The organism is Martinezella lusitana, assembly GCF_900094565.1.
Classification (GTDB): Bacteria; Pseudomonadota; Alphaproteobacteria; order Rhizobiales; family Rhizobiaceae; genus Rhizobium; species Rhizobium lusitanum.
In genome coordinates this window covers 227,899-341,085 of record NZ_FMAF01000004.1, presented here as the reverse complement: position 1 = coordinate 341,085, position 113,187 = coordinate 227,899, and the positions used below count along the sequence as shown (strand labels likewise).

Below are 113,187 nucleotides of genomic sequence, written 5' to 3'. Positions count from 1 at the left end.
TGGAGCAATCGCGCAACCGCAATACGGGCGGCACAGGGCTTGGCCTTGCGATAGCCCAGCAATTGGCCCAGACGCTTGGCGGCTCCGTCAGGCTCTACAATCGCGACGGCGGCGGACTGGCTGCTGAAGTCGCGATCGCCTGATGTCCTGCCAAAAGATTTTCAGCGTCTTTGTAAGCAATTGTGTCCGGCCGATATGGGTGTACGTTCCGTGACATTTCCGGCGATTTCGGAAACATGCAGGATACGTCGGTCCATCAAAAACCACTCCGTCAACGGACGTCGCCCCAGACGACACAACAAAGCGGGCGACGCAACAAAAGGAGTGTTCCATGACGAAGATCGACAAGGTTCTCTACACCGCCAAAACCCATACCATCGGTGGCCGCGATGGCTCCGCGCGCAGCGATGACAGCCAACTGGATGTCCAGCTTTCGCCTCCCGGCAGCGCCCACGCCGGCACCAACCCCGAGCAGCTTTTCGCGGCCGGATGGTCGGCATGCTTCATCGGCGCGATGGGCCTTGCCGCTGGCAAGCGGAAGATCAAGCTCCCGGCCGATCTTGCGGTCGATGCAGAAGTGGATCTGGGGACTACGGAAGGTGCCTATTTCCTGCAGGCACGCTTGACTGTCAGCATGCCCGGCATCGAACCCGACCTGGCAAGGACGCTCGTCGAAGAAGCACACCAGACCTGCCCATATTCGAAGGCGACCCGCGGCAACATCAATGTCGAACTGAAGCTCGCCTGAGCATCGCTTAAGCGTTGATATTGCGCGCCGCTCGCTTGAATGCGCGGCGCGCAATGTCGTTGTCGACACCGCAAAATTTAACCTGCGGGGCCGCCTCCGCGTTCGCGGGATGATGCGGATCGGTTCCGGCCCCGCATCTGGAGAGCCTCATGAGACCAATTATTCTTCTTCTCGCCGCAGCAGCCATATTTGCCGCGCCGTGCGTCTACGATCCTGGTTCGAAAGAGCTTTCGCCGCTTGCGAGCATTGCTGCCGTATGGGGCGGATCAAGCCTAAATCACAGCGGACGTTAACCAACTGTTAACCATGTCAACGGTACACAAGGTCAACGATTTATTCACATAGATGACCAAAGTGCTAACAGACGCTCGCTCGATCCGTATCAAGGGCCGCTCTTTTCTTGCGGTCATGCTTTCGCCCGATCTGCCGCTGGACCAGTGGTTGATAAGGCTCGATGACCTTGCAGCCCGTTCGGCCGGCTTCTTTCTGGGGCGGCCGGTCGTGCTCGATATAACCGATCTGCCGATCGATCGTGCGCAGCTCAAGGAGCTGATCGGCGAGCTTGCCGCCCGCAATGTCAGCATCATGGGCATCGAGGGCGGACGTCCGTCCATCGTCGGGGCCGGCATGCCGCCGGTGCTGAAGGGCGGTCGTCCGGCAGCCGATTTCGAGGTGACCGAGACCGACCCGGTCGTCGAACGGCGAAACAGCGAAAGCAAGCCGGCGCCCGCCGAGGTTCGCCCGGTGACCCAATCGCTGATCATCCGCGAGCCGGTCCGTTCGGGCCAGTCGGTGATCTTTCCGGAGGGGGACGTCACCGTCATCGGATCGGTGGCGTCAGGCGCGGAAATCATCGCCGGAGGGTCCGTGCATATCTACGGCACCTTGCGCGGCCGGGCCATGGCCGGATCTATCGGCAATGCATCGGCGCGAATCTTTTGCCGCAAGCTCGAGGCCGAGCTGCTGGCGATCGATGGCATCTACAAAATGGCGGAAGACGTCACACCCGGCCTTCGCGGACAACCCGTCCAGCTCTGGCTGGATGGCGAGACGATCATGGCAGAAAAACTAATCTGAGCCGAAGCGGGCCAAAACAGGAGAGCGAGATGGGCAAGGTAATCGTCGTCACATCAGGCAAGGGCGGAGTTGGGAAGACGACTTCGACTGCCGCATTGGGGGCGGCTCTGGCGCAGAGAAACGAAAAGGTTGTCGTCGTCGATTTCGACGTCGGCCTCCGCAATCTCGACCTGGTGATGGGAGCCGAACGGCGCGTGGTCTACGATCTGGTCAACGTCATCCATGGCGATGCCAGGCTGCCGCAGGCCCTGATCCGCGACAAGCGGCTGGAAACGCTCTTCCTGCTGCCGGCTTCGCAAACGCGCGACAAGGACAACCTGACGCCCGAGGGTGTCGAGCGCGTCATCAATGAGCTCAAGAACCACTTCGACTGGGTCATCTGCGACAGCCCGGCCGGGATCGAGCGCGGCGCAACGCTTGCGATGCGGCACGCCGACGTCGCTGTTGTCGTCACCAATCCCGAGGTATCCTCGGTACGCGATTCCGATCGCATCATCGGCCTGCTGGACTCCAAGACGCTGAAGGCCGAGCGCGGCGAGCGCATGGAGAAGCACCTGCTGCTGACCCGCTATGATGCCGCCCGAGCAGAGCGTGGCGACATGCTGAAGGTCGATGACGTGCTGGAGATCCTCTCCATTCCCCTGCTCGGGATCATTCCGGAAAGCATGGATGTTCTTCGTGCTTCCAATATCGGTTCACCGGTCACGCTCGCGGATGCCCGCAGCGCGCCGGCTCTCGCCTATTTCGAAGCCGCACGTCGCCTTGCCGGCGAGCAGCTGCCGATCACCATCCCCGGCGAAAAGCGGGGCATCTTCGGCAAGATCTTCGCAAGGAGGGCCGCATGAACATTTTCGGACTGTTCCGCAAGCAGCAATCTGCACCCATGGCGCGCGAGCGCCTGCAGATTCTCCTTGCCCATGAACGTGCCTCGGTGGACTCTGATCTCGTATCCATTCTGCGCGAGGAAATCCTGGCCGTCATCGCCAAGCATGTTCAGGTCGATCGCGATAAGGTGCAGGTCAAGATGGATCGCGACGAGCATGTCTCCATGCTAGAGATCGATGTCGAGATTCCCAGGGACGCAGCCCTTCAGGCTGCCTGATTGAAGCGCGATATCGCGGTTATGCGAGGACGAAGCCGAAGGATTCTCCCTTTTGGCGGACCCTGAGCATTTCCCTGAAGTTCGCTCTTGCAAAATGCGCGATTCGCTATTATTTGCACGCCATCACCTGTATCGATGGCCTGCCGCGCTGACATTTCTGTGTCGACGCGGTGTTCGCTGTCCGGGTTAAAAGCAAGGGCGCTCCCCAGAAATGGGTCGAGCGCCCTTTGCTTTTCGGGGCGCCATGCTGCTTTCCTTGTCGGAAACGATATGCCAGTTTGCTGCAATGAAGCGGGAGGTTGCAGGCTTGGGCGGATTGAATTCCCTGTGGAATGCGGTGTTCAGATGGCTGCTTGCGGGCTTCTTCCTCACAGCCTGCGCCATCGGCGCCTCGGCCGCCGACCGGACGATCTACCTGACGTTTGACGATGGCCCCTTGCCGGGGACGAAAAACGTCCTTTCCGTGTTGAGTAAGGAAAATGTCCCGGCAGCCATGTTCATGGTCGGCCTGCATGTGGAAACCATCCCTGCGGGCCGCGATTTGCTGGCCGAGGCAAAGGCAATGCCGCTGGTGACGGTCGGCAATCACAGCTACACCCACGCCAACAATCGCTACAGGCAGTATTACTCCAACACCCAGGCTGTCGTCGCGGACATGCTTCACGCCAACCAGGTGCTCGGCCTCACGCCGATGGTGAATGCGCGATTGCCGGGCAGGGACGTCTTTCGGCTTCCGACTGTTTCCAGGGAGGATCTTTCCATCAACGTCGCCCAATGGGAGCGCGAATGGCTGGATTACGAGCTCGTCGCCGAAGCCGGCTTCTATCTCTATGGCTGGGATTTCGAATGGGTGCACAGCAATGACGGCAAGCCGGTGCAATCGGTGGACCATCTGATCAACGAAATCGATCACCTCTTTCAGTACGGCCGCTTTACCCAGCCCGGCAAGATGATCCTGCTCATGCATGATGAGATGTTTCAGGATCAATTCAATGGACAGGAAAACCTGCAGGCGCTTATCCGCACGCTTCGTCAGCGCGGCTACGCCTTCGGCGATATCAGGACATACGCGCCGTCAAATCCGTGAGTGCCCCAAACACGCATAGCGCTACCGCGCCGCGGCCCCTGCCGCGACCGTCAGGATGAAGTCGTCGAGTTCCTTTTCCAGGCTTTCGACGGGCAGGCCGACGAAGCGTCCCTCAAGGCTGATGCTGACGACGCCATGCACAGCTCCGAACAGCGTTCGGGCGCGAATGGCGCGGGCCGTCTCGGACATGGCGGGCTGCAGCTCGGCAAGCGGTTCGGCGATGATGCCCATCAGGAACATATGCTCTTCCAGATGCCATTCGGGGGTAGGGCGTTCGTCCGGCGGGCGATGGTCGAAGAGCGCCTTCCATAGATTGCGGTTGGTGACTGCGAATCGCAAATAGCCGCGTGCAAGGTTGCGCAGCCGATCCGCCGGCGTTCGGTCCTTGACCTCAGCCAGAGCAAGAGAAGCCTCCAGCGCTTTCAATGTCGCCGAATTGACGTGGATGACGAGATCGTCGAGATCGGCAAAGACGGTATAGAGCCCTCCGAGAGCGCAGCCGACATCCTGCGTGACATCGCGTGCTCGCAAGTTGGAGAGGCCATCGGCCGCGATGCGATGGCGCGCCGCCTCGATCAGCCGCAGCTTCAGATCCTCGCGCTTTTCCTGGGTTTTTCTCGCCATTAACCATTCCGATCCGATTTTTTGAACGTTGTTCAAAATTATCCTTGAACAACGTTCATGAGTCTGGCATATCTCTCTTCGTGAACATCGTTCATAAACGGGAGACGACAAATGTTCAATGTAATTCTGACGCTCATCCGCGGTCGGGCCTATGATACGGAGCAGGCGTTCATCGATCGCAACGCCATGCCTCTGCTTGCCCAGCAGATCCGCGATGCAGCCGGCGCCATTCAGTCGGCGCGGCGGGCGGTGGCAATCGCCGTCGCACAGAATGAGCAGGAAAACAGCCAGCACGCGGCGATCGTCGGTCGCATCGCGGATCTGGAAACCCGGGCCGTCGCGGCCCTGCAGAAGGGCAATGACGAACTCGCCCGGCAAGCGGCCGAGGCGATTGCCGAGCTTGAAGCCGAGCGCGATTCCTCCGAGAAGGCACAGGCGCAATTCGCCACGACGATCGCCAAGCTCAAGGCGACGGTCCGGTCCTCGGAGGCGCGCCTGCAGGGGTTACAGCGCGGCGAGCGCCTGGCGCGTGCGACCGAGCAGACACAGAAGCTCAATGCAGTCTGCAATGATGGCTCAGGTTTGGCGAACTTGGACGAAGCCGAGGAGACGCTGGCCCGTCTTCGCGCCTATCAGGATCGATGCGAAATTGCCACGTCAGCCCTGAAGGAAATGGACGCCGCAAACCGGCCCGCAATCATCATCGAAAAGCTCGCCAATGCCGGCTTCGGTGCACCGCTCGGTCCCTCGGCCGACGACGTGCTTGCCCGCCTGCGCGAGCGCATGAATTCAGCAGCCTGAAACCGAACACACCAAACATATTAGAGAGGGTACGATCATGAACGACAGCTTCCAGAAACATTCCCAGGCTTGGGTCAGCTTTTCCTATGTCTCCTTTGCCGCCGCCGCATTTATGCTCTTCGTCGGCCTTTACATGATGCCGATCGACCTATGGGGCAAAGGCTATCTCGCCATGGGCATCCTGATGCTGGTGCAGACGACGGTCAACGTTACCAAGACGGTTCGCGATAATTCCGAGGCTGACAAATTGATCCGCAAGGTGGAGGATGCCCGCACCGAGAAGCTTCTCGTTAAGTTCAATCGTGACGGTCAAGACTAACCTTTATTAACGACGCCATAGAGTTGTATTCGCGCTCAACCTTTGCGTAACCACTCTGTGGCGTCTTGTTCACTGAACAAGGGGAACGTCATGCAAACCCATTTGATGAGATCGAGGAAATTCGCGCCGCTGTTCTGGACGCAGTTCCTCACCGCCTTCAACGATAATTTTCTCAAGCAGACTTTGATTTTCGTTATTCTCGCGCAGATGGCAGCCGAGGGTGCCGCGCTGGTGACGCTGGCGGGCGGCATCTTTATCGTGCCGTTCCTGCTGCTTTCGGCGATTGCCGGCGAGCTCGCCGACAAATACGACAAGGCCAAGATAGCCGAGCTTCTGAAGCGCTGCGAACTCGTCGTCGCAGCCATCTCGGTGGTGGGCATCGCCTTCTCTTCCATCTGGATCCTGATGCTCGCCCTTTTCGGCTTCGGCGTCATCTCCTCGCTCTTCGGGCCGATCAAATACGGCATCCTGCCGGATCACCTCGCAAGCAGGGACCTTCCCAAGGCGAATGCCTGGATCGAGGGCGGAACCTTCATCGCCATTCTCACCGGCACGATGGTCTCGGCCGTCGCCTTCCGGCAGGGGGACAACGTCTGGATCTTCGGCCCGATGATGATGGGGCTTTCCGTCCTCTGCTGGTTTGCCGCACGCATGATCCCCTCAACCGGCTCCAAGGCGCCCGATCTTGTCGTCGATAGGAACGTCATCCGCTCCAGCTATCGGCTCGTCAATGAGCTTCGTGCAGACAGCCGTATCTGGCGTGCGTCGCTGATGAATTGCTGGTTCTGGTTCGTCGGAGCCTTCATCATGTCGATGCTGCCGATCATGGTGACTGACATTCTCGGCGGTTCGGAAATCGTCGTTCCCGCCTATCTGGCGATCTTTGCCATATCCGTCGCCATCGGCTCGGCCATCGCCGGCTGGATGGCCGCCGGCCGCATCGTGCTCCTGCCGGCGCCCGTGGGCATGTTGATCGTCGCGCTCTTCGGTCTCGATCTCGCCTGGAACCTTTGGGGTCTTCAGTCCAGCTCGCATGCCGAGTCCATTCTCGCCTTCTTCGAAGGGCCGAAGACAATCCTTGTCGCGGTCGATCTGGCCGGCATGGCAATCGGCGGCGCCTTCCTCGCCGTTCCCACCTTTGCCGCCATGCAGAGCTGGGCGAATGAGGACCGCCGCGCCCGCGTCATCGGCGCGGCAAACGTGCTGTCCGCACTCTTCATAGCGGTCGGCCTGGCGCTGGTGGCTGTGCTGCAGGCCGTCGGCTTGTCGATCCCGGTGATCGTCCTCAGCATCTCGGCGCTCAACGTCGTGATCGCCTGGGTGATGCTGAAGACGCTGCCGACCAATGCCTTCCGCGATCTCATCTCCATCATCTTCCGCGCGTTCATGCGGCTGGAAGTCGAGGGCCTGGAAAACATCCGCAAGGCCGGCCCGGCGCCGATCATCGCCCTCAACCATGTGAGCCTGCTCGACGGCGCGCTGGCGCTCGCCATCACCGAGGAAGAGCCGGTCTTCGCCATCGACTATGCCTTTGCCAAGAAGTGGTGGGTGCGTCCTCTGCTGACGAAGTGCAAGTTCCTGCCGCTCGATCCGACCAAGCCGATGGCGACGCGTTCCCTGATCAAGGTCATCCAGGACGGCAGCCCGGTCGGGATCTTCCCGGAGGGACGCCTGACGGTTACCGGCACGCTTATGAAGGTCTATGACGGCGCTGCCATGGTTGCCGACAAGACGGGCGCGATGATCGTGCCCGTTCGTATCGACGGTCTGGAAAAGAGCTATGCCTCTTATCTCACCTCGAGCCATGTCCGCCGCCGCCTCTTCCCCAAGGTCAAGGTAACGATCCTTGAGCCGGTGAAGCTCGACGTTCCCCTGGAACTGAAAGGCCGCAAGCGGCGCATCGCGGCCGGTGCTGCACTCTACCAGATCATGTCGGCGCTGATGTTCCGCACGGCGGATACCGATAATACCGTGCTTGGTCGCGTCATCGAAAGCGCCCATGAATACGGTGGCAAAAAACTGGCCGTAGAGGATCCGCTCTCCGGCAAGCTGTCCTATGCCAAGCTGCTCACCGGTGCCGCGGTGCTGGGTGCGAAATTCAAGAAGATGTTCCCGGCCGACAAGACCCTCGGCGTCATGCTGCCGAACGCCAATGGTACGGCTGCGACCGTGCTCGGCGTCATGTCGGCAGGCAAAGTGCCGGCCATGTTGAACTTCACCGCAGGCGCCGCCAATATCCTGTCCGCCTGCAAGACCGCCGAAGTCAGGCATATCCTTTGCTCGCGCGCCTTCGTCACGCAAGCCAAGCTTGGCCCCATTGTCGAGGAGCTTGAAAAGCAGGTCGAGTTCGTTTGGCTCGACGAGCTGCGCACGCAAATTACCTTCCTCGACAAGATCTTCGGCCTCATCCGCAAATATCGGCCGCTGGTCAAGCGCAGTGCCGATGATCCGGCCGTGATCCTCTTCACCTCGGGTTCGGAAGGTGCGCCGAAGGGTGTGGTGCTTACCCACCGCAACATCCTGTCGAACGCAGCCCAGGCGGCCTCGCGCATCGATTTCCATCCGGGCGACAAGGTGTTCAACATCCTGCCGATGTTCCACTCCTTCGGTCTGACGGCCGGCACCATCCTGCCGCTGGTCTCGGGCGTGCCGATTTTCCTCTATCCGTCGCCCCTGCACTATCGCATCGTGCCGGAGCTGATTTACGTCTCGAACGCCACCATCGTTTTCGGCACGGATACGTTCCTGAACGGCTATGCGCGCAGCGCTCATCCCTACGATCTTAGATCGATCCGCTACATCTTCTCCGGCGCCGAACCGGTGAAGGCCTCGACCCGCGAGGTCTATATGGAAAAGTTCGGCCTGCGCATCCTGGAAGGCTATGGCGTCACCGAGGCGGCCCCGGTCATCTCGCTGAACACGCCGATGTACAACCGCTCTGGGACGGTCGGCAAGATCATGCCGGGCATGGAATGGAAGCTCGAGCCGGTTGCCGGTATCGATGAGGGCGGGCGTCTGCTCATCCGCGGCGCCAATGTGATGGCCGGTTATATGCGCGCCGACAATCCCGGTGTCATCGAACCGCTGCCGGAGGGTTGGCATGATACCGGCGATATCGTCATCATCGACGAAGACGGTTTCGTGAAGATCCGCGGCCGGGCCAAGCGCTTCGCCAAGATCGGCGGCGAGATGATCTCGCTTGCCGCGGTCGAGACGCTTGCCGCCCAGCTCTGGCCCGGCGCGCTCAGCGTGGTCTCGGCCGTGCCTGATGCCAAGAAGGGTGAACGCGTCGTTCTCCTGACCGATCAGCCGAATGCCACGCGAAGCGAGTTCCTGGCCTTTGCCAAGGCGAAGGGCGCCACCGAGATGATGGTCCCGGCCGAGGTGACCGTCGGCAAGGTCCCCGTCCTCGGTTCCGGCAAGATCGATTTCGTGACGGCGCGGGCGATGGCGCTGGAAAGCATTTCGGAATCGCAAGCGGCCTAACGCTTCATGACCCCACGAATGGGGCGGCGGATCCAACCGTCGCCCCCTTTTTAATCTGCGTCGTTCAAGCATTACGAGACATGCGGCAGGATAATCTGAAAGGTCGTGCCGTCATCGCCGCTCTCCAGCAACTCGATGCTGCCGCCATGCGAGGCGAGCATTGCCCGGACGATGCCAAGGCCCATGCCGGTGCCGCCCTCTTCCCGGCGCGTCGAAAAGAACGGTTCGAAGATGCGCTCGCGATTGCCTTCGGCAATACCGGAGCCATTGTCGCGAATTTCGATCGTCAGCTTACGCCCGTCGGGCGCCGACTTGATCCCGAGTATAGTCGCGCCGTTTTGAGAGGCATTTTCGGCCAGATTGGCAAAAATGATGCCGGCGACCTCGCTGGGCAGAGCAATCGCGCTTTCGGTATTTCCATCATCGATGACAGCCAATTGGCGGAAGTTTCTGGCCAGCTGGGCGACGATATCCTCGATGTTGGTCAGGCCCGGCTCGGACGGCAGTTCGGCCTTCGCCAGATCGCGCAGGCGTGACAACAGCGTGTCCAAGCGTTCAGTGTCAGCGATGATATTGGCGAGGAAGTGATTGCGTTGTGCCTGGCTCATCGGATTGTCGTCGTCATCGTCGCGCAACAACTCCGCAGCACCCTTGATCGAGGTGAGGGGTGATTTCAGCTCGTGCGAGACGTGCGCTGCGAAGGAGCGGACGTGGTCTGAATGATCGACCAGCTTGCCGGCAAGGTCGAGAAAACTTTGCGAAAGTGTCGCCACCTCCCGCGTGCCGTAATTGTCGAGCGGCCGGATAGCGGCTCTGCCGCCGCGGGCGATTTCCTCCGTTCGTGCGATCAGGGCGTTAATGGGCACCGTCAGGGTTCGCGTCAACACATAGGCGACCACGAGTGTCAGGACCAGAACGACGGCCAGAGTAGCGATTTCGGCCGGTGCCATGGCGCCGGACGCGGCTCGCACCGCGCGAAACCAGATGACGGTCAGCACAGGGAGCGTCATTACGGTTAGAAGCACGGCATAGACGATGAGGTAGAGCGGCGGCCGCCACTTCGGCTTCACCAGTGGGCTGCGCATCATGCGCCTCCCTCCACGCCTGATGTCAATTTGAAGCCAATGCCGTGTACCGTGGCGATGATGCCCTTGCCACCGGCGGCTGAAAGCTTGGCGCGGATATTGCGGATATGGCTGTCTATGGTGCGGTCGGCAACCTGGATATCGGCCCCGTAAGCTGCCTCCATGAGCTGATCGCGGTTGAAGACGATCTCCGGACGTGACAGCAGCGTGTCGAGGATAGCGAATTCAAGACCCGTCAGAGCCAGCGGCGTATCGGCGAAGGTCGCGGTCCGGCCGCCGCGATTGAGGCGCAACAAGCCGGCGGATATGGAGTTTTCCTTGGCGTCCGGTCCCGTGCCATGCCCGGAGCGTTTCAGAATGGTCTTGACCCGGGCGACCAGTTCACGCGGGCTGAAGGGTTTGGTGACGTAATCGTCACCGCCGATCTCGAGGCCGAGGATGCGGTCTATTTCTTCGTCGCGCGCCGAGAGGAACAGGATCGGGAGATTGGATGTCCTGCGGATCCGGCGGCAGACTTCCAGACCATCCATCTCGGGCATGCCGACATCGAGCACGATCAGATCGAGATCGCCACGATGAAAAGCCATCATGGCCTCTGTGCCGTTGCGGGCTGTTGTCGTCGCCATGCCGGCGCGATCGAGCGCGAAGCAAATCACGTCGCGAATATTGGGTTCATCGTCGACGACGAGGATACGCTTGACCATGCGATGCCTGCTTTGGTTCTCTTGCTCGTTTTTCTTCGTTTCGGCCTCATCTTGCAAGGGTTGTGTGGTCGCGAAGATAGCGATCGAGGCGGGCGGCGCGGAAAGTCCAGCTTCTCCAGTCGCGCGATCGCTGCCATTCGTCCACTACAAGTGCGCTCCGGACCTTGCTCGCAGGAGCGGCTCGTTCCGCTTCGGCGGGTAGCGATGCCAGATAAGTATCGAGCGCAGGTATTGCGGATGGCCCAAGCGTCGACAGATAATCGATATCGAGCGGCATACCTTCGCCTGCCACCTCGCTGCTGTGGGCGACATTGAAGCGGGCGATGAAGGCGGGAATGTCGACAAGGGCAATGGCGTAGAGCGTCACAACCAGCGTCGCCAGGCTGAGCGCGACCAACCATTCGTTGGAGCGCTGCAGCAGGATACGCAGGAGGATGAGAAAGAGACCCATGGCGACGAGACCCATCCAGATGCCGGCCGCGACCCGCAGCTCCGTCAGCGAGTAGGATTCGACGTAGAGATCGAGTCTGAGGATGGAGGAGAAGCAGAGCAAGATGTTTTGCGCGATCCACAGATGCACGAGGCCGCGAACAAGGGCGCTCCTGTTACCTGGCCCGTCGCGGCGCATGGCGGCGAGCACGAAGGCCGCGGCCAGAAGTGCCGTCACCATCAATGGATAGGCGCCGCGATGCGCATATTCGGCGTGGCTTATACCGTCAGGCAGATTTACTCCGCCCCAGAGATAGGTGAGATCCAGCAGAGACTGCATTGCAAACAGTGCGTTGAACACAAAGAGCGAGCGCAGCAAGGCCGCATGTCCAAAAAACGCGCTCTCGGGTTTGACGGCATCGGAGGCCTGATCTGGGCGACGCCGAGCGAGGCGTTTGAGGCGCGGGCGAAGCAAGACAGATACGAAGGCGGCGACGATGAGCCAGAAGCCGATGCGCCAGGCATCCAGAAATTGCAGAAAATACGCAAGATCGAAGCTGCGTAGTACCTTGTCGATCAGCGGATTGGCCATTGCGAAGAGGGCGACGAATCCGGCTGTAAAGCTGAGCGGCATGATCCAGCCGCGAAGATGATGCCAGATCGTCTCCGGCGTCGGCCTTCGGGAGTGCCGGAGACGACCGTAGGTCGCTCGGCGGAACGGCCGCAGCGGCAGGTCCAGAAGAAAGCGGAACAGCACGACCGGCAAACGGACCAGTCTTCGTGGAAAAAGTCCCGTGGCGGCAAGCGAGACGCATGTGATGCCGAGCAAGCTGAGAGCGATGCCCATCCAGGATGTGGTCTCGAGAAGCGGCGCCGACAGGACAAAAGCGAGAGCCGGAAGCCCTGTAGCCTTTGGAAGAGACTGTGGCTTTCTCGAACAAAGCAGCACGCCCGCGGCGATGGCATTGACGAAGAGGAAAAAGTTGAGGCCCGGCTCTCTGCCGAAGAGGAGGAGGTCGGCGAGTGCTACGAGAACGATCAGTATCAAGAGCTTGCGGCTGACGTTACGTGTGGGGTTAGCCGGCTGCGCCGGTATATCCGAGGCACTCATGCGTATAGGCCCCCTACGGTTCGCCCCGCAGCGATAAAGGGTATGACCCTTGGTGTCCGAGCCGGGAGGTCGGTTTGAGGCTGAGGATCTTCCACCAGCCACCAGCCTTCCTTGAGAAGGCTATGGGGCAGGCGGACGGGTGGAGCGACGGTTTCTTCGGGTGCGTTGTTCATGGCGCGAGGATGGCGCGCGTATTTGCAGAATCTGTGCAGAGCTCAAGGAGCTATTCAGGAATTGCACGGTTGGGTTGGTCCTGGCAGCCTAAGTCTATCAGCAGACAATCTTGTTGCGGCTGATCGGTTTCCTGATCACGCGGCGAGTGCCTCGAAATGAAGCAGTCGCTTGTGGAGCTTAAATTTGTGTTTTCCAGCTTTTGCTCAGTAGATGGATTGCAAATCCGAAACTCGATTTGGTGACCGCGCTGTCGTGTTCACCCCTGACGACAGCCGGGAGTCTTGGAACCGACCTAATAGCCGGAGCCAGGATTCCCGTCAGCCCTACGCAATCACCTATGTACGCTGTTTTTCATGATGGTGGTTGAGCGCTTGGGGACTGGCGACCGCATCGCTCCCTGATCAATGCGCTCCAGCGGGCTCTTTCAGCAGTTCATTCAAGCTTTATCTTAATAAGCAAATGCCATAGCTAAAGCTCCGAAAAAGAATAGTTTAAGGCCGCGAGAGCTAACTGCAAAGGAAGCCGGCATATGAGAATCACGACAATTACGAATTGGGCCTACGGCATTACCGTGGTCCTGACCGTGCTGTCCGCCGCGGCTTTCATTCTGTCGGCTCGAAGCGCCACCCAGGAAAGGCAAGCCATCGAGCAACATCTGTTGCTGAACAGCCTCGGAGAAGAACTTGCCTTGGGCGCGGAGGAGACGACGGACGAGGCGCGTCTCTATGTCATGCGCGGCGAGGCCAGGCATCTTGATGCCTTCACTGTCGACGAGGGTGAGGAGCGCCGTCGCGATGCCACCGTCGGCACATTGCGTGGGCTCGGTGTTCCCGATCGTGAGCTTCAGGTCGTGGAGCAGGTTGCGGTCAACGCTGAAGCACTTGATAAGATAGAGGAAGCTGCGGTGGCCTTCTACCGTGGGGGCAACCAGACCGGTGCACGCGACACTCTGTTCGGACCGGAACACGAGCGTGTGCAGACGGCGCTCCTCGACGCTGTCACTCAGTTCCGCGCGCTGGCAACCGCCCGCACGGAGGCGGCGATGCGCAATGCTCAAGCACGCAGTGACCTCTGGGCCGATATCGCCAAGGTGATTCTGGCGTTGACCGCTGCGGTGTTCCTCGCCGTGCTCTATTTCGTGCTGCGGCGCCGCGTCGCCATTCCGCTGATGAGGATGACGGGAATCGTCAACCGGCTTGCCAAGCAGGATTTTACCTTCGAAGTGCCGCCCGATCGCCGGCGCGACGAGATCGGGGAGATGAACGACGCCATCCAGATCTTCCGCGAGAACGGCCTGGAGCGCAATCGGCTCGATGACGAGCGCAAGCAGGACCAGCGGACCAAGGATCTCATCCTGCAGATGATGCACCGTCTTCAGGCCTGCTACGCCCAGAACGAACTGGCGGAAGTCGTCGCCCTTTTCGTGCCGCAAATCTTTCCGGGGATCGCCGGATGCCTCTACACGATGAACGAAAGCCGGACCGCGCTCGCCGAGGTCAGCCGATGGCTGGATCCCGCCCATACCCAACCCTCCTTCCCGGCGGCTGCTTGCTGGGGGCTGCGCCGCGGACGGCCGCATGTGAGCCATGTCGCGGACAACGATATTCCCTGTCAGCATCTGGATGATTCCGGTGTGCCGGGGCTCTGCGTTCCCTTGACGGCGCTCGGCGAGGCGATCGGGCTCCTCTATTTCGAAGACCGCTCGAAGGATGCAACCGCCGCCGACGCGCCGCGGCTCTATCTTGAACTGATCGCCGAGAATATCGGCCTTGCCATCGCCAACCTGCGGCTGCGCGACAAGCTGATGAGCCTTGCCGTGCGCGACGCCCTGACCGGCCTGTTCAATCGGCGGTCTCTCGACGAGGCGCTGAACAATCTTCACAGGGATAAGTCCGCCCGCACGGTCGTCTGCATCATGATCGACATCGATCACTTCAAGCGCTTCAACGACGAATTCGGTCATGATGCCGGGGATGAGGTATTGCGCCATGTCGCGCAGATCGTCTCCGATACGGTCGGCGCCGCCGGCACGGCTTACCGGTTCGGCGGAGAGGAACTGACGGTGATCGCCACCGATATTGCGGACGAGGAAGGCTTCGGGCTCGCCGAGAAACTGCGCACCAGTGTGTTCACCACACCCTTCTCCTATCGCGGACGCATCGTCGGGCCTCTTTCCATCTCGGTCGGCATAGCCTCGTCTCCTGTTTCAGGGCCGACGACGACGTTGATCAATCGTGCTGATGGCGCCTTGCTCCAGGCAAAGCTGAGCGGGCGCAACAGAACGGTGGCGGCGTTTGCGATGGGGGCGGAAGAGGAATTGAAGAGAGGATAGGGCGCTCCTCGAAACCGTCACCGGCCAGCTGTCGCGACAGGCGCGAGCCGAACCCGCCATACCGACCAAAAACGAGAACCTTGTTTAAAGGATACGGTCTGCCTGCTCCGGCGTCGGCAGCCAGCAAGTCTCCCGCTTGCCGAAAAAGCGGTAGCGATTGCGGGCGAGCCAGCGATAGGCTGGATCGCGCAGCATCCGGGGCACGACGCTCAGCAGGGCGAGCGCTTTCCAGGGCCAGCCGAGGCCGGCATAGATGGAAAGCACCGCGTCGCTGTCCCGCAACACCTTCTCGCCGTCCACGATGATCAAACTATCCGGATTGGCGGGATCGATGCCGCACAGCCGATAGAGCCTGGCTCCCGTCTCGTTCTGCATGGAGGCGAGGCGAAAGCGGCCGATGCGGTCGTGGCGCAGCACGAACTGGGCGTTGGCCGAGCAAAGGACACACATGGCATCGAAGACGATGATGGGGCCTTGATGTTCGATGGTATTGCTCTCGCTCATGCGTGCATCGGTGTCTTCCAAAGCCTGCTTTAGCGGCAGCTTTGTCCTTTCGTCGACGATACGTCAATTGCAAGCCTTCCACGCTCGCCGCCAGAACCTACAAAAGGTTGTGATGTCGCTTGCAACGGTCGGGTGTTTCCAAACGCGAGAGGCGTATCGTCATGCGTTCAGAAGACAGGCTTTACGGAAACAATATTATTCTTGACTGATCATTCAATAATTACTTTGTACCGCTCATGGCAAGACCAAAGGAATTCGATGAACTGGCGGCTCTGGATGCGGCGATTTCGGTCTTCCGCGACAAAGGCTATGCAGCGACCTCAGCCACCATGCTTGTGGAAGCCCTTCATATCGGGCGGCAAAGCCTCTACGACACTTTCGGCGACAAGTGGCGCCTCTATCTCGAAGCGGTGCGCCGCTATGCGGCACAGGAGACTGAGGCGCACCTTACTGCGCTTAAAACGGGACCACAGTCTATAGACGGCATCGATGCCCTGCTGGCGCGCGTCGTGGCGACGGCCTCCGAGGCCTGTCTCGGTGTCGGTTCGATCTGCGAATTTGGGACAAGCCAGCCTGAGTTGACGACGATTCACGAAGCCGCCGGCCGCAGGTTGCATGCAGCGGTCATCGAGCGTGTACGTGAGGCGCAGAGCGAAGGCAGCATTGCCGGGGACATCGACCCCGAGCAGGCCGCGCAGTTCTTGACGTCCAACATCGCCGCGATCCGTCTGGCTGCCCGAGCTGGGGTCGGAGGCGATAGTTTGCTCGCCCTTGCCCGCCTTGCGCTTCGGGGCCTGCGATAAGGAATTTTTTTGCCCAGTTTTGGAATGATTGTTCAAATAAGGAGATGAAGATGAAATCGATCGTCATGACCGCAGTTGGCGGCTCGAACGTCCTGCAACATGTGGACGGACCGGATCCCGTTCCCGGCGAGGGAGAAGTCTTGGTGCAGGTGCATGTGGCCGGTGTAAATTTCATGGATATTGGCGTGCGACAGGGCATGGCCTGGACCGATATGCCCAATCCCAAGCCGCTTGGCGTCGAGGGGGCAGGTCATGTTTTGGCCATTGGCGCGGGTGTCAAAAGCTTTCAGGTCGGCGATCGCGTTGCCTGGGTCTATGCGCCGGGAAGCTATGCCGAACGCATCGCCATTCCTGAGCGCGCGCTGGTACCGATACCGGCAGCCATCGACGACCGGACGGCGGCGGCCGTCATGATGCAGGGGCTGACCGCCAGCCATTTCGCGACCGACTTCTATCCCGTGCGACAAGGCGATATCGCGCTCGTTCACGCCGCTGCCGGCGGCGTCGGTTTGCTGCTGACGCAGATCATCAAGCTGCGCGGAGGGCAGGTGATCGGCCGCGTCTCCAGCGAAGACAAAAGCAGTATCGCAAAATCCGTGGGTGCCGACCATGTGATCGTAGATACGGAAGGCAAATTCGCCGATACGGTGATGCGCATCACCGGAGGGGAGGGAGTCCATGTCGTCTATGACGGCTCCGGCCCGAAGACATTTCAAGGATCGCTCGATTCCCTGAGGCGGGCGGGGACATTCTGCTGGTTCGGGCCAGTTCTTGGCGGCCCAGGCCCCTTGGATATCATGAGCTTGCCGCGCAGCATCAAGATCGGCTACGCCACCTTCTTCGATCACGTTCATACGCCAGAGCTTCTTCTTGCCCGCTCTTCCCGCCTCTTCGAATGGATCGAGCACGGCAAGCTGCGGGTCAACATAGGCGGCGTCTATTCATTGGCGGATGCGCGCCGTGCGCATGAGGACATGGAAAGCCGCAAAACGACAGGAAAACTACTGCTCGTGCCATAAGACCAGGGGTGGCTTGGATGCCCCCATGCCTTGTCATTTAAGGCCGCGTGGCCCTACTTTCCGGGTTGGGCCACGCTAATCTTGCAGGATCTATTTAGCGATAGCGCCATCCGCCATGCCACCGCTCGCGGTGCATCCAGTAGCGGCGCCCATCCCAATAGCCGCGTCCCGGATAGAAGGCGCCATAGCGTGGGCCGGCGGGCACGACGACAACCGGCCCGCGATTGGGGCGACATGCGCCGTAAGGGCCGCGATGGAAGCCGATACCGCATCCGTCACGGGCTTCGGCCGGTGCAACGGCGGCAAAGCAAGCTGCGGCCGCCAGGGCCAATAAAGTAATCTTTCTCATGATGTAGCCTCTATTCCCAAAGAACTTAGTTGTTGTCCCTTCAGCGCTTAAACGGCGGAGATCGGTAAATCCGTCGCTGCCCATGTCCGATATTTGCATTTCTCCGTAGGGGGCCGATGTGTCGGCGCTCACCGCCGGCTCAGGATCGGATTTCCAAGGTGTGGGAGGCGAGGTTTGACTGTGATGGGCATGCCGTCGCCGGTACGGAGGTTGCTTCTTCTTTCGCGGCTACCGGCCTGCGCCGCAGGAGCGCGCGCAGGGTCATGAGGACTGTTTTATACCGCTCTCCCGGGCACAGGCGGCCATCGGAGCCATAGGTGAAGAGCAACCGGCGGCGGGCAAAAGCGTGGGCCAGCCACAAGGCGAAGGCTATTCCGACGCCCCAGCCCATCAAGGTGTCGCTCGCCCAATGGGCGCCGACCCATTGACGCGACAGGCAGATCAGTATGCCGGCCGGCATGAATATGGGACGCAGGCGCGGAAAGACGAGTGCCAACGACATCGCCATGGCGCCCGCTGTCGCGGAGTGTCCGGACGGAAAGGACGCGAAGTCCGCGTGGAAGGCGACGGGTCGAAAATAAAATGCGCCGTTCGTCTGCAGCAGCTCCGGCCGAGCCCGGCCGATGATGTTCTTGGCAAGCGAGTCGACAAGGCCGCCGCCTGCTACCGATAAGAAGACGAATGCCGCGGCGGTGGCAACAAGATCGGCGCCTGTTCGTGCCGATTTCCTCAATTTGTGGGCGGGCGCGAGGATAGCGAATATCAGCAGAGCACCGCTGAACGAAAGAACCAGGAGGCCGGTGCCGAAGCTGCTGATCCATTTCGCCGTTCCACGAAGCTGCTCCGGAAATGATTTCATCCAGACGCCCAAGGGGTAGTCGGCGGTCATCATGACCAGCAAAGACAGGGCAAGGAAGATGGAGATGATCACGATCGGACGTTCGAGAAACGCTCGATTTGCAGGGGGGGTGAGCGTCGGTGCTGCGAAGAATCGTCGAAGGCCATTGATGCAGCGTGCGCGACAGGTGTCGGTAGCCGTTGCGAGGGTTTTCTTCATGGGGTCAGAACCCTGTAGGCCCGCGCGCGGAAGTCCAGCTTGCCATCACAGGCAACACGCTTACTGATGAAACTGGCACTCATGAAGTTGCGCCTCAAACTCCGCTTTCTCACTTCGTCATCGCTACAACAGCACGCTGACAACCGCCTGAAAGGGGCGGCTATAGTGCATGACTGATGTTAGGGGCCTCGAGATTGCCTGCGCATGACACGGCGGATCGGAGCACCCGAAATCCGACGCTCGAGGGGGATTATCGGGCAATGGCGCTCAGTATCCGGGTGATCCTGCATGAAAGGTCGGCCACCGCGAGGCCGAAAGGGGCTTCGTCGTCAAGAGGGTGGCAGAGCGCGCAGCTGGCGGACGGTAAAAGAACCAGTGGAGGATTGCGTTACCGTGTTTTTTTAGCGACAATCGATGTTGCGTTCGGTGGGAGGAGCCAGATGCACGAATATTCCGCGCATGCGGACCAGGTATACGCGTCAGCGCAGTCGGCCGCGGCCAGTTCTTCGGTCGTTGCTTCCTGGCGCCGATGCATGATGATGCACCGTCTCGCGCCGGAAGAGAAACGTTTGCCGGTAAGTCTGACAGGGCAGGAATTCGCGACTGCCGTGGAGCGCTCGGAGCGACTGATCGCGGAAGCTTCCAATGAACTGGATCGCCTCTTTCTGGCTGTCGGCAAAGCTGGATGCTGCCTGCTGTTGACCGACCGGGACGGTATAGCGCTGGATCGCCGCGGCGCAGCCGGCGACGACAAGGAGTTTCGCGATCTTGGTCTCTGGACCGGCTCGGTCTGGACGGAAGCAAGTATCGGCACGAACGGCATCGGCACTGCGCTTGCCGACGAGCGGGCCGTGGCGATTTTCCGCGATCAGCACTTCTTTTGCTCCAACATCGACTTGAGTTGCACGACCGCGCCGATCCGGGATCATCGCGGTCAGTTGGCTGGCGCGCTCGACATTTCCACCCGCCGCGACGACGTCAACGATGCGACATTGGCAATCCTGTCGCAAACTGTTCGCGACGCGGCGTTGCGTATCGAACTCAATCTGTTCAGGAGCGCCTTTGCCGGCGCCCGCTTCGTCATGGTTCCGACGGATACGGCTTCCACCTCGGCGCTTCTGGCGGTCGACCGCAATGATCTCGTGCTCGGCGCGACGAAAGCCGCCCGCCTCGCATTGAAGCTGGACGATCGTCGTATCGCCGCCGGAATTCCCGCCTGCGATGTATTGAGCGAGCAGCAAGGGGAAGCGGGCGAAGACCTGCTGGAAGCCGAGCGCGCCGCCCTGCTGCGAGCCCTTTTCCGCGCCAACGGCAATGTGTCGCAGGCTGCTTTGGCGCTTGGCATGAGCCGCTCGACCCTGCATCGAAAGATGAACCGGCTCAATCTGCACTGATGCCCCCGCGATGCGCATTTGCGCGCTGCAGATGTCGCAGAGTTGCGACACTGTGCGCTGCGGCATCGCTGGGCGGTGGTTTCGCCTTGGCGCATATGGGCGCAGGTTCCTCCCATCGGGTCCATCTACCGGACCTGCCGACCAAGGGAGGATGGCATGCTACATCAGAAGATCGTCGAATCTCCGTTCAAACTGAAATATGGCAACTATATCGGCGGCGCTTGGCGCGAGCCGATCGGTGGCAGATACTTCGATAACCTCACGCCGATCACCGGCGGCAAGATCTGCGAAATTCCGCGCTCCGACGAAAAGGACATCAATGCCGCGCTCGATGCCGCCCATGCGGCAAAGGACAAATGGGGCAGGACTTCCGCCGCTGAGCGCTCCAACATCCTGATGAAGATCGCCCAGCGCATGGAAGATAAGCTGGAGGTGCTGGCGCAGGCCGAAAGCTGGGACAACGGCAAGCCGATCCGCGAAACCATGGCCGCCGACATTCCGCTTGCCATCGATCACTTCCGCTATTTCGCCTCCTGCATCCGTGCGCAGGAAGGTTCGATCGGCGAGATCGACCACGACACGGTCGCCTATCACTTCCATGAGCCTCTTGGCGTCGTCGGGCAGATCATTCCGTGGAACTTCCCGATCCTGATGGCGGCCTGGAAGCTTGCGCCGGCGCTTGCCGCGGGCAATTGCGTCGTCATCAAGCCCGCCGAACAGACGCCGGCCTCGCTGCTGGTCTGGGCCGAGGTGGTGGGCGATCTCCTGCCGCCCGGCGTTCTCAATATCGTCAACGGTTTCGGTCTGGAGGCCGGCAAGCCGCTTGCCACCAGCCCGCGCGTCGCCAAGATTGCATTCACCGGCGAGACCACGACCGGCCGGCTGATCATGCAATATGCCAGCCAGAACCTCATCCCCGTCACGCTCGAGTTGGGTGGCAAGTCGCCGAACATCTTCTTCGCCGACGTTGCGGCGGAGGACGATGATTTCTTCGACAAGGCGCTCGAAGGCTTCGCCATGTTTGCCCTCAACCAGGGCGAGGTCTGCACATGCCCGAGCCGCGCGCTCATCCAGGAATCGGTCTATGACCGCTTCATGGAGAAGGCCATCAAGCGCGTCGAAGCGATCAAGCAGGGCAATCCGCTCGATTCCGCAACGATGATCGGTGCCCAGGCCTCCAGCGAGCAGATGGAGAAGATTCTCTCCTATTTCGACATCGGCAGGCAGGAAGGTGCTGAAGTCCTGACGGGCGGAGTGCGCGCCGATCTCGGCGGGGAATTGTCGAGCGGCTACTATATCAAGCCGACCATCTTCAAGGGCCACAACAAGATGCGTGTGTTCCAGGAGGAGATCTTCGGCCCGGTCGTGTCGGTGACGACCTTCAAGGATGAGAAGGAAGCGCTCGAAATCGCCAATGATACGCTCTATGGCCTTGGCGCCGGCGTGTGGACCCGCGACGGCAACCGCGCCTATCGCTTCGGCCGCGAGATCCAGGCGGGTCGCGTCTGGACCAATTGCTACCATGCCTATCCGGCGCATGCGGCCTTCGGCGGCTACAAGCAGTCCGGTATCGGGCGCGAGACGCACAAGATGATGCTCGATCACTACCAGCAGACCAAGAATATGCTGGTGAGCTACAGCCCCAAGGCGCTCGGTTTCTTCTGAGACCTCCCAAAGAAGCCAACGAGGCTCCCAGCGGAAGCTGGGGGCTTTCGTGCATTTCAATCACCACGATGGGAGATCAACATGGATGACATAGGCACAGAGCCAAGGGTTCTGGCGACGGACAAGGCGCTCGACCTCATCCGGGAAATCCAGAAGGATCATCCCAATATCCTTTTCCATCAGTCCGGAGGCTGTTGCGATGGCTCCTCGCCCATGTGCTATCCGACGGATGACTTCATGATCGGCGACAACGACGTCAAGCTCGGCGAGATCGGCGGCGTGCCAGTCTATATCAGCGGCAGCCAGTTCGAGGCCTGGAAGCATACACAGCTCATCATCGATGTCGTGCCCGGCCGTGGCGGCATGTTTTCCCTCGACAATGGACGGGAGAAACGGTTTCTCACCCGCTCCCGCCTCTTCGGCGGCGGCGAGGCCTGCGCGCTTCCGGATATTGGTCGCCGGCCCGCCGGATAAAGCATCCTTGGGATGTTTGTAGTATTGGCCTAATACCCACGCGGCGCGGTCCTTTGCTAAAGTCGTTCCATTGGTTTTCAGGGAGGAAGACAATGCCAGCAGCAAAGATTCTGATGATCACCGGTGACTTCACCGAGGACTACGAGACCATGGTGCCGTTCCAGACGCTGCTTGCCTGCGGCTATACGGTGCACGCGGTCTGCCCGGGCAAGAATGCCGGCGAGACGGTGGCAACCGCGATCCATGATTTCGAAGGTGATCAGACCTACTCCGAAAAGCGCGGCCATAATTTTGCGCTGAACGCCACCTTCGCCAGCATCCGCGCCGAAGATTACGACGCGCTTGTCGTACCCGGCGGCCGCGCACCGGAATATCTGCGCCTGAACCCAGAAGTCATCAAGGCCGTGCAGCACTTCTTCGAGGCGGGCAAGCCCGTTGCAGCCATTTGCCACGGTGCGCAATTGCTGGCGGCGGCCGGCGTTCTCAAAGGGCGCACATGCTCGGCCTATCCCGCTTGCCGTCCCGAAGTCGAGCTTGCCGGCGGCATCTATGCCGATATCGCCATCAATGATGCCGTTGCCGATGGCAATCTCGTCACCGCGCCCGCCTGGCCGGCGCATCCGTCGTGGCTGCGCCAGTTCATGGCTGTCCTCGATGCCGGCGCCCTGTCGAAAGCCAACGCAGCCTGAGGCTGAGCGGGGAGGCATCCATGTGCGAATTGTTCATCAAGGCTGACGCCAAACTCTGGGAAAGCACGACGCGTTCTCTGCGCATAGACGGCATGGTAACCAGCGTGCGGTTGGAAAATTTCTTCTGGTCGAAACTGGAAGAAATCGCCCGGCGTGACGGCATGAATGTCGTGCAGCTGATTACCAGGCTGCATCACGAATCGATCGATGCCGGCCACGACCTCGGCAATTTCACGTCGTTCCTGCGCGTCTGCTGCGCACGCTATCTCGACCTGCAGCTCGCCGGTGACATTTCGGGCGATCTCTCCCAGCCCATTGCGGGGGTCGACGCTTCCGCTATCCTCGGCCGGGAACGCTTGAAATATCACTGATCGCGCTTGCCTCCGCCGCGCCCCATGCGGTGGAGACCGGTCTTTTTTGCCCGTCTGGCTTCCGGGGAGTTAGCGTGATCATGCCGTACGTCCGATCTGCTGGCGACCAAGCGGCTGACGAATTCGATCAGGTCCGAACACGACATGGGTATCGCCAAACCGAAGCCTTGCAGCGTATCACAGCCAAGGTCGCGCAGGACCTCGGCGTGCCGTTCGGTCTCCACGCCCTCGGCAATGGACTTGACGCCGAGCGAATGCCCCATGCTGATGATCGAGCCGACCAGTTCGCGCTGTTCTGCTGACGTGTCCAGGGTCTTGGTCAATTGACGGTCGATCTTCAATGCGCTCGGGCGCAGGCGAAGCAGGCCCATGATCGAGGCGTGGCCGGTGCCGAAGTCGTCGATCTCGATGCTGATGCCGAGCTGGCGGAGATGAGCCAGATTTTCAGCAATTTGTTCGTCCAGATCGTCGAGAAAAATCGACTCCAGCAGTTCGAACGAGAACCATCGTGCCTTCTCCGGCTGGATATCCAATAGTTGCTTGAGGTTAGGGTCGCGCAACCGCCGAGAGGAGACATTTACCGAGCATTTGGGGATGTTCAGCCCTTCCGCCTTCCAGATATCGAGATCCGAGATCGCCTTTCGATAGATGAGATGATCGATCTCGCTGACGATATTCAGGTCTTCGGCGATCGGCAGAAATTTGTCCGGTGTCAGCAGCCCGCGCGAAGGGTGCTGCCAGCGGGCCAGCGCCTCGACGCCGGCGATCGCGAGCGTCTTTGCGTCGAATTGCAGTTGGTAGAAGGGCACGAACTCGCCCCGTTCCAGGGCGATGAGAATGTCTTCCGTCGTCTGTTGTGCGTTCGCAAAGCGGCTGCGCGAATTGGCGGAATAGAACTGGTAGCGGCTGCGCCCCTGCGCCTTGGCCTGATAGAGCGCGATATCGGCGTCGAGAAGCATTTGGCCGACATCGACATTCTTCCCTCTTTCGTGGGCTATGCCGATGCTTGCGCTTGACCGGCATTCGATGCCGTTGACGACAACAGGCTGACGCATGTTCTGTATCATGCGCTCGGCGGTCACCCGCAGTTCTTCGGTCGATCCGTCGTAGCCGACGATCGCCAGAAACTCGTCACCGCCGATGCGGGCGACAAAATCGCTTTCGAGAACGCTTTCCTTCAGAAGCTTGGCGACATGCTGCAGCAACGCATCGCCGGCATGGTGTCCATATATGTCGTTGATCTGCTTGAAGCGATCGAGATCGATATGGAGAAGTGCAAGGCCGGAGCCGCTCGACTTGCACTCAGCCTCGATTTCCAGGATCATCCGATCCATGAAGCGACGGTTCGGAAGCCCCGTCAACGCGTCATGGAGAGCCACATATTCGATTTGCTTCCTGGCGGCCTCGAGCTCCTGATTGCGCGCTTCAGCGAGGGTCTTAGCCTGCGCCAAATCGCGCTGAAGGGCGAGGTCCGCGGTCACATCCCAGTTGGCGCCGATCATCTTGCGATGGCCATCGCTGTCGATGAAGGGCAATGTTCTGGTTCGGATGAAATGCTCCTTGCCGTCGTTTAAAATCACCCGGTATTCGTCCGAAAATGGAATGAGGTTGGCGACATGATGATCGACATTCCTGAAGACACGCTCCATGTCATCGGGATGAAGCATCGATTCCCACAGTCCGCCGATTTTCACGGTCTCCTGCGATTCGAGGTGATAGAGGCGGAACATGCCGTCGTCCCACTCCGCCGTTCCCCGATCAAAGTCCGCCTCGAAGACGCCGATCTTCGAGGCCTCCAGCGCCAGCTTCAGACGCCGTGACATGCGATCCAGTGATTCCTCCCAGGCTTTCCTGGCCGTGATATCATTGTCGGTGCCCAGAACCCTAAGCGGATGATTGTGCCGATCCCACTTGATGCAACTGCCGCGACATTCGATCCAGATCCAGTGCCCGAGCCGATGCCGGTAGCGATACTGGAAGATTGTGGGGTTCAGGTTCGGCTGTCGTTGCTGGTGAATGCGATCGAGCACGGTTTGCCTGTCGTCCGGATGAACGAATTCCAATAGTTCGTCCATGGTTCGAGGAACTGGGTCGTCGATGGCGAGCCCTCTGATCTGCCGCCACATGTCCGAATAGAATGTCTCCTGGCTTTCGAGATCGTGATCCCAAATAGCGGTCTTGGCAGCCACCAGGGCGAGGCTGGCGCGATTGTCCGTGCCTGGCTGTTCGCCGTCTCGGTCGTTCGCGACGCCAGCTTCCGTGAACGCAGCGGAGACGATCGCCGAGGCCAGCGTGCCATCGTGTTCGGCCATCAAAGCGACCGCGACAGGCTTGGACATGCCGCCGTCGGCGCGCAAGCGGAGCTGGACCCTTTGGCTCCGGTCTGGAGCTGCGATCGCTGCCAGGAACTGCGTTTCGAAGGCGCCGGTATCCTGTACCTCCAGGAAATCGCGGATATTGCGTCCCGCAAGCGATGATGAGGGAAGTCCTAGCAGATCGCTCAGGCCGTCACTGGCAGCCAGGATCTCGCCGTCCATGGCGAGGATAGTTGCCGAGGATCGGGCATCCGCCGACAGTTGCGAGGATACGGCACTATCCTGATCGGGTAGCCACGGTTCCCTGGAGCGAGTCAAACTCGAAGTTCCCTTTTTACAAGGCCCTTACGGCATCGCGCCGCGGAAATGAAACTATTCTAAATGCCCAGCGGCGGGCCGGCGTGGGCGACCGGGGTTTTCCATCCGTTTGCGGCCACGCAGCTCATCTACGCGGATATGAGCGCCATTTCGACGACGCTGTCGATGCGAATGGGTCGATGTCCAAGAGCAGAATGCGCCGCATAAGTCAGCAGTTTGAGCGCGACAGCTTAATAAACCCCTGCTTTCGCGTAGGGGACGCAATCGGGGGTGGATGGCGATCACGGTGCAACACGAATGTACTGATCCCATCGGCTGAACGGCTTTCGGTGGACGCAGACCCTCGATCACAATCGCCAGAAGGCTTGCAGGGCGAACCGATGCATCAAGGCTAGACGGAGCCTCGTTCCTAAAGTTTGGCGAAGGCCACACTTCGCCAGATCCAGCCGGCGTCCAATGCGGCCTTCCGCAGCGGTTTCTTGATCACTGATGTGTCGAATGCATAGTCATAGATCGCGCCGAAGGAGCCGTCCTCCCGGAAGCCATAGGACTTCCCGAAGCTCTTCTCCGCGGTTTGACCACGAAAGGCGGATGCCGCCAGCGCAATTGTCGGGATGCCTGCGCGCCACGCGACGGACCATTCCTGGTCCACGGAGCGGACTTCTCCCTTGGCCTCGTCAAAGCGCATCAGCACCTTGAAGACCCGTTCGAGGCCGGCCTTGGCAAAGAATTCGTACCATTGCGCATCGACGATTTTCCACTCCGCAACCAGGTCCACGCCCTCTGCCGCACCATCGCGAACGAGGAAGGGTGCGGAGTCATGATTGACCGAGAGCAAGGCGTCGCGAAGCGCGTCGACCGATCGGCGCGGCACACCCTTCGCCGGATACGTCTTTCCGGTAAACAACTCCCAGAACCCCATTTTCCCGTCTCTGTCTATTTGAGAAAAACCTGCACCTACTGATACATGCCATGCCCGCAGCAACAATGGCCATTCTTGGGGACATTTTCGGCCCGGGACCGCCGCGCTAAGGCATTCTTGCGTTTGTTAAACGCTCATCGATAAGCCGCGCCGCAGCGTCTGCCGCGGTCTCCATATAGCTTGGATCGCGATGAAGCAGGACGATCGTAAACGAGCCATCAAGAAGCAGCATGATTTGTCGAGCAAGCGGCAAGGCATCAGTTCCGGCTCCGGCGTCCAGGAAAATTGATGAGAGCCAGTCTTCGACATGCTTCTTGTGGGTGCGCGCCGCAACCAAGGCCGGATGGCCGGGAAGGTTGACCAGCTCGACCGACGTGCGCAGAAAGCCGCAGCCTTTCCATTTTCCATTGCGCGCAGAGCGGGCAAGCTGGCGAAAGAGGCCGGCGACTTTCGTGGCCACGTTGCCTTCCGTTTCCTCGAACCAGCGTTTGAACAAAGCAAGATTCGGCTGATCACGCGCTTCCAGATGGGCTGCGATGAGATCGTCCTTGCTTCTAAAGTGATAGTAAAGGGTGCGCTTGGTCACGCCTGCTTTCTCGGCGATCGCATCGACGCTGACGGCCCGGATGCCGTCATGATAAAACAGCTTCGCAGCGGCCTGAAGAATACGATCACGTGTCGGCGGGGGCTGGGCTTTCATTGTCAAAAGTATACCGAGTAGTGAATATACATAACGCGGCGATCATCCCATGCTGTCGGGCATGAGTGAAGAGGCAATCCATCCATCGACCATCAGCGGTCGGCCAATTTCCATCTCCTGTCGGGACGGTGTGGTCCTTGGCGGCCATCTTTGGCGCGCGGAGACGAATACCCCCGCGGGCAGCGTGATCATCAATCCGGCAACGGGCGTTCTTGCACGCTACTATCATCGCTATGCGCAGTTTCTGGCGAGGCATGGCTTCGATGTGCTGACCTTCGACTACCGCGGCATCGGCCAATCGCGTCCGCAAAGCCTCAAGGGCGTCGGCTATCGTTGGCGGGACTGGGGCGAGCAGGATTTTGACGCTGCGCTGCGGCTGATGGCCGGCTATCGGCGCGGCGGCCCGCTCATGGTGGTCGGCCATAGTATCGGCGGTTTTCTGCCGGGACTGGCCGAAAGTGCCGCGATGATCGAGAGAATGCTGACCGTGGGCGCCCAATATGCCTGGTGGGGTGATTACGCGCCGCGCCGGCGGCTGGGTCTGCTCGTCAAATGGCATGTCGCCATGCCTGCGATTACGGCCTTCTGCGGCTATTTTCCCGGTCGCCGGCTTGGTTGGCTGGAGGACCTGCCCCGCAATGTGGCGAACGAGTGGAGTTTTCGCCGGCGCCGGTTCGAATTGAACCATCCGCGAAACGAGCGGAAAGATGCGCTTTGCCGGATGGCGGCCGTCAAGGCTCCGATCCTGGCGATCGCGGTTTCGGATGACGAGCTTGGCACCGTGCCGGCGGTGCGCCGCGCGCTGACCTATTATACCGGCGCGCAACACGGGGTCGTGCTGCTGAAACCTGCCGATTTTGGCCGCGAAGCAATCGGCCATTTCGCCCTGTTTCACGATAGCCACGCGAGCGGCTTCTGGGCCGATACGCTGACGTGGCTTCGGGAAGGCCGTAATCCCTGGCCGGCATCTGTGGTGAAGACTTCCCAGTGATAGGCGTCTTGGATGCGTAGGTAGCACGCAGCCGGCTCCGCCGGTTTCTATTCGAGAACGCGCGTCAGATAGGCAGCCGTCACGCTTGGGCCGGGAATGATTGCGACGATCTTCATCTGCGCGATCGTTCGGTTGACGGCGGCCTCCAGATGATTCTCCATCATTGCGGCTGCCGCCTTCACGGCACCCCGCAGCAAGAGCTCCGCCACCAGGCGCAGCTCGGTGATGATGGCCGGGTCGCCGGGCAGGCCGAGCCGCCGCAGCAACCGTTCGGTCGCCGTCACCGGCAGCAGATTGTTGCGGATCGATTCCTTCAGCCGCTCATTCGGCGTTGCAAGAATGCAGACGTCGATGAAATCGGCATAGATGGCTTCCAGAGCCGCGAGATGATCGGCGGGCTCGTGCCGCTCCAGATCGGAAAGCCGCAGGAACAGGTCGTTCAATCGCCCACGATCGACGTGGTCGGCGCCTGCAACCAGTGCCTGGGGCTCGAGCATGCCGCGCAAGACGAAGTGATCCTTGATCATCTGCGCCGTCAGCGGCCCGGCGATCCAATGGGAAGACTGGTTCTTGCGCACGAGGCCACGTTCGCGCAGCCGGGTCAGCACATCGCGCACTACGGTGCGGCTGACATTGAAATGATCGGCCAGTTCGATCTCGATGATGCGATATTGGCCGAAGACGACGCACCCGGCCACATCCGCTTCGACCGTGTTGTAGATCCGCTCCCAGGAGGCACGACTTTGCAGCGCCTCGTCGGCATGGCGCGGAATCGTAAGCCCGAGCGTCTTGATATCAATGCGGTTCGGTTCGATGCCCTGGCCGGCGGGGCCGACGAGATAGCCGCGCCCGTTGAAGCGATGGACCAGCCCCTCGCTTTCCAGCGTCTGGAGCGCCCTTTGCACGGGCGCGCGCGAAATCTGCAGGATGTCCGCGATCGGGCCCTCGAGCAGCACGACGCCGGGCGGCAGTGTGCTGTCCTCGATATTGCCGCGCAGTACATCCTCCGCGATCTCGTAGCGCTTCTGCGCGCTGGGCCGCGCACCGTTTTCGGTCATCTGATGCAATGGACTCATGTCGTTCCGATGCCTCACTCTTACGCTTTTTGTAGCGTCAATATAGCGCAAAAATAAATGACTATTGAATACGAAATTCAACTAATACCATTCCGTAAGCCGGCGCCGATGCGCGGCGAGGGTAAGTGTGCGGGATGCAATACGCATTTTTGTGAGTTATTTCCGTAGGAAGCACTGACCTGGCTGCCTTTGCTTCGATCATATGGTGACGACACTTTGGGGCCTTTCGACGGGAGTTTCTCGCGGCTAGTGCTCTGGATGTCGGTTGAGGTTTTGATATTTGTTGCCGGGCAATCAGACTTTTGAAAAAAAGTCTATTGAATACAAAAATCATTTATGCGATGCTTTCATCATCAAGGCGCTCATCAGAAGCGCCGCAGGTGGAACTCGTTGAAACGCCAAGGAACATCTCTTTGACGCGCATGTGATCATGCGCGAAAGCAGACGGACGTCTGGTGTCCGGATCAATGCTGATCCGGCGATGGCGGCTCTTTGCCTAAAGGATGGTCCTTGCCTTGAAACTGGCAGGAAATCGGTGTCGACCGTTCTTCAGATCAAGCAAGTCACCAAGTCCTATGGCGCGGCGCCCGCGCTGGATGCGGTGGATTTTTCTCTGCCCGACGATGCCTATATTTCGCTGCTCGGACCGAGCGGGTCGGGCAAGACGACATTGCTGCGTGTCATCGCCGGTTTCGAGGAGCCGGATTCCGGCTCGATCCTCTTTCATGGCAAGCGCCTTGATGGTGTTCAGCCACGTGATCGCGGCATCGGTTTCGTTTTCCAGAACTTCGCGCTGTTTCCGCATCTGTCCGTTGCCGAAAACGTCGCTTTCGGCCTGCGCAATCGCAAGGTCGATCCGGTCACCGATCCGCGCGCCTTGGCCTCGAGGGTTCAGGACATGTTGGCGCTGGTCGGTCTCAAGGGCTTTGACGATCGCGCCGTCACGCAGATTTCCGGCGGTCAGCGCCAGCGCGTCGCCTTGGCGCGCACACTGGTGACGGAGCCGAAGATGGTGCTGCTCGACGAGCCGCTCGGCGCGCTCGACGCCAACTTGCGCGGCCGCATGCGAAGTGAGCTCAAGATTATCAGGGAGCGCTGCGGCGTGACTTTCCTGCATGTGACGGGCAGCGAATCCGAGGCCCTGGCGATGGGGGATCTCGTGCTTGTTCTCGATCGCGGCCGCATCGCGCAGGCCGCTGCCTCCGATGTCGTCTACAACAGCCCGGCCTCGGCAGCCGTCGCCCGCTATCTCAATTGCTACAATCTGTTTGCCGGTGCTGTCGTCGAGGATGCCTTCGTCGGTCCCGCCGGCCGCTTTCCGCTGAACGCGTCGCGCCGGAAGGCGCCGCAACCGGCCTATGCCATCCGCTACGACCGCGTTGCGATCCGTCCTCGCGATGCCCGGCTGTCGGACGATGAGGTCCGTATCGAGGGCGATTTCATCGCCAGCGAATATTCGGGCGCGGCGGTCAATTCCTTCTTCTCGCTCGATGGCGGGCACGTCTTCGAGGTCGAGTCCCATCTCAGCCACGCCCGGCCACCGGCCTTCGTCGAAAAGGATCGCTATGCGCTCGTCTGGAAGAAGGAGGATGCCCTTGTCTTCGGTTGATCTGAGCATCCCGAAACCTTCCCCCGGACCCGCCAAGGAGAGCGAGAGATGACCATGGTTGCGACAAGCGAGGACGCCGCAGAGGAAAGCGCAACTGTGCGCAGGGCATCGAACAAGACATTCTGGCTGCTGGCGCCGGGCATGATCTGGATGCTCGCCTTTCTGGTCCTGCCGATCCTGATGATGGTCTATGTTTCCTTCTGGACGCAGACGACCTTCAAGATCGAGCCGACGCTGACCTTGCAGAGCTGGGTCACCTTCCTGACCAGCCCCACATATCTCGGGGCTCTCTGGACGACGATCCGCATCTGGCTGCTCGTGCTGATATCGACCCTCGTCGTCGGCTATCCGGCGGCGCTCTTCGTCGGCCTGCTCGTCAAGAACAAGACGCTGCAGACCGTGCTTCTCGTCCTCTGCGTCATTCCGTTCTGGACATCGTTCCTGATCCGCGTTCTCGCCTGGCGGCCGATGCTCGGTACCGAGGGGGCGATCAACATGATCCTGATGAAGCTCGGCATCGTGCAGCAGCCCATCGAAGTGCTCTTGTTTTCGGAGCTATCCGTGATCATCGGTATGACGCAAATCTATTGCGTCTTCATGGTCGGGCCGATCGCGTTCATGATGGGCCGCATCGACGCCTCGGTCATCGAGGCTGCACAGGATCTGGGTGCCGGCTTCTGGCGCATCTTCCGCACGATCATTCTGCCGCTGTCCATGCCGGGCGTAGTGGTCGGCTCGATCTTCGTCTCCGTGATGGTTCTCGGCGAATTCGCGACGGCCGCCGCGCTGTCCGGCCGAAAGGTCAATCTGCTCGGCAATATCATCGTCACCCAGGTCGGCTCGCTGAAATGGGCTTTTGCGGCGGTCGCGGGCGTCATCCTGACCATCGTCATGGGCGCGGTCATTGCCGCATTGCTCAGGGTCGTCGACCTCAGAAAGGAGCTTTGATCATGAACGCTGGCGGCATCAAACTCGGCCTGGGTGTTTATACGGCGCTCTTTCTCATCTTCCTTTATGGGCCGCTCGCGGTCCTGGCGATCCTGTCGTTCCAGACTGGCCCGGAGGGCGGCCCGCAATTCCCGATCATCGAATGGTCAACCTATTGGTATCGTCATCTCTTCGGGTTGACGCCGCCCTCGCGCATCGCGCCCCTGCCGATCGATCAGGCGCTGATCCGTTCGCTATCCCTCGCGCTGATGACCATGATCGTCTCCACGGTGCTCGGCGTCATGTCCGCCCAGGCCTTCCGCCGCAAGTTCCGCGGCTCGGGCGTCGTCTTCTATCTGATCGTTCTCGGCATGATGGTGCCGGGCGTGCTGGTCGGTCTCGGCATGGCGCTCGTCGCCAATGCTTTCGGCATCGACCGGCATTGGTGGAGCACGGCCTTCGTCCTGCATGTCGTCTATACTTTCCCCTTCGCTTTCCTGGTCATGCTGGCGATCTTCAACAGGTTCGATCCCAGCATGGAGGAGGCGTCCTGGTCGCTTGGCGTCACCCCGGCGCGCACCTTCCGCAAGGTGACCTTCCCGCTGATCTTCCCCGGCGTGCTTTCGGCCATGCTCTTTGCCTTCACGCTGTCCTATGACGAGTTCTCGCGGACCTTGTTTGCCTCCGGCCGGGAATTGACGCTGCCGCTCGCCATCTACGGCACCTTCTCCGTCGAGGTTCATCCGAACGTCTTTGCCTTCGGTGTGCTGACGACGCTGTTTTCCTTCGCGCTTCTCGGCACCTACGCGATCCTGATGGGGCTGTCGGTTCGCCGCGCCAAGCGCATCCGCATCCAGGAGGACGCATGATGACGCATAGGGCTTCTGCAATCGTCACCGGCGCCGGCTCGGGTATTGGTCGGGCTATCGCGCTCCGGCTTGCGGCTGACGGCTATGCGGTTTTGGTCAATGATCTCTCCGGCGACCGGGCTCAGGTCGTCGCTTCGGAAATCATATCGGCAGGCGGTATGGCGACCGCGATCGCCGGCGACGTCGCCCGGCCCGAGGATGTGGCGGCGATCCATGCTGCCGCCGAGGCCTCGCACGGCGACGTCGACCTTCTCGTCAACAATGCAGGCATTGCGCATCAGGCCGCTTTCGAGGATCTCGAGCTTGAGGATTTCGACCGGATGTTTGCCGTGCACGTTCGCGGCACCTTCCTGATGACCAAGGCGGTCATGCCGGCAATGCTTCGACGCGGCGAGGGGGTGATCGTCAACGTCGCCTCGCAGCTCGGGCAGATCGGCGGCATCGAGCTCGTCCATTACTCCGGCGCCAAGGCGGCAATCATCGGCATGACAAAGGCGCTTGCCCGCGAGGTTTCCAGCTGTGGCGTGCGGGTCAATGCTGTGGCGCCGGGGCCGATCAACACGCCGCTGGTACTGGGGCTTTCCGAGGAATGGCGCGAGCGCAAGAAACGCGAGCTGCCGCTCGGCCGCTTCGGCGAGCCTGAAGAGGTGGCCGCGACCGTGGCGTTCCTGGCATCGCCGGCCGCAAGCCTCTTCGTCGGTCAGACGCTAGGGCCTAATTCCGGCGACGTGATGCTCTGAAGGAGAGAAGCAGATGGACAGTTTACAAAAGCGGGTTGTCATCATCACCGGCGCAGGCATCGGCATCGGCCAGGCGACAGCCAAGGCTTTTGCCGCGCTCGGCGATTATGTCGTCGTCACCGATATCCTCGAAAACGAGGGCGAGGCGACCGTTCGCGACATTCTCACCGCCGGCGGTTCGGCTGAATTCCACCTCTACGATGTCCGCTCGACGGACGCTGCCAACCAGCTTGTCGCCGATGTCGAAGCGCGTTTCGGCAAGATCGATGTCATCGTCGCCAATGCCGGCATCGCCCATCGCACCCCGCTCGCCAAGCTCAGCGACGACAAGTGGGACCTGACGATGGATGTCGACCTGAAGGGCATCTTCAAGCTGGTGCGTGCTGCGACGCCCGGCATGCGCACCCGTAAATCTGGAAGCATCATCGCACTCTCCTCCATCATGGGCGTCGCCTACGGATGGGACGAGCATGTCCATTATTCCGCCGCCAAGTCCGGCGTTGTTGGGCTGGTGCGAGGGCTTGCCGTCGAGCTGGCGAAAGACGGCGTCAGGGTCAACGGCATTGCCCCGGGCTATATCCGCACTGCGCAACTGCTCTCGGAAGAGAATTCACTCGGCCCTGCGGGTGCCGAGAAGGCAGCCGAATTCATCCCCATGGGCCGGCTCGGCGAGCCGGAAGATATCGCCGATGTGATCGCATTCCTCGCGTCGAAGGGCGCGAGATACATGACCGGCCAGGTTCTGGTCGTGGATGGTGGCCTCCTGGTGGGGCGGTACTGATCGCCGGCGCTCCGGCAGCGGCCGGGCGCCACGCGATACGGCAATAAAGCAGGCCCGCCAAGGGCTCAGGGAACAGCAATCAGCACAGGAGAACATGAGATGTCCAAAATGGAAATGAACAGGCGCTCTCTGTTGAAACAATCGGCCGGCATGATGGCGCTGGCGATCGGGGGCGGCACGCCACTCCTATCGTCGCGGATGGCTTACGCACAGGCAAGTGGCCTTGCCAAGGAGCAGCTGCGCACCATCGGTCTTTCCGTCACCGTTCAGGAACGAATCCTCGCCGATTTCCGCAAGGAAAGCGGCGTCGGTCAAACCTCCGGCACGGCAGCGACGTTCCCGGATGCGCAGACGAAGATCCTCTCTGGCTCCAAGGACTACGATTGCTGGGAGATCATCGGCGAACGCCTGCCGTCGATCGTGATGACCAACAATGTCGAAGCGATCCCGGCCGCCTCGCTGAAAAATTGGGCCAATATTCGTGACACCTTCACGACGCCATCCGACAAGTGGGGGCCGAAACAGCAGATCGTCGGCCAGATCTGGGCCGACGATGCCAAGACCACGCTGAACATGGTGCCGGCCGTCTATAACTACGATTCCATCGGCTACAATCCCGACGTGCTGTCGGCCGAAGAGGCCAATAGCTGGTCGGCGATCTTCGATCCGAAGTGGAAAGGCAAGTCGGGCCTCAATACCGATCCGCTGATCGCCTTCGGCCAGGCCATCATGGCCATGAACACGCTCGGGCTTTCGAGCGTCAAGAACCCGGGCAACCCGACCGCCGCCGAAATCGACGAAGCGGCGAAATTCCTCGTCTCCAAGAAGAAGGACGGGCAGTTCCGGGCGCTTTGGGGTGATTTCGGTGAGTTGGTGAACCTTATGGCATCGGGCGAGATGGTCGTCTGCGACGCCTGGCAGCCGGCGGTCATGGCCGTCAAGGCCCAGGGCAAGGCGTGCAAATATGCGGTGCCGAAGGAAGGCTATCGCGGCTGGGCGATCGGCCCTTCGATGATATCGGGCACGCCCAACAAGGAAGCCGTGATCGCCTATGCCGACTACTGGCTGTCGGGCGAGCCGGGCATCACCGTATCGGAGCAGGGCTACTACTCGCCCTCGACCAATATCCAGAAGGTCATGGCGCCGGAAAAATACGCCTTCTGGTACGAGGGCAAGCCATGGGTGGGCGCTGCAGAGCGCGGCATCAAGGAAGGCGACCTGCGCGACGGCGGCTCGCTCTCGGAGCGCGCAAAGAACGTGGCCTATTGGCACCAGTGGCCGGACGAATACGACCATCTCGTCCAGAAATGGGATGAATTCCTCAATGCCTGATCTGGGTCTGGCACAGGCTTCGGCCATCTGCCTCTTGCCCCGCGGGGAGGCCAATCCGGCCTCTCTGCCCACGCTCGGAGATCTCTCATGATTTATGACTTGGAACTCATCAATGCCGGCAAGGTCTATGACAATGGCACTCCCGCCGTCATCGACTTCAACCTTGCGATCAAAAAGGGGGAGTTCATCGCCTTTCTGGGGCCGTCGGGCTGCGGCAAGACGACGACGCTTCGCATGATTGCCGGCTTCGAGAGCATTTCCTCCGGCGACATGATGATCAAGGGCGAGCGAATGAACGATGTACGGCCGCAGAAGCGGCCGACATCGATGATCTTCCAGAACTATGCGCTGTTCCCGCATATGACCGTCCGGCGCAACGTCGGATACGGTCTCGAGGTCAAAGGCGTGGTGAAGGGCGAGCGGGATGCGCGGGTCGACCGCATCCTCGCCACGCTCGGGCTTGAGGATATTGCCGAGCGCAAGCCGGACAAGCTCTCCGGCGGCCAGCGCCAGCGCATCGCGCTTGCACGTGGATTGGTGGTCGAGCCCGACGTCTTGCTTCTCGATGAACCCCTCGGCGCCCTTGATGCCAATCTGCGCAAAGCGATCCAGAACGAGCTTAAGCTCTTGCAGAAGAGGCTCGGCGTGACCTTCGTGTTCGTCACGCATGCCCAGTCGGAGGCGCTGGCGCTGTCCGACCGGATCGTCGTGATGAACCAGGGCAGGGTGGAGCAGATCAGCCCGCCGCATCAGCTCTACACGCGCCCCGACACGCCATTCGTAGCGCAGTTCATCGGCCGCAATACCATCTTCGAAGGCGAAGTCGCCGGCGCTCAAGCCGATAATACGCTCGTCTCCACATCGTTCGGCATGCTCTCAGGTCAGGCCAACGGTGGCCTTTCCAGCAAGGTCAATATCGTTATTCCGTCGGAAGCGATCGAAGTGCATGCGGCCGAGACCTCGGCGCGAGAAAGCCTCGCCGGCGCTTTCGGCGGCAATGTCGTCGGCGCGCGCGTCGACCGCTTCGATGTCGTCGGCCATATCTCGCAGATCGGCGTCAGCCTGCCCGATGGCCGGGGTCTCGCCCTGGAAGCACATATCGACAAATACAGGCCCGGCGCCTTCCCCGTGGGGGCCGAGGTCATGCTTACCTGGGATCCGGCCGACGCGACCGTCATTCCAGCTCACTGATTATAGAAAACCTGATCAAAGGAGGTCATCCCATGGCGAAGGAAATCTTGTGCAGTTTTGGTGTCGACGTCGATGCCGTGGCCGGCTGGCTCGGCTCCTATGGCGGCGAGGATTCGCCTGACGATATCTCGCGCGGCCTGTTTGCCGGCGAAGTCGGCAGCCCGCGGCTGGTGAAACTCTTCGAGCGGTTCGGCATCAAGACCACGTGGTTCATCCCCGGCCATTCGATCGAGACCTTTCCCGAGCAGATGCAGGCGGTGGCCGATGCCGGCCATGAAATCGGCATTCACGGCTACAGCCATGAAAACCCGATCGCCATGACGCGCGAGCAGGAAACCGAGATCCTCGACAAGTGCATCGAGCTCGTGACCAAGCTTTCGGGCAAGCGTCCTACAGGTTATGTCGCGCCCTGGTGGGAATTCTCCAACGTCACCAACGAGCTGCTTCTGGAGCGCGGCATCAAGTACGATCACTCGCTGATGCACAAAGACTTCACGCCCTATTATGTGCGGGTCGGAGACAGCTGGACGAAGATCGACTATTCCCGCAAGCCCTCTGAATGGATGGTGCCGCTGAAGAGGGGCAAGGAGACCGATCTGATCGAGATCCCGGCTTCCTGGTATCTCGACGATCTGCCGCCGATGATGTTCATCAAGAAGGCTCCCAACAGCCACGGCTTCGTCAATCCGCACGATATCGAGCAGATGTGGCGCGATCAGTTCGATTGGGTCTATCGCGAAATGGACTATGCCGTCTTCCCGATCACCATCCATCCGGACGTGGCCGGCAGGCCGCAGGTGCTGATGATGCTGGAGCGGCTTTATGCGCATATGATCAAGCATCCGGGCGTGAAGTTCGTGACGATGAATGAGATCGCCGACGACTTCGCTGCCCGCTTCCCGCGCGCCAAATAGCCGGCTAGTCTCGACAGGGCGAAGCCGTTTTCGGAAGGAACGATCATCATGTGCTCACTGTGCGGTGTTCTCGGTGGCAATGAGCATTGGACCGATGCTGCGGCCCGGCCGGGCGTCTTTACGCGCAATCACGCCAGCCCGGAGCGGCGGCGTGAACGCGCCGAGCGCGTCCGTGCGGCCAACGAAATGCTCTCCGGCTTCGGCCTCGTTCTCTCCGATTGGCAGGGCGCGTCCTTCGTCCTATCCACGAGAACGGGCTCGAGCGAGATCATCGAAGACCTCGGGCATCTCTGGCCGGCGGCCGAAAGGCTCGTCGGCCGACCGTGTGATCCCCTTGATATCGTATTCATGACACGGATGGAGGCGCGGCATGATGATTGAGCCCGATGGCTTCCTGCCGGTCAATCTTCTCACCGGCTTCCTCGGCTCCGGCAAGACGACGCTGTTGAAGCGCATCCTGGCGGATGCGGCATTTGCCGATACGGCCGTGCTGATCAACGAATTCGGCGAGATCGGGCTGGACCACGATCTTGTCGAACGCGTCGATGGCGACATGGTGCTGCTGCGCTCCGGCTGTGTTTGCTGCACCGTCCGCGGCGAGCTCGCCACGGCACTCAAGGACCTCTATTCCAAACGCGAGCGCGGGCTGTTGCCGCCGTTCCGCCGCGTCATCATCGAAAGCACCGGCCTTGCCGACCCCTTTCCGGTGCTCTCCACAATCAAGGCCGATCCGGTGCTCAGGCATCATTTCCGCGCCGGCAACGTGATCACGACTGTCGATGCCGTCAACGGGCTGCGCCAGCTGGACACTTATATCGAATCCAACAGGCAGGCGGCGATCGCCGACCGACTTGTGATGACCAAGACCGATCTCGCGGCGGATTGCGACCGACAGGCACTTGAAGAGCGCCTTCGCATCCTCAATCCCGATGCCCCGCTCCTGATGGCAGCCGATCCCGATCTCGATCTGTCCTCGCTTGCGGACATGCGCGGCAGCGTCTCGCCAGATAGCTGCCTGTCGCAAAGCGGCTTTTATTGCGAGGAGCCGTTGCAGCTCGTTTCGGCAGAGGGCGTGCCCCATCAGGCGGCGATTTCCTCCGTCTCGCTCAGGGTCGACCGGCCCGTCGATTGGACCGCTTTCGGCCTTTGGCTGACCATGCTGCTCAACCGGCACGGGGAGCGCGTGCTGCGCGTGAAGGGCATCCTCAACCTCAAGGGCGAAGAGCGTCCCGTCGCGGTGCATGGGGTTCAGCATCTGGTCCACGCGCCGGTTCACATGGACACATGGCCCTCCGGCGACCGTACGTCACGTCTGGTCTTCATTCTGGATGGGATCGATGGCGCCGTGGTCAAGCGCTCCTTCGAGGCTTTCACATTGGCACGCGTGCCGCAGACGCCATCTGCCGCATCTTCTTTGGCAATGGCGGCGCAATAGGATAATCGATCCCTTCATGAACAAGCATCAACCCATGGCAAAGACCGTGTCTGCTCCAGCCCTGCATCTGGCAGGGCGGCCGCGTCTGCGCGTTCTCGGCACCGCGATCTCGCTGCTGGAGGAACTGCGGCTTCGCGCGCAGACCGATCTCGGCATCGACGTGACCTTCGACAATAACGACTTCCTGACGACGCAGTACAAGGCGGCGCGCGAGCCGGAAACCTACGACATCTACGATCAGTGCTTTCATAACCTCGATATCGTCTGGCATTGGCGCGCCATCCAGCCGATCGACACGCAGCGCATCGTCTTGTGGGACGAGATCAACGATCTGACGAAGACCGGCCATATCGGACCCAACCCGCGGCTGGGGCTCGGCGATGTGCCCGCCCGCAAGCTCTTCGTTCAGCCGAATCTCGCCTTGGGCGACACGCCTTCGCGCTTCATCTCCATGCTTCCGACCACCCATAATTTTGACAGCTTCGCCTATCGAACCGATCAGGCGCACGATGACGTCGGCATGCATTCCTGGAGCGCACTCTTTGACGAGAGATGGGCCGGGCGCGTGGCCTTGGTGGACGAGCCCGCCATCGGCATTTTCGATGCGGCGCTCGCCGCACAAGCCGCCGGCCTGATGTCTTTCGACGATATCGGCAATATGTCGGTGCAGGAGATCGATCAGCTGATCGACTTGCTGGAAGAGCGCAAGAAAGCCGGTTTCTTCCGTGACTTCTGGAAGACGGCCGAAGACGCCGCCCGGCTGATGATCGCCGGCGAGACCAGCGTTCAAAGCATGTGGTCGCCGGGTATCGGCATCCTGAATTCCAGGGGCGTGCCGGTCGAGCAGGCTGTGCCCGCCGAGGGCTATCGCGCCTGGCATGGTGGCTTATGCCTGTCGAAACATCTCAGCGGTCGCCTTCTCGATGTCGCCTACGACTATCTGAACTGGTGGATATCTGGCTGGCCGGGCGCCGTCGTCGCACGGCAGGGCTATTACATCTCAACGCCGCAACGTTCGCGTCAGTTCATGACGCCGGCGGAATGGGGATACTGGTATGACGGGGTCGCCGCGACCGAAGACCTGCCGGGACCGGATGGGCAGATCAGGATAAAGGCGGGCTCGGTGCGCAGCGGCGGGTCCTATTGGCAGCGCGCCAATTGCATTGCGGTTTGGAATACGACAATGGATGAGCACAACTATCTTGTTCGTCGCTGGATGCAGCTTGTCGGCGGCAGAGGAGAGCAGGCGTCATGACACAGACACATCTCGGCAAGTCGATCGCGCAATTGTCGGTCCTGATCCAGTCCGGCAGTCTCGATCCTGTCACGCTGGTCGAAGAGAGCCTGGACGCGATCCGTACGCACAAGGATCAGGCGATTTTTACGCGCCTGCTCGAGGAGCGTGCGCGCGAGGAAGCCACTGCATCGTCAAGGAGATTGCGGGAAGGGCGCTCACGCGGGTTGCTGGATGGTATTCCGGTGGCCTGGAAGGATCTTTTTGCTATTCGGGGCCTGCCCACGACGGCAGGATCGATCGTGCTCGCGGATGCCGCGCCGGCGCAAGAGGATGCGGATGTCGTAAAGGCGCTGAAAGCAGCCGGCATGGTCGCGATAGGCCGGGTCAATATGAGCGAGTTTGCCTTTTCCGGCCTCGGCCTCAATCCACATTATGGCACGCCGCTTAATCCACGGGCCACGGATGTCGGCCGGATACCGGGCGGGTCTTCCTCCGGTTCCGCTGTCGCCGTCGCTTCCGGGCTGGTGCCGGTGTCGATCGGCACGGATACCGGTGGTTCGGTGCGCATTCCCTCGGCCTTCAATGGCCTTGTCGGCTATAAGGCAAGTCGCGGCCGCTACAGCATGGCCGGGGTCTTTCCCCTGGCAACCAGCCTCGACTCGCTCGGCCCCCTGTGCCGCAGCGTTCAGGACGCCGTCTGGGTCGATGCGGCGATGCGTGGCCGTGCGGCACCCGACATCATCCGCGCGAATCCTGCCGGACTTTCAGTCGTCGTGCCGACCACTGTCGTCATGGACGATGCCGAGGACGGCGTGGCGGAGGCGTTCGAGGCGACGCTTGTCCGGCTGAGCGCTGCCGGCGTCAAGGTCCGGCGCGCCGCTTTCCCCGCTTTCGACAGCCTCTTTCAGGTGATGGCCGAGCATGGCCCGTTGGTGACCGCCGAGGCTTTCGCCCTGCATCATCGCCGGTTGGCCGGGCCTGAGGCTGAAGCCATGGATCGGCGTGTCGTGGCGCGCACGCGCCTAGGCGAGAAGATCACGCTGGTCGGCTATCTGGAAATACTGCAGGTGCGCGAGCAGCTGATCAAGGACGTGGCCGGCATGATCGGGCCGAATGAGTTCATCGCCTATCCGACTGTCGCCCATGTCGCGCCCGCGCTTGCGCCGCTTGAGGAGGATGACGAACTGTTCGTCAAGGTCAACTTCAAGACATTGCGCAATACCTTGATCGGCAACTTCCTCGATTGGTGCGGCGTATCGCTGCCTTGCGGCACCGGCAGCGCCGGCATGCCCGTGGGATTCTTGCTGTCCGCTCCGAAGGAACAGGACGAGCGGCTGCTGGGGGCGGCGCTGGCCCTGGAGGATATCGTCGCAAAGCTCGTCTGAGGCGAGCTTACGCTTCATGGCGACCAGCATTTGCAGCAGGGGGCGCACGCATTTTGCGCTCGGCGTTCCCCACTCATGAATCATGAATATAACTTTATGCCGATTATGCCGTCTAATCGTTAGATGCTGCCTCGCGAGCTGAGTGCCGATGACCTGGCCGAAATCCAGCGGGCTGCCGCAGAGATCGCCATTGAAGGCAAACGCTATCCCGAACAGCTGATGAAGACGACCGGCCGCTGAGCTTGAGGTTGATTTCCGAGGCCACCGCCGGCGGCCTCCTTCCAAACCTGGCTGCATAGCCTTGGGCAAAGTGCTCCTTGACCAGCCTCAGCGCGGCGCGACGGTGTAGCGCAGATAGATCACGCCGTGGTCAAGCGTTTCGCAGCTCTTGAGCGAAAGTGCCACCTTGCCCGCCAGGCCTTCTTCACCGAATTCGACGAAACTCTGGCTCGCGGCGCGTCCGTCGAGAGCGGGTGTAATGAGCAGGCTGATTTCGTCGACCAGACCTTCCGCGAGGAAGGAACCGTTGATGCCGGCGCCGCCCTCCAGCAGAAGGCGCTTGATGCCAAGCTCGCGATTGAGAGTGTCGAGCATGGCGGGAAGATCGAGCTGCGGCTGTGTGGAGACGATGTAGGAAATGCCGTCTCCCGCCAGTTCGGCAAGATGGCTGTCCGGCACGTCGCCACCAAGAAGGACGACGACGTGATCGCCGTCGATTTCATTTTTGGTGAAATGCAATTTGCCTGATGTGTCGACTGCAATCGCATAATTGGCAGCCTCCCGATTGGCGAAATGGCGGGATCGGTCGACCTTGTCGTGCTCGTGCTCGTGCGGCGGATGCGGATTGCCTTTGCTCATTTCCGCCATCGTCACGCGGCCGACCATCCAGGCGTCGCCTTCCAGTTTTTCGTGGCACGACTGGTACAGTGCCGTCCAATCCACACGGCTGCCGTCTGGGCTCTCGGTCCAGCGGCTGGGGTGCAGCCCGCCGTCAAGCGACGAGATCATATGGCAGATGACATGGGGTTTCATGATTGCGGCTTCCCAAGATAGTCCTTGTCGCTCACCTTCTCCATCCAGGTTACCGGCGAGCCGTTTTCCTTCTCGGCGATCGCGATGTGGCTCATGGCGCAATCGGGCGCCGCGCCGTGCCAATGCTTTTCACCGGGCGGGAACCAGACGATGTCGCCGGGGCGGATTTCCTCGACCGGACCGCCTTCGCGCTGGACACGTCCGAGACCGGAGACGACGAGCAGGGTCTGGCCGAAAGGATGCGTGTGCCATGCCGTGCGGGCGCCCGGCTCGAAAGTCACGGTTGCGCCACTGAGATTGCCGCGGCCGCTGAACGGCGCGTCGAGGCGAACCGTGCCGGTGAAATACTCTTCCGGTCCCTTGGCCGATGGTTGGGAACCGCTGCGTTTGATGTCCATGGCTTCGAACTCCTCGATAAAAAACTACGGCGTGATCGCCGTTATTCAAGGGACTTTAGACTTGTCGCATTGCAGGAACCATACGATATCAATGGCATAAAATTATATCAGGAGTTCATAAATGCAGCGAGAGGAGCTGGTCGACCTGAACGCCTTTGCTGTCGTGGCCGAAGAGAAGAGCTTTACGCGTGCCGCCGCCAGGCTCGGCACGTCGCAATCCTCCCTCAGCCATACGGTGCGGCGTTTGGAGGCGCGGCTGGGCGTGCGCCTGTTGACGCGCACGACCCGAAACGTGGCCCTGACCGAAGCCGGTGAGCGGCTGCTTGCCACGCTTCGGCCCGCGCTGGAAAGCATCGGCGCCGAACTCGCCTCTCTACGCGAACTGCGCGAAAAACCCGCCGGTACCATCCGCATCACCACGGCGGAGCATGCCGCCACGACTGTTCTATGGCCGGCGCTTGAAAGGCTTTTGTCGCAATATCCCGATATCCGCGTCGAGCTTAGCATCGATTCCGGTCTGCGGGATATCGTCGCCGATCGGTTCGACGCCGGGGTCCGGCTTGGGGAAGCTCTCGCCAAGGACATGATCGCGGTCAAGATCAGTCCCGACATCCGCATGGTCGTCGTCGGCTCCCCGGCCTATCTCGCCAGGCATCCTGCGCCGGAGACGCCAAGCGATCTGGCTGATCACAACTGCATCAATCTGCGTTTGCTCACTGCCGGCGGCCTCTATGCCTGGGAGCTGGAAAAGGACGGGCGCGAGGTTCGCGTCCGCGTCGACGGTCAGCTCGTCTTCAACAATGTCGGCATGATCGTGCGTGCCGTGAGAGCGGGATTGGGGCTGGGCTTTGTGATGGAAGATCATGTCGCCGCGGATGTGGCGGCTGGGCGGCTCGTGCGCGTCCTGGACGATTGGTGCACGCCGTTTTCCGGCTATCATCTCTACTATCCGAGCCGCCGGCAGCCTTCGGCGGCGTTCTCCCTGTTGGTCGACGCGTTGCGTTACCGAGGCTGATCCCGTCATCAACGAATATGACCAAACCCGGCCGCCATGACGCGGCCGGGATTTAAGGATGAGAGTCCAAGTTCGCTGCGCCGAGGCGGCCTGTCAGGCTGCTTCCGGAACCGACAGAGACGCCATGTCGATCACGAAGCGGAAGGGAATATCGGCCCGCTGCAGGGTCGCGAAGGCTTCGTTGACCTGCTCCGGACGGATGATCCGGCACTCCGGAAGAATGCCCTTGCGCGCGCAGAAATCGATCACTTCCTGCGTTTCGCGCATGCCGCCGATCGGCGAGCCCGCGACGCGACGTCGGCCCATCAGGAAAGGCAGGCCGTTTACCTCGCCCCAGGGGCCGACCTGGCCGACGATAACAAGCGTCCCGTCGACGTCGAGCAGAGGCATGTAGGCATCGAGATCGTGCTTGACCGGGACGGTATCGATGATCAGGTCGAAGACGTTGGCCGCGGCTTGCATTGCCCCGGCATTGGTCGAGATCAGGAAGTCGTCGGCGCCGATTTCGCGGGCGACCTTTTCTTTGTCGGGCGAGCGCGAGATCATTGTTACCCTTGCGCCCATCGCCGCGGCGAGTTTGACGGCCATGTGGCCGAGACCGCCCATGCCGATGACGCCGACGCGGCTATGCGGGCCGACGTTCCAGGTGCGCAGCGGCGAATAGGTGGTGATGCCGGCGCACAGGATCGGCGCGGTGCGGGACAGGTCCATGCCCTCGGGCACGGTGCAGACGAATTCTTCGCGCACCACGATATGCTTGGAGTAGCCACCCTTGGTGATCGAACCGTCGATACGGTCTGGGACGCTGTAGGTGCCGGTGTTGCCTTCGCGGCAAAACTGCTCCTCGCCGCGGCGGCACTGGTCGCAATGCTGGCAGCTGTCGACCATGCAGCCGACCGCGCCGTGATCGCCGACCTTGAACTTGGTGACGTCGCTGCCGATCGCGATGACACGGCCAACGATTTCATGACCCGGAACCAGCGGATAGAGCGTGAAGCCCCAGTCATTATGCGCCATATGGATATCCGAATGGCAGATCCCGGCATAGGTGATTTCCATCACCACGTCGTTTGCGAGCGGCGCACGTCGTTCGAAGCTGTAAGACTCGAGCGGAGCATCCGCTGAGGTGCAAGCATAGCCAATGGTCTTCATGTTTCGTCCGCCTTGTTTATCATCTACCGATAAGCGCTGCGCGCAGTTGCCATTATCGGACGAAAGACTAGCCGAGGCTAGTCGCCGCGTTAAGATGGGCAATTCCGATTGCCGTCATGTCCGCTGTTCATGAATGGCAGACACTTGCGCGTTTCGGCATCACCTTGGCATAGTTTGACGCCCGGAAAGAGGCGTGGTCTTCCGTTTCCATCCGACTCGTTGGAGGAGTCCGGCCCATTATCCGGAATCCCGAATAGTAAAATCGTGAATTGCCGTCTAATTCCTGTTTTCCCGTAACATTAGATATGTAAGGGAGGCTGAGTATTGGCTTCCAGGTGGGTCGGGGGACAAAGAATGCATCTTGATGACTATGCCGCGTTCGGCCGTTCGAGCTTGCGTGTCAGTCCGCTTGCGTTGGGAACCATGACTTTCGGCGAAGGCTTCGCTTGGCAGTCGCGCGTCAAGAAGCCCGCGGCGATCCTCGATCACTATCTCGATCTCGGCGGCAACTATCTCGATACGGGCAGGGGTGACGCAAAACCGGATGCCCAGACGGTTGTCGGCAATTACCTCGCAAGGAACTCGATCAAACGCGACCGGCTCGTCATGGCTGCCAAGTTCGGCGTCGATCAGCAGGGCGTGGGGCTGGGTCGCGAAGCCATCATAGAGGCATGCGAACAAACCTTGCGGCGGTTGCGCACGGACTATCTCGATCTTTATTGGCTTGACAATTGGGACATGCAGGCGCCCCTCGACGAGGTGTTGGCAGGATTGAATGACCTCATTCAATCGGGGAAATTGCGCTATTTCGGCATTTCCGATACGCCGGCCTGGAAAGTCGCGCACGCGCAGCTGATCGCGCAATTTCATGGCTGGGCGCCATTCGTCGGTCTGCAGATCGAATATTCGCTGGCCGCCAGGCTGTTTGAGAGCGAGCTCATTCCCATGGCACGTGGAATGGGGCTCGGCGTCGTCTCGCATTCGCCGCTGAATGGCGGGCTCATTAGCGGAAAATACACTCGCAAGAACATCGGAAACCTCATGTCCGATCGCGCATCGCCATTGGCACGGCAACCCGATGCGCAGCGTCTTGAAATCGTCGACGCTCTGCTCCGCATTGCGGCCGAGCTCGACACAACCACTGCCCGGGTGGCCCTCGCCTGGGCATTGGCGCGGCCCGGTGTATCGTCAACCATTATCGGTGTGCATACCTTGGAACAGCTCGATGATGACGTCGGCGCGCTTGATGTTCAGCTCTCACCCGAGCAGACGGCGACGCTCGATGCGCTGACAATCCCGGTCCATTCCCTCGCTCTGCCGCTATTTCTGCAAAATGCGGCGCCTTCGGCCTGCATCGATTACTCGATGATGAGCCGCAGGCTTTCGTAATTTTCCGTGCTTGCTCTTACGAGCGCATTGTAGCTTCTCTTCTCGGCTGGCCTCCCTATCTAAATTGCCAGTAGCAAGATGAGGATCCTCATGAGCGATGGGCCGCAGCCGCCGAACGTCAATCGAAACGTATTGCGCGAACTTGTCGCCGGATTGAGCGACGGCATCATCCTGATAGACCCTGAAGGCGCTATTTCCTGGGCAAACAGCGCCGCATTGCGGATGCACAGGGTGTCGACGATCGAGGAGCTGGGTGGCGATGCCGCCGGCTACCGGCAGGCCTTCACGCTGCGCTACCGCAACAATCATCTGCTTGACGAGGGCCAATATCCGATCGAGCGGCTGGTGTGCGGCGAGACGGTCGATGAGGTCACAGTCGAAATATCGCCCGCCGCCGATCTGGATCTCGTCTGGGTCCACACCGTCCGCAGCCTGATCATTGCGGATGCCGGAGTCCGCCCGGATGTGCTTGCGCTCGTCATTCGTGACGAGACGCCGCTTTTCGAGGCGGAAGAGCGTTTCGAGCGGGCCTTCAATGCCAACCCGGCACCCGGTCTGATCTGCCGTCTCGATGATCTTCGTTTCATCCGCGTCAACCAGGGTTTCGTCGAGATGACGAATTATGCCAAGGAAGACGTCATTGGAAAAACTGTCGATGAGATGGGCCTGTTTGCCAATTGCGATACGGGCGAGGATGCGTTGGCGAAGCTGGTGGAAGGCCGGCTGATCCGTCAGCGTGAAGCCCTGATCCCGCTTCCGAGTGGCGGCGATAGGCTGGTCATCATAGCGGGCGAGCCCATCGCTGTCGGCGAGGAGCCGTGCATGTTGTTCACTTTCGCCGATCTCGATGCACGGCGAAAGGCCCAGAACGCACTTCGCCAAAGCGAGGAGCGGTTCTCCAAGTCATTCAGGCTCTCGCCGGCGCCGGCGGCCATTTCTCGATTGGGCGATTTCGTCTTCACCGAAGTCAACGATGCCTTTGCCCAACTCTCGGGCTACAGCCTCCAGGAGATTATTGGAAAAACCGCAAGCGAGTTGCGCCTGTGGGATGATGTCGCAGCCCGCCGCGCCATGGAAAAGAAGCTTGTCGATAACATGCCGCTTCGCGACGAGGTTTTGCGCATGAAGCAGAAGGACGGCTCGATGGCCGACTGCCTTGTCTCTGCCGAGCGTGTCGAGATCAGCGACCAGCAATGTGTCATCTGGTCGTTGCAGGATGTCACCGAGCGCAGCCGCAGCGAAGCGGAGCTGATTGAGGCTATCGAGAGCGTGATGACCGATACATCGTGGTTCAGTCGTTCCATTGTCGATCGCCTCGCGACTTTGCGGCAGGTCTCGAACGGCAAGGGTCCCTCGGCGCAACTCCTCGATCTCAGCGAACGGGAAAGGGAAGTTCTCGCTTTGATCTGCCGCGGCCAGAGCGACGCCGAGATGAGCGAAACGCTGCACCTCTCCAGGAACACGATCCGCAACCATGTTGCGTCTCTCTACGCGAAGATCGGCGTAAACCGGCGCTCCGCTGTCGTCATATGGGCGAGGGAACGTGGCTTCACAGGCATGTCGATGCCCATGAAGACTGGAAAATCGACCTGATGCGAGGTCATTCCGCTTCGGTCTGGGCGCTGGACCGAAGAATCGGCATTGCAAGCGTCAAAAAGGCTATTTTCTACTAGTACAAATAGTAGTTCCTGCTCTGCAAGCGCATACCATGCCGCCCTACTTCATTGTTACGGCCTCGGTTGAAAACCGATGCCTCTTCTTTTGAAAAACCAAGGAGGCAAGACAATGGATAAGAACCGTGTCAAAGGTGCAGCCAAGGAAGCAAGCGGATCGATCAAGGAGGTCGCCGGAAAGCTGATCGGTAACGATCGGCTGAGGGCCGAAGGCGCTGTCGAAAAGGTCGAAGGGAAGATCCAGACCAAGTTCGGCAAGGCCAAGGACGCTGTCAGGAACGCGCTGCGCTGACAAGCGCGCCAACATCCACTCTTTCGATCTCGCCGAGGCTTTCCGATGCTCTTTCTAGCCAGGCTCTCATCGCTGACGATTTCGTCGGATAGCTGCGCGACCTGCGCGGCCATCCGCTGCTTGATTGCCTATGCCGATGGGCTGGAAGATGCGCATATCGACGTTAGCGCCGTAGAGGGCGCGATTGTTCTGTCGGGCGACGCGCCATCCGATGAGGCGCGTGAGCGGGCGCTCTCGATTGCCGGCGAATATGCCGGGCTTCGGATCATCAACCATATCGTCCTCCACACAGATCGAGGACCGCCCGGCCGGTCCGAGATCGGTGCATCGACCTCCGGGCCGCGGGCCGGGCTGACCGCGGCGCTCAAACCGCCAAAGGATAAGTCATGAAAAAGATCATCATCGCGGCAGCGGTCATTTCCGTTGCTCTTGGCTCGGTGGCTTCGGCCGCCAGCACGCATCATCCCAAAAAGCAGCCAGTGCAGGTTGCCTCCGAGCCAAAGCAGCGTCTTGGAACGCTGTCCTGCGAGGTTGCGGGCGGCGTCGGCATGATTATCGGATCCAGCAAGGACATCAGTTGCACCTTCAAGCAGCGAACAGGCAAGGTCGAACGCTACACGGGTACGATCGGCAAGCTTGGTATCGACATCGGGGTCACCCGCAAGACGTATCTCAGCTGGATCGTCGTCAATACCGCACCAACCCGCGTCGGTGAAGGCGCTTTGGCCGGCACCTATGTCGGCGCTTCCGCCGGCGCTTCCGTCGGTCTCGGTCTCGGTGCCAACGCCCTCGTCGGCGGCAACTCGAAGAATTTCGCGCTGCAGCCGCTGAGTGCCGAGGCAGGAACCGGGCTGAATGTCGCGGCCGGCGTTTCGCGCCTGCAATTGCGCCCAGCCGGCTGACCTGATGATTGGCACCGGCGACGCAATCGTGCCGATGCGTCCTCGCGCATGGCTGCTTTCGCCGTCGTATAGGCCAAACTGCCCTGCTCTGATCGGCTAAGACTGCAGGCAATGATCTCGACACTCATTGCCTGCAATCAAAGTCAGCGAAATAGGTTGCTATGCCCTTGTAAGCCAAGCCTGTCCGGGATTTGTGCAATGAGAAGACTCTCTCCCAGGAGGTATTTTGCTTATCTTGGATAGTGGAGCATGCCAAATCTATTAATATGGACATCTTAAGGTGGCGCTAGAGATGAACAATCCGGCAGCCTTTGATGTCCGAAATTCAAAAGCAACTTCATATTCCGGCACTTGACGGCTGGCGCGGACTTGCTGTCTTGCTGGTGCTCATCGGGCACTTTGGCGGTGACAGCTATCTTCCCGATCTCGGATCGGCTGGCGTTGACCTTTTCTTCGTCCTTTCAGGCCGCCTCATGGCTGAAATTCTCTTTGTAAGGAAAATGCCCCTGCGGCTTTTCTTCCTCCGTCGTTTCAGCCGGGTCTATTCCGCTTTGTTGGCCTTCGTGCTTGCAAGCGCTGTCCTCCTTTCCCAAACGCCGCTGGCACCCGGCGTCACCGGCGTCTTGTCCGCGCTCACTTTCACATTGAACTACGTCATCATCGAAAGTCGCACCTTCATACCGGTTTTTGATCATATCTGGTCATTATGCGTCGAGGAGCATAGCTATGTGTTGCTTGCCCTCATGGCCTTGCTGCTTCGCGGAGCCGCTGTTCGGTTCATCGGGCTCACCATTCTTGCATTGGGCCTTGCGGCGCTCGCTAACGGCATTGTGCAATATGACATCTATGGGCGGGATCCGTTTATCGTCTTCTGGCCAACCGACGTGGCTGCGGCGCCCATGCTGATTTCGGCGGCAGTCTTCCTGCTATTTGGTGAGCGCCTCAAAAGGCCGGCGATAAGGTGGATAATGCCGTTGGCACTTTTCGGTGGTCTGGTTGCGCGCCTGTTCGGCGATGTCGCCTGGCTGTTCTTCGGTGCAAAAACTTTGCTATTGGCGATCGCTGTTTGCGCAATCGGGGACTCTACCCGTCTTTCCCGAGCGCTGTTCAAAGGCTCCGTCATCCGGCAAATCGGGCGAATGTCCTTCTCGCTCTATTTATGGCAACAGCCGTTCCATATCGCCATGCTACAAGATCTGCTGCCGAAGCCTATCGCGTTGGTCCTGGCTATTTGCTGCGCGGCAGCCAGCTCCCATCTGGTCGAACAGCCAGCGCGCGCGCGGTTGAATGCGTGGATTGAAAGAGGCAGACGCCAGGACGCTGCTGCCGTACCGGGCTGATCTGGCGGGTACCAAAACATAACATTCCAGTCCGCTTCATGGTTTGAAGCCGTGGATGTGCCGCGAGGAAATCGATCTGCCGGGATAATTTCGAAGATAGTCACGATGCGATATTCGGACGCGACCTGAACTTGGCCGCGTCCGAGCATGCTTCTACTTCACATCAGGCGATGTCGAAGCGATCAGCGTTCATCACCTTGGTCCAGGCTGCCACGAAGTCCCGCACGAATTTCTGCTGGGCATCGCCCTGTCCGTAGACCTCGGCGATCGCGCGCAGCTGCGAGTTGGAGCCGAAGACGAGATCGACGCGGGTGCCGGTCCACTTCACGTCGCCGGTTGCGCGGTCGCGTCCTTCGAATACGTCCTTGGCATCCGAAACCGCCTTCCACTCCGTGCTCATGTCGAGCAGGTTTACGAAGAAGTCGTTGGTCAATGCCTCGGGGCGCTTGGTGAAGACGCCATGCTGGGTCTGTCCGACATTGGCGTTCAGTGCGCGCAGGCCGCCGACGAGGACGGTCATTTCAGGTGCCGTCAGCGTCAGCAACTGCGCCTTGTCGATCAGCAGCTCTTCGGAGGAAACGGTGTATACGCCCCTCTGATAGTTGCGGAACCCGTCCGCGATCGGCTCGAGAACGGCAAAGGCTTCGACATCCGTCTGTTCCTGCGATGCGTCGGTCCGGCCCGGCGTAAAGGGCACGACCACATCGTGCCCGGCCTTCTTCGCAGCCTGTTCGATGGCGACGGACCCGCCGAGGACGATCAGATCGGCGAGCGAGACCTGCTTGCCGCCGGCGTGCGCATCGTTGAACTTCTTCTGGATGCCTTCCAGCGTCTGGAGCACGGATGCAAGCTGGGCCGGCTGGTTGGCCTCCCAATCCTTTTGCGGCGCAAGGCGAATACGGGCACCGTTTGCACCGCCGCGCTTATCGGAACCGCGGAAGGTCGAAGCCGAAGCCCAAGCGGTCGAAACCAGCTGCGGGATGGTGAGGCCCGATGCAGCAATCTCGCCCTTGAGCGCGTCGATATCGTTGGCGTCGATCAGGGCATGATTAGCGGCCGGGACCGGATCCTGCCAGATGAGCTCTTCCGTCGGAACTTCCGGGCCGAGATAGCGGGCGCGCGGACCCATGTCGCGATGCGTCAGCTTGAACCAGGCGCGGGCGAAAGCGTCCGCGAATTGATCCGGGTTCTCGAAGAAGCGCCGGGAGATCTTCTCGTAGGCGGGGTCGAAGCGCAGGGCGAGGTCCGTGGTCAGCATGGCCGGGGCGTGACGCTTGGAGCTGTCGTGTGCGTCCGGCACCGAGTTGGCGCCTGCGCCATGCTTCGGGGTCCACTGGTGCGCACCGGCCGGGCTCTTCGTCAATTCCCAGTCGTAGCCGAACAGGTTCCAGAAGAAGTTGTTGCTCCACTTGGTCGGAGTTGAGGTCCAGGTCACTTCCAGACCGCTGCCAATCGCGTCGCCGCCCTTGCCGCTACGGAAGCTGCTCTTCCAGCCGAGGCCCTGTTCTTCTATGCCGGCAGCTTCCGGCTCGGGGCCGACATGAGCGGCATCACCGGCACCATGCGTCTTGCCGAAGGTATGACCGCCGGCGATGAGGGCGACGGTTTCCTCGTCGTTCATCGCCATGCGGGCAAAGGTCTCGCGGATGTCGCGGGCAGCCGCGAGCGGATCAGGGTTGCCGTTCGGGCCTTCCGGATTGACGTAGATGAGGCCCATCTGCACCGCTGCGAGCGGATTTTCGAGGTCACGGTCGCCGCTGTAGCGCTTGTCGCCGAGCCAAGTGTCTTCCGCACCCCAATAAATGTCTTCTTCCGGTTCCCAGACGTCATCGCGGCCGCCGCCGAAACCGAAGGTCTTGAAGCCCATGGATTCCAGCGCGCAGTTGCCGGTAAGGATCATGAGGTCGGCCCAGGAGATGCGGTTGCCGTATTTCTGCTTGATCGGCCAGAGCAGGCGGCGGGCCTTGTCGAGGTTGACGTTATCCGGCCAGCTGTTGAGCGGTGCGAAGCGCTGCGTGCCGGAGGAGGCGCCGCCGCGGCCGTCGCCGGTGCGGTAGGTGCCGGCGCTGTGCCAGGCCATGCGGATGAAGAGCGGGCCGTAATGGCCGAAATCGGCCGGCCACCAATCCTGCGAATCCGTCATCAGGGCGAAGAGGTCCTGCTTGAGCGCATTCAGGTCGAGCTTCTTGAATTCCTCGGCATAATTGAACGCCTTGTCCAGCGGGTTCGACAGGGAAGAGCCCTGATGGAGAATCCTAAGGTTCAGCTGGTTCGGCCACCAGTCGCGATTCGATCTGGCCGAGACGCTTGTGTTGCCGTGCGGAAACGGACATTTGCCAGCGTTTTCAACTTTTGTATCCATAATTTTCTCCCTTATGATGGCTTGAACTGCGCCGCCCGGTGGAGGTGTCGTCACCTCTTGGGCAGCAATTGGGTTTCGTGTTCGGCGCGATGACGACATGTCATGCGCATGGAATCTCTCGTTATTCTGACCTCCCGCGAAGCGGACCGTCCGGAAGCAGACCAATCCCGACGCCCAGGTTTTCGACCGACCCGGGCATCGATGAGCTCTTGCAGTCAATGCTCCCAATGTGAGCTTGGTATGACATGCGGCGACATCTCGTATTCGCCTTGCGCACTATAGCCAAGCCGTTCCATTAATTTAAGTTGGATTTCCTGATCGGTGCGATAAGGTAAAGTTATGACAAATCTCACCCTCAAGCAGCTTCGCTATTTCGAAGCCCTGGCAAAGCATGGTCACTTCGGGCGCGCGGCCGATGTCTGTGCAATCTCCCAGCCCGCCTTGTCGATGCAGATCAAGGAACTGGAGGAGCAGCTCGGCACCGACCTCTTCGAGAGGGGCGCGCGCCAGGTTCGGTTGACCAATTTTGGAGAGGCATTCGCCGTGCGCGTTCGCAATATTCTGCGCTCGGTGGACGAACTGGGGGATCTGGCGCGCGCTTCCCATAACCAGCCAGTCGGGAGGCTGCGGATCGGCGTGATCCCAACGGTCGCGCCCTATCTGCTGCCCACCATCATCGGCAATCTCACCAGCCTGTATGACGGCCTGGACATTCATGTGCGCGAGACGCTGACGTCGAAGCTGGTCGAGGAACTGGCGGAAGGCCGGCTCGACACGGCCATCGTCGCGCTGCCTGTTTCCGAACCGACCTTGACAGAGGTCGCGCTGTTTGCGGAAAACTTTGTGCTGGTGCGACCGAGCGAGGACGAAGGCAAGCCGGTGCCCAATCGGGAAGCGCTGCGCGAAATGCGCTTGCTGCTGTTGGAGGAAGGCCATTGCTTTCGCGATCAGGCCCTATCTTTCTGTAATATACAGTCGGCGCTCCCACGAGAGCTTATGGACGGCAGTTCGCTCTCGACGCTGGTGCAGATGGTCAGCGCCGGCATCGGCGTCACGTTGATACCGGAGATGGCGGTGGCGGTGGAGACACGCTCGGCATCGGTGTCGGCCGTGCGTTTCCAAAGTCCGCAACCGTCACGAACGATCGGCATGATCTGGCGCAAGACGAGCCCCTTGGCCAAGCAGCTCACGCGGATTTCCGAGGTCGTTCGCCAATCGGCCGATGCCATGCGCGAGCAGCACGATTCGATCTGGCGCGCACAGGATTTCGAGTTCGACGCTCGAAGGCAGCCATCGGCGCTTCGTAACAGCAATGGCGCCTTTGCGGCGGACAAGGCGAATGATTCTGCTCTGAAATGAGCGGCTTTATGAATGGAATTGACTGAAGTTCGATCAGGATAGAGCCGTTGTCCACAAGCGAAAGGATTTCAAACGATTAAAGTAATTTTAATCGTTTAAATTTTTTAATGCATTGATTTACAAAGAATCTCTTCCATGTCATGCCATTATCGCATGGCAATGGAGGTCGTGATGCAAGAGTTCGAAAACGTAAGAAATGAGATTCCTACGGATGTGATTGATCGTCTGGAAAGCGAATGGCGGCTGATGCAGTCTCATGACTCGCAGCTGAAGACCGGGCTGCAGACGGAGACCCCTGAGAACACGGCACCGGCCACGTCCGATAGTCTCGGATCCCTGGATAAGTGACGGGTTTCGAGGGATCGCTTTGACATGACGGTGTCCCTCTGACGGCGCCTGTTGCCGACACTTTTTCCATCATCTCGCATCTGGATATCGATCAGCCCCGACCAATGGTCAGGGCCGATCCGCTGCGAGAGTCTGGGCAGGTTCGCAATGTTGCCTAGGCGTCGAGATAGCGCTCGGTCAGTCGCGCCCACATGGCGGCGCCGACGGTGAGGCTTTCATCGGCGAAGTCATATTTGGCGCTGTGCAGGATTGCGGAATTGACGCCGTTGCCGAGGCGCAGGAAGCTGCCGGGCTTGTGTTCCAGATAGTGGGAGAAATCCTCGCTGCCGGGAATGAGGCTGCATGTGGCGACCTTGTCGGCGCCCACGAGCTCTTCTGCCACCATGCGCGCGAATTCGGTTTCCTTCTCGGAATTGACGACGACGGGATGGCCGTGGGCATAGTCGACCTCGACGCTGGCGCCATAGCCTTCGGCAACGGATTGCGCCAGCTTGCGGATTCGGGCTTCGAGGAGCTCGCGTATCTTCGGATCGAAAGAGCGGATGCTGAGCAGCATCCTGGCACTCTCGGGAATGACATTTGACGCTTCGCCGGCATGGATGGAGCCGACGGTGACGACGGCCGTCTGCGTCGGGTCGATGCTGCGGGAGACGACCGACTGCAGGCTGACGACGAGGTTGCAGGCGACTACGACCGGATCGATGGTCAGGTGCGGGCGAGAGGCATGGCCCCCCTTGCCGGTTATGGTGATCTCGGCCGTATCCGCCGCCGCCATCAGCGGTCCCGAACGTATCAGCCAGGTGCCTTCCGGCGCGCCGGGATGATTGTGCAGGCCGAAGATGGCGTCGAAAGGAAAGCGCTCGAACAGCCCGTCTTTGATCATCGCCGGAGCGCCGCTTAAGGCGCCTGCTTCCTCGGCTGGTTGGAAGATCAGGTTCACCGTCCCGTTGAAGCGGCGGGTGCGGGCGAGATATTCGGCAGCGCCCAGCAGCATGGTCGTATGGCCGTCATGGCCGCAGGCGTGCATCTTTCCCGGCGTCCTGCTGGCATAGGGGCGACCCGTCTGCTCGGTGATGGGCAGGGCGTCCATGTCGGCGCGGATGGCGATGCTCTTCTTGCCGGCCCCGGCCGTCAGCCGGGCGACGACACCATGGCCGCCGACATTGCGCGTCACCTCGTAACCCCAGGCTTCCAGTTTTTCGGCGACGAAGCAGGCGGTTTCCGCCTCCTCGAAGGAAAGCTCGGGATTGGCGTGAAAGTGCTGCCGGATGCCGATCAATTCGGCCTTCATCGGCTCGAAATCCGACAGGCGGGCGAAATCGTTGTCGAGGGTCATGGCTGTTCCAATGGTTCGCTAGAGCCGCCGTCCAGCCTCGGCGGGGCGGCTTTAAAGGGGATCGAATGCCGTCGCGCTAGATAAAGCGCGACAGGAAGCTTCTGGTGCGGGGATGCTGCGGATTGCCAATGACATCCTCCGGCTTGCCCTGCTCGACGATCTTGCCGCCATCCATGAAGACGACCCGGTCGGCAGCTTCGCGGGCAAAGCCGATCTCGTGGGTGACGACGATCATCGTCAGGCCCTGGCTGGCGAGATCGCGCATGGTTGCCAGCACTTCGCCGACGAGTTCCGGATCGAGCGCCGAGGTCGGCTCATCGAACAGCATCAGCTTCGGCTTGATCGCCAGCGCTCTTGCAATTGCCACGCGCTGCTGCTGGCCGCCGGATAGCTGTCGCGGATAGTTGTCGGCCTTGGCTGAAAGGCCGACACGGTCGAGCAGTGCCCGCGCATTGTCCGTCGCCTGCTTCCGGCTTTCGCCGTGGATGCCGACCGGTGCTTCGATGATGTTCTGCAGGGCCGTCATATGCGGATAGAGGTTGAACTTCTGGAACACCATGCCGATCTTGCGCCGCTGCAGCGCAATCGCGTGGTTGGAGAGCTGCACGAGGCGGCCCTTGTGCATGCGGTAGCCGATCTGTTCTCCATCCACTTCGATCGAACCGCGATTGATCGATTCCAGATGGTTGATGCAGCGCAGGAAGGTGGATTTGCCGGAGCCGGAAGGGCCGAGGATGACGACCACCTCGCCTGGCGCGACATCGAGGTCGATGCCCTTCAGCACTTCGAGATGCTCGAAGGACTTGTGGACATTGCGGGCGCGCACGAGCGGCGGCAGGTTGACGTTGGCGTTCATTGGCCCGCCTCCTGTGCCGGAATCAGCATCGGAGTGTCATCCTTTGCTGCTGTGGCAGTGCCGGTGCGGCGGTCGCTGCGGCTATAGTAGCGCTCGATATAGCTCTGGCCGATGTTCAGCACCGACGTGATCAGCAGGTACCAGAGGACGGCTACAAGCAGCATCGGGACGACTTCGAAGGTGCGGTTGTAGATCGACTGCACGGAATAGAGCAGGTCGGCCATGGCGATGACGCTGACGAGCGAGGTCGCCTTGATCATGCTGATGAGCTGATTGCCCGTTGGCGGCACGATGGAGCGCATCGCCTGCGGGATAATGATGCGGCGGAGCGCGCGGGCCCGGGTCATGCCGAAGGCTTCGGCCGTTTCGAACTGGCCCCTGTCGACCGAGAGAAGGCCGCCGCGGATGATCTCCGCCATATAGGCAGCTTCATTGAGCGCGAGACCGGCGATGGCCGCCGTCATCGGGCTGATGACGGAATTCGTGTCCCAGCTGACGAAGGTTGGGCCGAAGGGAATGCCGATCGACAGCGTCGGAAAAAGCGTCGAGAGATTATACCAGAAGATCAGCTGCACGAGCAGCGGCGTGCCGCGGAAGAACCAGATGAACAGGGAGGCGAGCGAGCTTGCGAGCCCATCCTTAGACAAGCGGGCGACCGCCAGCAGCAGGCCGAGGACGATGCCGAACGCCATGGCGACGACAGTCAGGCCAAGCGAGACATAAAGGCCGCTGATGACGACGGGATCGAAGAAATACTGGCCGACGACGTGCCAGCCGAAATTCTCGTTGTTGGCGACCGACCAGGCGAAATAGGCGGCGATCGCAAGCGTGACGATCCAGGCCGCAACGCGGCCCTTCGGGAACGGTTTATGGGCATTCGCTACATCCCGCTCAGCCGCATCGCCGGACGGCGATGCGATGTCTCCGGTGTTCGTGCTCATTTCGGCAACGTCCCGCCAAGATTGATACCCGGTTCCTTGATCATGTTGTTCTCAAGGCCCCATTTCTTCATGATGGCGGCATAGGTGCCATTATCAATCAGAAGCTTGACGGCATCCTTGAGAACGGGCCCGAGCGGCGAGCCCTTCGGCACCACGGCGCCCTGATAGAGGTCTTCGAAGCCGTTCTTCTGGCCGACGCCGGTCAGTTCCAGCTGGCCGTTTGCCTGCGATACGAAATAGGTGAGCGGTGCCTGCGACGAGAAGAAGGCATCGGAGCGCTTGGAGCGGACGGCGAGGATCGAGCTTGGCTGATCGGTGAAGGACTGGATCTCGATCGCGCCCTTGCCATCGGTCTTGCATTTCTCGGCCTGGGCCTGGATCACCTTTTCGGCCGATCCGCCAGCCATGACGGCGATGCGTTGGCCACAGGCGCTGTCGAGCGAGGTAATGGCCTTTGGATTGCCCTTCTGGACGGCGAAGACAACGAATTCCTGCACCCAGTCGACGAAATCATTGGCTTCCTCGCGGCTCTTGAAATCGCCGATCGGACCGAAGGCAAACTGATAGCGGCCGGAATTGATGCCTGCGAGGATGGCGGGCAGGCCGCTGACGCTCTCATGCTCGATTTTGACCCCGAGGATCTCGCCGATAGCATCGGTCAGATCGGCACTGGCGCCGGTGAGCTTGGTGCCGGTTACGATTTCATAGGGAGGGAATGAACCATTATTGACGGAGATCATCTTGCCGGAGGTCCGTAGAGCTTCCGGCAGCTTGGCATGCAGGTCCGCGTTGACCGAGAGTTTCGGCAAGCTCGCGTCCTCTGCAAAGGCGGAACCCGAGATCATCAGGCTTGCCACGGCAAGGTAGGTCATTTTCTTCAGCGACATATGTGTTCCCCTTTTTTGCTTTGCATTTTTCAGTCTCAGTCGATGGTTACGCCGCGCTCGTCCGGCTGCCGTCGACGTCGAACGGAAAGAGTTCTTCCGGCGTCATCAGTCGCGGCAGGATCCCCTGCACATGCAACTCGCCGGCGAAATCTGTGATCATCTTGCGATTGGCCGCAAAGCCGCTCGCATTCCAGCCCTCCGGCAGCTCGGCCGCCGATTTCAGCAGTTCGTCGAGCATGAAGGGCGTCGTGTCGGCATATTTCCGCCGCTTGCTCAGCCACACGCGCTGCGATTCATCGATCAACGCACTCAGCTCGCCAATCACCCAGGGATGTTCGGCGACGATTTCGGCCTTCAATCCGATCAGGTGCATACCCGGTACATAGCCCACTTCATCGAAGTAGCGACGCTCGGCGCTGCGGAAATCCGAAAGGACCTGGCGGAAAGCGGAGCCGCCGGCGAAATAGCCGTCCGGCATGAAGGGCGTGAAGATCGCGTCGAGCCCGCCTTCTTTCAGAAGGTCGACCATCGGCCTCTCGCGGGGGGCTGGCTCGATACGGCCGGGACGGCCGAAGCCATCGAGACGGTCGACGATTGGATGAGCTTCGGTGAGGCGACCGGCATACCACATGGCGTCCTCGACACCGACGCCTTCACGGCGGAGCGCTGCGCGCGTCCAGGTATTGCCCGAGTCGCGCCAGCCGGTGACGCCGATGCGCTTGCCGGCCAATTGCCCAAAGGTCGTGATCGGACTGTCCTTGGTGGTGATGACGCAGCGGTGGCGGAAACCGCGCATGATGAAATTCGGGATGCCGACGACGCTCTCGTCGCCGTCGATGCGCAATTGTGTATAGCGGCTGAAGGAGGTTTCAGCCACGTCATAGGCATCGCTCTTGCCGACATGCGAGATGAGCGTGCCGACTCGGTCGACCTTGAGATCGAGCTTGGGGGAGGAGACGTCACCCAGGACCAACGGTGTCATGTAGTCCCAGTCACGGAGGGCAAGGCGGAGAGTAAGGGGCATGGATATTCACTCACGAGAAAACTTGTTTTCCAGATGAGTAAATGTTCAATATGGGTCAATCAAATGTTATTACGTTATTGAACATTAAAAGATGGCGCGGAAATGGGCGAAAATCGGGACGCGAAGTGGTTTGCCGAAAAATTGAACGATCGGACGATTCGCGGCATTGCGATCGAAACCAGTGCGCTGATCCGCGCGGGCGCGCTGCCTGTCGGCACCAAATTGCCGCCGATCCGCGATCTGGCCTTTGCGCTCGGCATCAGTCCAGCGACGCTGTCGGAGGCCTGGAGCGAGCTCAGGCGCCAGAAGATCATCAGTGGGCGCGGTAGGAACGGCACATGGGTCAGTGGCGATCGTTTCGTCGCCAAGCCGGTGCGTCTTGCGAGCGTGGGTGACTATGGCGACGGCGCATTGAACCTGACCGCAGCCGTTCCCGATGTCCGACTGCTGCCGAAGCTGGAGGCGGCGATGGCCTATGGCGCCTCGGCCGAGAACCTCAACAGTTACGAGCGCAGCCGTATCCTGCCGGAGCTGGAGGAGGAGGTGAGGAAGGCCTGGCCCTATGAGCCCGAAGCCTTCCTGGCGACCAATGGCGGCTATAACGCCGTGTATACTTTGATCAACGCTCTCGTCATGCCCGGCGCCTCGGTCGCCATCGAAGATCCCACAGGCATGCGGCTGCTGGATATTCTGGAGGATCGTGGCGCCCGCATCATTCCGGTAAAATGCGATGAGGAAGGGCCGCTGCCGTCCTCGCTGGAGGAGGCGCTGAAGTACCGGCCGGTCGCCTTCGTCTTTCAGCCGCGCATACATTCCGTCACCGGCCAAAGTGTCAGCCCCGCGCGCATGGCAAGTCTTGCCGGCGTCCTTCGCGATAAGGACACGCTGATCGTGGAAGACGATGGTGTAGCCGATATCTCGACGGCTCCGCGTCATTCCATGGGACATCTTTTCCCCGACCGCGTCATCCATATTCTCTCATTTTCGAAAACACACGGGCCGGATCTGCGCCTTGCGGTGCTCTCGAGCTCGCGCGCGATCATCGACCAGATCCAGTCCTATCGCAGCTTTAGTTCCGGCTGGACCAGCCGTATCCTGCAGGCGGCTGCCGCCTGGCTGCTGCGGGATGCGGCGACTGAGGCGTGCCTGGACCATGCCCGCAAAACCTACCGCGAGCGCCGCGCCGGTCTGATCGATGCGCTCGGCGAGCGCGGTGTGAAAGCGTTGCACGGAGAAGGGTTGTGCGCCTGGATACCAGTCTCGTCCGAACCCTTCGCGATGGTGACGCTTGCGGCGCGGGGCATAGCCGTGCATCCGGGCGCCAAGTTCTCCATCCTGCCCAGCAGCCACTTGCGCGTTGCGACCGCCAATCTTTCAGAGCGGCGCGATGAAGTCGCCGATGCCATCGCGCTTGCCGCCGTTCACACCTGACTTTGCCAAGAGCTATTCGCCGGGCGTGCTGGCGCTTACTCCCTTGGTCTCGCTTTTCCAGGATGATGCATATTTGACGAGCAGAGTGGCAAGCTGCGCCGAGGCAAATGCTATGATGGAAATCAACGCGAGATAGAGAACAATATAGGCAAGGGGCTGCGACTGAATCGCACGGAAAACATGGCCGTAGATCTCGGTGAAGCCGCGATGGCACATATAGATCGGATAGGAGAGATAGCCGAGGAAAACGCCGATCCGCTGCAAACTGGCCGGAAGCTCAAGCATCGTGCCGGCAAGGACGATGAGCGGCGAGATCAGGATGCAGAATATCAGCGCATATTTCAGCGAAGAGGTGGGCAGGAACAAAAGAATGCAAATCGCCGCGATCGGCAGGACGGCGAAGTAGGTATTTGCTGTTCGCCCGAGCCCGGAAAGGCTTCGGAGCCTGTAGATGATCATGCCAAGGGTGAATGAGAAAAACACGCGGGCGAGGCCGCCATCAACCGAATGCCATTCCCAGCCGAGGTCAAGCGACCTGTGAACGAAGACCGAAGCGATCAGCGCCGCCAGGGAAACAGCGGCAATGGCGATAAGTGTTCGCGTTTTCAATCTGAAAAGCACGAGCGCGAATACCAGATTTGCCAGCAGCTCCCAGAACAGCGACCAGGCCGGCCCATTCAGCGGATAGAGCGGCCAGAGGTCTCCGGCCGAACGGGTCAGGAAGCTCGGCGAAGGCAGCATGAAGACGGTCGACAAGATGCTTGCGAAGAGATCGGCGCGCCCGACGCCTGCGGCCTGCCAGTGCAACAACAATTGAACAAGGCCAAAGACGCTGCCGATCAAAAAGAGCGGATAGAGGCGTATATATCGAGCCTTCATGAAGGCCAGGACGGTCATGCCACCGGCAAGCTTTTCGCCATAGGCTCTGGCGATCACAAATCCGCTGAGAACGAAGAAGAAATCGACCGCGATATAGGCTGATGGCGCATAGGGCCTGTCGAGATGGTAGACGACAACGGCGAATGCCGCCAGGCCGCGCATGGCGTCCAGGGCGGCGTATCTATGTCTTGTTGCATCAGCCGGCATTGATCGAGACCTCGTTGAGCGAAAGCGACGCGTGTGCCTTATCCGGCTGCGCGGACGCCGAAGAATTCACTTCGCAGGTTGCGATCTAGCGGGCGGACACGGGTGAGATTTCCCAGGAACTGGCGTGGATGGCGAAGCACCGATGAGTTCAGAAAATGGGTCCGGATCAGATTGGAGGACTTGCTATGAGCGCCGCTGTGTCCGACCCGGTAGATCGCGCCGCGAAAGGGGAGCGATCCCAGCGGATGACCTTGATCGGCCAGCATCTTGCCGATGCGCACATGGCTGCCGAGCATCGACTTGATGTAATCGATATCGGCGTCTTCGAAGGTTGCCGGCAGCCGGTATAGATCCGAGCGGATGATCAGCGACGTCCCGCAGAAATTGGCGAAATCGTTGTGATGCAGCAGCAGCCGACCGCCTTCGTTCCATAGATAACCGCGGTCGATCTTCCAGCCATTGGCATCGGCGTTCTTTGCGGCGAACTCGACGATGTTGGCGCTGACGAAATCATCGTCGTCGACGATCATGAAGAAGCGCGTGTCGCGGGCGGAAAGCATTCCGGCCAACACCCGGCGACCCTTGTCCAGACGGAATGCGTCGTAGACTTTTTCGCGGTCGGCGCCGTTGATATCGTGCAGCTGATTTGGCGGGAAGGTTACGCGCTCTGCCGAGAATTTCGGCGGCAGGTCAGGCAGATCGGCACCCTCATTGGCAACGATCACGGCGCGCCAGTCGCCGTTGGTTTGTCCGGAAATCGAGGCTATCGTTTGCGACAGCCTCCTCTTCAACGAAGGCCAATCGTTCGAATTGGCCTGATGACGAACCGGGATGATGAAGGTAACCAGCGTCATAAACGCGCCCTTTCTGACAATTGGTGCTGCCATGGCGGGGGTCGAAGTGGCATTTGCTGCCTTGTTTCGATCCGTTGTCCGCGACGGCAGTTATTGAGCTTTTGCGCGACGACCTTGCAGCGTCGTGCGCACCAGGAAGAGGATCCTTTCCCTGCACAGGAGGAGGATCAGAGCTGAGTAGGTGATGCCGCCGATCAGGATTTCGCAGACCAGACGCGAGGCTATGGACCAGTCGCGCATGGCCGACGATATCGCCAGTACCGCGACAAGCATGCCGAGATAGGCGGCGATCGGTCTGATGAACTGGCCGAAATATTGCGGGATGCTCAGGCCGATCAACCGGGAGACCATCCACAGCGTCGCAGGCCACAGCATCAGCACTTCGACCATCAGCGCAAAGACGATGGTGGTAACGCCATATTTATAAAGAAGAAGCACGGTCAGGATGGTGACGATGTTGCGCACTAGCTGGTAGTAGAACCACCAATCGGATTTACCCTGGCTTGTGATCAGGGATGCCTGGATCACGCCGATGCCGGCCATCAGGCCGATCACGCAGAAGAAGCGCACCGGCCAGATGGCAGCCGCCCAATGCGGGCCGAAGATCAGCGGGATGGCATCGTCGGCAACGGCTGCGAGCCCCATGAAAGCCGGAAAGGAAATCAGCGAGCAGCCGAAGGTGGCCATGAGGAAGGCTTCGCGGACCTTGTTCTGATCGTGCTGCAGGGAAGAGAGCAGGACATGGCTCACCGAGGTCAAGCCGCCGGCGACCACGTTGTTCAGCATCTCGTACAGGCGTCTGGCGAAATTATAGATACCGAGCGCTGCCGGGCTCACCAACGTGCCGATGATCAGCTGATCGAGGTTCATGGTCTGCAGGAACCGGTTGCCGGAGGCGAATATGCCGTAATGCAGCAACTCGCGCAGGCTCGAGAGCTTGATCCGGACACCGGGCAGCCATTTGGCGCCCCAGAAAGCCGCGACACAGGCTGCGGCCGGCGCCGCGATCTGGGCGATCGCAAGCGCCCAGAGGCCGAAGCCGGCGAAGATCAGCGACAGGCAGATGGTTGCGGACACGCAGGTGGCGATCGCGGTACGCGCCGCCGCCAGATGAAAGGACATCGTCCTGCCGATCAAGGCGTTGGGAACGATGATCATCATGTCGAAGAAGATCTTCAATCCGATGATCATCAGCAGGCTGACGATCTCGTCGTGGCCGACCCAATGGGCAACGGTCGGTGAGAGGAAAAACAGCGCGGCATAGAGAATGGCCGCCGAAAGGAAGGAGAGCCAGAAGACCGTGTCGAGATGGCTGCGCCGGATCGACTTCTGCTGGATCAGCGCTTCGCCGAAGGCTGTAGGCCCAAAGCCGGCGGTGAAACTGACGATGGCGAAGGCGAGCGCAACGAGACCGAAATCTTGCGGCAGAAGAAATCGCGACGTGACGACGAAGACGAGACTGTTGAGCGCCGTCGGGATCAACGTGTCCAGTGCCGACCAGAATGCACCCCTCAATGCGGCCCGCGATCGGTTTTCGCTCAGATGTTCAAAGACGATGTCATCCGCTTGGGAAGCCAGCAATCGCATACTCCACGTTTTAAATTTTCAACCGGCGCAGGCGTCTTCCGGCGTCGGCCGATCGCCGTGTCGTCATCTTTGATGGAATCGAACGGCTCACTTGAGGCTTGATCTAGGCCAGCCCTTCGATTTGTCTAGGGACGATTGTTGCATTGCAACATAGCGTTGCTGAAAAGAGTCGGCGATCGAGATAAGGGCGAGCAAACCGACCGTCTCAAGGTGGCTTCGATCGACCGCAAAGATCAGCTTGGACGGGCTTATCCATGTCCCCGCATGCGAGCCATGATCAATGGCGCAATCACTGGGCGGCGGAGCGGACCTTAGGCACTTCGTCCCATTCGATATCGGGCGCTAATTCCGCCTCGTCATGAGATTCGTCCATGACATAGAGATAGCCGTCGAGCATGTCGCAGGCGCGTTCGTTGGCGCCGATCTTTGATTCGGTCTCACTGATCGCGGTGGCAATCGCCTTAATGCGGGCGCGCAGCATGTGGCCGACAACGTCCTTGCCGGGGCGTTTTCCAAGACGGTCGAGATGAAGGTTGATCCGATTGGAATGCCGCTCCAGTTCGCTCTTGCTGAAATGCGCCTTGCGGATCTCTTCGAGAAGAGCCGCCCGCATTTTGGCAACCGGATCGAAGGTCCCGGGCTCGCGTTCGTCCAGAACCATATCGGTAATAAGCTTCTCGATGGCGACCAGCGCCTGCAGATCGACGGCATCGGTCAATTCGACATCATAGCCGGTATCGTCGAAGACTTTTCGGCGCACGGGATCCAGAAGCAGCTCATAGGCCTTCTGCAATTGCGAGAAGGTCTCGGTATCGCCGCCGGAATCGGGGTGTGCCGCCTTCGCCCGTTTGCGATAGGCCGCCTTGATCTGCTCTTCGCCCGCATCGCGCGCAACGCCGAGAATGTCGTATGGATCAGTCACTCCAACTCCTGCCGCCGCTTCGTCCTGTCCCAAGGGCAGAAGCCCTTTGCCGTTGAATTTTCCGGCAGACAAAAAGGTCCCCCATCGGGTCGTTCCTATCTGCCCACGACGTCTTTGTACCATCACAAAGGCAGAGTTTGGACAAAAACAATCACGTGTCAAAGCCGAAGTGTCTCTTCTGTGGAAATGCGGCTTCCTAGATCGTTCGATCGAAGAAGACGGTCGAGCGTGCCTGCTTCAGCCGATAGAGTTGGGCCGGGCGATTGCTGGCACGGCGCATTTCTCCTTCTATTGGCTCGATGAAATCTGCTTCCGCCATGCGTTTGCGGAAGGCCGATTTGTCGAGACTGCGGCCCAAAAGGCGCTCGTAGACGGCCTGTAATTCGCCCAATGTGAAGGCTTCCGGCAGAAGGTGGACCGGCAGCGTCGAATATTCGACCTTGCTTCGCAGCCTTGCGGTCGCCGCCCTCAGAATGGTGGCGTGGTCAAATGCAAGGGGCTCCATAACCGCGTCGCCGCTGATCGGCCGCCAGGCAACATCAGTCACGTTACCCCCGTGCCGCAAGGTGAACGCATCCGGCGAAATCAACGCCATGTAGGTTACGCTCAAGCTCCAGCCGCGCGGATCGCGCAACGCATCGCCGAAAACGCCGACTTGTTCGAGATAGGGCGCCGTGATTCCCGCTTTGTCGGCCAGGACACGCCGCGCCGCCGCTTCGAGGTCGCGGTCCTTGTCGACATGGATCCACCCGCCCGGCAGCGCCCAATCGCCGGCAAAAGGATCCGTGCCGCGACATGCCAGCAGGACCTCGAGCCCAGCAGGTACCAGGGCAAAAATGGCAAGATCGACCGAAACGATCGGCCTTTGATAAAGGTCTTCGGGGCTATTCATGCTCCCGAATATAGCGCGCCTTCATCTTAGTGTAAAGTTTCAACTAACTTAGTTGACATTTGACACTAAGTGGTGTTTCTTCGCGACGTGGCGGCTGGGAAGGCCGTCGTGTTCGCTCAGGAGGCAGTCATGTTCGGATTTCGTTTCATCAAGGCGCAGCCGACCCAGCATGTGATCCAGTATCGCGATGGTCGGCCCCAGCGGGAGGGCGCAGGGCTTTCCTTCTGGTATTTCGCGCCTTCGACGTCGCTGGTCGTGGTGCCGACGGCGAGCGTCAACGAACCGTTTATTTTTCCGGAGGTGACGTCCGACTTTCAGGAAGTGACGATCCAGGGCCAGATCACCTACCGCATTGCCGATCCGAAGCGAACAGCGGAGCTGCTTGATTTCTCGCTCAATGCCAAGGGTACCTACGGTTCGGAGGATCCGCAGAAGCTGTCGCAGCGGTTGATCGACCAGGTTCAGGTGGCGATGCGTGCCGAGGTGCAGGCCTTGACGCTGAAGGAGGCTTTGGCGGCCAGTGAATTGCTCGTCGGGCGCGTCGCCACCACGCTTCATGGTCATCCGGCGCTGCAGGCGCTCGGCCTTGAACTCCTCAGCCTGTCCATCCTGGCGGTAAAGCCGAAGCCGGAGACCGCCAAGGCTTTGGAGGCAAGCGCACGCGAAGCGCTGCTGCGCAGTGCCGACGAGGCGATTTATGCGCGTCGCAACGCCGCCGTCGAGCAGGAGCGTACGATCAAGGAGAACGAGCTCTCCACCGAGATAGCCGTCGAAAACAAGAAGCGTCAGGTCCGCGAGGCGCAGATGGATGCGGAACGTTCGGTTCAGGAGCGGCAGCTGCAGATCCGCCGCGAGGAGATGACCGGCAAGATCGCCCTGGAAGAGCAGAACAAGGCGCTTGTCGCTCTCGCCTCGACCAATGCGCGCGAAGAGGCGGATGCCAAGGCTTATGGTCTCGCCGTCATGATGAAGTCGTTCGGCGACGCCGATCCAAAGGTGCTGCAAGCCTTGGCGTCTGTCGGCATGGACCCCGGCCAGCTGATGGCGCTCGCCTTCCGCGATCTCGCCGATAATGCCGCCAAGATCGGCCAGCTCAATGTCTCGCCTGATCTCCTGCGCGAAATCATGCAGCCGCAAGCGAGGGGGTAAGCCAATGCCGACCTCGGAGTACGGGAAGTATGACGATAGAAAGATCGTGCTGATCGTGCGCGACACGCGTCTCGATGAACTGGTTGTGCGGTTCAACACCGTCCAGCAGGCGCAGTTCTATGTCGAGCATCTCGGTGCGGATTTCGGCGATTATCTGGCGGAGCAGCTGCATTACCGGGAAGCCGTGCACGAGGTCGAAGCCAGCCTGCGCGAAGTTGCCCGGGTGCAGACGCTCAATCGGCGCTATCTCGGCAATTTCATCTTCGCCGTCGATGATATCGTCGTCGTGCTGGGGCAGGACGGTCTGGTCGCCAACACGCTGAAATATCTCGACGGGCAGCATGTGCTCGGCGTCAACCCGGATCCGAAGCGCTGGGACGGCGTGCTGCTGCCGTTCCGTGTGGCGGACGTCCGCAAGGTCGTGCCGGAAGCTTTGGCGCAGCGCCGATCGCTTAAGCGTGTCAGCATGGCGAAGGCCTCGCTCAATACCGGCGAGGTCCTCTATGCCGTCAACGACCTCTTTATCGGTCCGCGCAGCCACGTTTCAGCTCGTTACGATCTCCAAATCGGCGAGAGACGCGAAAGGCAATCGTCGAGCGGCATCATCGTCTCGACCGGCATGGGCTCGACCGGATGGCTGAAGAGCCTCTACGCGGGCTGGGCGGGAGCGGCCGCCAGTTTCGGCATGGAGTTGCCGGCTGCGCTTGCCGACGCTACGTTTCCCTGGGATGCCGAGTTCCTGCATTACTTCGTGCGGGAACCCTTTCCCAGCCGGACGACGGGTGTCTCCCTGGTTTCGGGACAGATCGCCGCCGAGATTGGGATGACCGTCGTATCCGAAATGGCGGAGCACGGCGTCATCTTCAGCGACGGCATCGAGACGGATTTTCTCCCTTTCAACGCCGGAACCCTGGCGAGGATTGGTCTTGCCGAACGGCAGGGGTTGCTGGTCATCTGAACGCAAGCGGCCCGCCTCCCGGAATGGGAGACGGGCCGCTTTGTACTATCGGTTCAGGCGTCAGGCGGCCGAGAACGGTACCGCTACGAACGTCTTGTCGCCATCACGCTCGATGAGGAGCAGGACGGATTTGCGGCCATCCTTGCTTGCCTGTGCAACGGCGGTCTGCACCTCGTGGGCGTTGCGAACCGGCTGGTCGTTGACCGAGACGATGATGTCGCCGGTCTGGATGCCGGCTGCGGCGGCCGGCTTGTCCGGGTTGACGCTGGCAACGACCGCACCCTCGACGCCGTGCGGCAGGTTCAACTGCTGGCGTAGATCGGGGGTGAGGTTGGCAAGGCCGACGCCGATGCTCGGCTGGTTGGAAGGCTGAACCTTGCCATCGCCATTGTCATTGGCGGCCTGCTTGCTGTCGTCGTTGCCGCCGATGGTGACATTGACATCCATGCTCTTGCCGTTGCGCCACAGGGTGACCGAACGCTGGTCGCCCGGGGACAGATCGGCGACGAGCCGCGACAGATCCTTCGGCGTCTTGACGGTCTCGTTGCCGACGGCAGTGACGATGTCGCCGCTCTTGATGCCGGCACGGGCAGCGGGGGTTCCGTCATTGACGCTGGCGACGAGCGCACCCTGCGTCTGTGACAGGCCCATGGCGTTGGCGACATCCGAGGTTACGGGTTGGATCGCGACGCCGAGATAACCGTGATCGATCGAGCCATTCTTTTCCAACTTGGCGACGATCGTCTTGGCTTCGTCGGAAGGAATGGCGAAGCCGACGCCGACACTGCCGCCATTCGGCGAATAGATGGCGGTGTTGATGCCGACCACATTGCCTTCGCGGTCGACAAGCGGGCCGCCGGAATTGCCGTGGTTGATCGGGGCATCGATCTGGATGAAATCGTCATAGGGGCCACTGTGCAGGTCGCGACCACGGGCCGAGACGATGCCGGCGGTGACTGTTGTACCGATACCGAAGGGATTGCCGATGGCCAGGATCTGGTCACCGAGCTTCAACTTGTCGGAATCGCCCCAGGCAATGGTTGCCAGCGGCTTCGGCGCCTTGATCTTCAGGACGGCAAGGTCCGATTTGGCGTCGGCGCCCAGCAGCTTGGCCGGCAGTTCGGTGCCGTCGTCGAGCGTCACCTTGATGTCGACTGCGTTCTGGATGACGTGGTTGTTGGTGACGATGATGCCGTCAGGGCTGATGACGAAGCCGGAGCCGAGCGCCATGGCGTGCTGGTTCTGCTGTTGGTGCGGCGCCTGTTTCGGGAAGGGGACACCCTGGTTTTCGAAGAACTGGCGGAACTGCTCGTCCATCGGCGAGTCGCCACTGTCGACGCTCGTGTCCGTCGCCTTCATGGTTGTGGTGACGGTGACGACAGCGGGCTTGTCCGCGTCGACGATCGGGGCAAAGGAACCGCCGGGCGCGATGATGCCGGCAGGCTCGGCTGCGGCTGCTGGGGTTGCGGAGGTGCCGAAGGCAAAAGGCAATGCGCCCGCGCCGACAATGATGGCGGCTCCGACAATGGCGGCGGTGCGATGTTTGCGAAGAAGAGATGACATGGCAAAAGTCCCTTGCGAGATTGTTGGCGAATTGGCGTCTTGTCCATCTCCGGGACAGGCGTCGAATGGGTTCGCGTCAATTCTTTCCGGGAGCCCTTGTTTCCCGCATTTACTGTGGGGAAGCAAAGTATAAAATTGAATTGGCGCTGTCATGTAATATGATCCGCCAATTGACTTTTACAAATTAAATATTGATCATGTTATTATTGCAAAATTTTAAGATATTACATGAATTTAATGTTTGGCGGCCCGAATTTCTCCATATTCAGGGCTGTGGCGCCGGCCATCGTTTAAGCGCCTCCGCACCGACTTCCGTCAGCGCATAGATGCCGCGATCGACGCGTTCGAACCAGCCGTAGACGTTATCTCTCAGAATTTGCGGCGCCTTTGGTGCTGCGGCACGCATATCCTTCGGTTTCTGCACGCCGTTTTCGATCGCTGCGGCGCAGGCAAGGGCCTGCTGACGATAGGCAGTCATGATCGGTTTGCGCGTGCTGCCGCCAAGTGCCGGATCGCCCTTTCGCCGGCGATGTTCGTCAACAAGCCGTGATCTGCGGCGCGCATTCTTGCGCGGCATCGGCGAGACAGGGCTGACGACGATGTCGACGGTGCCGCTGTCGGACACCGCCAGCATGCCGAAGCCCAGCCGCCTGCAGAGATCGCGGAAGCGCCGGTCGCTTTCCCGGCCCTTGCCCTTCGCCGAGACCCGGGCGGCAATCCAGACTTCGTCACTGGCCGCGGCACGATCGACCGCCTGCAGGATCAGTTCGAGATTGAAAGTGAGCTTCAGCTCGCAGATGACGACGACGGGCGGCTCGCCGTCATTGAGCCCGACGAGATCGCAGCCGCCGATCTCGCCCTTTACGGCGTAGCCCGCCGTCTCGAGAAATGACTTGATCGGGAGATAGAGTTCCGTTTCCAAATCCTGCTCTCCGCTCTGGAGTGTCCTGATTCGGTTTAGCCGATTCGGTTAACCAGAAAGTCGATAAAGGCGCGGATGCGGGCCGCCAGATGCTCATGGCCGGCATAGACGGCATGGATGTTTTCGATATCCTCCGGATTGAAGTCCTCAAGCACCGTCACCAGCCGCCCGGCATCAATGTCCGGCTGCACATGAAATTGGCCGATGCGGGCAAGCCCCATTCCCTCCAGGCAGAGGCTGCGCACGGTCGGGCCGTTGTTGGCTTGAAGATTGCCCTCAACGATTTTCACAAATTGCGCGCCGGTGTGTGGATCGCGAAAAGGCCAGCCTTCGGCAGTGGGACGGAAATTGAAGGTGAGGCAATTATGATGGTCGAGTTCTTCCGGCGTCTTCGGAAGACCCTTCCGTTCGATATAGGCCGGCGATGCGACGACGACGCGGCGGCTTTCTAGAAGCTTGCGGGCCTTCAGCGAGCTATCCCGCAATAGCCCTGAGCGAATGGCGACGTCGGCGCGCTCGCCGACGATATCGATGACGTTGTCGGTGAGCGAGATGTCCAGTTCGATCTCGGGGTAGCGTCTCAGGAAATCGGGAATAAGTGGCACAAGGCAGCTTACCCCAAAGGCGACGGAGGCGCTGACCCGCAGCAATCCGCGTGGCACGGCCGCCCCGCCGGCTGCCACGATCCTCTCCGCTTCCTGAATATCCGTAAGGATCGCCTGCGCCTTTTCCAGATAGATCTCTCCCTCCGGCGTCAGTTGCAGGGAGCGGGTGGTGCGCACCAGAAGACGTGTGTTCAGCCGCTCTTCCAGCCGGGTGATGAGCTTGCTGACGGCGGACGGAGACAGGCGCAGTTTCCGCCCGGCCGCCGAGAAGTTGCGAAGGGTCGCCACCTGAACGAAGACATCCATCTCGCCGGCGCGATTGTCCACTTCTTCCTCCTGGCTTTGAATTGAATTCACAAGTGTTGCGTTTATATAGGCGATTATCGCTTGAATGTCTTGGCCCCATATTCTCTCCCGAACAAGAACCTGTGCAGCCGGAATTCTCCGGCCTGCCTTTTGGATCGGGTGATCTCATGCCTCTCGCTCTCTTCGCGTTGACGATCGCTGCCTATGCGATCGGGACAACCGAATTCGTCATCGTCGGTCTACTCCCCACTGTGGCGAACGACCTCCACATCAACCTGCCGCTTGCCGGCCTCATCGTCAGCGTCTATGCGCTCGGCGTCACCTTCGGCGCACCGATCCTGACGGCGCTCACCGGCCGCATCGAGCGCAAGCCGCTGCTGCTTGGCCTGATGGCGCTGTTCATCGTCGGCAACGGCATGGCCGCCTTGAGCCCGGGATATGCGCCGCTGCTCGTCGCGCGCGTGCTTTCCGCCTTCGCCCACGGCGTGTTCTTCTCCGTCGGCTCGACCATCGCGGCCGATCTCGTGCCGGAAAACCGCCGTGCCTCGGCAATTGCCATGATGTTCATGGGGTTGACGGTTGCGATCGTGACAGGCGTTCCCCTCGGCACCTTCATCGGCCAGACCTTCGGCTGGCGCGCCACCTTTGCCGCCGTCGCAGCTCTCGGTGTCATCGCCTTCGCCGCCATCGCGCTGCTGCTGCCGTCGAACCTGAAGAAGGCACCGGCGGCCGGCATCGGTGAGCAGATCCGCGTGCTTGCAAGCGGCCGCTTGCTGATCGTCTTCGCCATGACGGCGCTGGGCTATGGCGGCACTTTCGTTGCCTTCACGTTCCTGGCTTCCATCCTGCAGGACGTGACCGGCTTTGAAGCCTCCGCCGTCAGCCTCATCCTGGTACTCTATGGCGTCGCCATTGCCATCGGCAATGTCGTCGGCGGGCGCCTCGCCAACGGCAATCCGGTGCGCGCGCTGACCTGGCTGTTCATTGCCCAGGCTGTGGTGCTCGTCCTGTTCAGCTTCACGGCTGTCTCGCCCTGGCTTGCCATCCCGACGCTGGCCGCTCTCGGCTTCCTGTCCTTCGCCAATGTGCCTGGGCTGCAGCTCTATGTCGTCCAGCTTGCCCGGGAGGTTCGCCCTGCCGCCGTCGATGTGGCCTCTGCCCTCAATATTGCCGCCTTCAATCTCGGCATTGCCGCGGGTGCGTGGGTCGGCGGCCTGGTGGTGGAATCTTCGCTTGGCCTCGGTGCCACGCCCTGGGTCGGCGCGATCCTGGTCGTCGCTGCCTTGCTTTTCACTCTCTGGAGCGGCGCGCTCGACCGCCGCTCGGCCTCCACGGCGCAGGCCGTCTCCTCCGCTGCCTGATCAAACTTTGCAATCGAAAGGACAATCCATGCAAATCGTCAGCGCCAACGGCGCCTCCATCCCCGCTCTCGGCTTCGGCACCTTCCGTGTGCCGGGGCCTGACACCGAACGCATGGTGGCGCATGTGCTCCGCAACGGCTATCGCCACATCGACACCGCCCAGATCTACGGCAACGAGGCCGAAGTCGGCGACGGCATCCGGCACTCCGGCATCGCCCGCGCCGATCTGTTCCTGACGACGAAGGTCTGGGTCGAAAATTATCGCCACGTGGCTTTCGTCGCCTCGGTCGACGAAAGCCTGAAGAAGCTGAAGACCGATTACGTCGATCTCCTGCTTCTTCACTGGCCGAACGCTACAGTGCCGCTTGCCGAACAGATCGGCGCGCTGAACGACGTCGCCAGGGCAGGGAAGGTGCGCCATATCGGCGTCTCGAACTTCAATCGGGTGCTGATGCGCGAGGCGGCAGCGTTGAGCGAACTGCCGCTCGTCACCAATCAGGTCGAGTATCACCCCTATCTCGATCAGTCCGCTGTCATCGAGACGGCAAGAAGCCTGGGCATGTCGGTGACCGCCTACTATGCCATGGCCGACGGGAAGGTACTGTCTGACACGCCGCTGAAGGAGATCGCCAGCCGGCATGGAAAGTCGGTTGCCCAGATCGTCCTGCGCTGGATCGTGCAACAGGGTCTGGTCGTCCTATCGAAGACCGTGTCGGAAAGTCGCGCGATGGAAAATGCCGCTATCTTTGATTTTGCCCTGACGCAGGATGAAATGGCGGCAATCCACGCGCTTAGCCGCCCGGATGGCCGCATCGTCAGTCCCGACGGCCTAGCACCTGTCTGGGATGAGGCAGCTTGAATTCTAAAAATGAGGGAGCCGCGCCAGCGGCTCCCTCATGTGTTTATCGGTTCAAGCCTTGAAATCCAGCTTGACCTCGCACGCACCAACCGAAGCCGGCAAAAGCGGCTTGCGGATGCGCTGGCCGAAGTCCCGCTTGAAGCCGAAGACATTGCCGATCAGGCTCTTGGTATAGAGGCCCGGGCCGCTCGAGTAGGTGCGCCAGCCGCCATCGACAGCAATATCGCCCGCCTTGACGCGCGCCCAGTCGGACGAAGCATGATAGCGATCGTCGAAGGCGGCGTCGCTGCTGCTGAAATAGGTGTTGCGCTGGCGCAGTGACGCATGGTCGAGCCGGCCGCTGACGGCGATTGGATTGGCGAGCGCCAGGGCGGCCCATACCGCTTCGGCATCGTCATCAAGCGCCAAGGCTTCGCAGTAGCGCAGATGTGCATGCACATACATCAGCCCGATCTCACGCCCGAAGAAGGACGAGGATTCGGCGCGCCGGAACAGCGTTTCGGGTCCACCGGCATAAGTCGCCGGCTTTTCCATCAGTCTGACGCCATCCGGGAACAGCAGGTTCTCGCGAATGATCTTCATGTGGGCATGGCGCTGCTCCGGCGTGAACAGGCCGCCGATCATCGGCTGCGTCATCGCAATCAGCGAATAATGCAGGCCGGTCCGGGTATCCTGCGGGTGCAGCAGCAGTTCGACGCCATCATGGCTCGGATCGAATACGCCGTAGCCAGCGACGATGCCGTCGCGCATCAGGAGCCGGTTGAAATCGCTGCGCATGGCGGCTGCAGTCTCCTGCAGTGCCTGCGCCTCATCGCTGCGGCTGGCGAGCGTCAGGATCTTGGCATAGCGCACTAACTGCTCGTAAAGCAGCGAAACGGTCCAGCTGCTGACCATCCAGTCGCGCAGGTGCGGGTCGGCCGGCTGCAGGCTGTCGTTCCAGTCGCCATCGCCGTAGCGGATAAGGCTTGTGCCCTTCACGAAGCGGCTGCGCACGGTTTCGAGCAGCTTTTCGACGTGATCGGAAATCGTCGCACGCTCCGAGGTCAGCAGCAAGGTGTCGTCGGCACGCCACGGCACGGTTTCGGCAAGGAAAGCGATATTGCCCGTCGCCTCGATATAGTCGCACAACGCCTTCAGCGGCCAGACGACAATATCGCCATGGGCCTCGCCGGCGCGGATATTGGCGTAGGGCTCCAGCATGAACCATTGCGGCCAGTCGCCCCGATCCCGATACTGCTCGGAAAAGACGGTGCTCAGAACCTGCCGGGTTTCCTCGTCATGCTCATAGGCAAGCAGGAATTCCACCGGACCCTGGCAGACGTCACGCGTTCCCCAGGCAGCGCCGGTATATTGCTCAAGTCCATGCGGCACGCTCAAGTGCACGATCGCATCATGGGCGATCCAGGGCAGCATGACGGCCTGGGCTGTTACATCCGGATCGTCGCCTTCGATGCGTGCGTTGCGCGTCACATGGCTCCAGAACCGTTGCGCAGGCGCCAGCATCTCTTCGCTCTTCACACCCGAGGCGTAGCGCGCCGAAAAGGTCTCGCCGGCAGCCGCATCAGCCATCGAACCGGTGACGGCAAAGCGCAATTCCTGCGTGGGATGCGATTTCAGCGCGATGAACGGGCCGTTGCGGGAGTTGCCATCGTCATAGAGCAGTTCGTCGCCGCCGATGGCCTCGAAGGCATCCGGCGTCGGGGTGACGAGGTGATAGGCTGCCTGCGGGTAGCGGTCCCACAGCCACGAGGGCTGCGGGCGGAAGGAAATTCGTTTGTTCTCGGTATCGATGGCGATATCGGCGACTGCTTCATAATCGCGTTCGCCGAGTACGATATGGCCGAATACCAGGAAGCGGCAGGCGGCCCCTTCGACCGAAACGCTCCACTGCATGGCCGGATCGTCGCCGGAGGCGATTGCCGACACAGTGATGGTGCGGTGGGACAGCCGATAGATCCAGCTGGTGTCGCTCAGCCCCATCTCGAAGGCAGCGGGCACGCCGAGCAGGCGCCAACCGTCGCCGAGATCGACGAGAATGCGCAGGCCGCTCGACCGCGTCAGATTGTAGGGGTCGCGGGAGACGGAGAAGAGCTTGTGGAAGGAAGTGTTGCCGATGGTCAGCTGCGCGGCAAAGATGCCCTGCATCCAGCAGGTCGCCGCCAAGGTCTGGTCGTCGAGCAGCATGTTCTGCCCGCTGCGGATAATGGCGCCGTGACGGCGCGCCACGACACGTTCCTTTTCGCTGAGCACGACGTGCCTGTTGTGCGGCCCATCCGGCACGAAGAAGGAAATGAGCTTCCCGTCGACATGCTCCTCGAGCATGCGCTTGGGATAAAGCGCATCGATGTCGGCCTGCTCGAGGGTGTCGCTGACGGCGAAAGGCGCGTCCTGCACAAGGCTGCGGGCCGGCGGCGCAGCGACAATCGCGTCCTTGGCCAGTTCATCCCGCAATTTTGGCAGGTTATCGAGGCGCGCAAGGTCGGCATCGCTCGAGGCGGCCGGATGGTCGGCAACGAAGAGACCGAAGAAGGACGTTGTAGCTGCCGCGCCTGGTGCCAGAGAAAGCGGCTTCGACTGGATCGCCGGGCAGGCGACCTCGTGCTGTCGGCGCATGCTCGGCAGGCTGATGCCGAAGTCCGGCACCATGACGCCGTCATTGTCCTTGGACGGCACGAGGAGCTGGATCGCGTCGGTGGCAAAAGCCGCTGCACCCTCGAGGCAGCCTTGCGCCAGCCAGGGGTTGCGTTTGCCGCCCTGTTTGAGGTTCTGCCGGTTCATGACCACTGGTCCGAAGACGGCATGGTTGGCGATATGGTGATCGATATATTGCGACGCGTAGGCCTCGCTGTTCATCAGGAAGCCGCGATCGCCAAGGCCGACGTCCTGAAGGAGAACGAGATCGGCCGCGAGCGTCGTGCCGGTGGTGTTTTCGAGCGATACCCGCCAGAACCATGCGGCCTCGCTCGGGTGCAGCCGCAGGCTGACCGTGTGCTTGACGCCGGCCGTCTCGCCGCTCCAGCAAAGGCCGCTCTCGGCATGGCCGAAACGCACCGCGGCCTTCGGGCCGACGATCTCGGCCGTTTCCGGCTTGGCGCCGCCGACGCGCAGATAAAGACGGCCGATGCCGCCATAGACGGGCGATCCAAGCACCTGGTTGATCATGACGCCGCCCTGCTGGTCGGCAAAATCGATTGAAAACAGCGTGCCGTTCGGCAGCGCTGAAACCGAAAGGCCGGCACTATTGGTAAGCGTGGTAAGACCGAGTTCTTCGCGACGGGGCGTCTGAAAGCTGCGATTGAAGTCCGAGGACATAAGCTAGGTCTCGCTGATTCATGGATCGGATGGGGGTACTAGATCACAAGGCTGAGCCCGATCATAGGCGGCATTTTTGCCATTCGCGACAGCAATCTTTCGTGACAGCTGCCTGCTGGCTCACGGAAAACATATGACTCGACCCGGCAAGGGCGCCGGGTCATTCGACTGGAAACGCTGTCACTTTCATCGATGCGTCGGCGTCTCCGCGACCTGATTGGCAGTGCGCACGATGGTTGAAAGCTCGGCGTTGTCGAAGGCTTCCTTCGAAATGCCGCTGACGTGGAAAGTCCTGCTTTCCCCCGGCATCAGATTGACGAGCATATCGTCGACCTCGGCATTCGGGCTGATGCGATCGACGAACAGGCAGAGGTCGCGCAGCAGCGTCTGTGCCGTAATGGTGACTGCAACTCCATCGGCCGTCTGCACGCTCTGGATATCGAAGCGCGGCTGCGGATAATGCAGCTCCATGTCCTTCTCGAAGAACCACCACGCTTCGGCGTCACCCAAACGGGCACGCAGGAATTCCCGCCGGGGATCATCAGGCGTCGCCACGTCGCTGGGGATCGGAATGTCGGTATTCTCGAAACGGTCGCACAGAACGCGCCAGACGGAGTGGTGTGCAAGCAGCTTGCCGTTAACATCGAAACGTTCGACGGTGAAGGGCACGCGCCAGAATAGCGTCGCATCGTTCACGGCAACGGCGGCAAGGCCGTCGCCGCGCGGCTGGATGGTAAGAAGATGCGGGGCATAGCTGTGGCGCAGCGCGTACCAGAGCGGCTTTTTGCGCCCCGCGCCGTCGATCGCCGCCCAGGAGGTCACCGGCCAGCAATCGTTGAGCTGCCAGACGATCGTGCCCATGCAGGTCGGCCGGTGCGAGCGCATGTGGTCGATGCCGAAGCCAATGGCGCGCGCCTGATTGAGCTGTGTGACGAACAGCCAGTCGTCGAAATTTTCCGGATGGGGGAACCAACCATCCAAGCCTTTCAGCAGCTTGTCGTTGCCGGTGGTCGCTTTCTGATGGTGCAGGACGCCGGGGGAAGCCGGCGCGCGATCCTTCTCGCGCACGGATTGCGTCAATGTCGCGAAGGTTGAAGGTGCCTGCCATCCGAATTCGGAGCAGAAGCGCGGGATGTAGTTGCGGTAGGTCTCGTAGCCCACCTCGTTCCAGACATCCCAGATGTGCTTGCAGCCGTGCTCATCGGCATTCGGCGCGATTTCCATCGAGCCGGAATAGGGGCTTCCCGCCCAATAGGGCCGTGTCGGATCGATCTCGGCCACCAGTTTCGGCAGGAGGTCGAGATAATAGCCGGCGCCCCAGGGACGATTGCCGAGCACATCCTGCCAACCCCAGTCGAAATAGCCCCAGATATTCTCGTTATTGCCGTTCCAGATCACCAGCGAGGCATAGGGCATCAGCCGGGTGATTGCCTCGCGCGCTTCGGCTTCGATCTCGCTGTAGACGGGCTCTTCTTCGGGATAGGTGGCGCAGGCAAACAGGAAATCCTGCCAGACCATGATGCCGGCGGCGTCGCACTCCTCGTAGAAGGTATCGGTCTCGTAGATGCCGCCGCCCCAGACGCGCAGGAGGTTCATGTTGGCATCGCGGGCTTGGGCGATCCGCTCGCGATAGCGCTCCCGCGTCACGCGCGGCAGGAAGCAGTCGTCCGGAATCCAGTTGGCGCCGCGGGCAAAGACCGGTACGTCGTTGACGACGAGGGTAAAGGCCGAGCCGATCTCATCCGGCGTCGTGTCGAGCCGCACGGAGCGGAAGCCGACACGACGCTTCCAGCCGTCCAGCACCGCGCCATCGGAGCCCTGAAGCTGAAGATCGAGGTCGTAGAGCGGCTGGTCGCCGAGCCCGTGCGGCCACCAGACCTGCGGATTGTCGATGCGGCATTCGATCTGCGCGTGGGTCTCTCCCTGCGCGACGCGAACTTCCGAGCGCTTGCCGCCGACCGACAGCACCAGGGCCACGCTATCCGTACCCTTCGCGGCCCATTCGATCTCGACATGCAGGCGGGCGACGCCCTGGCCGCCTTGCAGCGTAATTTCCGGGCGGATGCTGCCGAGGCGTGCCTTCGACCAGCTCTCGATGGCGATGGGCTGCCAGATGCCCGAGGTGACGACGGTCGGACCCCAATCCCAGCCGAAATTGCAGGCCATCTTGCGGATGAGATTGCCGGGGCCGGGATAATTTGTGGGTATATCGGCGGCGCTGCCGAGCTGCTTGCGCACGGCTTCGCCATGCTCGTAGGCCGATTGGAAATCGATGATTAGTTCGTTGCGGCCGCTCTTGAGGTTGTCGCCGATGTCGAAGCGATAGCTGCGATGCATGTTGCGGGTCTCGCCGAGCACGGTGCCATTCAGTTCCAGGCGCGCCGCCGTATCGAGGCCGAGGCAGGAGAGATCGATACGCTCGGCCTCTTCGCTCTCCCAATCGAAGGCGAGGCGATAGCGCCAGGCGGCGCGGCCGATCCAGTCCTGCGAGATCTCATTGACGTCGAGATAGGGGTCGGTGATCAGCTGGGCGGCCATAAGGTCGAGATGCACGTTGCCAGGCACAGCGGCCGGGATCGTATTCGGCAGGGACGGCGCGGTGGAGGGTGCGCGAAGGCGCGAGATGGTCCAGCCGGTGTCGAGCGTCTGTCTTTTCATGTCATGGATCCGTGAAGAAATGGGCGTCTCAAACGGCGTTCGGCGCGATGAATTGCAGCCCGGCCTGCAGGTGGCGGTTCATGTGATAGGCGTAGGCGATTCGATCCCGTTTTATCAACGCCTCGATGATGTCGCTATGTTCGTCATAAGCGTTGTCGACGGCTTCGCGGGACCGCTTGCCCGCCTCCATCAGCCTTTGCAACAATGGCTGCAGAATACCATAGACTTGTGACAGCGTTTGATTGCCGGCAAAGCCGACGAGAGTGGCGTGGAACTTGAAATCCAGCGCGGCGGCCTGCGAAAGTTCCGGTGCAGCTTTCATTGAGTCGTTGATCGATCGCAGCGTTTCGATGGCGGCATCATCGATGCTTGAGAACAGAAGATCGCAGAGATTGACCTCGATCAGGCGGCGAAAACCCTGGATATCGAGGAAGCTTTCCGCCGATATGTCGATGGCGAAGGAGAACTGATCCATCAGTGCCTGTTGACGCCGGTCGGTGATGACGGCGCCGACCTTCTGGCGGCTTTCGACAATGCCGTAGGCCTTGAGGATGCGGATTGCCTCGCGGACCGTATTGCGGCTGCTGTTGAACATCGAGGCGAGCTCCGCCTCAGAGGGCAATGCATCCCCAAGGCCGAGATTGCGCTCGCGCATCAGTCGCCGCAGCGCATCGACCACCTGGTCCACTGCCGAGCCTCTATCCTCGATGTCAGCGGTCTCCACCACGATTCGTCCTCCATGGCCGGAAACATATTGTTGGTCAATAAGGACTGTCAAGCGCGGCAAAAGATGTGTTCTGAGTGGACATTTGCGAATATGGCGATATTTTGACCAACAAATGGAGGAGGTGTCGCATGGAGAGCTGTTGGCGTTGGTTTGGGCCGAAGGATCTTGTTCCGCTTCAGCATGCTCGTCAGGCCGGGGCGACGGGCATTGTCACGGCGCTGCATGAGGTCGCCTATTCACGCTCCTGGACGCCGGCTGAAATCGAAGCGCGAAAGGCCCTGGTGGAGGCGGCGGGCCTGCGCTGGAGCGTATGTGAATCGATCCCCGTGCCCAGCGCCATCAAGCTTGGCGGCGCCGGAGCCAGGGCCGCGATCGGCATCTGGAAGGACAGCCTGGTCAATCTCGCCCGGTCCGGCATCAAGACGATCTGCTATAATTTCATGCCGGTGGTCGATTGGACGCGGACGGATCTGCGCTTTGAAATGCCGACCACCGCGCTTGCGCTGCGTTTCGACATGGTGGAATTCATCGCCTATGACGTCTTCGTCCTGCGCAGGAAGAGTGCCGAGGCGGATTATGCGCCGGAGCTGGTGCAAAGCGCCGAGAAGCGGCTGAAGGGCCTTTCCGAGGAGGCGGTGCAACGGCTGGAAAACAACATCATCGCCGGGCTTCCGGGCGGTGAGGACAGCTACGGTCGCGAGGCGATCCGCTCGGCCATCGCCCTCTTCGAGGGAATGACGGCTCGGGATCTTCAATCCAATCTCGAGATGTTTCTGCAGGAGGTTGCGCCCGTTGCAGCCGAGCTTGGCGCGAGGCTCGCAATCCACCCGGACGATCCGCCCATTTCGCTTTTCGGCCTGCCACGCGTCGTTTCAACGGCGGCGGATCTGCGCCGCATCCTTGGCAGCGTCGACCATCCGGCCAACGGCTTGACGCTCTGCGTCGGATCGCTCGGGTCCCGCGCCGACAATGATGTGCTTGATATCGCGCGGGAATTTGCCCCACGCACCAATTTCGCCCATTTGCGCGATGTCGCGATCGAGGCCGACGGTTCCTTCGTCGAGGCTTCCCATCTGGAGGGGTGCAGCGACATGCACGCCATCCTGCGAACGCTTTTGGCCGAGGAGGCGCGCCGACGCGCCGAGGGTCGCGATGATCATCTGATCCCGATGCGGCCGGATCACGGGCATCTCATCGGCGACGATATCGATAAGCCGACCAACCCGGGGTACTCTTTGATCGGCCGCCTGAAGGGGCTGGCGGAACTGCATGGCGTCATTCACGCCATCGGCAAGGCTGGCCTGTAAGCATCACGCTTGTCCGCTGTTGGACTGCGTGGCCGTGAGGGTAGAAAAGCAAAGCGCGTGGTTGCATATTCGGTAGGCTTTTGCTCAAAGTTTAGGCGAGCTACCATTTTGATTTTATTTAACTTTTTAGAATATGACTTTCCAATTCTCTGGTAGTTCAACTCGAATTTGCAAGGTCGATCCGTCCATGAATTCCGTTTGGCCCGACGCCCCGAACGACGATTTTCGGTCGCTTTTCAAGACGCATCCCTCGCCAATGTGGGTCTATGATCCCAAGACGTTGAAATTCCTGATCGTCAATGACGCCGCTCGCGATCTCTATGGCTACAGCCACGCTGCCTTTTCGGTCATGACCGTGCTCGATATCCGGCCGGCGGAGGAGCGCGAGCGCATGCTCGAAGCGGTTCACCAGCGCACCGACATGGAAACGGCGCAGCGCTGGACGCATCTGAAAGTCGATGGCCAGACGTTCGAGGTTTTGACCTATGGGCGTGAAATTTACTTCGACGGCAAGGCGGCGATCCTGGCGATCGTTCAGGATCGCACCGAGGTCAACGCTGCCCGGCGACAGGTCGATGCCACGCAGTCGCTGCTCGACAGCATCGTCGACAATCTGCCAGTCGGCGTTTTCGTCAAGGATATGGCGAAGGGCGGCCGCTATATCCTGTTCAACGAGGCCTGCGGAGGCATTGTCGGGCTGCGGGCGAAGGACGTGATCGGCAGGCCGGACGAAGCTATATTTTCCGACGAGCAGACGGCGATCCTTCGCGAACAGGACAGGCTTGCCTTCGACGCGGCGACGACCGTCGGCTTCGAAGAAACTATCCACGCACGGGATGGAGTTCCGCGCATCGTGAAGACCGCCAAGCGGATACTGCCAGCGCCCAAAGGACAGGCGCCGCGCTACCTTCTCGGCATCTCGCAGGATGTCACGGAGGAGCGCAATGTCGAGGCGAAGCTTGCGCATCTTGCCATGCACGATTCCCTGACCGGCCTTCCGAATCGTGCTTTCTTTTCAGAGAGCATCGTCAAGCAGGTGGCTGCCGCGACACCGGAGAAGCCGATTGCGCTTCTCTACATCGATGTCGATCATTTCAAGGATATCAACGACAGCAAGGGCCATGCCGCCGGCGACATGCTGTTGCGCCAGGTCGCCCAGCGTCTCCTGCAGCTTGCCGAGAAGAACGATCTTGTCGCCCGCCTCGGTGGTGATGAGTTCGCCTTGGTCCTGAAGATGACGGATGCCGGGCGGGCCCAGCGCTTTGCCGACCTGCTGCTGCTATCGCTCTCCGTGCCTTTCGATCTCGATGGCGTCCGCGAGCACGTGACCTGCAGCATCGGCATCGCGATGGCGCCGGAACATGGCGGCGATGCCGACGTCTTGATGCGGGACGCCGATCTGGCGCTCTATGCGGCAAAAGGCAGTGGCCGATCGACCTATCGCTTCTATCAGACTGATATGCGGCTTGAGGCGGAGCGGCGCTATCAACTCACCCTGGAGCTTCGCGAAGCCCTGCAGAGGAACGAATTCGAGCTCTATTATCAGCCGATCATTCGGCTGGACAATGACGGGTTGTCGGGTTTCGAGGCTTTGATCCGCTGGCACCATCCCACGCGTGGGCTCATTGCGCCGGCCGAGTTCATCCCCGTTGCCGAGGAAACCGGCATGATCGTGCCGATCGGCGACTGGGTATTGCGGGAGGCCTGCCGGACCGCGAGGCAATGGCCAGGCGATCTGAAAATCGCCATCAACCTTTCCGTCTATCAGTTCCGTCATGCGAGCCTGCTCGCGACCGTCGTCTCGGTTTTGGACGAGACCGGCCTTCTCCCCGAGCGGCTGGAGATCGAGGTTACCGAATCCGTCCTGCTTTCTGAAGTCGAGCAAAGCCTGTCGCTGCTGCGCGCCCTGAAGGAACTCGGCATCCGCATCGCCATTGACGATTTCGGCACCGGCTACTCATCGCTCAGCTACCTGCGCTCCTTCTCTTTCGACAAGATCAAGCTCGACCGCAGCTTCGTCGCCGGCATGGAGACCGATCCCGGCAATCTGGCGATCGTGCGTGCCGTCGTCGGCATTGCCTCGGGCTTCAATGCCGTGACGCTGGCGGAAGGCATCGAGACCGAGGAGCAGTTGGCGAAATTGCGCGCCGAGGGCTATAGCGAAGTACAGGGCTTCCTGCTCGGCCGGCCGATGCGGCGCGAGGAGGCGGAGGCACGCATCTTCAGCGAGATCTATCCCGCCAAGGCGCTTCGCGCCCGAAAGCCGGCGCATGGGTGATCCTCGGACAGGATGCCCCGTGCTTCCGAAAAGATAATTTAAAAGATCGAACTCCTTTTGTCGGGAAGTCTTTTCGGTCGACGTCCTTGGGGCGGCCCACCGCAAGGGCGTGACATGCAAACCCGTTCGCAAGGAGACGAACATGACCGATACAGCAGAACAGACGCAATCCTCGCAGCCCCGCGTGCCGGTTCACGGCGGCGTCGTGGCCTATCTGACGGTGGATGGCGCTGTAAAGGCAGCCGATTTCTACAAGCGTGCCTTCGGTGCCGAAGAAGCCTTCATGTTCCCGGTCGACGAGAAGGGCCGGACGATGCACATCCATCTCTACATCAACGGCAGCTCGGTCATGCTCGGCGATGCCTTTCCCGAGTATGGCCACGCACTGGAAAAGCCGCAGTCGTTCGTGATGCAGCTGGTCGTCGAGGACTTCGATGCCTGGTGGAAGCGTGCTGTCGATGCAGGCTTGGAGGTCATCATCGAGCCGCAGGTGATGTTCTGGGGTGATCGCTGGGGTCAGCTCCGCGATCCCTTCGGCGTCACCTGGGCCATGAATGCGCCCGTCAACGAGTGATATCTGCCAACCCTCGGCGCGGACGATGCGCGCCGAGGGCATGTTTCATTGACTGCAAGCTTCAATCCGCGAGCAAGGCTCGCGTCAGTGGATGAGAGACATCGGTGAGGCCGTCGAGTACCGTATAGTGATTCCGATCGGGCTCGATTACCACTTCCGTTGCAGCGCCAAGCCCGGTCCAGATATTGGCAAGCAGCGCATTCTGACGCACGAATTCGGCACGCTCCGCACCGCCGACCCAGCACGTGAGGCGGATATTGCTTAAGGGTTCCAGGAGCGCGGGGCTCTCGCTTTGTGCCTCCGCCATATCGATGCGAAGCTGCGCGTTCATGCTCCGCTTCATGATCGGGCGCAGATCATGCAGGCCGGAAATCGCGAGGACATGGCGGATGCGTTTGAGGATCGTCTCGTCCAGCGGCGATGTCGTCGTCATCATGCGGGCCACGAGCTGACCGCCGGCCGAATGTCCCGTCAGGATCACGGGGCCATCGATGATGCCTGCCGCCGTTGTGATCGCCGCTGCGACTTCCCTGCCGATCCCGCCAATGTGGATTGCAGGGCAGAGCGTGTAGGACGGGATGGCGACTGCGTAGCCTGCAGCAATCGGACCTGCTGCCAGATGCGACCAGTAGCTTTTGTCCAGTTGCAGCCAGTAGCCGCCATGAACGAAGACGACCAATCCCTTCGGATGTCCTTCGGGCAGGAAGAGATCGAAGCGATTGCGCTCGGCGGGACCGTAGACGAGGTCTAGTCTGGCACCTCCGGCTGTTGCCAGGTTGTCACGGAAGGATCGAGCGGGCTCGACCCATGCATCCGGCCACCGATCGCCGTCGACGATGTAGGCGCCGTTGGTATAGGCACTATCCCAATCGGTGACCTTGAAATAGCTCATCTATGGCTCCTCCGTTCCGGCGATCGGCAACAATGGATCAGGTTACAGCCGAGCGCACGGCAAAGCGTGCATCCTGCCAGGATCCGCTGCTCAGAATCTCTTCCAGCACCGAAGCTGCCAGCCACACATCGCGATAGCTGACATAAAGCGGCGTGAAACCGAAGCGCAGCGTTGATGGCGCGCGGAAATCGCCGATGACGCCACGCTCGATCAGCGCCTGCATGACCTCATAGCCATTGCCGTGGGTGAAGGAGACCTGGCTGCCACGCCTTTCGCTGTCGCGCGTGGTGTCTAATACGACGCCATATCGGCCGCACTTCGCTTCGACCAGCCGGATGAAGAGATCGGTGAGCGCTATGCTTTTTCGGCGCAGAGCATTCATGTCCACTTCGTCCCACATCGAAAGAGCACCCTTTAGCGCCCGCAACGACAGAATGGGCTGCGTGCCGCAGAGGAAGCGCTTGATGCCGACGTCGCCGTCGAAGCTTCGCTCGAAGGCAAAGGGACGAGCATGGCCCCACCAGCCGCTGAGCGGCTGGACGATAGATGCATGGTGGCGGCGGGCCGCATAGATGAAGGCCGGCGCGCCGGGGCCGCCGTTCAGATATTTATAGGAGCAGCCGACGGCGAAATCGGCGCCCGCGCCATCGAGATCGACCGGCAGGGCGCCGGCGCTGTGGCACAGGTCCCAGATGACGAGTGCGCCGGCCGCCTGGATGCGCTTCGTCAGTGCCGCCATATCGCGCAGCTCGCCGCTCTTGTAGTTGACATGATTGATGAGGACGACGGCGACGCTCTCGTCGATCAATTCCTCGATGGTATCGGCATCGCGACCCTCGAGACGGAGCGTAACCCCAGGACGGGTCGAGGCCACGCCCTCGGCCATATAGAGGTCGGTCGGGAAACTGTCGCCTTCGGCAACGATGACGTTGCGGTCCGGCCGCATCGTCAAAGCCGTATGAAGCGCCTTGTAGATGTTGATCGACGTGGAGTCGGTCACGACAGTCTGGCCTTCGGCGGCGCCGATCAGCCGGCCGATGCGATCGCCGAGCTCGAGCGGCAGATGAAACCATCCGGCGCTGTTCCAGCTGCGGATCAGGCCGTTGCCCCATTCTTCCATGGCCGCCTGGCGCACTTCGGCAAAGACCTCGTGCGATGCCGCGCCGAGCGAATTGCCATCAAGGTAGATGACACCGGCCGGCAGGGCAAAACGGCCGCGGAAGACACGCAGCGGATCGGCCTCGTCCAGGGCCTCGACGGCGGCGAGATCGGGAAGGCTGTCCATGATATTGCCTCTTGATTTATTCGCGAATGGTTTCCCGCGCGGGCGCTCCCCCGCGGCTGCGGCGGATGCTCGGCAGCGCCAGCATGGCAAGCACGAACAGGCCGGTGGCGAGCTTCAGGTTCGGCGGCGGCATGCCGGCTGCAAGGCAGAGCGACACGAGCTGATAATAGATGATCGACCCCACGAAGGGGGCCAGCAGCTGACGCAGTACGCTCTGCTTACCGGTGAAGGCTTCGCCGATCATCAGCGCGGCAAGGCCGTTGATCAGGATGCCGATCCCCATGTTGACGTCGGCAAATCCCTGCGACTGCACCATCAGTGCGCCGCCTGTTGCGGAAAAGGCGCTGGCGATGCCGACGCCGCCGATGGTCGCGGCCCAGACATTGATGCCCTGTGCCTCGGCCATGTCGGGATTGGAGCCGACGGCGCGCATGGCCGTGCCCTTTTCCGTCTTGAAGTAGAGATTGAGTGCAATCAGCACGACGAGAGCGATGAAACCGGCAACGACGATCTTGCTGGCGGGAAAGCCGGCCTCCGTGAACGGCACCCAGTCGAACACGGTCGGCGAGCCGAAGACGGAAAGGTTCGATTTGCCCATGATGGCGAGGTTGATGCTGTAAAGCATGGTCGACATCAGGATGCCGGCAAGCAGCGTATGGATGCGGAAGCGCAGGTGGATGAACGCCGTGCAGCAGCCGGCGGCAAGGCCGACGGCGAAGGCCACGACGATGGCGAGCGGCGGTGTGACGCCGGCTGCAAGCAGAATGCCGCTGATGCAGCCGCCAAGCGGAAAGGCGCCCTCGCTGGTCAGGTCCGGAAAGGTCAGCATGCGGAAGGGGATCATGATACCGAGGACGACGAAGCTCAGGATGAAGCTCTGCGCCAGCGTGACCGGGATGAGCGAGACGAAGCTCGAAAAGGTTGTCTGAATGAAATCCATGATCTCAGCTCACCAGCAGCATGCGGTCGGTCTTGACGGCGAAATGGCCGATCAGTTCGGGCACCGTGATGCGCCGCTTTCCTTCGCCGGTAATTTCGAGATGGACGCGCCCGGCGTCGAGCATGATGATACTGTCGCCGAAATCGACGGCGTGTTGCATGTTGTGCGTCACCATCAGGGTCGTCAGCTTCAGCGCCTCGACGGTGCGCACCGTCGCCTGCATGACGATGTCGGCGGTGCGGGGATCAAGCGCTGCCGTATGTTCATCGAGCAGCAGCACATCGGGGGAGCCGCCGACTGCCATGATGAGGGAGAGCGATTGCCGCTGGCCGCCCGAAAGCAGCTCCACCTTGGTATCAAGCCGGTTCTCGAGGCCGAGGCCGAGAACGGAGAGGCGCTCCTTGTAGGTCGCGAGGCGGGAGGCGTTCAGTCCGGGTCGCAACCCGCGTTTCTTGCCGCGCAGTTCGGCGAGAAGCATGTTCTCGCCGACCGTCATGCTGGCGGCGGTTCCTTTCATCGGATCCTGGAACACACGGGCAAGGCGCGCGGCGCGCTTGTGCACCGGCATGTCGGTGACGTCGTCGCCGTTGATGAGTATCTCTCCGGAATCGAGGCTGAGCGCGCCCGAGATCGCGTTGAGCATGCTGCTCTTGCCCGCGCCGTTCGAGCCGATGACGACGCCGAATTCACCGGATTTGAGGGAGAGTGTCAGTCCGTCGAGCGCGACTTTCTCGTCCGGCTGGCCCCTGTAGAAAACCTTGCGCGCGGATTTGATGTCCAGCATCCGTGCCTCCCCTGCAGTGTAGGCTTGGAAAATGGCGGCGTTCGTGACGCCGCCATGGATCGAATGATCGTTAGACGATGACGCCGATCACTTGGTGAAGCAATTGCAATCGGCAAGCGATGCCGGCACTTCGGCGCCGAATGCCTTCAGCACTGTCTTGTTGATCAGCGGCGCATGGTCGGCATAGGCCGGAAGCGAAGGCTTGATCGTCTTCGGATCGGCACCCTTGAGGATCTGGGCCGCGATCTTGCCTGCATTTTCGCCGACCTGCTCGTAGTTGACGGCGAAGCTCGCGGGCACGATGCCATTGCGAACCGCGGCGTCGTCGGAATTGACGATCGGGATCTGGGCCTGACGGGCAGCGGAAGAAACGGCGGTGATTGCCGGCTGCAGGAGATTGGAGGCGGGCGTGTAGATCACGTCTGCCTTGCCGGCGAGCGATGCGATGCGCTGCTGGATGTCGTTGACGTTGTCGACGCCGACGGGAACCACTTCGAAGCCGGCTGCCGGTGCGGCCTGCTTGACCTTTTCGAGAAGGGCAACGTCATTGGCCTCGCCCGGATTGTAGGGGACGCCGAAGCGCTTGGCATTCGGAAGCAGTTTCCTGGTGAAGGTCATGATGGCGGCGATGTCCTGCAGGTCGCTGGCGCCGGTGATGCCTTCGCCGCCGGCATCCCAGGAGGGGACGAGCTTGGCGGCGACCGGATCGGTCACGGCCGAAAAGACGATCGGAATGCCGGAGCCTGCGAGCGCCTTCTTGGCGATCTGCGAGACCGGCGTCGTGACCGTGTACATCAGCTTCGGATGTTCGGACTGCAGCTTGGCGATCATCTGCGGCACAAGCGAGGCGTCGAAGCTCGTGTTGCTTTCGGAATAGACGACATCCTTGCCTTCGACGAAGCCATTCTCGGCGAGCGCCTTTTTGAAGCCGGCGATCGAGGCATTGAGCTGCGGATGCTCGCCGAAGTTGGCGATTGCGATCTTGATGGGTTCTGCCGACGCCGAGGCGACGCCTGCCATGAAGGCACCGGCAACCACGAGGCTGGACAGCCATTTGGACGTAGATTTCAGCATATTTCCCTCCCGCATGTGTCAAGGAGCCGTGTTTTTCGGCTTTCTTGGGCGGGATCATAGCGACTGCTGCAAGCCTGTCAATTTGCGATATATGATATGCACCACGGGCGACTTTAATATATAATTTCTCGATACAGCTGTTTTATATATAATCCGGGGAATGTGAGGATTGGGATGGGCGTCATGCAGGACAAGGACGCGTTGAGCAAGACGGAGGCGGCCTATTGGCTGTTGCGGCGCGACATTCTCAACACCAGGCTGAGGCCCGGCGCATCCCTGCGGCTTGCCGCCCTGCGCGATGCCTATGGCGTCGGCTGGACTCCGCTTCGCGAGGCGCTGTCGCGGCTGGAGGCCGAAAAGCTGGTAACGGCCGTCAGCAATCGCGGCTTTGCGGTCGCCCCCGTATCGCGCGCGGAGCTGGAGGACCTGATGCGGGCGCGCATGGTCATCGAACTGCCGCTGCTGTTGGAATCGATCGAAAAGGGCGGTCCGGATTGGGAATCGGCCGTCGTCACCGCGCATTATCGCCTGTCGCGCTGCAAGATCGTGCCCGACGCCGCTTCGGACGAGATGGCTGACGAATGGGACGAGAAGCATACGGCCTTTCATGCAGCGCTTGTCAGCGCGGCGACATCGAACTGGCTTTTGCGCTTCCAGGCCACCATCACCGACCAGCTTCGCCGCCACCATCGTTTCCTTGGTCTGGCGCCGACCCAGCGCGCCGCCGCCGGCCTGACGATCGGCTATGAGAAGGCAGCCGCAGCCCTGCAGGATGCGATGGCGATCGAGCATCACACGGCGCTGATGGAAGCGGCCCTCGACCGCGATCTCGAGCGCGCCAAGGCGCTGATGACGGAGCATATCGGCTATACGCTGCAGGTCTATATCCGTTCTGAGGATGAGAACGGATAGCGCCACAGTGTCCGGATATTGTAATAACAATACAATATCAATGGATTAGACATTGAATCCGGAGCGCCCCGATTGGGCAGGCCAAAGGCCCGAAGTTCGAGTTGGAAACCATGAACCCCAGGATTGCGAAGCGTTCGAACGAGAATCGCCTACTTACAGTCGATAGCAGGCGGCGTTGCTTACGCAGCAGCGCGGCGGGATTGGGGGCCAGACGGCACTTCGCTCAATTCGAAATGCGTCACCAATTCGCGCAACCGCTCTGCCTCGCCGGCGAGCGTGACGCTGGCAGCGGTGGTCTCTTCTACTTTTATGTCGCTCGGCAATTAGTCGCGAGAATACGGCTGTTTCTGCGGGGCTTCACGTTCAAGTATTATAATATTGAGGAAGAATTCCCAAATTAGCTGTAATCGTGTCGGCCTGGCTCGCGCGATTGCCGCAAATCCGGAAATCATTCTTATGGACGAACCGTTCAGCGCAGTCCTGATCTTATCCGTTCGGAGGACGGCGACGATGAACGGGAAGGGCCAAAGCAGCGCATCGGCGCGGCCGTAAGAAAATCCCCGCTTCCTTTCCTCTCGGAGGGTGACAAATCGGTGTGCGCTCCTATTCTCAAGGGCGGATCACTTTTTGAATTTCGATAGGATCCGGCTTTTGACTTTGGGAGGACATCATGACGCGTGCAGTGGTAATCGGCGCAACCGGCCATGTCGGCACCTATCTCGTGCCCCGGCTGGTCGAGGCAGGGTATGACGTGGTGGCGATCAGCCGTGGTCAGGCAAAGCCCTATTCGCCGAACCGGGCCTGGGACGACGTCGAAATGTTGACGATGGACCGCTCCGCCATGGAAAAGGACGGCAGTTTTGGTCCGGCGATCCGCGCTTTGAAGGCGGATATCGTCATCGACATGATCTGCTTCACGCTCGACAGCGCCAGGCACCTGACGGACGCGCTGACCGGTCATGTGAGCCATTTCCTGCATACGGGCACGATCTGGACGCACGGCTTCTCGATGGTCGTTCCGACGCTGGAGGAGACACCGAAGCGACCCTTCGGGGACTATGGAATCCAGAAGGCAGCCATCGAGGCGCATCTGCTGGATGAGGCGCGCCGCAAGGGCTTTCCCGCGACGCTGATCCATCCGGGCCATATTGTCGGCCCTGGCTGGGCTCCCCTTAATCCGGCCGGCCATTTCAATCTGTCGGCATTTTCGACGCTGGCGCTGGGCGAAACGCTCGTCTTGCCGAATTTCGGCCTGGAGACTGTTCACCATGTCCATGCCGATGATGTCGCGCAGATGTTCATGGGGGCGATCGCCAATTGGCGGGCTTCGACCGGGGAGAGCTTCCATGCCGTCTCGGGCGGTGCGGTGACGCTTCGAGGCTATGCTGAGGCGATGTCGCGCTGGTTTGGTCACGAACCGAAGCTTGAATTCCTGCCCTATGAGACATGGGCGAGAGATCGGACTCCGGAAGATGCGCAGGCGACATGGGAGCATATCGCCCGCAGTCCGAACTGCTCGATCGCCAAGGCACAGCGACTTCTCGGCTACGAGCCGCGATATACATCGCTCGAAGCTGTTCAGGAATCGGTGGCATGGCTGATGGCGAACGGGCGTATCGGCTGAGAAGCTCAGACCTTATCGCTCAACGCTTGAGCCAGGCGTCGATGCCCTTGGCCGCCGCGCGGCCGGTGGCAAAGCAAGCCGACAGGAGATAGCCGCCTGTCGGCGCTTCCCAATCGATCATTTCCCCGGCGACGAAGATACCAGGGAGCTTCTTCAGCATATAGCCGTCATCGAGTTCGCCCCAACGGATGCCACCGGCAGACGAGATGGACTCGGCAATGGGTCTTGGTCTCAAAAGCGGAATCGGCAAGGCCTTGATCAGGCGCGCCAGACTTTCCGGATGCGAAAGGGTCGCCGGATCGGCAAGCTCCCGCAGAAGGCCGACCTTGACGCCTTCGATCCCCGCGCCCTTGCGCAGGCGATTGGAAAGGCTGGCTTTCGGATCCTGTCGAGCCAGATCGCGCGACAGCCGTGCCGCCGTTCGGCCGGGCGCCAGATCGATGATGAGCGCGGCTTTGCCTTCGCTTGTTAGGCGATCGCGCAAGGTGGCGGCATGGGCATAGACGAGACTGCCTTCTATACCCGCCTGCGAGACGACGAATTCGCCTGGGAAGGTCCCCGCCTCGGATGTTGCCGTCACGGCTTTGAGCGGCATGCCGGCAAAACGTTCCTTGAATGGCCCACTCCAGGCGACGTCGAAACCGCAATTGGCGGGCTGGAAATCGGCAATGTCGATGGCTTTGCCTCGAAGCCAACCGGTCCAGGCCGCATCCGAACCCAGCCGAGGATAGCTGGCACCGCCGAGCGCGAGCAGAACGGCATCATAATGGACGATGCTGCGCCCCTGCGGTGTCTCGAATGCCAGACCGCCGTCTGCAAAGCCAGACCAGCGGTGCCGTGTCATGATACGCGCACCTTGCGCCTCCAGGCGGGCGAGCCAGGCGCGCAGCAATGGCGACGCCTTCATGGTCTTCGGGAAGACGCGGCCGGAAGAGCCGATGAAGGTCTCCGTTCCCAGCCCCGCCGCCCAGGTTCTGATATCGTCGGGCTTGAAGCCATCGAGTGCCGCGCGCAGCCGGGGCGAGGCCGCGCCAAAGCGGTCGGCGAAAAGGCCATAGGCTTCCGAATGCGTGATATTGAGGCCGGATTTGCCGGCCAGCAGGAATTTGCGCGCGACCGTCGGCATGCTGTCATAGACAGTGACGCGATGGCCCGACAGAGACAGGGCTTCTGCCGCCATGAGCCCTGCGGGGCCGCCGCCGATGATTGCGATCTGCTTCTCAGCCATAAGCCGTCCGGTGCCAATTCCTATCCGCTCTCTTGGGCCGGACCGGTGTCGAAAGCAAGGTCAGCCCATTCATTTGTCAGGGAAATTCATGCCACAGGGAGGGTCTTGTCTGACACATATCCACATTTAAATCGATATAACCATCTGGTTACTATGACCAGCGATTCGCGAGGGACTGTCAACTTATGAGATGATCGGTTACTTATCGGCGTCAGGAATGGCCGCACAAGCCTTGAACGATGCCGCCGGGAGCCATGATGTCGGAAGCCAGAACCGTGAAGCGCCGCGCAAAGAACGCAGACCTTGCGAATATCGATCAGGCGTCATCGCGCGCAACGCCGGAACGGCCCCGTCTCAGGGATGCGGAACGCACGAGCAAGGCGATCCTGGCCGCTGCGACCAAGGAATTCGCCGAACGCGGCTATGGCGGCGCGCGCGTCGATGCGATCGCCGAGCGCGCCAAGATCAACAAGCGGATGCTCTACCACTATTTCGGCGGCAAGGACGCTCTTTACGTCGCCGTTCTCGAAGGCAGCTACATCGCCATCCGCTCGGCTGAGGCAAGGCTTGACCTTTCGCATCGATCGCCTGTGGAAGGCATGCGGGAGCTTGTTGTTTTCACATGGCAATATTTCTTGGATCACCCTGAATTCCTTGGTATTCTCAGCACGGAAAACATGCACAAGGCCCGCTTCCTGAAGCGTTCGGCGCGTATTTTCGAGCTGCATTCGCCCCTGGTTTCAGAGATTTCCGACCTGCTCGACCGGGGTGCGGCAGCCGGCGATTTCCGCCCCGGCTGCGATCCCGTCAAGATCTATATGAGCATCGCAGCGCTCGGCTCGTTCTTCCTGACGAACCGCTGGACGCTATCGACGATCTTCCGGCGCAATCTTTCCGACAAGGCGGAAATCGACGCCTGGGGCGAGCACATCGTCGACGTCATCTTCGCCTATCTGCGCCCCTAGGCGCCCTCTCGCGACAAGCTCAGCAATTGCGGGTGATTGCCGCCGCGGCCATCGACGATGACCGTTGACAGCCTCGCTTCGCCATGTCAGTTATGTAACTATATAGTTATTTACGGGAGGAATGACTTATGGTGACGAAGCCGATCGGTATCATCATGCACGGCATCACCGGACGCATGGGCTATAATCAGCATCTGGTGCGCTCCATTCTGGCAATCCGCGAACAGGGCGGCGTCTTGCTGGCCAACGGCGATAAGCTGATGCCCGAGCCGATCCTCGTCGGCCGCAATGCCGAGAAGATCGAGGCGATCGCCCGCAAGCATGGGCTTTCCAAAACGACGACCGATCTCGACAGCGCCTTGGCCGATCCCGACAATACGATCTTTTTCGATGCCGGCTCGACGCAGATGCGCGTCGACCTGCTGGAGCGGGCAATTGCCGCCGGCAAGCACGTCTATTGCGAAAAGCCGATCTCCGAGACGCTTGCCGAGGCGCTTTCGGTCGCCGCTTCGGCGGAGCGGCGCGGGGTCAAGAACGGCGTGGTGCAGGACAAGCTGTTCCTGCCGGGCCTGCGCAAGATCGCCATGCTGCGCGACAGCGGCTTCTTCGGCAAGATCCTCTCCGTGCGCGGCGAGTTCGGCTATTGGGTCTTCGAAGGGGATTGGGGCGTGCAGGCGCAGCGCCCGTCGTGGAACTATCGCAAGGCCGACGGCGGCGGCATGATCCTCGATATGCTGCCCCATTGGCGCTACGTGCTCGACAACCTGTTCGGTGAGGTCAAGGCCGTCAGCTGCCTCGGCGCCACACATATTCCGAGCCGCGTCAATGAGAGTGGCAAGACCTATGTCGCGGATGCAGACGATGCGGCCTATGCCACGTTCGAACTTGAAGGCGGCATTGTCGCCCATATCAATTCCTCCTGGGCGGTGCGTGTGCGGCGTGATGATCTCGTTACCTTCCAGGTCGACGGCACCCATGGTTCCGCCGTCTGCGGCCTGATGCGGTGCTGGACGCAGCATCGCGTCAACACGCCCAAGCCGGTCTGGAATCCGGACCAGCCGCAAACGATCAATTTCTTCGACACCTGGGACGAGGTGCCAGACACCCAGGTCTTCGACAATGGCTTCAAGGTGCAATGGGAAGGTTTCCTGCGCCATGTCGCCGAGGACGCGCCGTGGAAGTTCACCCTTCGCGAAGGCGCCAAGGGCGTGCAGCTGGCGGAGCTGGCGCAGAAGAGCTGGACCGAGCGTCGCTGGGTCGATGTGCCCGCACTGACAGCGCTGTAGGAGATCGGCCTCATGACGAGAAGCCTTCGTTTGCCGACGGTCGGCGGCGGCCTTGCCGACTTCACGCTCACCAGCGCGCCGTTGAGCGCTCCGGTAAAGCCGGCCGGCGGTCATCATTTCAACCGCGTCGCCTACGCTGCCGCCCACGTCGTCGTCGACCCCTTGGCAGACAACGATCCCTGGCTCGACCGCAACATCGACTGGGAACGCACCATCGCCTTCCGGGAATACCTATGGGATCTCGGTTTCGGCGTGGCGGAGGCCATGGATACAGCACAGCGGGGCATGGGTCTCGATTGGACCGGCGCCAAGGAGCTGATTGTGCATGCGCAATCGGCCGCCCGCAATCGGCCGGATGCGCTGATCGCCTATGGCGCCGGCACCGATCACGTGCCGCCCGGCCCGGATGTGACGATCGACGATGTCATTCGCGCCTATGAGGAGCAGATTGCCTATGTGGAAGGGCAGGGCGGCCGCATCATTCTGATGGCGAGCCGCGCGCTTGCCGCGGCGGCCAAAAGTCCGGACGATTATATCCGGGTCTACGACCGTATCCTCGGGCAGGTAAAGGAGCCTGTGATCATCCATTGGCTCGGTTCGATGTTCGATCCGGCGCTGTCAGGCTATTGGGGATCGCCCGACGATCTGCAGGCGATGGAGACAGCGGTCGCGATCATCAATCAGAACGCCGCCAAGGTCGATGGCGTGAAGATCTCGCTGCTGTCGGCCGAGAAGGAAATCGTCATGCGCCGCCGGCTCGACCCGTCGGTGAAGATGTATACGGGCGACGATTTCAACTATGCCGAACTGATCGCCGGCGACAACCAAGGCTATTCGCATGCCCTCCTCGGCATCTTCGATGCCATCGCGCCGGCGGCGAGCGTGGCCTTGGCGAAACTCGCCCAGAACGATCTCGATGCCTTTCATAAGATCCTGGCACCGACCGTTCCGCTGTCGCGGCATATCTTCAAGGCGCCGACGCGCTTCTACAAGACCGGCGTCGTCTTCCTCGCCTATCTCAACGGCTTCCAGGATCACTTCCAGATGCTCGGCGGCCAGCAGAGCACGCGTTCCATTCTGCATCTTTCGGAACTGTTCCGGCTGGCGGAGGAGGCACGTGTTTTGAAGGATCCGGATCTGGCGGTGCGCCGGATGAAGACGATCCTCGCCACCGTCGGCATCGACTAACGGACAAGAGGATCATCGCAATGGCCGTAGAGGGTCTGTCCATCAATCTGGCGACGGTGCGCCAGCAATACGACATGCGCCAGGCGGTCGAGGCCTGCCTGAAGCAGGGTATCGTCGCGATCGCCCCCTGGCGCGATCAAGTGCACAAGATCGGCCTCGCGGAGGCCGCAAGGATTGTGGCCGACAACAAGCTCAAGGTGACAGGCCTTTGCCGCGGCGGCATGTTTCCCGCTGCGGACGCCAATGGGCGGGCTGCGGCGATCGACGACAACAAGCGCGCAATCGATGAGGCCGCCGCGCTCAATGCCGATTGTCTTGTCCTCGTCGTCGGCGGTTTGCCGGAGGGTTCGAGGGATATCGGTCATGCCCGCGAGATGGTGGTCGACGGTATCGCGGCGATCCTGCCGCATGCCCGCGGCGCCGGCATTCCCTTGGCAATCGAGCCGCTGCATCCGATGTATGCCGCCGACCGCGCCTGCGTGAACACGCTGGAGCAGGCGCTCGATATCTGCGACCTGCTGGGCGAGGGGATCGGTGTCGCCATCGATGTCTATCATGTCTGGTGGGATCCGAAGCTTTACGAGCAGATCGCGCGCGCCGGTGCCGGCGGCAGGATCCTGGCGCACCATATCTGCGACTGGCTGGTCCCGACCACGGATCTGTTGTTGGATCGCGGCATGATGGGCGATGGCGTCATCGATCTAAAGGGCATTCGCGCGGAGATCGAGAAAGCCGGCTATTTCGGCCTGCAGGAGGTCGAAATCTTCTCGCAAGACAATTGGTGGAAGCGGCCGGGTGAGGAGGTGCTGGCCAGCTGCATCGAGCGGTTCCGCACTGTTTGTTAGAGCAATTCCAGGAAAAGTGCGTAGCGGTTTTCCGTCCGGAATTGCGTAAAAACAATAGCATAGAGCGGTCAGGCGATTCCGTGAAACGCGTAACCGCTCTAGCCAGCATAGTGTGAATTAGGCATAAAAAAGCCGGGCCAGCATGTGGCCCGGCGAGATTTTGAGAGCGTCGATCCGACGGCTTATTCGGCCGAAACGATCTTACCGCCTTCCCATTTGTAGAGCGAGAAGCTCTGCGAGGTGAGGTCGCCGGTTTCGCCATAGGTGACCTTGCCGATGGCGGTATCGACAGGCTCGCCCTTCTTCAATGCAGCGCCGGCGGCTTCGGCGTCGTCTGGCTTGCCGGCCTTCTCGATGCCGGCCTTCAACACTTGCACGGCGGCATAGGCGTTGAGGGTGAAGGCTTCAGCCGGAATGTTGCGTGCCTTGAGTGCGGCAACGGCGCTCTGCGAAGCCGGGTTCTTCAGGGCGTCGGCCGCATTGGTGAAGATCGTGCCGGCAGCGGCGTCATTGGCGATCGCCCAATATTCGGTGTTGGAAAGTCCGTCGCCGCCGATGATCTGCGCCTTGACGGAGATGTCATGCAGCTGGCGAGCCAGCAGACCCGCTTCCGGATGATAGCCACCGAAGTAGATCACCTCGACACCGGCCTGCTTCAGCTTCGACGTCAGGGCGCTGTAGTCCTTTTCACCTGGCGTCAGGGAATCGTCCAGCACCTCGGTCACGCCGCCCTTGTTCAGGGTAGCCTTGAAGGCGTCCGCGAGGCCCTTGCCGTAGGCGCCCTTGTCGTTGAGGATGGCGATCTTCTTGTCCTTGAAGTTCTTCACGACGTAGTCTGCCGCAACGGTTGCCTGCTGGTCATCGCGGCCGCACGTGCGCAGGATGTTGGTCAGGCCGCGATTGGTCAGGTCCGGAGCGGTCGCGGTCGGCGTCACCATCAGGATGCCGTTTTCGGCAAGCGCATCCGAAACCGGAATGGCAACGCCCGACGTGACCGGGCCGACGACGAAGCGGATGCTGTCACCGACGAAGCCGTTGGCGACCGATACGCCCTGCTTCGGGTCGCCGGCATCGTCGCCGAGCTTCAAGACCAGCTTCTGGCCGAGAACGCCGCCGCTCTTGTTGATTTCCTCGATAGCGGTTTGCGCGCCGTTCTTGACCTGTTCGCCGTAAGCGGCGACCGGGCCGGTCAGTGGCGCGATGAGGCCGATCGTGATGTCCGCGTGCGCGAGAGGCGCAAAGGCCAGCGAAGCGACGAAGGTCGCGGCCGTCAATGTCTTCAGACTCATTTTATCTCTCCTTGGATGGGCGCGGCAGCGCCCTTTGAACCCGCCCAATGGCCTGTCTCGACGCGCAAACTGCCGTAAGGCGTGCTCTTAAAGAGAACAGAACTGACATCGAAGCTGACGACCGCTTTCGGACATTTTTGACCTCGAGAGCGCTCATAAGAGTATTTTCTGTAGGAATATTGCGACGATTCCGCAAGAAAATAACCGTCGCGAAGACAATTTTAGCGACTTTTCGGAAATTTTCGGCGAGGGATGGTTGTTGTAGTCTTGCAGTCGGGGGTTGTTCCCAGTCCCGACCACCCGTCACTCGGCGCGGATTGACCAAACCTACCCGGCCAAAGCCTCGCGCCAGGTCTGCCGATAGCGAATCAAACCCGGCAGGTCGGTGTGGACTGGCGGATTTTCCGTCGCAGCCGGCGGTCGGATGCCGGTGAGCAAGGCCGCACCCTGGCTGGTCCCCGTCGAGCCCGCCACAGCGATGACGTCAGTCCTCGTCAGGGCGGACAGCGCGACGAGATAGGCGCGATTAAGGGCAAAAGGTCCCTCGACGAAGATCGGCCCCTTGGCGCCGATCAGGCCGAGGCAGGCTTCCGTCATCAGGGCAAGATAGAGGCTGACGGCTGCAAGACGTTCGGCATTGCTTGTTGAGGCATCCCCGATCCACTGCATCTTCCTGTCAGGGAACGGTCCCGATCCCTCAACAATGTTCGGCAGCAGCATGAGGCCATTTCCGATCACCGTCTCAAGAGCGACTTCGATCGCCTCGGGAGGTGCTTCGCCGATGTCTGCAGCCAAAATCTCGAACTCGCGGCCGCCCATGAAGCGGGACGAGGGCACGGCGCGGCCATAAGCGTCGACATTGGCAAGCGCATCGCGTGCCGGGTCGAGATGTTCGAGATCGCCGCCGACGGCGAAGTTGATCACCCAGGTTCCCGTCGACACCACGGCGAAAGGTGCCTCGTTCTCGACCAGATGCGGCAGTAGGGAAGCATTGGAATCATGGATGCCGCAATAGACCGGGGCCGGCGCCGCAAGGCCGATATCAGCTGCAAGTGCCGGCAGTACCGGCCCAAGCGCGTCGAAAGCCGAGCGAACCGGCGCCATCAAAGTGCGAATGCCAAGCGTATCGACCAGGGAAGAATAGGTTCCGGTCGTCGGGTTCCAGAGATCCGTGTGGCAGCCGAGCGAGGTCACCTCGCTGGCAGCGATGCCCGTCAGGCGATACGCCCAATATTGCGGATAGGTCAGGATCGTCGCGACGTGGGCGAAGTCTTCGGGAAAGACGCTTTTCTGATAGTGGATCTGCGCGCCGACATTCAGGCCACCGGAGAGGCTTGGCGAGAAGGTTTCCGTAAAGGCCGGGCGCAATTGCCCATAGGCGTCCTGTATGGCTTGCGGATAGGTGTGCTCATAATCGAGAACCGGCAAGGCAAGGCCGCCATCGACATCGAGCAGCACCGCCGAGGCTCCGTGGGTGGTGATCGATATGGCATCGAAGCCTGGCGTCGTTGCAAAGCCCTTCAGCGCACTGATGATGAAATCCCAAAGTCTCTCGATATCGTAATGCGGATAGAGGCCGGTCTTCAGCACGCCGTTGCTCGTTTTGACGACGGCGATTTCGCCCCCGGTCTCAGCATCGAGCACCACGACCTTGGCATTGGTCTTGCCGATGTCGATCACTGCGATATGGCGATAGGCTGATACGGCGGTCATGGCAGATGGAAGACCGTAACGAGATCGCTCTGAATCGGCGAATTGTCGGGATTGGTCGCCATGATATCGGCCATGTGCGCCCACCATTTCTTCATGATGGGATGGTCTGGCAGGCTCGCCATCGTGTGATCCTTCGGTCGCGTCAGCACGCCGAAGAGCGTGTTCGTCTCACGATCGAGATGGATGGAATAGTCGCTGGCGCCGGCCTCATGCAGCAGCACCACGAGTTCGGGCCAGATCTCGTCATGGCGTCTTTTGTATTCCGCCTCCATGCCGGGATTGAGCTTCATCTTGAAGGCGTGGCGTTCGAGAGCTGCGGTCATCTGGAACTCATGGTCTTGATGCGTCTTGCGACGATCGGCAGTGCGATGGTGATGATGAGAAGGAGGCCGATGAAGATCGACATGACGATGCCCGGGACGTTGAGCAGGCCGAGGCCGAAGGTGACGAGGCCCATGACGAAGGCGGCGATGACGACCCCGCCGATCGTGCCTGAGCCACCGAGGATCGAGACCCCGCCAAGCACAACCATGGTCACTACTTCGAGCTCCCAGCCGAGCGCGATCGACGGGCGGGTCGAGCCAAGCCGCGAGGTCAGGCACACTGCTGCGATGCCGCTCATGAGACCGGTCAGGAGAAACAGGATGAATTTGACCCGCTCGACAGGGATGCCGGAGAAGCGCGCGGCAAAATCATTGTTACCAATCGTATAGACTTGCCTGCCGAAATTCGTCGCATGCAGCAGGATCGCGAAGACGATCGCCAGCACGATGAAGAGAACGAATTCGAAGGAGAAGACCCAGACGACATAGCCCTGGCCGAAATAGGCGAAGCTGTCTGGGTAGTTGCCATAGGCCTGGTCGCCGAGAACGATGTAGGAGATGCCGCGGAAGAGGCTCATCGTGCCGATGGTGACGACGATCGACGGCAGCTTCATCCCGGAGACGAGGAAGCCGTTGAACAGGCCGCAGAGCAACCCGACCCCAAGCCCGATGGCGACGAGGCCGACAGTATCGACGCCGGCCTGCGCCGCAGCGCCCATGGCCGTCGAGGCGAGCGCGATGATGGCGGCGACCGAAAGGTCGATCTCACCGGCAATGACCAACAGCGCCATGGCAAAGGCGATCATCGCCTTTTCGGTGAAATTGAACGTCGCGTCAGAGAGATTGTAGGGATCGAGGAAATAGGGCGAGGCCAGCGAATTGAAGATGAAGATCGCGACTGCGACGCCGAACAGCAGCGTTTCCCAGCTTGCCAGAATGCGTTTGAGCGGTGTTCCCAACCGGTCCGGAATGGCGCGCTTTTCCGTCTTTGATTGAGAAACGGTGCTCATGCGCTTGCTCCATGGCTGGCGGTGTCCTTCGCCGCCTGATCCTGCAGGATGATACGGCCGCGATTGCGCTCGCGCCGGGCGTTGAAGACGACCGCAAGGATGATGACGGTGCCTGATATCGCCATCTGCGTGAACGGCGAAATGCCGATGACCGGAAGGGCGTTCTTGATGACGCCGAGGAAGAGAGCGCCGAGTACGGCGCCCGCCACCGAGCCGACGCCGCCGGCAATCGAAATGCCGCCGATGACGCAGGCCGCGACGCTGTCCAGTTCGAAGCCGCTGGCGATATCGACATAGGCGACCGCATAGCGCGACACCCAGAGATAGCCGCTGAGGCCGGCAAGCGACCCTGAGAGGACAAAGGCGAGGAAACGCGTCCAGCCGACGTCGATGCCGGCATAGACCGCCGCCACCGGATTGCCGCCGCTGGCATAGGTGGAGCGGCCGAACCGCGTGTAGCGCAGCACGAAATACATGATCAGCACGATGGCGATGCCGATCCAGGCGAGCACGGGCAGGCCGAGCAACGGTGTGCGCGGCACGCTGAGGAAATTCGGCGTGAACTGGTGGGCGTTGACCCAGGCGCCACCCGACAGCACGAAGGCCATGCCGCGATAGATGGTGAGTGTGCCGAGCGTGACGACGATCGGCGGGATCTCCAGCGCCCAGACGAGATAGCCGTTGATGGCGCCGAGAGCCGCGCCCATGACGATCGCCGTGATCACGAGGACGATCAGCGGCAGATCGGGATAGGCAGCGTTCAGCATCGCCACCGCCATGCCGGTAAAGGCAAGATTGGCGGCAACCGACAGATCTATCGATTTCGTCAGGATGACCGTCATCTGCGCCAAAGCGAGGATGATGAGGATCGACGTATCATTGAAGATATTGGCGAGATTGGCGGGCTCGGCAAAACCGGCCGCGCGTGTCGCGAAGCCCGCGATCATCACGGCAATGATGATGGCAAGCAGCGTTTCGCGTCTTTTGAGGATGCGTGGCATCCCGTCCTCCCTATGCGTTGCCCGTGGCGGCGCGCACCAGCGCTTCCGGTGTCAGCCCTTCGCGCTCGAACAGGCCGGCCGACAAGCCCTCTTTCATGACCAGCACGCGATCCGCCATGCCGATGATCTCTGGCAGCTCGGAGGAAATCATGATGATGCTGAGGCCTTCTGCCGCTAGTTCGCTGATGAAGCCGTGCACGGCCGCTTTCGAGCCGATGTCGATGCCTTTTGTCGGTTCGTCGAGAATGATGATCTTCGGCTGCGTCGCCAGCCACTTGCCGATGACCACCTTCTGCTGGTTGCCGCCGGAGAGCGTGCCGACCGGAACGGAAAGGGCTGCGGCGCGAAGATCGAGGCGCTCGGCATATTTGCGCGCCAGCGCGAATTCGTTGGCGGCCTTCAGGAAGCCCTTGCGCGAGGTGCGTCCGAGTGAGGGCAGCGACATGTTCTGATAGATCGGCATCGGCAGTGCCAGACCGTGGCGTCCGCGTTCTTCCGGCACATAGACGATACCGGCGCGAATGGCGTCCTGCGGCGAACGGACGTGGATTTCCTGCCCATTGAGCGTCAATCGTCCGGAAAGCGGTTTGGTAATGCCGAAAAGGGACTGACAGAGTTCGGAGCGTCCGGCTCCGATCAGGCCGTAGACGCCAAGGATCTCGCCGCGGCGGAGCTTGAAGGAGATGTCGCGAAATTCTGTGCGGTGGCAATAATTTGCGACGTCCAGCACCGTATCGCCAATCGTCACCGAGACTTTCGGGAAAGCGTCCTTGACGTCTCGGCCGACCATCATGCGGACGATCTCGTCCTGCGGCGTTTCCTTGAGCGTGCCGTGCCCGACGGCGCGGCCGTCACGGAAGACGGCGAAATTGTCGGCGATTTCATAGAGTTCGTCGAACTTGTGGCTGATGAACAATATGGCCTTACCCTTGGCCTTCAACCCCTCGACGATGCGGAAGAGATCGTCGATCTCCTTGCGGGAAAGGGCGGCGGTGGGCTCGTCCATGATGACGATGCGGGCATCGATCGAGAGTGCGCGCGCGATCGCGACGAGGTGGCGCTGCGCGATGGAAAGATCTTTCAGACGGGTGGAGGGATCGATGGCGCTTTCCAGCGATTCCAGCAGTTGCCTGGAGCGGCTGTTCATCGTCTTCCAGTCGATGGTGCGCCAGGACGTGCGCGGCGCATGTCCGAGAAAGATGTTCTCGGCAACCGTCAGTTCGTCGAAGAGCACGGTCTCCTGATGAATGGCGGTAACGCCGGCATCGATGGCGGCCTGGGCATTGACAAAGGTCGTCGGCTCGCCGTCGATGAGGATCTCGCCTTCGTTCGGGCGGTAGATCCCCGTCAGGATCTTGACGAGGGTCGATTTGCCGGCGCCGTTTTCGCCGATCAGGGCGGTGACCTTGCCGGGGTAGAGAGAAATGCTGACGCCATCCAGCGCTTTGACGCCCGGGAAGATCTGAGAAATGCCGCGCATTTCCAGGATGGCCTGACTGTTCGCGGCTGGTGTGTCCGCTAGGGATCGTTGAAGGACTGTGGTCATCAGCAATGTACCGGATCAATGAAACCAGGTCCGGCGGCTGACGCCGCCGGAGAGCTGCGGATAAGATCTTCGATCAGAAAACCTTGGAGAACTGATCGATATTCGTGGCGTTGTAGACGAACGGATCGGCCATGGCGGCTTCGCCGTTTTCGCCAACCTTGATCTTGCCCATGCGACCGGCATTGATCTCGCTGCCCGGCTTGCCGTCGGTCTCACCCTTGACGAGGCGGTAAGCGATCTGCGTTGCCGAATAACCAAGGTCGATCGGGTTCCAGATCGCGAATTCCTTCGTCGCGCCCGACTTGATGGCGCCGGCCATTTCCGACGGCAGGCCGAGACCGGTCACGTAGACCTTGCCGATCTTGCCGGCATCCTTGACGGCCTGTGACGCGGCCAGCACGCCGACGGTGGTCGGAGCGACGATGACCTTGACTTCCGGATGCGAGGTCAGGAGGCCCTGGGCTTCGCGATAGCTCTTGTCCGAAAGGTCGTCGCCGTAAACAGTGGTTACCAGGTTAAGGCCCGGGAAGTCCTTGAGCTGCTTCTTCATCTCGCCGATCCAGATGTTCTGGTTGGTCGAGGTCGTCGTGGCCGACAGGATGGCGAAGTCGCCCTTGCCGCCGTCAAGATGATCCTTGGCGAGCGTCAGGCACATCTTGCCGATCAGCGCGTTCGAAGAGGGGTTCAGCTGCAGGATGCGGCCGGCCGGCGCGACGCCGGAATCCCAGGAGATGACCTTGATGCCGCGTTGTGTTGCCTTCTTCAGGGCAGGGACGACAGCGTCCGGATCGTTGGCGGAAATGGCGATCGCATCGACACCCTGCGCGATCAGCGAGTTGATCACTTCGATCTGGCCTTCGGCCGTGGTCGAGGTCGGGCCGGTGTAGATCACCTGCACGCCGCCGAGGTCCTTGGCTGCTTCCTGGGCGCCCTTGTTGGCGGCCTCGAAGAAGCCGTTGCCCAGCGACTTCACCACAAGACCGATCTTGATGTCTTTCGCGCTTGCCGTGCCGGCCATCAATGCCGCAGCGAGTGCGACGCCGATCGCCAGTTTCTTTGCTATGTTCATGTTTCTTCCTCCCAAGTTGATAGGCCATGCTCACCCCGCCACAGCCGCGTCCCTTATGCGACCGACGGGGAATCTTCCTCCTCGGCCTCAGCCGAAACGCTTGTAATAATCAGCGATACGCCTGCATCCTCGATCATCCGCACGGTGTCTGCCGAAATGCCGTCATCGGTGATGATCGTCGTTACTTGCTCGAGCGGGCAAAGGATCAGGCTGGAGCGCTGACGGAATTTGCTCGAATCGACCATGAGGATGAGTTCGTCGGCCTGGCGCATCAGCTTCTGCTCGCTCTGGATCAGCAGCCCGTCGGCCTCCATGATGCCGAGCGGGCCGACGCCCTGCGCGCCGATGAACATGCGTCGTGCGTAGAAATTGCGTGTCGTGTCGTTGTCGAAGGGCGAGAGAATCAGGCTCTGCTCGCGATAGATCGCGCCGCCCGGAACCGTCACCGTATTTTTCGAATGCTTGACCAGATGTTCGGCGATGGCGAAGGAATTGGTCATCACCTGCAGCCGGAAACCCGAAATGTAATGCACCAGCTGAAAGGTGGTCGTGCCGCCATTGATGATGATGGCGTCGCCCGGATTGCACAATTCAGCGGCCTTGCGCGCAATTGCGCGTTTCTTATCGATATTGACCGCTTCTGAGACACGGAAGGGGCGGCCGGCCAGATTGCCGAGCTGCGGAGGGTGGATCGATTCTGCGCCACCACGGACGCGGCGGATCTTCCCTTGGACATGCAGGGCTGCGATATCACGGCGTATCGTCGCTTCCGAAGCTTCTGTCAGCTCGGAAATATCCTGAATGGTCACCACAGGCTTTTCCTGTACGGCGCTCAGAATAATGCGATGGCGTTCACGTTCGTGCATCGGCTCCTCCTTGTTGGCGGTTATTTCGCAAATATGACAAAGTGTCAATCATAAACGATCATAAACTTTCATATTGCATCGCAGCATTATCGAATATGATCGTTTTCGATTGACAAGGTGACTGTGTGTGAGCGATACCCTGCTCACAAAGAGTGGTACCTGCATGTTCCGGTTCCGCTTGCAAGACTTGATTTCAAGGGAGGATGACATGGCGGCTGACGTTCAGCTTCTGAAGAACCGTTGGGATGATGCATATGCGGCCGGCCTCGATGAGCCGGGCAAACTGCTTTACCGGTCCAACCTGCTTGGCGCCGACAAGCGTATCACCAACTACGGTGGCGGCAACACGTCGGCCAAGGTCATGGAAACCGATCCGCTGACCGGCGAGAAGGTGAGGGTTCTCTGGGTCAAGGGCTCCGGCGGTGATGTCGGCACCATCAAGCTCGATGGGTTTGCCACGCTCTACCAGCAAAAGCTCGATAGTCTGAAGGCCATCTATCAAGGCGTCGCCGATGAGGATCGCATGGTCGGCTTCCTGCCGCATTGCACCTTCAATCTCAATGCGCGCGCTGCCTCCATCGATACGCCGCTGCATGGCTTCGTGCCGTTCACCCATGTCGACCACATGCACCCCGATGCCATCATCGCCATCGCCGCCTCGAAGAATTCGCGCGAACTGACACGGGAGATCTTCGGCGAGGAGATCGGCTGGCTGCCATGGCGCCGTCCCGGCTTCCAGCTCGGCCTCGATCTCGAAGCCTTCGTCAAGGCGCATCCGAATGCCAAGGGCGTCGTGCTCGAAAGCCACGGCCTGTTCACCTGGGACAATGACGCCAAAGCCTGCTACGAGCTGACGCTTCAGATCATCAACAAGGCCATCGAATGGTTTGCCGCCAAGACCGAAGGGAAGACGATCTTCGGCGGTGCGGCCGTCCAGAGCCTGCCACAGGCCGAACGGCGTGCGATCGCTGCGCGGCTGATGCCGGAAATTCGCGGCCGGATCGGCAAGGCGGAGCGTAAGCTCGGCGACTTCGACGATCAGGCTGCCGTGCTCGAATTCGTCAACTCCAGGAATTTGCGGCCGCTCGGTGCGCTCGGCACGAGCTGCCCGGACCATTTCCTGCGCACGAAGATCCGCCCGCTGATCGTCGATTTCGATCCGGCCAAGCCCGATGTCGATGCCGTTATCGCCGGTCTCGACAAGGCGCTGGAAGACTACCGCGCCGATTACGCCCGCTATTACAACGACTGCAAGCACGACAACTCGCCCGCCATGCGTGATCCCAATCCGGTGATCTTCCTGGTGCCGGGCGTCGGCCTGCTGTCCTTTGCCCGTGACAAGGCGACCGCCCGTATCGCCGGCGAATTCTATGTCAACGCCATCAACGTCATGCGCGGCGCCTCCACCGTGTCCGAATATCAGGGCCTGCCGGAGCAGGAAGCTTTCGATATCGAATACTGGCTGCTGGAAGAGGCAAAGCTGCAGCGCATGCCGAAGCCGAAGAGCCTTGCCGGCAAGGTTGCCTTCGTCACCGGCGGTGCCGGCGGTATCGGTCGCGCCACGGCGGCGCGTCTGGCCGGCGAGGGCGCCTGCGTGGTGCTGGCGGATATCGATCACGCGGCACTTGAGGGGACGCACGAGGATTTCGCCAAGAAATTCGGTGCCGATACGGTGCGCAGCGTCAAGCTCGATGTCACCAAGGAAGACGCTGTCATTTCCTCCTTTGCCGAGGCCTGCGTCGAATTCGGCGGCATCGACATTCTGGTATCCAACGCCGGCATCGCCTCCTCGGCGCCGATCGAAACCACCGAGCTTTCGATGTGGAACCGTAATATCGACATCCTCGCGACAGGCTACTTCCTCGTTTCACGGGAGGCTTTCCGGCTGTTCCGTCGGCAGAACCTCGGCGGCAATGTCGTGTTCGTCGCCTCGAAGAATGGCCTTGCTTCATCGCCGAATGCGGCGGCCTATTGCACGGCCAAGGCCGCCGAGATCCATCTCGCACGTTGCCTGGCGCTGGAAGGTGCCGAAGCCGGCATTCGCGTCAACACGGTCAACCCGGATGCCGTCCTGCGCGGTTCGAAGATCTGGAACGGCGAATGGCGCGAACAGCGGGCGGCCTCTTCGAAGATCGAGGTGGACGAACTCGAGGAACATTACCGCAAGCGCTCGATGCTGAAGCTCAACGTCTTTCCGGAGGACATTGCCGAGGCGATCTACTTCCTGGCTTCGGACCTTTCCGCCAAGTCGACAGGCAATATCATCAACGTCGACGCCGGCAACGCGCAAAGCTTCACGCGGTGATGGATACGCTCTCCCTTCTCCCCGACGGGGAGAAGGTGGCCCGAAGGGTCGGATGAGGGGGCGCGGCAAAACGCAGTTTTATCTTTCGCTGGTGCTCAAGATACTCGTCGCCACGCTCCTTGTCCCCCTCATCTGCCCGTTGGGCATCTTCTCCCCGCTGGGGAGAAGAGGAGGCCGCACGATCGAAACGCTGTAACATTTCGAATGACGTATCTGGGAGGAAAGAATGGCCGAGTTTAGAATTGCGCCTGATCTGGTCGCTGCCGAAAACGACAAGCGCGCCGCTGCGCTCAAATCCGATTACGAGGCGCTGGGCGCCACACTCGCCCGCCGTGGCGTCGATATCGAAACCGTGACGACGAAGGTCTCGGAATTCTTCGTCGCCGTCCCGTCCTGGGGTGTCGGCACCGGCGGCACGCGCTTTGCCCGCTTCCCTGGCACCGGCGAGCCACGCGGCATTTTCGACAAGCTCGACGATTGCGCCGTCATTCAGCAATTGACGCGCGCAACGCCCAAGGTCTCGCTGCATATCCCTTGGGACAAGGCGGATCCCCGCGAATTGAAGGCGAAGGGCGATGCGCTCGGCCTCGGCTTCGATGCCATGAATTCCAACACTTTCTCCGATGCGCCCGGCCAGGCGCATTCCTATAAGTTCGGTTCGCTCAGCCATGTCGATGCCGCAACCCGCGCCCAGGCCGTCGAGCACAACATCGAATGTATCGAGATCGGCAAGGCGATCGGCTCGAAGGCGCTGACCGTCTGGATCGGCGACGGTTCGAACTTTCCCGGACAGAGCAATTTCACGAGGGCATTCGAGCGCTATCTCGCGTCCATGGCGGATATCTACAAGGCGCTGCCTGATGACTGGCGGTTGTTTTCCGAACACAAGATGTACGAGCCGGCCTTCTATTCCACGATCGTGCAGGATTGGGGCACCAACTACCTGATCGCGCAGACACTGGGCCCGAAAGCCCACTGCCTTGTCGACCTCGGCCATCACGCGCCGAACACCAACATCGAAATGATCGTCGCGCGCCTCATTCAGTTCGGCAAGCTTGGCGGCTTCCACTTCAACGATTCCAAATATGGCGATGACGATCTCGACGCCGGCGCCATCGAGCCCTACCGCCTGTTCCTCGTCTTCAACGAGTTGGTCGATGCCGAACGGCGCGGCGTCAACGATTTCAATCCGGCGCACATGATCGACCAATCGCACAATGTCACCGATCCGATCGAGAGCCTGATTTCCAGCGCCAACGAGATCCGCCGCGCTTATGCGCAGGCGCTGATCGTCGACCGAAATGCGCTGGCGGACTATCAGGATGCCAACGACGCGCTGATGGCGTCGGAAACGCTGAAGCGCGCCTATCGCGCCGATGTCGAGCCGATCCTCGCCGAAGCCCGCCGTCGCGCCGGCGGCGCCATCGATCCCGTCGCGACCTACAGGGCAAGCGGCTATCGCCGCAAGGTTGCCGGCGAACGACCGACCTCGGTTGGCGGCAGCGGCGGGATTATCTGAGGACCTTATAGTTCCGGTGGATTGGCGAACGGATCGAGCGAGCGAACATCCATTAACTCGAAGTGTCTCAGGTTCCGGGTGAGAACCGTGTAATCATGCCGCAGCGCCGTTGCGGCGATGGCTGCATCTTCGAACCCAGGGTTTCCGCCACGCCCGACCGCTTGGTCGAACAGGCGACCGGCGATGCGGGCCGTTGCCGCGTCGAACGCCAGGATACGTTCGCCATAGAGATGGAGGACGAGCGCGAGCCATTCGCCAAGCAGACTGGCTTTCTGGCTGGCACCTGTTCGATGGGCCTTCGCGATCCCAGTTTCTATTTCAGCGACGGTTATCGCGGATAGGAAAAGCCGATCGGCATGGGCCGCAACCCATGCCCGAACCGTTTGTGACAGTAAATCTTGCGCACGCAGCGGCGATGTCGCGGAAATGATGTTCGTATCCAGAAGATACATCAGATATCGTTATCGCGCAGCAGTCGGCCCGGCTTGCGCACGGGCAGGTCGTCATCTTCCAGCGGTGCATTGGTTAGCAACCAACCAAAGGACGGAACCTGCTTCAGCTTTTGATATTCGTCATAGGAAATGATGACGGCGGTGCGTTCGCCATGGCGGGTGATGACGGCCGCATTGCCGCTGAGAGCGTCATCGACAACGGCGGAAAGTGTTGCCTTCGCATCCTTCAACTGAATTTCTCTCATAGGTCACCTATATGACTAGTGTAGTCATAATATAGGCCCCACCTCTTGCTCCGTCAATATTCGAAGTCAATAGCCAAGCGCGATGCCATCCTTGCGGTGGTCGGATCCGCCGAGCAGGATGCCGCGCTCGTGATCGATCATGATCGCTTGCGCACCGCCGATCGGCTCGTCCGCCCATTCGACGACATGGCCGCGGCGTTCGAGATTTCGCTTGGTTTCTTCCGATATCGTCGGCTCCAGCGACAGCTTGCCGCCGAAGCAGAAGCTGCGTGGCTGGTCGCTTGCCTGCTGCGGATCGAGATCGCGGTCGAGGATCTGGGTCAGCATATGGGCATGGCCAGCCGCCTGATATTGCCCGCCCATGATGCCGAAGCTCATGAGCACCTTGCCGTTTTCCATCAGCATCGCCGGGATGATCGTGTGGAAGGGCAGTTTGCCGGGGCCGATGGCGTTTGGATGGCCCTGCTTGACGACGAAGCCGGCGCCGCGGTTTTGCAGCAGGACACCCGAGCGCGGGGCATAGATGCCGCTGCCGAAGGCCATGAAGACCGAATTGATCAGTGAAATGGTGTTGCCATCGCGATCGACGACGGAGACGTAGACGGTGTCGCGATGCGTCGGCCCATCCCAGATTTTGGCATCGGCGGCGCGCTCGAGGCTGATCTTTGCCCGCATGGCCGCGACCGAGTGCTCCGACAGCAGTTCGTCTATGTCGAAGGTCAGATAATCGGGATCGCAGATCAGTTGATCGCGCATGGCATAGCCCGCCTTGGTCGCTTCGGCATGCAGGTGGATGCGATCGGCTTCGGAAAGCTTCGGGTCGCGAAGATCGAAACCGTCGAGGATGCGGGTGATCAGCAACGCCGCAAGGCCCTGACCGTTCGGAGGGCATTCCAGAAGATCGCGGCCGCGGAACTTGCCGGAGATCGGCTTGGTCTCGAACGCCTTGTAGTCGGCGAAATCGCTTTCCTCGTGCAGGCCGCCCAGCGATTTCAGAAGCGCGGTGATCTCCTCGGCCACCGG

The 113,187-nt window shown here is 60.8% G+C and carries 103 protein-coding genes (2 of these 103 cut by a window edge); 55 read left to right on the top strand and 48 right to left on the bottom strand.

Annotated elements, in window-relative coordinates:
- From GA0061101_RS10935 to GA0061101_RS10910, 6 genes are all read left to right on the top strand, one after another.
- Positions 1–143, top strand: partial view of a sensor histidine kinase gene (locus GA0061101_RS10935; RefSeq protein WP_037192645.1) — the end only. 1,180 nt of this gene lie to the left of the window's left edge; only the last 143 of its 1,323 coding nucleotides appear in the window; its start codon lies off the left edge, out of view; it ends in the stop codon at positions 141–143.
- 188 nt (positions 144–331) lie between these two features.
- Positions 332–748 carry an organic hydroperoxide resistance protein gene (locus tag GA0061101_RS10930; protein ID WP_037192642.1) on the top strand — a complete coding sequence of 139 codons (417 nt, stop codon included), beginning with the start codon at positions 332–334 and terminating at the stop codon, positions 746–748.
- Positions 749–1,093: 345 nt separating this feature from the next.
- The gene (gene minC / locus GA0061101_RS10925; RefSeq protein WP_037192639.1) at positions 1,094–1,825 is read left to right on the top strand and encodes a septum site-determining protein MinC; all 732 of its coding nucleotides are present in this window, start codon (positions 1,094–1,096) and stop codon (positions 1,823–1,825) included.
- A gap of 29 nt (positions 1,826–1,854) precedes the next feature.
- Entirely contained in the window at positions 1,855–2,670 is an 816-nt protein-coding gene (minD, locus tag GA0061101_RS10920; RefSeq protein WP_037192637.1) for a septum site-determining protein MinD, read from the top strand.
- Complete coding sequence (gene minE, locus GA0061101_RS10915; protein WP_037192635.1) at positions 2,667–2,927, top strand: cell division topological specificity factor MinE; 261 nt, start codon at positions 2,667–2,669, stop codon at positions 2,925–2,927. Before minD ends, minE begins: the two co-directional genes overlap by 4 nt.
- A gap of 307 nt (positions 2,928–3,234) precedes the next feature.
- Positions 3,235–4,014, top strand: coding sequence for a polysaccharide deacetylase family protein (locus tag GA0061101_RS10910; protein WP_092573631.1), 780 nt, complete (start codon positions 3,235–3,237; stop codon positions 4,012–4,014).
- Positions 4,015–4,035: 21 nt separating this feature from the next.
- Here the strand turns inward: GA0061101_RS10910 and GA0061101_RS10905 are convergent, their stop codons facing one another.
- Positions 4,036–4,638, bottom strand: a complete 603-nt coding sequence (locus GA0061101_RS10905) for a TetR/AcrR family transcriptional regulator (RefSeq protein WP_037192633.1) — start codon at positions 4,636–4,638, stop codon at positions 4,036–4,038.
- A 111-nt stretch (positions 4,639–4,749) separates the two neighbouring features.
- On the opposite strand from GA0061101_RS10905, the gene GA0061101_RS10900 reads away from it, so the two are divergent.
- The 3 genes from GA0061101_RS10900 to GA0061101_RS10890 all read left to right on the top strand — a co-directional run bounded on the left by GA0061101_RS10900 (position 4,750) and on the right by GA0061101_RS10890 (position 9,244).
- Positions 4,750–5,439 (top strand): PspA/IM30 family protein, encoded by a 690-nt coding sequence (locus tag GA0061101_RS10900; RefSeq protein WP_037192631.1) that lies wholly within the window; start codon positions 4,750–4,752, stop codon positions 5,437–5,439.
- A gap of 37 nt (positions 5,440–5,476) precedes the next feature.
- Positions 5,477–5,758 (top strand): YiaA/YiaB family inner membrane protein, encoded by a 282-nt coding sequence (locus GA0061101_RS10895; RefSeq protein ID WP_034506376.1) that lies wholly within the window; start codon positions 5,477–5,479, stop codon positions 5,756–5,758.
- Positions 5,759–5,848: 90 nt separating this feature from the next.
- Positions 5,849–9,244, top strand: a complete 3,396-nt coding sequence (locus tag GA0061101_RS10890) for an acyl-[ACP]--phospholipid O-acyltransferase (RefSeq protein WP_092573583.1) — start codon at positions 5,849–5,851, stop codon at positions 9,242–9,244.
- A gap of 71 nt (positions 9,245–9,315) precedes the next feature.
- Here the strand turns inward: GA0061101_RS10890 and GA0061101_RS10885 are convergent, their stop codons facing one another.
- The 3 genes from GA0061101_RS10885 to GA0061101_RS10875 are packed head-to-tail and all read right to left on the bottom strand — an operon-like array spanning position 9,316 to position 12,573.
- Positions 9,316–10,329 (bottom strand): sensor histidine kinase, encoded by a 1,014-nt coding sequence (locus GA0061101_RS10885; RefSeq protein ID WP_037193252.1) that lies wholly within the window; start codon positions 10,327–10,329, stop codon positions 9,316–9,318.
- The gene (locus GA0061101_RS10880; RefSeq protein ID WP_037192624.1) at positions 10,329–11,033 is read right to left on the bottom strand and encodes a response regulator; all 705 of its coding nucleotides are present in this window, start codon (positions 11,031–11,033) and stop codon (positions 10,329–10,331) included. The genes GA0061101_RS10885 and GA0061101_RS10880 overlap by 1 nt, the downstream gene beginning before the upstream one ends.
- Positions 11,034–11,079: 46 nt before the next feature.
- On the bottom strand, positions 11,080–12,573 hold the full coding sequence (locus GA0061101_RS10875; protein ID WP_037192622.1) for a DUF4153 domain-containing protein: 1,494 nt from the start codon (positions 12,571–12,573) through the stop codon (positions 11,080–11,082).
- 703 nt (positions 12,574–13,276) lie between these two features.
- Between GA0061101_RS10875 and GA0061101_RS10870 the strand changes: the two genes are divergently transcribed.
- On the top strand, positions 13,277–15,079 hold the full coding sequence (locus tag GA0061101_RS10870; RefSeq protein ID WP_037192620.1) for a diguanylate cyclase: 1,803 nt from the start codon (positions 13,277–13,279) through the stop codon (positions 15,077–15,079).
- Between the two features lie 84 nt (positions 15,080–15,163).
- Here GA0061101_RS10870 and GA0061101_RS10860 read toward each other — a convergent pair whose 3' ends face one another.
- Complete coding sequence (locus GA0061101_RS10860) at positions 15,164–15,583, bottom strand: thiol-disulfide oxidoreductase DCC family protein (RefSeq protein ID WP_037192618.1); 420 nt, start codon at positions 15,581–15,583, stop codon at positions 15,164–15,166.
- A gap of 236 nt (positions 15,584–15,819) precedes the next feature.
- On the opposite strand from GA0061101_RS10860, the gene GA0061101_RS10855 reads away from it, so the two are divergent.
- Positions 15,820–16,386 (top strand): TetR/AcrR family transcriptional regulator, encoded by a 567-nt coding sequence (locus GA0061101_RS10855; protein ID WP_047638400.1) that lies wholly within the window; start codon positions 15,820–15,822, stop codon positions 16,384–16,386.
- A gap of 50 nt (positions 16,387–16,436) precedes the next feature.
- Positions 16,437–17,405, top strand: a complete 969-nt coding sequence (locus tag GA0061101_RS10850; RefSeq protein ID WP_037192615.1) for a quinone oxidoreductase family protein — start codon at positions 16,437–16,439, stop codon at positions 17,403–17,405.
- 94 nt (positions 17,406–17,499) lie between these two features.
- Here the strand turns inward: GA0061101_RS10850 and GA0061101_RS10845 are convergent, their stop codons facing one another.
- Both GA0061101_RS10845 and GA0061101_RS10840 read right to left on the bottom strand, forming a co-directional pair.
- Positions 17,500–17,754, bottom strand: coding sequence for a GCG_CRPN prefix-to-repeats domain-containing protein (locus tag GA0061101_RS10845; protein ID WP_047554547.1), 255 nt, complete (start codon positions 17,752–17,754; stop codon positions 17,500–17,502).
- A 139-nt stretch (positions 17,755–17,893) separates the two neighbouring features.
- Positions 17,894–18,811 carry a phosphatase PAP2 family protein gene (locus tag GA0061101_RS10840; RefSeq protein WP_037192609.1) on the bottom strand — a complete coding sequence of 306 codons (918 nt, stop codon included), beginning with the start codon at positions 18,809–18,811 and terminating at the stop codon, positions 17,894–17,896.
- 440 nt (positions 18,812–19,251) lie between these two features.
- Here GA0061101_RS10840 and GA0061101_RS10835 point away from each other — a divergent pair, with 440 nt between their 5' ends.
- The 5 genes from GA0061101_RS10835 to GA0061101_RS10815 all read left to right on the top strand — a co-directional run bounded on the left by GA0061101_RS10835 (position 19,252) and on the right by GA0061101_RS10815 (position 23,404).
- Positions 19,252–20,205, top strand: a complete 954-nt coding sequence (locus GA0061101_RS10835; protein ID WP_037192607.1) for a GAF domain-containing protein — start codon at positions 19,252–19,254, stop codon at positions 20,203–20,205.
- Between the two features lie 156 nt (positions 20,206–20,361).
- Positions 20,362–21,870 carry an aldehyde dehydrogenase gene (gene adh, locus GA0061101_RS10830; RefSeq protein ID WP_037192604.1) on the top strand — a complete coding sequence of 503 codons (1,509 nt, stop codon included), beginning with the start codon at positions 20,362–20,364 and terminating at the stop codon, positions 21,868–21,870.
- Positions 21,871–21,951: 81 nt separating this feature from the next.
- Positions 21,952–22,344, top strand: a complete 393-nt coding sequence (locus tag GA0061101_RS10825) for a DUF779 domain-containing protein (protein WP_037192602.1) — start codon at positions 21,952–21,954, stop codon at positions 22,342–22,344.
- Between the two features lie 92 nt (positions 22,345–22,436).
- The gene (locus GA0061101_RS10820; protein ID WP_037192600.1) at positions 22,437–23,033 is read left to right on the top strand and encodes a DJ-1/PfpI family protein; all 597 of its coding nucleotides are present in this window, start codon (positions 22,437–22,439) and stop codon (positions 23,031–23,033) included.
- Positions 23,034–23,053: 20 nt separating this feature from the next.
- Positions 23,054–23,404: a ribbon-helix-helix domain-containing protein gene (locus GA0061101_RS10815; protein WP_037192598.1), complete on the top strand. Its 351-nt coding sequence runs from the start codon at positions 23,054–23,056 to the stop codon at positions 23,402–23,404.
- Here GA0061101_RS10815 and GA0061101_RS10810 read toward each other — a convergent pair.
- The 3 genes from GA0061101_RS10810 to GA0061101_RS10800 all read right to left on the bottom strand — a co-directional run bounded on the left by GA0061101_RS10810 (position 23,398) and on the right by GA0061101_RS10800 (position 27,659).
- Positions 23,398–26,037 (bottom strand): sensor domain-containing protein, encoded by a 2,640-nt coding sequence (locus GA0061101_RS10810; RefSeq protein WP_141694060.1) that lies wholly within the window; start codon positions 26,035–26,037, stop codon positions 23,398–23,400. The two genes, GA0061101_RS10815 and GA0061101_RS10810, sit on opposite strands and share 7 nt — an antisense overlap.
- Before the next feature lie 409 nt (positions 26,038–26,446).
- Entirely contained in the window at positions 26,447–26,959 is a 513-nt protein-coding gene (locus GA0061101_RS10805; protein WP_037192596.1) for a hypothetical protein, read from the bottom strand.
- Between the two features lie 106 nt (positions 26,960–27,065).
- Positions 27,066–27,659, bottom strand: a complete 594-nt coding sequence (locus GA0061101_RS10800) for a TetR/AcrR family transcriptional regulator (protein ID WP_037192594.1) — start codon at positions 27,657–27,659, stop codon at positions 27,066–27,068.
- Between the two features lie 61 nt (positions 27,660–27,720).
- Between GA0061101_RS10800 and GA0061101_RS10795 the strand changes: the two genes are divergently transcribed.
- On the top strand, positions 27,721–28,650 hold the full coding sequence (locus GA0061101_RS10795; RefSeq protein WP_037193250.1) for an alpha/beta hydrolase family protein: 930 nt from the start codon (positions 27,721–27,723) through the stop codon (positions 28,648–28,650).
- A gap of 47 nt (positions 28,651–28,697) precedes the next feature.
- Here the strand turns inward: GA0061101_RS10795 and GA0061101_RS10790 are convergent, their stop codons facing one another.
- Positions 28,698–29,708 (bottom strand): GntR family transcriptional regulator, encoded by a 1,011-nt coding sequence (locus GA0061101_RS10790; protein ID WP_037193248.1) that lies wholly within the window; start codon positions 29,706–29,708, stop codon positions 28,698–28,700.
- 553 nt (positions 29,709–30,261) lie between these two features.
- On the opposite strand from GA0061101_RS10790, the gene GA0061101_RS10785 reads away from it, so the two are divergent.
- The 12 genes from GA0061101_RS10785 to GA0061101_RS10730 all read left to right on the top strand — a co-directional run bounded on the left by GA0061101_RS10785 (position 30,262) and on the right by GA0061101_RS10730 (position 42,146).
- Positions 30,262–31,335, top strand: a complete 1,074-nt coding sequence (locus GA0061101_RS10785) for an ABC transporter ATP-binding protein (protein WP_092573582.1) — start codon at positions 30,262–30,264, stop codon at positions 31,333–31,335.
- Between the two features lie 48 nt (positions 31,336–31,383).
- Positions 31,384–32,283, top strand: coding sequence for an ABC transporter permease (locus GA0061101_RS10780; RefSeq protein WP_037192590.1), 900 nt, complete (start codon positions 31,384–31,386; stop codon positions 32,281–32,283).
- A 2-nt stretch (positions 32,284–32,285) separates the two neighbouring features.
- Entirely contained in the window at positions 32,286–33,131 is an 846-nt protein-coding gene (locus GA0061101_RS10775) for an ABC transporter permease (RefSeq protein WP_037192589.1), read from the top strand.
- Entirely contained in the window at positions 33,131–33,871 is a 741-nt protein-coding gene (locus GA0061101_RS10770) for an SDR family NAD(P)-dependent oxidoreductase (RefSeq protein ID WP_037193247.1), read from the top strand. Before GA0061101_RS10775 ends, GA0061101_RS10770 begins: the two co-directional genes overlap by 1 nt.
- Positions 33,872–33,884: 13 nt before the next feature.
- Entirely contained in the window at positions 33,885–34,652 is a 768-nt protein-coding gene (locus tag GA0061101_RS10765) for an SDR family NAD(P)-dependent oxidoreductase (RefSeq protein ID WP_037192588.1), read from the top strand.
- Positions 34,653–34,751: 99 nt separating this feature from the next.
- A complete protein-coding gene (locus GA0061101_RS10760) occupies positions 34,752–35,984 on the top strand; it encodes an ABC transporter substrate-binding protein (protein ID WP_037192587.1) in 1,233 nt (410 codons plus the stop codon).
- A gap of 87 nt (positions 35,985–36,071) precedes the next feature.
- The gene (locus tag GA0061101_RS10755; protein ID WP_037192586.1) at positions 36,072–37,175 is read left to right on the top strand and encodes an ABC transporter ATP-binding protein; all 1,104 of its coding nucleotides are present in this window, start codon (positions 36,072–36,074) and stop codon (positions 37,173–37,175) included.
- Between the two features lie 32 nt (positions 37,176–37,207).
- Positions 37,208–38,089 carry a polysaccharide deacetylase family protein gene (locus GA0061101_RS10750; protein WP_037192585.1) on the top strand — a complete coding sequence of 294 codons (882 nt, stop codon included), beginning with the start codon at positions 37,208–37,210 and terminating at the stop codon, positions 38,087–38,089.
- Between the two features lie 48 nt (positions 38,090–38,137).
- Complete coding sequence (locus GA0061101_RS10745; RefSeq protein ID WP_037192583.1) at positions 38,138–38,470, top strand: hypothetical protein; 333 nt, start codon at positions 38,138–38,140, stop codon at positions 38,468–38,470.
- On the top strand, positions 38,460–39,524 hold the full coding sequence (locus tag GA0061101_RS10740) for a CobW family GTP-binding protein (RefSeq protein ID WP_037192581.1): 1,065 nt from the start codon (positions 38,460–38,462) through the stop codon (positions 39,522–39,524). The genes GA0061101_RS10745 and GA0061101_RS10740 overlap by 11 nt, the downstream gene beginning before the upstream one ends.
- 16 nt (positions 39,525–39,540) lie before the next feature.
- Positions 39,541–40,779 (top strand): ABC transporter substrate-binding protein, encoded by a 1,239-nt coding sequence (locus tag GA0061101_RS10735; RefSeq protein WP_037192578.1) that lies wholly within the window; start codon positions 39,541–39,543, stop codon positions 40,777–40,779.
- Positions 40,776–42,146: an amidase gene (locus GA0061101_RS10730; protein ID WP_037192575.1), complete on the top strand. Its 1,371-nt coding sequence runs from the start codon at positions 40,776–40,778 to the stop codon at positions 42,144–42,146. The genes GA0061101_RS10735 and GA0061101_RS10730 overlap by 4 nt, the downstream gene beginning before the upstream one ends.
- A 327-nt stretch (positions 42,147–42,473) precedes the next feature.
- Here the strand turns inward: GA0061101_RS10730 and GA0061101_RS10725 are convergent, their stop codons facing one another.
- Together GA0061101_RS10725 and GA0061101_RS10720 are read right to left on the bottom strand one after the other, a co-directional pair.
- Positions 42,474–43,178, bottom strand: a complete 705-nt coding sequence (locus GA0061101_RS10725; RefSeq protein WP_092573581.1) for a dihydrofolate reductase family protein — start codon at positions 43,176–43,178, stop codon at positions 42,474–42,476.
- Positions 43,175–43,576 (bottom strand): (R)-mandelonitrile lyase, encoded by a 402-nt coding sequence (locus tag GA0061101_RS10720; protein WP_037192572.1) that lies wholly within the window; start codon positions 43,574–43,576, stop codon positions 43,175–43,177. The genes GA0061101_RS10725 and GA0061101_RS10720 overlap by 4 nt, the downstream gene beginning before the upstream one ends.
- 121 nt (positions 43,577–43,697) lie before the next feature.
- On the opposite strand from GA0061101_RS10720, the gene GA0061101_RS10715 reads away from it, so the two are divergent.
- On the top strand, positions 43,698–44,591 hold the full coding sequence (locus GA0061101_RS10715; RefSeq protein WP_037192570.1) for a LysR family transcriptional regulator: 894 nt from the start codon (positions 43,698–43,700) through the stop codon (positions 44,589–44,591).
- Positions 44,592–44,684: 93 nt separating this feature from the next.
- Here the strand turns inward: GA0061101_RS10715 and GA0061101_RS10710 are convergent, their stop codons facing one another.
- On the bottom strand, positions 44,685–45,743 hold the full coding sequence (locus GA0061101_RS10710; protein WP_037192566.1) for an NAD(P)-dependent alcohol dehydrogenase: 1,059 nt from the start codon (positions 45,741–45,743) through the stop codon (positions 44,685–44,687).
- A gap of 354 nt (positions 45,744–46,097) precedes the next feature.
- On the opposite strand from GA0061101_RS10710, the gene GA0061101_RS10705 reads away from it, so the two are divergent.
- The 6 genes from GA0061101_RS10705 to GA0061101_RS10680 all read left to right on the top strand — a co-directional run bounded on the left by GA0061101_RS10705 (position 46,098) and on the right by GA0061101_RS10680 (position 51,339).
- Positions 46,098–47,132 carry an aldo/keto reductase gene (locus tag GA0061101_RS10705; protein ID WP_037192563.1) on the top strand — a complete coding sequence of 345 codons (1,035 nt, stop codon included), beginning with the start codon at positions 46,098–46,100 and terminating at the stop codon, positions 47,130–47,132.
- Positions 47,133–47,222: 90 nt separating this feature from the next.
- Positions 47,223–48,725: a helix-turn-helix transcriptional regulator gene (locus GA0061101_RS10700; RefSeq protein ID WP_037192559.1), complete on the top strand. Its 1,503-nt coding sequence runs from the start codon at positions 47,223–47,225 to the stop codon at positions 48,723–48,725.
- Between the two features lie 192 nt (positions 48,726–48,917).
- The gene (locus tag GA0061101_RS10695; RefSeq protein ID WP_037193245.1) at positions 48,918–49,097 is read left to right on the top strand and encodes a CsbD family protein; all 180 of its coding nucleotides are present in this window, start codon (positions 48,918–48,920) and stop codon (positions 49,095–49,097) included.
- Positions 49,098–49,142: 45 nt separating this feature from the next.
- Positions 49,143–49,487 (top strand): BON domain-containing protein, encoded by a 345-nt coding sequence (locus GA0061101_RS10690; RefSeq protein ID WP_080760456.1) that lies wholly within the window; start codon positions 49,143–49,145, stop codon positions 49,485–49,487.
- A complete protein-coding gene (locus tag GA0061101_RS10685) occupies positions 49,484–49,999 on the top strand; it encodes a DUF992 domain-containing protein (protein ID WP_037192556.1) in 516 nt (171 codons plus the stop codon). The genes GA0061101_RS10690 and GA0061101_RS10685 overlap by 4 nt, the downstream gene beginning before the upstream one ends.
- Positions 50,000–50,313: 314 nt before the next feature.
- Positions 50,314–51,339 (top strand): acyltransferase family protein, encoded by a 1,026-nt coding sequence (locus GA0061101_RS10680; RefSeq protein WP_092573580.1) that lies wholly within the window; start codon positions 50,314–50,316, stop codon positions 51,337–51,339.
- Positions 51,340–51,502: 163 nt separating this feature from the next.
- Here GA0061101_RS10680 and katG read toward each other — a convergent pair whose 3' ends face one another.
- The gene (gene katG / locus GA0061101_RS10675) at positions 51,503–53,701 is read right to left on the bottom strand and encodes a catalase/peroxidase HPI (protein WP_037192550.1); all 2,199 of its coding nucleotides are present in this window, start codon (positions 53,699–53,701) and stop codon (positions 51,503–51,505) included.
- A gap of 339 nt (positions 53,702–54,040) precedes the next feature.
- Here katG and GA0061101_RS10670 point away from each other — a divergent pair, with 339 nt between their 5' ends.
- Entirely contained in the window at positions 54,041–55,060 is a 1,020-nt protein-coding gene (locus GA0061101_RS10670; protein WP_051963306.1) for a hydrogen peroxide-inducible genes activator, read from the top strand.
- A gap of 171 nt (positions 55,061–55,231) precedes the next feature.
- Positions 55,232–55,408 carry a hypothetical protein gene (locus tag GA0061101_RS39345; RefSeq protein ID WP_167669541.1) on the top strand — a complete coding sequence of 59 codons (177 nt, stop codon included), beginning with the start codon at positions 55,232–55,234 and terminating at the stop codon, positions 55,406–55,408.
- A 154-nt stretch (positions 55,409–55,562) separates the two neighbouring features.
- Here GA0061101_RS39345 and GA0061101_RS10665 read toward each other — a convergent pair whose 3' ends face one another.
- The 5 genes from GA0061101_RS10665 to GA0061101_RS10645 all read right to left on the bottom strand — a co-directional run bounded on the left by GA0061101_RS10665 (position 55,563) and on the right by GA0061101_RS10645 (position 60,452).
- Positions 55,563–56,744, bottom strand: a complete 1,182-nt coding sequence (locus GA0061101_RS10665; RefSeq protein ID WP_037192546.1) for a M20 aminoacylase family protein — start codon at positions 56,742–56,744, stop codon at positions 55,563–55,565.
- Between the two features lie 76 nt (positions 56,745–56,820).
- A complete protein-coding gene (locus GA0061101_RS10660; protein ID WP_092573579.1) occupies positions 56,821–57,600 on the bottom strand; it encodes an amino acid ABC transporter ATP-binding protein in 780 nt (259 codons plus the stop codon).
- On the bottom strand, positions 57,597–58,541 hold the full coding sequence (locus GA0061101_RS10655) for an amino acid ABC transporter permease (protein WP_037192542.1): 945 nt from the start codon (positions 58,539–58,541) through the stop codon (positions 57,597–57,599). Before GA0061101_RS10655 ends, GA0061101_RS10660 begins: the two co-directional genes overlap by 4 nt.
- Positions 58,538–59,428, bottom strand: a complete 891-nt coding sequence (locus GA0061101_RS10650; RefSeq protein ID WP_037192540.1) for an ABC transporter substrate-binding protein — start codon at positions 59,426–59,428, stop codon at positions 58,538–58,540. Before GA0061101_RS10650 ends, GA0061101_RS10655 begins: the two co-directional genes overlap by 4 nt.
- Before the next feature lie 46 nt (positions 59,429–59,474).
- Positions 59,475–60,452, bottom strand: a complete 978-nt coding sequence (locus GA0061101_RS10645; protein WP_037192538.1) for a substrate-binding domain-containing protein — start codon at positions 60,450–60,452, stop codon at positions 59,475–59,477.
- A 102-nt stretch (positions 60,453–60,554) separates the two neighbouring features.
- Between GA0061101_RS10645 and GA0061101_RS10640 the strand changes: the two genes are divergently transcribed.
- Positions 60,555–61,883: an aminotransferase-like domain-containing protein gene (locus GA0061101_RS10640; protein WP_037192535.1), complete on the top strand. Its 1,329-nt coding sequence runs from the start codon at positions 60,555–60,557 to the stop codon at positions 61,881–61,883.
- A 12-nt stretch (positions 61,884–61,895) separates the two neighbouring features.
- Here the strand turns inward: GA0061101_RS10640 and GA0061101_RS10635 are convergent, their stop codons facing one another.
- The 5 genes from GA0061101_RS10635 to GA0061101_RS10615 form a co-directional block, all read right to left on the bottom strand.
- On the bottom strand, positions 61,896–62,969 hold the full coding sequence (locus tag GA0061101_RS10635) for an acyltransferase family protein (protein ID WP_037192533.1): 1,074 nt from the start codon (positions 62,967–62,969) through the stop codon (positions 61,896–61,898).
- Positions 62,970–63,007: 38 nt separating this feature from the next.
- Positions 63,008–63,823, bottom strand: a complete 816-nt coding sequence (locus GA0061101_RS10630) for a hypothetical protein (protein ID WP_037192531.1) — start codon at positions 63,821–63,823, stop codon at positions 63,008–63,010.
- A gap of 90 nt (positions 63,824–63,913) precedes the next feature.
- Positions 63,914–65,410, bottom strand: coding sequence for a lipopolysaccharide biosynthesis protein (locus tag GA0061101_RS10625; protein ID WP_037192529.1), 1,497 nt, complete (start codon positions 65,408–65,410; stop codon positions 63,914–63,916).
- Between the two features lie 289 nt (positions 65,411–65,699).
- Entirely contained in the window at positions 65,700–66,332 is a 633-nt protein-coding gene (locus tag GA0061101_RS10620) for a DnaJ domain-containing protein (protein ID WP_037193235.1), read from the bottom strand.
- Positions 66,333–66,528: 196 nt separating this feature from the next.
- Entirely contained in the window at positions 66,529–67,224 is a 696-nt protein-coding gene (locus tag GA0061101_RS10615) for an NUDIX hydrolase (protein ID WP_037192527.1), read from the bottom strand.
- Between the two features lie 129 nt (positions 67,225–67,353).
- On the opposite strand from GA0061101_RS10615, the gene GA0061101_RS10610 reads away from it, so the two are divergent.
- A complete protein-coding gene (locus GA0061101_RS10610) occupies positions 67,354–68,373 on the top strand; it encodes an SPFH domain-containing protein (protein WP_037192525.1) in 1,020 nt (339 codons plus the stop codon).
- 4 nt (positions 68,374–68,377) lie between these two features.
- Complete coding sequence (locus GA0061101_RS10605; RefSeq protein WP_037192523.1) at positions 68,378–69,331, top strand: diacylglycerol kinase catalytic domain-containing protein; 954 nt, start codon at positions 68,378–68,380, stop codon at positions 69,329–69,331.
- Between the two features lie 60 nt (positions 69,332–69,391).
- Here the strand turns inward: GA0061101_RS10605 and GA0061101_RS10600 are convergent, their stop codons facing one another.
- The 3 genes from GA0061101_RS10600 to GA0061101_RS10590 form a co-directional block, all read right to left on the bottom strand.
- Positions 69,392–70,894, bottom strand: coding sequence for a DegQ family serine endoprotease (locus GA0061101_RS10600; RefSeq protein ID WP_037192520.1), 1,503 nt, complete (start codon positions 70,892–70,894; stop codon positions 69,392–69,394).
- Positions 70,895–71,159: 265 nt separating this feature from the next.
- Positions 71,160–71,816 carry a DUF2161 domain-containing phosphodiesterase gene (locus GA0061101_RS10595; protein WP_047554612.1) on the bottom strand — a complete coding sequence of 219 codons (657 nt, stop codon included), beginning with the start codon at positions 71,814–71,816 and terminating at the stop codon, positions 71,160–71,162.
- 35 nt (positions 71,817–71,851) lie between these two features.
- Complete coding sequence (locus GA0061101_RS10590) at positions 71,852–72,748, bottom strand: LysR family transcriptional regulator (protein WP_037192515.1); 897 nt, start codon at positions 72,746–72,748, stop codon at positions 71,852–71,854.
- Between the two features lie 146 nt (positions 72,749–72,894).
- Here GA0061101_RS10590 and GA0061101_RS10585 point away from each other — a divergent pair, with 146 nt between their 5' ends.
- A complete protein-coding gene (locus GA0061101_RS10585; protein ID WP_037193233.1) occupies positions 72,895–74,088 on the top strand; it encodes an MFS transporter in 1,194 nt (397 codons plus the stop codon).
- 28 nt (positions 74,089–74,116) lie between these two features.
- Entirely contained in the window at positions 74,117–74,947 is an 831-nt protein-coding gene (locus GA0061101_RS10580) for an aldo/keto reductase (RefSeq protein WP_037192512.1), read from the top strand.
- Positions 74,948–74,998: 51 nt separating this feature from the next.
- Here GA0061101_RS10580 and GA0061101_RS10575 read toward each other — a convergent pair whose 3' ends face one another.
- The 3 genes from GA0061101_RS10575 to GA0061101_RS10565 all read right to left on the bottom strand — a co-directional run bounded on the left by GA0061101_RS10575 (position 74,999) and on the right by GA0061101_RS10565 (position 81,644).
- Positions 74,999–78,259, bottom strand: coding sequence for a GH36-type glycosyl hydrolase domain-containing protein (locus GA0061101_RS10575; RefSeq protein WP_037192509.1), 3,261 nt, complete (start codon positions 78,257–78,259; stop codon positions 74,999–75,001).
- A gap of 186 nt (positions 78,260–78,445) precedes the next feature.
- The gene (locus tag GA0061101_RS10570; protein WP_037192506.1) at positions 78,446–80,917 is read right to left on the bottom strand and encodes a glycoside hydrolase family 2 protein; all 2,472 of its coding nucleotides are present in this window, start codon (positions 80,915–80,917) and stop codon (positions 78,446–78,448) included.
- 28 nt (positions 80,918–80,945) lie between these two features.
- Complete coding sequence (locus tag GA0061101_RS10565) at positions 80,946–81,644, bottom strand: FadR/GntR family transcriptional regulator (RefSeq protein ID WP_245297463.1); 699 nt, start codon at positions 81,642–81,644, stop codon at positions 80,946–80,948.
- A 128-nt stretch (positions 81,645–81,772) separates the two neighbouring features.
- On the opposite strand from GA0061101_RS10565, the gene uxuA reads away from it, so the two are divergent.
- The 3 genes from uxuA (at position 81,773) to GA0061101_RS10550 (ending at position 85,803) form a co-directional block, all read left to right on the top strand.
- Positions 81,773–82,951: a mannonate dehydratase gene (gene uxuA / locus GA0061101_RS10560; protein ID WP_037192503.1), complete on the top strand. Its 1,179-nt coding sequence runs from the start codon at positions 81,773–81,775 to the stop codon at positions 82,949–82,951.
- 187 nt (positions 82,952–83,138) lie between these two features.
- A complete protein-coding gene (locus GA0061101_RS10555) occupies positions 83,139–85,229 on the top strand; it encodes a putative bifunctional diguanylate cyclase/phosphodiesterase (protein WP_037192500.1) in 2,091 nt (696 codons plus the stop codon).
- Between the two features lie 142 nt (positions 85,230–85,371).
- Positions 85,372–85,803, top strand: a complete 432-nt coding sequence (locus tag GA0061101_RS10550; RefSeq protein ID WP_037192498.1) for a VOC family protein — start codon at positions 85,372–85,374, stop codon at positions 85,801–85,803.
- A 61-nt stretch (positions 85,804–85,864) separates the two neighbouring features.
- On the opposite strand, the gene GA0061101_RS10545 is transcribed toward GA0061101_RS10550, so the two are convergent.
- The 5 genes from GA0061101_RS10545 to GA0061101_RS10525 all read right to left on the bottom strand — a co-directional run bounded on the left by GA0061101_RS10545 (position 85,865) and on the right by GA0061101_RS10525 (position 90,778).
- Positions 85,865–86,695, bottom strand: a complete 831-nt coding sequence (locus GA0061101_RS10545; protein ID WP_037192496.1) for an alpha/beta hydrolase — start codon at positions 86,693–86,695, stop codon at positions 85,865–85,867.
- Between the two features lie 37 nt (positions 86,696–86,732).
- The gene (gene kynU, locus GA0061101_RS10540) at positions 86,733–87,980 is read right to left on the bottom strand and encodes a kynureninase (RefSeq protein WP_037192494.1); all 1,248 of its coding nucleotides are present in this window, start codon (positions 87,978–87,980) and stop codon (positions 86,733–86,735) included.
- A 16-nt stretch (positions 87,981–87,996) separates the two neighbouring features.
- Positions 87,997–88,920, bottom strand: coding sequence for an ABC transporter permease (locus GA0061101_RS10535; protein WP_092573578.1), 924 nt, complete (start codon positions 88,918–88,920; stop codon positions 87,997–87,999).
- Between the two features lie 4 nt (positions 88,921–88,924).
- Complete coding sequence (locus GA0061101_RS10530; protein ID WP_037192490.1) at positions 88,925–89,704, bottom strand: ABC transporter ATP-binding protein; 780 nt, start codon at positions 89,702–89,704, stop codon at positions 88,925–88,927.
- An 87-nt stretch (positions 89,705–89,791) separates the two neighbouring features.
- Entirely contained in the window at positions 89,792–90,778 is a 987-nt protein-coding gene (locus GA0061101_RS10525) for an ABC transporter substrate-binding protein (RefSeq protein ID WP_037192488.1), read from the bottom strand.
- 183 nt (positions 90,779–90,961) lie between these two features.
- Here GA0061101_RS10525 and GA0061101_RS10520 point away from each other — a divergent pair, with 183 nt between their 5' ends.
- Together GA0061101_RS10520 and GA0061101_RS10515 are read left to right on the top strand one after the other, a co-directional pair.
- Positions 90,962–91,690 (top strand): GntR family transcriptional regulator, encoded by a 729-nt coding sequence (locus tag GA0061101_RS10520; RefSeq protein ID WP_037193218.1) that lies wholly within the window; start codon positions 90,962–90,964, stop codon positions 91,688–91,690.
- Positions 91,691–92,360: 670 nt separating this feature from the next.
- Entirely contained in the window at positions 92,361–93,314 is a 954-nt protein-coding gene (locus GA0061101_RS10515) for an NAD-dependent epimerase/dehydratase family protein (protein WP_047638434.1), read from the top strand.
- A 19-nt stretch (positions 93,315–93,333) separates the two neighbouring features.
- On the opposite strand, the gene GA0061101_RS10510 is transcribed toward GA0061101_RS10515, so the two are convergent.
- Positions 93,334–94,542: a TIGR03862 family flavoprotein gene (locus tag GA0061101_RS10510; protein ID WP_037192481.1), complete on the bottom strand. Its 1,209-nt coding sequence runs from the start codon at positions 94,540–94,542 to the stop codon at positions 93,334–93,336.
- A gap of 257 nt (positions 94,543–94,799) precedes the next feature.
- On the opposite strand from GA0061101_RS10510, the gene GA0061101_RS10505 reads away from it, so the two are divergent.
- The 4 genes from GA0061101_RS10505 to GA0061101_RS10490 all read left to right on the top strand — a co-directional run bounded on the left by GA0061101_RS10505 (position 94,800) and on the right by GA0061101_RS10490 (position 98,826).
- Positions 94,800–95,507, top strand: a complete 708-nt coding sequence (locus tag GA0061101_RS10505; protein ID WP_081938700.1) for a TetR/AcrR family transcriptional regulator — start codon at positions 94,800–94,802, stop codon at positions 95,505–95,507.
- Positions 95,508–95,635: 128 nt separating this feature from the next.
- The gene (locus tag GA0061101_RS10500; protein WP_037192479.1) at positions 95,636–96,793 is read left to right on the top strand and encodes a Gfo/Idh/MocA family protein; all 1,158 of its coding nucleotides are present in this window, start codon (positions 95,636–95,638) and stop codon (positions 96,791–96,793) included.
- A 12-nt stretch (positions 96,794–96,805) separates the two neighbouring features.
- Positions 96,806–97,981, top strand: coding sequence for a dihydrodipicolinate synthase family protein (locus tag GA0061101_RS10495; protein ID WP_037192477.1), 1,176 nt, complete (start codon positions 96,806–96,808; stop codon positions 97,979–97,981).
- 20 nt (positions 97,982–98,001) lie between these two features.
- Positions 98,002–98,826, top strand: a complete 825-nt coding sequence (locus tag GA0061101_RS10490; protein WP_037192475.1) for a sugar phosphate isomerase/epimerase family protein — start codon at positions 98,002–98,004, stop codon at positions 98,824–98,826.
- A 182-nt stretch (positions 98,827–99,008) separates the two neighbouring features.
- Here GA0061101_RS10490 and GA0061101_RS10485 read toward each other — a convergent pair whose 3' ends face one another.
- From GA0061101_RS10485 to GA0061101_RS10450, 8 genes are all read right to left on the bottom strand, one after another.
- The gene (locus tag GA0061101_RS10485; protein ID WP_037192473.1) at positions 99,009–100,115 is read right to left on the bottom strand and encodes a branched-chain amino acid ABC transporter substrate-binding protein; all 1,107 of its coding nucleotides are present in this window, start codon (positions 100,113–100,115) and stop codon (positions 99,009–99,011) included.
- A gap of 327 nt (positions 100,116–100,442) precedes the next feature.
- On the bottom strand, positions 100,443–101,828 hold the full coding sequence (locus GA0061101_RS10480) for an FGGY-family carbohydrate kinase (protein WP_037192471.1): 1,386 nt from the start codon (positions 101,826–101,828) through the stop codon (positions 100,443–100,445).
- Positions 101,825–102,151 carry an L-rhamnose mutarotase gene (rhaM, locus tag GA0061101_RS10475; RefSeq protein WP_037192469.1) on the bottom strand — a complete coding sequence of 109 codons (327 nt, stop codon included), beginning with the start codon at positions 102,149–102,151 and terminating at the stop codon, positions 101,825–101,827. The genes GA0061101_RS10480 and rhaM overlap by 4 nt, the downstream gene beginning before the upstream one ends.
- Entirely contained in the window at positions 102,148–103,161 is a 1,014-nt protein-coding gene (locus tag GA0061101_RS10470) for an ABC transporter permease (RefSeq protein WP_037192467.1), read from the bottom strand. The genes rhaM and GA0061101_RS10470 overlap by 4 nt, the downstream gene beginning before the upstream one ends.
- Entirely contained in the window at positions 103,158–104,162 is a 1,005-nt protein-coding gene (locus GA0061101_RS10465; protein WP_037192465.1) for an ABC transporter permease, read from the bottom strand. Before GA0061101_RS10465 ends, GA0061101_RS10470 begins: the two co-directional genes overlap by 4 nt.
- Before the next feature lie 10 nt (positions 104,163–104,172).
- The gene (locus GA0061101_RS10460; RefSeq protein WP_037193212.1) at positions 104,173–105,708 is read right to left on the bottom strand and encodes a sugar ABC transporter ATP-binding protein; all 1,536 of its coding nucleotides are present in this window, start codon (positions 105,706–105,708) and stop codon (positions 104,173–104,175) included.
- A 73-nt stretch (positions 105,709–105,781) separates the two neighbouring features.
- Positions 105,782–106,777: a rhamnose ABC transporter substrate-binding protein gene (rhaS, locus tag GA0061101_RS10455; protein ID WP_037192463.1), complete on the bottom strand. Its 996-nt coding sequence runs from the start codon at positions 106,775–106,777 to the stop codon at positions 105,782–105,784.
- Positions 106,778–106,830: 53 nt separating this feature from the next.
- Positions 106,831–107,643, bottom strand: a complete 813-nt coding sequence (locus tag GA0061101_RS10450) for a DeoR/GlpR family DNA-binding transcription regulator (protein ID WP_037192461.1) — start codon at positions 107,641–107,643, stop codon at positions 106,831–106,833.
- Between the two features lie 208 nt (positions 107,644–107,851).
- Between GA0061101_RS10450 and GA0061101_RS10445 the strand changes: the two genes are divergently transcribed.
- Together GA0061101_RS10445 and rhaI are read left to right on the top strand one after the other, a co-directional pair.
- Complete coding sequence (locus GA0061101_RS10445) at positions 107,852–109,948, top strand: bifunctional rhamnulose-1-phosphate aldolase/short-chain dehydrogenase (RefSeq protein WP_037192459.1); 2,097 nt, start codon at positions 107,852–107,854, stop codon at positions 109,946–109,948.
- Between the two features lie 226 nt (positions 109,949–110,174).
- On the top strand, positions 110,175–111,467 hold the full coding sequence (gene rhaI / locus GA0061101_RS10440; RefSeq protein ID WP_037192457.1) for an L-rhamnose catabolism isomerase: 1,293 nt from the start codon (positions 110,175–110,177) through the stop codon (positions 111,465–111,467).
- Positions 111,468–111,472: 5 nt separating this feature from the next.
- On the opposite strand, the gene GA0061101_RS10435 is transcribed toward rhaI, so the two are convergent.
- The 3 genes from GA0061101_RS10435 to ggt all read right to left on the bottom strand — a co-directional run.
- On the bottom strand, positions 111,473–111,919 hold the full coding sequence (locus GA0061101_RS10435) for a type II toxin-antitoxin system VapC family toxin (protein ID WP_037192455.1): 447 nt from the start codon (positions 111,917–111,919) through the stop codon (positions 111,473–111,475).
- The gene (locus GA0061101_RS10430) at positions 111,919–112,164 is read right to left on the bottom strand and encodes a type II toxin-antitoxin system Phd/YefM family antitoxin (RefSeq protein WP_037192453.1); all 246 of its coding nucleotides are present in this window, start codon (positions 112,162–112,164) and stop codon (positions 111,919–111,921) included. The genes GA0061101_RS10435 and GA0061101_RS10430 overlap by 1 nt, the downstream gene beginning before the upstream one ends.
- Before the next feature lie 66 nt (positions 112,165–112,230).
- Positions 112,231–113,187 carry the 3' portion of a gamma-glutamyltransferase gene (gene ggt / locus GA0061101_RS10425; RefSeq protein ID WP_037193204.1) on the bottom strand. It continues 633 nt past the right edge of the window, so 957 of the gene's 1,590 nt are visible here — the last part of the coding sequence; its start codon lies off the right edge, out of view; the stop codon is at positions 112,231–112,233.

What these genes read in the sequence shown, in the direction of transcription:
- GA0061101_RS10930 (WP_037192642.1), top strand. Translation starts at nt 332, where the DNA reads ATGACGAAGATCGACAAGGTTCTCTACACCGCCAAAACCCATACCATC.
- minC (WP_037192639.1), top strand. Translation starts at nt 1,094, where the DNA reads ATGACCAAAGTGCTAACAGACGCTCGCTCGATCCGTATCAAGGGCCGC.
- minD (WP_037192637.1), top strand. Translation starts at nt 1,855, where the DNA reads ATGGGCAAGGTAATCGTCGTCACATCAGGCAAGGGCGGAGTTGGGAAG.
- minE (WP_037192635.1), top strand. Translation starts at nt 2,667, where the DNA reads ATGAACATTTTCGGACTGTTCCGCAAGCAGCAATCTGCACCCATGGCG.
- GA0061101_RS10905 (WP_037192633.1), bottom strand. Translation starts at nt 4,638, where the DNA reads ATGGCGAGAAAAACCCAGGAAAAGCGCGAGGATCTGAAGCTGCGGCTG.
- GA0061101_RS10900 (WP_037192631.1), top strand. Translation starts at nt 4,750, where the DNA reads ATGTTCAATGTAATTCTGACGCTCATCCGCGGTCGGGCCTATGATACG.
- GA0061101_RS10895 (WP_034506376.1), top strand. Translation starts at nt 5,477, where the DNA reads ATGAACGACAGCTTCCAGAAACATTCCCAGGCTTGGGTCAGCTTTTCC.
- GA0061101_RS10890 (WP_092573583.1), top strand. Translation starts at nt 5,849, where the DNA reads ATGCAAACCCATTTGATGAGATCGAGGAAATTCGCGCCGCTGTTCTGG.
- GA0061101_RS10885 (WP_037193252.1), bottom strand. Translation starts at nt 10,329, where the DNA reads ATGCGCAGCCCACTGGTGAAGCCGAAGTGGCGGCCGCCGCTCTACCTC.
- GA0061101_RS10880 (WP_037192624.1), bottom strand. Translation starts at nt 11,033, where the DNA reads ATGGTCAAGCGTATCCTCGTCGTCGACGATGAACCCAATATTCGCGAC.
- GA0061101_RS10875 (WP_037192622.1), bottom strand. Translation starts at nt 12,573, where the DNA reads ATGAGTGCCTCGGATATACCGGCGCAGCCGGCTAACCCCACACGTAAC.
- GA0061101_RS10870 (WP_037192620.1), top strand. Translation starts at nt 13,277, where the DNA reads ATGAGAATCACGACAATTACGAATTGGGCCTACGGCATTACCGTGGTC.
- GA0061101_RS10860 (WP_037192618.1), bottom strand. Translation starts at nt 15,583, where the DNA reads ATGAGCGAGAGCAATACCATCGAACATCAAGGCCCCATCATCGTCTTC.
- GA0061101_RS10855 (WP_047638400.1), top strand. Translation starts at nt 15,820, where the DNA reads ATGGCAAGACCAAAGGAATTCGATGAACTGGCGGCTCTGGATGCGGCG.
- GA0061101_RS10850 (WP_037192615.1), top strand. Translation starts at nt 16,437, where the DNA reads ATGAAATCGATCGTCATGACCGCAGTTGGCGGCTCGAACGTCCTGCAA.
- GA0061101_RS10845 (WP_047554547.1), bottom strand. Translation starts at nt 17,754, where the DNA reads ATGAGAAAGATTACTTTATTGGCCCTGGCGGCCGCAGCTTGCTTTGCC.
- GA0061101_RS10840 (WP_037192609.1), bottom strand. Translation starts at nt 18,811, where the DNA reads ATGAAGAAAACCCTCGCAACGGCTACCGACACCTGTCGCGCACGCTGC.
- GA0061101_RS10835 (WP_037192607.1), top strand. Translation starts at nt 19,252, where the DNA reads ATGCACGAATATTCCGCGCATGCGGACCAGGTATACGCGTCAGCGCAG.
- adh (WP_037192604.1), top strand. Translation starts at nt 20,362, where the DNA reads ATGCTACATCAGAAGATCGTCGAATCTCCGTTCAAACTGAAATATGGC.
- GA0061101_RS10825 (WP_037192602.1), top strand. Translation starts at nt 21,952, where the DNA reads ATGGATGACATAGGCACAGAGCCAAGGGTTCTGGCGACGGACAAGGCG.
- GA0061101_RS10820 (WP_037192600.1), top strand. Translation starts at nt 22,437, where the DNA reads ATGCCAGCAGCAAAGATTCTGATGATCACCGGTGACTTCACCGAGGAC.
- GA0061101_RS10815 (WP_037192598.1), top strand. Translation starts at nt 23,054, where the DNA reads ATGTGCGAATTGTTCATCAAGGCTGACGCCAAACTCTGGGAAAGCACG.
- GA0061101_RS10805 (WP_037192596.1), bottom strand. Translation starts at nt 26,959, where the DNA reads ATGGGGTTCTGGGAGTTGTTTACCGGAAAGACGTATCCGGCGAAGGGT.
- GA0061101_RS10800 (WP_037192594.1), bottom strand. Translation starts at nt 27,659, where the DNA reads ATGAAAGCCCAGCCCCCGCCGACACGTGATCGTATTCTTCAGGCCGCT.
- GA0061101_RS10795 (WP_037193250.1), top strand. Translation starts at nt 27,721, where the DNA reads ATGAGTGAAGAGGCAATCCATCCATCGACCATCAGCGGTCGGCCAATT.
- GA0061101_RS10790 (WP_037193248.1), bottom strand. Translation starts at nt 29,708, where the DNA reads ATGACCGAAAACGGTGCGCGGCCCAGCGCGCAGAAGCGCTACGAGATC.
- GA0061101_RS10780 (WP_037192590.1), top strand. Translation starts at nt 31,384, where the DNA reads ATGACCATGGTTGCGACAAGCGAGGACGCCGCAGAGGAAAGCGCAACT.
- GA0061101_RS10775 (WP_037192589.1), top strand. Translation starts at nt 32,286, where the DNA reads ATGAACGCTGGCGGCATCAAACTCGGCCTGGGTGTTTATACGGCGCTC.
- GA0061101_RS10770 (WP_037193247.1), top strand. Translation starts at nt 33,131, where the DNA reads ATGACGCATAGGGCTTCTGCAATCGTCACCGGCGCCGGCTCGGGTATT.
- GA0061101_RS10765 (WP_037192588.1), top strand. Translation starts at nt 33,885, where the DNA reads ATGGACAGTTTACAAAAGCGGGTTGTCATCATCACCGGCGCAGGCATC.
- GA0061101_RS10760 (WP_037192587.1), top strand. Translation starts at nt 34,752, where the DNA reads ATGTCCAAAATGGAAATGAACAGGCGCTCTCTGTTGAAACAATCGGCC.
- GA0061101_RS10755 (WP_037192586.1), top strand. Translation starts at nt 36,072, where the DNA reads ATGATTTATGACTTGGAACTCATCAATGCCGGCAAGGTCTATGACAAT.
- GA0061101_RS10750 (WP_037192585.1), top strand. Translation starts at nt 37,208, where the DNA reads ATGGCGAAGGAAATCTTGTGCAGTTTTGGTGTCGACGTCGATGCCGTG.
- GA0061101_RS10745 (WP_037192583.1), top strand. Translation starts at nt 38,138, where the DNA reads ATGTGCTCACTGTGCGGTGTTCTCGGTGGCAATGAGCATTGGACCGAT.
- GA0061101_RS10740 (WP_037192581.1), top strand. Translation starts at nt 38,460, where the DNA reads ATGATGATTGAGCCCGATGGCTTCCTGCCGGTCAATCTTCTCACCGGC.
- GA0061101_RS10735 (WP_037192578.1), top strand. Translation starts at nt 39,541, where the DNA reads ATGAACAAGCATCAACCCATGGCAAAGACCGTGTCTGCTCCAGCCCTG.
- GA0061101_RS10730 (WP_037192575.1), top strand. Translation starts at nt 40,776, where the DNA reads ATGACACAGACACATCTCGGCAAGTCGATCGCGCAATTGTCGGTCCTG.
- GA0061101_RS10725 (WP_092573581.1), bottom strand. Translation starts at nt 43,178, where the DNA reads ATGAAACCCCATGTCATCTGCCATATGATCTCGTCGCTTGACGGCGGG.
- GA0061101_RS10720 (WP_037192572.1), bottom strand. Translation starts at nt 43,576, where the DNA reads ATGGACATCAAACGCAGCGGTTCCCAACCATCGGCCAAGGGACCGGAA.
- GA0061101_RS10715 (WP_037192570.1), top strand. Translation starts at nt 43,698, where the DNA reads ATGCAGCGAGAGGAGCTGGTCGACCTGAACGCCTTTGCTGTCGTGGCC.
- GA0061101_RS10710 (WP_037192566.1), bottom strand. Translation starts at nt 45,743, where the DNA reads ATGAAGACCATTGGCTATGCTTGCACCTCAGCGGATGCTCCGCTCGAG.
- GA0061101_RS10705 (WP_037192563.1), top strand. Translation starts at nt 46,098, where the DNA reads ATGCATCTTGATGACTATGCCGCGTTCGGCCGTTCGAGCTTGCGTGTC.
- GA0061101_RS10700 (WP_037192559.1), top strand. Translation starts at nt 47,223, where the DNA reads ATGAGCGATGGGCCGCAGCCGCCGAACGTCAATCGAAACGTATTGCGC.
- GA0061101_RS10695 (WP_037193245.1), top strand. Translation starts at nt 48,918, where the DNA reads ATGGATAAGAACCGTGTCAAAGGTGCAGCCAAGGAAGCAAGCGGATCG.
- GA0061101_RS10690 (WP_080760456.1), top strand. Translation starts at nt 49,143, where the DNA reads ATGCTCTTTCTAGCCAGGCTCTCATCGCTGACGATTTCGTCGGATAGC.
- GA0061101_RS10685 (WP_037192556.1), top strand. Translation starts at nt 49,484, where the DNA reads ATGAAAAAGATCATCATCGCGGCAGCGGTCATTTCCGTTGCTCTTGGC.
- GA0061101_RS10680 (WP_092573580.1), top strand. Translation starts at nt 50,314, where the DNA reads ATGTCCGAAATTCAAAAGCAACTTCATATTCCGGCACTTGACGGCTGG.
- katG (WP_037192550.1), bottom strand. Translation starts at nt 53,701, where the DNA reads ATGGATACAAAAGTTGAAAACGCTGGCAAATGTCCGTTTCCGCACGGC.
- GA0061101_RS10670 (WP_051963306.1), top strand. Translation starts at nt 54,041, where the DNA reads ATGACAAATCTCACCCTCAAGCAGCTTCGCTATTTCGAAGCCCTGGCA.
- GA0061101_RS39345 (WP_167669541.1), top strand. Translation starts at nt 55,232, where the DNA reads ATGCAAGAGTTCGAAAACGTAAGAAATGAGATTCCTACGGATGTGATT.
- GA0061101_RS10665 (WP_037192546.1), bottom strand. Translation starts at nt 56,744, where the DNA reads ATGACCCTCGACAACGATTTCGCCCGCCTGTCGGATTTCGAGCCGATG.
- GA0061101_RS10660 (WP_092573579.1), bottom strand. Translation starts at nt 57,600, where the DNA reads ATGAACGCCAACGTCAACCTGCCGCCGCTCGTGCGCGCCCGCAATGTC.
- GA0061101_RS10655 (WP_037192542.1), bottom strand. Translation starts at nt 58,541, where the DNA reads ATGAGCACGAACACCGGAGACATCGCATCGCCGTCCGGCGATGCGGCT.
- GA0061101_RS10650 (WP_037192540.1), bottom strand. Translation starts at nt 59,428, where the DNA reads ATGTCGCTGAAGAAAATGACCTACCTTGCCGTGGCAAGCCTGATGATC.
- GA0061101_RS10645 (WP_037192538.1), bottom strand. Translation starts at nt 60,452, where the DNA reads ATGCCCCTTACTCTCCGCCTTGCCCTCCGTGACTGGGACTACATGACA.
- GA0061101_RS10640 (WP_037192535.1), top strand. Translation starts at nt 60,555, where the DNA reads ATGGGCGAAAATCGGGACGCGAAGTGGTTTGCCGAAAAATTGAACGAT.
- GA0061101_RS10635 (WP_037192533.1), bottom strand. Translation starts at nt 62,969, where the DNA reads ATGCCGGCTGATGCAACAAGACATAGATACGCCGCCCTGGACGCCATG.
- GA0061101_RS10630 (WP_037192531.1), bottom strand. Translation starts at nt 63,823, where the DNA reads ATGACGCTGGTTACCTTCATCATCCCGGTTCGTCATCAGGCCAATTCG.
- GA0061101_RS10625 (WP_037192529.1), bottom strand. Translation starts at nt 65,410, where the DNA reads ATGCGATTGCTGGCTTCCCAAGCGGATGACATCGTCTTTGAACATCTG.
- GA0061101_RS10615 (WP_037192527.1), bottom strand. Translation starts at nt 67,224, where the DNA reads ATGAATAGCCCCGAAGACCTTTATCAAAGGCCGATCGTTTCGGTCGAT.
- GA0061101_RS10610 (WP_037192525.1), top strand. Translation starts at nt 67,354, where the DNA reads ATGTTCGGATTTCGTTTCATCAAGGCGCAGCCGACCCAGCATGTGATC.
- GA0061101_RS10605 (WP_037192523.1), top strand. Translation starts at nt 68,378, where the DNA reads ATGCCGACCTCGGAGTACGGGAAGTATGACGATAGAAAGATCGTGCTG.
- GA0061101_RS10600 (WP_037192520.1), bottom strand. Translation starts at nt 70,894, where the DNA reads ATGTCATCTCTTCTTCGCAAACATCGCACCGCCGCCATTGTCGGAGCC.
- GA0061101_RS10585 (WP_037193233.1), top strand. Translation starts at nt 72,895, where the DNA reads ATGCCTCTCGCTCTCTTCGCGTTGACGATCGCTGCCTATGCGATCGGG.
- GA0061101_RS10580 (WP_037192512.1), top strand. Translation starts at nt 74,117, where the DNA reads ATGCAAATCGTCAGCGCCAACGGCGCCTCCATCCCCGCTCTCGGCTTC.
- GA0061101_RS10575 (WP_037192509.1), bottom strand. Translation starts at nt 78,259, where the DNA reads ATGTCCTCGGACTTCAATCGCAGCTTTCAGACGCCCCGTCGCGAAGAA.
- GA0061101_RS10570 (WP_037192506.1), bottom strand. Translation starts at nt 80,917, where the DNA reads ATGAAAAGACAGACGCTCGACACCGGCTGGACCATCTCGCGCCTTCGC.
- uxuA (WP_037192503.1), top strand. Translation starts at nt 81,773, where the DNA reads ATGGAGAGCTGTTGGCGTTGGTTTGGGCCGAAGGATCTTGTTCCGCTT.
- GA0061101_RS10555 (WP_037192500.1), top strand. Translation starts at nt 83,139, where the DNA reads ATGAATTCCGTTTGGCCCGACGCCCCGAACGACGATTTTCGGTCGCTT.
- GA0061101_RS10550 (WP_037192498.1), top strand. Translation starts at nt 85,372, where the DNA reads ATGACCGATACAGCAGAACAGACGCAATCCTCGCAGCCCCGCGTGCCG.
- GA0061101_RS10545 (WP_037192496.1), bottom strand. Translation starts at nt 86,695, where the DNA reads ATGAGCTATTTCAAGGTCACCGATTGGGATAGTGCCTATACCAACGGC.
- kynU (WP_037192494.1), bottom strand. Translation starts at nt 87,980, where the DNA reads ATGGACAGCCTTCCCGATCTCGCCGCCGTCGAGGCCCTGGACGAGGCC.
- GA0061101_RS10535 (WP_092573578.1), bottom strand. Translation starts at nt 88,920, where the DNA reads ATGGATTTCATTCAGACAACCTTTTCGAGCTTCGTCTCGCTCATCCCG.
- GA0061101_RS10530 (WP_037192490.1), bottom strand. Translation starts at nt 89,704, where the DNA reads ATGCTGGACATCAAATCCGCGCGCAAGGTTTTCTACAGGGGCCAGCCG.
- GA0061101_RS10525 (WP_037192488.1), bottom strand. Translation starts at nt 90,778, where the DNA reads ATGCTGAAATCTACGTCCAAATGGCTGTCCAGCCTCGTGGTTGCCGGT.
- GA0061101_RS10520 (WP_037193218.1), top strand. Translation starts at nt 90,962, where the DNA reads ATGCAGGACAAGGACGCGTTGAGCAAGACGGAGGCGGCCTATTGGCTG.
- GA0061101_RS10515 (WP_047638434.1), top strand. Translation starts at nt 92,361, where the DNA reads ATGACGCGTGCAGTGGTAATCGGCGCAACCGGCCATGTCGGCACCTAT.
- GA0061101_RS10510 (WP_037192481.1), bottom strand. Translation starts at nt 94,542, where the DNA reads ATGGCTGAGAAGCAGATCGCAATCATCGGCGGCGGCCCCGCAGGGCTC.
- GA0061101_RS10505 (WP_081938700.1), top strand. Translation starts at nt 94,800, where the DNA reads ATGTCGGAAGCCAGAACCGTGAAGCGCCGCGCAAAGAACGCAGACCTT.
- GA0061101_RS10500 (WP_037192479.1), top strand. Translation starts at nt 95,636, where the DNA reads ATGGTGACGAAGCCGATCGGTATCATCATGCACGGCATCACCGGACGC.
- GA0061101_RS10495 (WP_037192477.1), top strand. Translation starts at nt 96,806, where the DNA reads ATGACGAGAAGCCTTCGTTTGCCGACGGTCGGCGGCGGCCTTGCCGAC.
- GA0061101_RS10490 (WP_037192475.1), top strand. Translation starts at nt 98,002, where the DNA reads ATGGCCGTAGAGGGTCTGTCCATCAATCTGGCGACGGTGCGCCAGCAA.
- GA0061101_RS10485 (WP_037192473.1), bottom strand. Translation starts at nt 100,115, where the DNA reads ATGAGTCTGAAGACATTGACGGCCGCGACCTTCGTCGCTTCGCTGGCC.
- GA0061101_RS10480 (WP_037192471.1), bottom strand. Translation starts at nt 101,828, where the DNA reads ATGACCGCCGTATCAGCCTATCGCCATATCGCAGTGATCGACATCGGC.
- rhaM (WP_037192469.1), bottom strand. Translation starts at nt 102,151, where the DNA reads ATGACCGCAGCTCTCGAACGCCACGCCTTCAAGATGAAGCTCAATCCC.
- GA0061101_RS10470 (WP_037192467.1), bottom strand. Translation starts at nt 103,161, where the DNA reads ATGAGCACCGTTTCTCAATCAAAGACGGAAAAGCGCGCCATTCCGGAC.
- GA0061101_RS10465 (WP_037192465.1), bottom strand. Translation starts at nt 104,162, where the DNA reads ATGCCACGCATCCTCAAAAGACGCGAAACGCTGCTTGCCATCATCATT.
- GA0061101_RS10460 (WP_037193212.1), bottom strand. Translation starts at nt 105,708, where the DNA reads ATGACCACAGTCCTTCAACGATCCCTAGCGGACACACCAGCCGCGAAC.
- rhaS (WP_037192463.1), bottom strand. Translation starts at nt 106,777, where the DNA reads ATGAACATAGCAAAGAAACTGGCGATCGGCGTCGCACTCGCTGCGGCA.
- GA0061101_RS10450 (WP_037192461.1), bottom strand. Translation starts at nt 107,643, where the DNA reads ATGCACGAACGTGAACGCCATCGCATTATTCTGAGCGCCGTACAGGAA.
- GA0061101_RS10445 (WP_037192459.1), top strand. Translation starts at nt 107,852, where the DNA reads ATGGCGGCTGACGTTCAGCTTCTGAAGAACCGTTGGGATGATGCATAT.
- rhaI (WP_037192457.1), top strand. Translation starts at nt 110,175, where the DNA reads ATGGCCGAGTTTAGAATTGCGCCTGATCTGGTCGCTGCCGAAAACGAC.
- GA0061101_RS10435 (WP_037192455.1), bottom strand. Translation starts at nt 111,919, where the DNA reads ATGTATCTTCTGGATACGAACATCATTTCCGCGACATCGCCGCTGCGT.
- GA0061101_RS10430 (WP_037192453.1), bottom strand. Translation starts at nt 112,164, where the DNA reads ATGAGAGAAATTCAGTTGAAGGATGCGAAGGCAACACTTTCCGCCGTT.